This window comes from Photobacterium gaetbulicola (genome assembly GCF_003025515.1).
Taxonomy (GTDB): Bacteria; Pseudomonadota; Gammaproteobacteria; order Enterobacterales; family Vibrionaceae; genus Photobacterium; species Photobacterium gaetbulicola.
Window position 1 is genome coordinate 1 of sequence record NZ_PYME01000009.1, and the last position, 115343, is coordinate 115343.

Annotated in this window: 99 protein-coding genes, 2 tRNA genes, 1 rRNA gene, 1 other RNA gene and 1 pseudogene (1 of these 104 running past the window's edge); 36 read left to right on the forward strand and 68 right to left on the reverse strand. The window is 48.7% G+C overall.

The window, feature by feature from the left end:
- From C9J03_RS09560 to C9J03_RS09580, 5 genes are all read right to left on the reverse strand, one after another.
- Positions 1-225, reverse strand: a 16S ribosomal RNA gene (locus tag C9J03_RS09560); the annotation flags it as partial.
- 310 nt (positions 226-535) lie between these two features.
- Complete coding sequence (locus C9J03_RS09565) at positions 536-946, reverse strand: type IV pilus modification PilV family protein (protein ID WP_044624123.1); 411 nt, start codon at positions 944-946, stop codon at positions 536-538.
- Positions 936-2234 (reverse strand): hypothetical protein, encoded by a 1299-nt coding sequence (locus C9J03_RS09570; protein ID WP_044624124.1) that lies wholly within the window; start codon positions 2232-2234, stop codon positions 936-938. The genes C9J03_RS09565 and C9J03_RS09570 overlap by 11 nt, the downstream gene beginning before the upstream one ends.
- Positions 2234-2833 carry a prepilin-type N-terminal cleavage/methylation domain-containing protein gene (locus C9J03_RS09575; RefSeq protein WP_044624125.1) on the reverse strand — a complete coding sequence of 200 codons (600 nt, stop codon included), beginning with the start codon at positions 2831-2833 and terminating at the stop codon, positions 2234-2236. Before C9J03_RS09575 ends, C9J03_RS09570 begins: the two co-directional genes overlap by 1 nt.
- Positions 2817-3356: a GspH/FimT family pseudopilin gene (locus C9J03_RS09580; protein ID WP_044624126.1), complete on the reverse strand. Its 540-nt coding sequence runs from the start codon at positions 3354-3356 to the stop codon at positions 2817-2819. Before C9J03_RS09580 ends, C9J03_RS09575 begins: the two co-directional genes overlap by 17 nt.
- 149 nt (positions 3357-3505) lie before the next feature.
- On the opposite strand from C9J03_RS09580, the gene C9J03_RS09585 reads away from it, so the two are divergent.
- The gene (locus C9J03_RS09585; protein WP_044624127.1) at positions 3506-3910 is read left to right on the forward strand and encodes a type IV pilin protein; all 405 of its coding nucleotides are present in this window, start codon (positions 3506-3508) and stop codon (positions 3908-3910) included.
- A gap of 54 nt (positions 3911-3964) precedes the next feature.
- Here C9J03_RS09585 and dnaJ read toward each other — a convergent pair whose 3' ends face one another.
- The 3 genes from dnaJ to grpE form a co-directional block, all read right to left on the reverse strand.
- Positions 3965-5107: a molecular chaperone DnaJ gene (dnaJ, locus tag C9J03_RS09590; protein WP_039469484.1), complete on the reverse strand. Its 1143-nt coding sequence runs from the start codon at positions 5105-5107 to the stop codon at positions 3965-3967.
- Between the two features lie 87 nt (positions 5108-5194).
- Positions 5195-7114, reverse strand: a complete 1920-nt coding sequence (dnaK, locus tag C9J03_RS09595) for a molecular chaperone DnaK (protein WP_044624614.1) — start codon at positions 7112-7114, stop codon at positions 5195-5197.
- A gap of 209 nt (positions 7115-7323) precedes the next feature.
- On the reverse strand, positions 7324-7947 hold the full coding sequence (gene grpE, locus C9J03_RS09600) for a nucleotide exchange factor GrpE (protein ID WP_039469486.1): 624 nt from the start codon (positions 7945-7947) through the stop codon (positions 7324-7326).
- Positions 7948-8128: 181 nt separating this feature from the next.
- Between grpE and nadK the strand changes: the two genes are divergently transcribed.
- The 3 genes from nadK (at position 8129) to bamE (ending at position 11366) form a co-directional block, all read left to right on the forward strand.
- The gene (gene nadK / locus C9J03_RS09605) at positions 8129-9019 is read left to right on the forward strand and encodes an NAD(+) kinase (protein WP_197068608.1); all 891 of its coding nucleotides are present in this window, start codon (positions 8129-8131) and stop codon (positions 9017-9019) included.
- Between the two features lie 183 nt (positions 9020-9202).
- Positions 9203-10870, forward strand: coding sequence for a DNA repair protein RecN (recN, locus tag C9J03_RS09610; RefSeq protein ID WP_039469492.1), 1668 nt, complete (start codon positions 9203-9205; stop codon positions 10868-10870).
- A gap of 139 nt (positions 10871-11009) precedes the next feature.
- Positions 11010-11366, forward strand: coding sequence for an outer membrane protein assembly factor BamE (gene bamE / locus C9J03_RS09615; RefSeq protein WP_044624128.1), 357 nt, complete (start codon positions 11010-11012; stop codon positions 11364-11366).
- 83 nt (positions 11367-11449) lie between these two features.
- On the opposite strand, the gene C9J03_RS09620 is transcribed toward bamE, so the two are convergent.
- Both C9J03_RS09620 and C9J03_RS09625 read right to left on the reverse strand, forming a co-directional pair.
- Positions 11450-11776 (reverse strand): RnfH family protein, encoded by a 327-nt coding sequence (locus C9J03_RS09620; protein ID WP_044624129.1) that lies wholly within the window; start codon positions 11774-11776, stop codon positions 11450-11452.
- Complete coding sequence (locus tag C9J03_RS09625) at positions 11766-12200, reverse strand: SRPBCC family protein (RefSeq protein ID WP_044624130.1); 435 nt, start codon at positions 12198-12200, stop codon at positions 11766-11768. Before C9J03_RS09625 ends, C9J03_RS09620 begins: the two co-directional genes overlap by 11 nt.
- A 209-nt stretch (positions 12201-12409) precedes the next feature.
- Between C9J03_RS09625 and smpB the strand changes: the two genes are divergently transcribed.
- The 8 genes from smpB to dndE all read left to right on the forward strand — a co-directional run bounded on the left by smpB (position 12410) and on the right by dndE (position 22325).
- Positions 12410-12889 (forward strand): SsrA-binding protein SmpB, encoded by a 480-nt coding sequence (gene smpB / locus C9J03_RS09630; protein ID WP_044624131.1) that lies wholly within the window; start codon positions 12410-12412, stop codon positions 12887-12889.
- A gap of 146 nt (positions 12890-13035) precedes the next feature.
- Positions 13036-13405: a transfer-messenger RNA gene (ssrA, locus tag C9J03_RS09635) on the forward strand.
- Between the two features lie 185 nt (positions 13406-13590).
- A complete protein-coding gene (locus tag C9J03_RS09640) occupies positions 13591-14832 on the forward strand; it encodes an integrase domain-containing protein (protein ID WP_044624132.1) in 1242 nt (413 codons plus the stop codon).
- A gap of 223 nt (positions 14833-15055) precedes the next feature.
- Positions 15056-17074 carry a DNA phosphorothioation-associated putative methyltransferase gene (locus tag C9J03_RS09645; RefSeq protein ID WP_044624133.1) on the forward strand — a complete coding sequence of 673 codons (2019 nt, stop codon included), beginning with the start codon at positions 15056-15058 and terminating at the stop codon, positions 17072-17074.
- Between the two features lie 175 nt (positions 17075-17249).
- A complete protein-coding gene (gene dndB, locus C9J03_RS09650) occupies positions 17250-18329 on the forward strand; it encodes a DNA sulfur modification protein DndB (RefSeq protein ID WP_044624134.1) in 1080 nt (359 codons plus the stop codon).
- Positions 18326-19957 carry a DNA phosphorothioation system sulfurtransferase DndC gene (locus tag C9J03_RS09655; protein WP_044624135.1) on the forward strand — a complete coding sequence of 544 codons (1632 nt, stop codon included), beginning with the start codon at positions 18326-18328 and terminating at the stop codon, positions 19955-19957. Before dndB ends, C9J03_RS09655 begins: the two co-directional genes overlap by 4 nt.
- Before the next feature lie 8 nt (positions 19958-19965).
- The gene (gene dndD / locus C9J03_RS09660) at positions 19966-21975 is read left to right on the forward strand and encodes a DNA sulfur modification protein DndD (RefSeq protein WP_044624136.1); all 2010 of its coding nucleotides are present in this window, start codon (positions 19966-19968) and stop codon (positions 21973-21975) included.
- A complete protein-coding gene (gene dndE, locus C9J03_RS09665; RefSeq protein WP_044624137.1) occupies positions 21975-22325 on the forward strand; it encodes a DNA sulfur modification protein DndE in 351 nt (116 codons plus the stop codon). Before dndD ends, dndE begins: the two co-directional genes overlap by 1 nt.
- An 85-nt stretch (positions 22326-22410) precedes the next feature.
- On the opposite strand, the gene C9J03_RS09670 is transcribed toward dndE, so the two are convergent.
- The 5 genes from C9J03_RS09670 to dptF form a co-directional block, all read right to left on the reverse strand.
- Positions 22411-23634: a DGQHR domain-containing protein gene (locus C9J03_RS09670; RefSeq protein WP_044624138.1), complete on the reverse strand. Its 1224-nt coding sequence runs from the start codon at positions 23632-23634 to the stop codon at positions 22411-22413.
- The gene (locus C9J03_RS09675) at positions 23635-24132 is read right to left on the reverse strand and encodes a hypothetical protein (protein ID WP_044624139.1); all 498 of its coding nucleotides are present in this window, start codon (positions 24130-24132) and stop codon (positions 23635-23637) included.
- A 112-nt stretch (positions 24133-24244) separates the two neighbouring features.
- Positions 24245-29425, reverse strand: a complete 5181-nt coding sequence (dptH, locus tag C9J03_RS09680; RefSeq protein ID WP_044624140.1) for a DNA phosphorothioation-dependent restriction protein DptH — start codon at positions 29423-29425, stop codon at positions 24245-24247.
- Complete coding sequence (dptG, locus tag C9J03_RS09685; RefSeq protein ID WP_044624141.1) at positions 29403-30746, reverse strand: DNA phosphorothioation-dependent restriction protein DptG; 1344 nt, start codon at positions 30744-30746, stop codon at positions 29403-29405. Before dptG ends, dptH begins: the two co-directional genes overlap by 23 nt.
- Positions 30747-32339, reverse strand: coding sequence for a DNA phosphorothioation-dependent restriction protein DptF (gene dptF / locus C9J03_RS09690; protein ID WP_044624142.1), 1593 nt, complete (start codon positions 32337-32339; stop codon positions 30747-30749).
- Between the two features lie 256 nt (positions 32340-32595).
- On the opposite strand from dptF, the gene radC reads away from it, so the two are divergent.
- From radC to C9J03_RS09705, 3 genes are read left to right on the forward strand one after another with little or no spacing between them, the layout of a single operon-like run.
- Positions 32596-33072, forward strand: coding sequence for a RadC family protein (gene radC, locus C9J03_RS09695; protein ID WP_044624143.1), 477 nt, complete (start codon positions 32596-32598; stop codon positions 33070-33072).
- 8 nt (positions 33073-33080) lie between these two features.
- Positions 33081-33563 carry a DUF2787 family protein gene (locus C9J03_RS09700; RefSeq protein WP_231580688.1) on the forward strand — a complete coding sequence of 161 codons (483 nt, stop codon included), beginning with the start codon at positions 33081-33083 and terminating at the stop codon, positions 33561-33563.
- Positions 33544-33987, forward strand: coding sequence for a DUF2787 domain-containing protein (locus C9J03_RS09705; RefSeq protein ID WP_044624144.1), 444 nt, complete (start codon positions 33544-33546; stop codon positions 33985-33987). The genes C9J03_RS09700 and C9J03_RS09705 overlap by 20 nt, the downstream gene beginning before the upstream one ends.
- Positions 33988-34025: 38 nt before the next feature.
- Here the strand turns inward: C9J03_RS09705 and ltrA are convergent, their stop codons facing one another.
- Entirely contained in the window at positions 34026-35318 is a 1293-nt protein-coding gene (gene ltrA / locus C9J03_RS09710; protein WP_197078643.1) for a group II intron reverse transcriptase/maturase, read from the reverse strand.
- A gap of 683 nt (positions 35319-36001) precedes the next feature.
- Here ltrA and C9J03_RS09720 point away from each other — a divergent pair.
- Positions 36002-36562: a tyrosine-type recombinase/integrase gene (locus C9J03_RS09720; protein ID WP_044624145.1), complete on the forward strand. Its 561-nt coding sequence runs from the start codon at positions 36002-36004 to the stop codon at positions 36560-36562.
- On the forward strand, positions 36559-36792 hold the full coding sequence (locus C9J03_RS09725; protein ID WP_044624146.1) for a helix-turn-helix transcriptional regulator: 234 nt from the start codon (positions 36559-36561) through the stop codon (positions 36790-36792). Before C9J03_RS09720 ends, C9J03_RS09725 begins: the two co-directional genes overlap by 4 nt.
- 58 nt (positions 36793-36850) lie before the next feature.
- Here C9J03_RS09725 and C9J03_RS09730 read toward each other — a convergent pair whose 3' ends face one another.
- From C9J03_RS09730 to C9J03_RS09740, 3 genes are all read right to left on the reverse strand, one after another.
- Positions 36851-37096: an AlpA family transcriptional regulator gene (locus C9J03_RS09730; protein WP_044624147.1), complete on the reverse strand. Its 246-nt coding sequence runs from the start codon at positions 37094-37096 to the stop codon at positions 36851-36853.
- Between the two features lie 344 nt (positions 37097-37440).
- Positions 37441-38088 carry an inovirus Gp2 family protein gene (locus tag C9J03_RS09735; RefSeq protein WP_162845553.1) on the reverse strand — a complete coding sequence of 216 codons (648 nt, stop codon included), beginning with the start codon at positions 38086-38088 and terminating at the stop codon, positions 37441-37443.
- A gap of 202 nt (positions 38089-38290) precedes the next feature.
- Positions 38291-39667 carry a hypothetical protein gene (locus C9J03_RS09740; protein ID WP_146149071.1) on the reverse strand — a complete coding sequence of 459 codons (1377 nt, stop codon included), beginning with the start codon at positions 39665-39667 and terminating at the stop codon, positions 38291-38293.
- Between C9J03_RS09740 and C9J03_RS09745 the strand changes: the two genes are divergently transcribed.
- Positions 39655-40287 carry a hypothetical protein gene (locus tag C9J03_RS09745; RefSeq protein ID WP_044624150.1) on the forward strand — a complete coding sequence of 211 codons (633 nt, stop codon included), beginning with the start codon at positions 39655-39657 and terminating at the stop codon, positions 40285-40287. The genes C9J03_RS09740 and C9J03_RS09745 overlap by 13 nt on opposite strands.
- A gap of 305 nt (positions 40288-40592) precedes the next feature.
- Positions 40593-41153, forward strand: coding sequence for a hypothetical protein (locus C9J03_RS09750; RefSeq protein ID WP_231580689.1), 561 nt, complete (start codon positions 40593-40595; stop codon positions 41151-41153).
- A 244-nt stretch (positions 41154-41397) separates the two neighbouring features.
- On the opposite strand, the pseudogene C9J03_RS27010 reads toward C9J03_RS09750, so the two are convergent.
- Positions 41398-41965: pseudogene (locus tag C9J03_RS27010) on the reverse strand (IS5 family transposase); the annotation flags it as partial.
- 377 nt (positions 41966-42342) lie between these two features.
- On the opposite strand from C9J03_RS27010, the gene C9J03_RS09760 reads away from it, so the two are divergent.
- The 4 genes from C9J03_RS09760 to yjjX all read left to right on the forward strand — a co-directional run bounded on the left by C9J03_RS09760 (position 42343) and on the right by yjjX (position 45926).
- A complete protein-coding gene (locus tag C9J03_RS09760) occupies positions 42343-42735 on the forward strand; it encodes a helix-turn-helix domain-containing protein (RefSeq protein ID WP_052829837.1) in 393 nt (130 codons plus the stop codon).
- A 293-nt stretch (positions 42736-43028) separates the two neighbouring features.
- A complete protein-coding gene (locus C9J03_RS09765) occupies positions 43029-44135 on the forward strand; it encodes a M20/M25/M40 family metallo-hydrolase (RefSeq protein ID WP_044624151.1) in 1107 nt (368 codons plus the stop codon).
- A 528-nt stretch (positions 44136-44663) separates the two neighbouring features.
- Positions 44664-45302 (forward strand): helix-turn-helix domain-containing protein, encoded by a 639-nt coding sequence (locus C9J03_RS09775; RefSeq protein WP_044624153.1) that lies wholly within the window; start codon positions 44664-44666, stop codon positions 45300-45302.
- 102 nt (positions 45303-45404) lie between these two features.
- Positions 45405-45926 (forward strand): inosine/xanthosine triphosphatase, encoded by a 522-nt coding sequence (gene yjjX / locus C9J03_RS09780; protein ID WP_044624154.1) that lies wholly within the window; start codon positions 45405-45407, stop codon positions 45924-45926.
- 97 nt (positions 45927-46023) lie between these two features.
- On the opposite strand, the gene trpR is transcribed toward yjjX, so the two are convergent.
- Together trpR and sltY are read right to left on the reverse strand one after the other, a co-directional pair.
- The gene (trpR, locus tag C9J03_RS09785; protein WP_039469511.1) at positions 46024-46341 is read right to left on the reverse strand and encodes a trp operon repressor; all 318 of its coding nucleotides are present in this window, start codon (positions 46339-46341) and stop codon (positions 46024-46026) included.
- Positions 46342-46424: 83 nt separating this feature from the next.
- Positions 46425-48356, reverse strand: coding sequence for a murein transglycosylase (gene sltY / locus C9J03_RS09790; RefSeq protein WP_231580690.1), 1932 nt, complete (start codon positions 48354-48356; stop codon positions 46425-46427).
- Positions 48357-48702: 346 nt separating this feature from the next.
- Here sltY and ettA point away from each other — a divergent pair, with 346 nt between their 5' ends.
- Positions 48703-50370 (forward strand): energy-dependent translational throttle protein EttA, encoded by a 1668-nt coding sequence (ettA, locus tag C9J03_RS09795; RefSeq protein WP_039469513.1) that lies wholly within the window; start codon positions 48703-48705, stop codon positions 50368-50370.
- 100 nt (positions 50371-50470) lie between these two features.
- Here the strand turns inward: ettA and radA are convergent, their stop codons facing one another.
- Positions 50471-51859, reverse strand: a complete 1389-nt coding sequence (gene radA / locus C9J03_RS09800; protein ID WP_039469515.1) for a DNA repair protein RadA — start codon at positions 51857-51859, stop codon at positions 50471-50473.
- A 137-nt stretch (positions 51860-51996) separates the two neighbouring features.
- On the opposite strand from radA, the gene C9J03_RS09805 reads away from it, so the two are divergent.
- The gene (locus tag C9J03_RS09805; protein WP_044624155.1) at positions 51997-54354 is read left to right on the forward strand and encodes a PilZ domain-containing protein; all 2358 of its coding nucleotides are present in this window, start codon (positions 51997-51999) and stop codon (positions 54352-54354) included.
- Positions 54355-54368: 14 nt separating this feature from the next.
- Here the strand turns inward: C9J03_RS09805 and serB are convergent, their stop codons facing one another.
- Positions 54369-55334, reverse strand: coding sequence for a phosphoserine phosphatase (gene serB / locus C9J03_RS09810; RefSeq protein ID WP_044624156.1), 966 nt, complete (start codon positions 55332-55334; stop codon positions 54369-54371).
- A gap of 153 nt (positions 55335-55487) precedes the next feature.
- Between serB and C9J03_RS09815 the strand changes: the two genes are divergently transcribed.
- Complete coding sequence (locus C9J03_RS09815) at positions 55488-56102, forward strand: YtjB family periplasmic protein (RefSeq protein ID WP_044624157.1); 615 nt, start codon at positions 55488-55490, stop codon at positions 56100-56102.
- A 107-nt stretch (positions 56103-56209) separates the two neighbouring features.
- On the opposite strand, the gene deoD is transcribed toward C9J03_RS09815, so the two are convergent.
- From deoD to C9J03_RS09840, 5 genes are all read right to left on the reverse strand, one after another.
- Positions 56210-56935, reverse strand: a complete 726-nt coding sequence (deoD, locus tag C9J03_RS09820; RefSeq protein WP_039469521.1) for a purine-nucleoside phosphorylase — start codon at positions 56933-56935, stop codon at positions 56210-56212.
- Positions 56936-57084: 149 nt separating this feature from the next.
- Positions 57085-58305 (reverse strand): phosphopentomutase, encoded by a 1221-nt coding sequence (locus C9J03_RS09825; RefSeq protein WP_039469523.1) that lies wholly within the window; start codon positions 58303-58305, stop codon positions 57085-57087.
- A 10-nt stretch (positions 58306-58315) separates the two neighbouring features.
- Complete coding sequence (gene deoA, locus C9J03_RS09830) at positions 58316-59647, reverse strand: thymidine phosphorylase (RefSeq protein ID WP_044624158.1); 1332 nt, start codon at positions 59645-59647, stop codon at positions 58316-58318.
- A gap of 193 nt (positions 59648-59840) precedes the next feature.
- A complete protein-coding gene (gene deoC, locus C9J03_RS09835) occupies positions 59841-60614 on the reverse strand; it encodes a deoxyribose-phosphate aldolase (RefSeq protein WP_044624159.1) in 774 nt (257 codons plus the stop codon).
- Positions 60615-61045: 431 nt separating this feature from the next.
- Positions 61046-61216 (reverse strand): XapX domain-containing protein, encoded by a 171-nt coding sequence (locus C9J03_RS09840; RefSeq protein ID WP_039469530.1) that lies wholly within the window; start codon positions 61214-61216, stop codon positions 61046-61048.
- Between the two features lie 133 nt (positions 61217-61349).
- Between C9J03_RS09840 and C9J03_RS26475 the strand changes: the two genes are divergently transcribed.
- On the forward strand, positions 61350-61538 hold the full coding sequence (locus tag C9J03_RS26475) for a hypothetical protein (RefSeq protein ID WP_146149072.1): 189 nt from the start codon (positions 61350-61352) through the stop codon (positions 61536-61538).
- 86 nt (positions 61539-61624) lie between these two features.
- Here the strand turns inward: C9J03_RS26475 and C9J03_RS09845 are convergent, their stop codons facing one another.
- The 9 genes from C9J03_RS09845 to ubiT all read right to left on the reverse strand — a co-directional run bounded on the left by C9J03_RS09845 (position 61625) and on the right by ubiT (position 70144).
- Positions 61625-62887, reverse strand: a complete 1263-nt coding sequence (locus C9J03_RS09845) for a NupC/NupG family nucleoside CNT transporter (RefSeq protein WP_039458519.1) — start codon at positions 62885-62887, stop codon at positions 61625-61627.
- A 206-nt stretch (positions 62888-63093) separates the two neighbouring features.
- The gene (locus tag C9J03_RS09850; RefSeq protein WP_197078613.1) at positions 63094-63888 is read right to left on the reverse strand and encodes a TatD family hydrolase; all 795 of its coding nucleotides are present in this window, start codon (positions 63886-63888) and stop codon (positions 63094-63096) included.
- Positions 63878-64054, reverse strand: a complete 177-nt coding sequence (locus C9J03_RS26675; RefSeq protein ID WP_156149950.1) for a hypothetical protein — start codon at positions 64052-64054, stop codon at positions 63878-63880. Before C9J03_RS26675 ends, C9J03_RS09850 begins: the two co-directional genes overlap by 11 nt.
- Positions 64055-64068: 14 nt before the next feature.
- Entirely contained in the window at positions 64069-66192 is a 2124-nt protein-coding gene (gene glgX, locus C9J03_RS09855) for a glycogen debranching protein GlgX (RefSeq protein WP_044624160.1), read from the reverse strand.
- Positions 66193-66383: 191 nt separating this feature from the next.
- Positions 66384-67964, reverse strand: coding sequence for a peptide chain release factor 3 (gene prfC, locus C9J03_RS09860; RefSeq protein WP_044624161.1), 1581 nt, complete (start codon positions 67962-67964; stop codon positions 66384-66386).
- A 153-nt stretch (positions 67965-68117) separates the two neighbouring features.
- Entirely contained in the window at positions 68118-68564 is a 447-nt protein-coding gene (gene rimI, locus C9J03_RS09865) for a ribosomal protein S18-alanine N-acetyltransferase (protein WP_044624162.1), read from the reverse strand.
- Positions 68554-68955, reverse strand: a complete 402-nt coding sequence (locus tag C9J03_RS09870) for a DNA polymerase III subunit psi (RefSeq protein ID WP_039458513.1) — start codon at positions 68953-68955, stop codon at positions 68554-68556. Before C9J03_RS09870 ends, rimI begins: the two co-directional genes overlap by 11 nt.
- 174 nt (positions 68956-69129) lie before the next feature.
- The gene (locus C9J03_RS09875) at positions 69130-69633 is read right to left on the reverse strand and encodes a GNAT family N-acetyltransferase (protein WP_044624163.1); all 504 of its coding nucleotides are present in this window, start codon (positions 69631-69633) and stop codon (positions 69130-69132) included.
- Positions 69623-70144, reverse strand: coding sequence for a ubiquinone anaerobic biosynthesis accessory factor UbiT (gene ubiT / locus C9J03_RS09880; protein WP_044624164.1), 522 nt, complete (start codon positions 70142-70144; stop codon positions 69623-69625). The genes C9J03_RS09875 and ubiT overlap by 11 nt, the downstream gene beginning before the upstream one ends.
- Positions 70145-70348: 204 nt before the next feature.
- Between ubiT and C9J03_RS09885 the strand changes: the two genes are divergently transcribed.
- From C9J03_RS09885 to C9J03_RS09895, 3 genes are all read left to right on the forward strand, one after another.
- Positions 70349-72382: a sensor domain-containing protein gene (locus C9J03_RS09885; RefSeq protein ID WP_044624165.1), complete on the forward strand. Its 2034-nt coding sequence runs from the start codon at positions 70349-70351 to the stop codon at positions 72380-72382.
- Positions 72383-72538: 156 nt separating this feature from the next.
- Entirely contained in the window at positions 72539-73546 is a 1008-nt protein-coding gene (gene ubiU / locus C9J03_RS09890; RefSeq protein WP_044624166.1) for a ubiquinone anaerobic biosynthesis protein UbiU, read from the forward strand.
- A gap of 10 nt (positions 73547-73556) precedes the next feature.
- Entirely contained in the window at positions 73557-74432 is an 876-nt protein-coding gene (locus C9J03_RS09895) for a U32 family peptidase (protein ID WP_044624167.1), read from the forward strand.
- A gap of 83 nt (positions 74433-74515) precedes the next feature.
- Here C9J03_RS09895 and nlpI read toward each other — a convergent pair whose 3' ends face one another.
- The 15 genes from nlpI to rlmE all read right to left on the reverse strand — a co-directional run bounded on the left by nlpI (position 74516) and on the right by rlmE (position 90701).
- Positions 74516-75424 (reverse strand): lipoprotein NlpI, encoded by a 909-nt coding sequence (nlpI, locus tag C9J03_RS09900; protein ID WP_044624168.1) that lies wholly within the window; start codon positions 75422-75424, stop codon positions 74516-74518.
- Between the two features lie 173 nt (positions 75425-75597).
- Positions 75598-77721, reverse strand: a complete 2124-nt coding sequence (gene pnp / locus C9J03_RS09905; RefSeq protein WP_044624169.1) for a polyribonucleotide nucleotidyltransferase — start codon at positions 77719-77721, stop codon at positions 75598-75600.
- Positions 77722-77963: 242 nt separating this feature from the next.
- Positions 77964-78233 carry a 30S ribosomal protein S15 gene (gene rpsO, locus C9J03_RS09910; RefSeq protein ID WP_039458488.1) on the reverse strand — a complete coding sequence of 90 codons (270 nt, stop codon included), beginning with the start codon at positions 78231-78233 and terminating at the stop codon, positions 77964-77966.
- 386 nt (positions 78234-78619) lie between these two features.
- Positions 78620-79570 carry a tRNA pseudouridine(55) synthase TruB gene (gene truB / locus C9J03_RS09915; RefSeq protein WP_039469660.1) on the reverse strand — a complete coding sequence of 317 codons (951 nt, stop codon included), beginning with the start codon at positions 79568-79570 and terminating at the stop codon, positions 78620-78622.
- 3 nt (positions 79571-79573) lie between these two features.
- Positions 79574-79972, reverse strand: coding sequence for a 30S ribosome-binding factor RbfA (gene rbfA, locus C9J03_RS09920; RefSeq protein WP_044624170.1), 399 nt, complete (start codon positions 79970-79972; stop codon positions 79574-79576).
- Positions 79973-80069: 97 nt separating this feature from the next.
- On the reverse strand, positions 80070-82823 hold the full coding sequence (gene infB / locus C9J03_RS09925; RefSeq protein ID WP_044624171.1) for a translation initiation factor IF-2: 2754 nt from the start codon (positions 82821-82823) through the stop codon (positions 80070-80072).
- 25 nt (positions 82824-82848) lie between these two features.
- The gene (gene nusA, locus C9J03_RS09930) at positions 82849-84336 is read right to left on the reverse strand and encodes a transcription termination factor NusA (protein WP_039469653.1); all 1488 of its coding nucleotides are present in this window, start codon (positions 84334-84336) and stop codon (positions 82849-82851) included.
- 22 nt (positions 84337-84358) lie between these two features.
- Positions 84359-84814: a ribosome maturation factor RimP gene (gene rimP / locus C9J03_RS09935; RefSeq protein ID WP_044624172.1), complete on the reverse strand. Its 456-nt coding sequence runs from the start codon at positions 84812-84814 to the stop codon at positions 84359-84361.
- Positions 84815-84991: 177 nt separating this feature from the next.
- Positions 84992-85068 (reverse strand) — tRNA-Met (locus C9J03_RS09940).
- 57 nt (positions 85069-85125) lie between these two features.
- Positions 85126-85210 (reverse strand) — tRNA-Leu (locus C9J03_RS09945).
- A 12-nt stretch (positions 85211-85222) separates the two neighbouring features.
- Positions 85223-85555, reverse strand: coding sequence for a preprotein translocase subunit SecG (gene secG, locus C9J03_RS09950; protein WP_039469649.1), 333 nt, complete (start codon positions 85553-85555; stop codon positions 85223-85225).
- 197 nt (positions 85556-85752) lie between these two features.
- Entirely contained in the window at positions 85753-87090 is a 1338-nt protein-coding gene (gene glmM, locus C9J03_RS09955; RefSeq protein WP_044624173.1) for a phosphoglucosamine mutase, read from the reverse strand.
- 43 nt (positions 87091-87133) lie between these two features.
- Complete coding sequence (folP, locus tag C9J03_RS09960) at positions 87134-87973, reverse strand: dihydropteroate synthase (protein ID WP_044624174.1); 840 nt, start codon at positions 87971-87973, stop codon at positions 87134-87136.
- Positions 87974-88045: 72 nt separating this feature from the next.
- Positions 88046-90022 carry an ATP-dependent zinc metalloprotease FtsH gene (ftsH, locus tag C9J03_RS09965; protein WP_044624175.1) on the reverse strand — a complete coding sequence of 659 codons (1977 nt, stop codon included), beginning with the start codon at positions 90020-90022 and terminating at the stop codon, positions 88046-88048.
- 49 nt (positions 90023-90071) lie between these two features.
- Positions 90072-90701 carry a 23S rRNA (uridine(2552)-2'-O)-methyltransferase RlmE gene (rlmE, locus tag C9J03_RS09970; RefSeq protein ID WP_039469641.1) on the reverse strand — a complete coding sequence of 210 codons (630 nt, stop codon included), beginning with the start codon at positions 90699-90701 and terminating at the stop codon, positions 90072-90074.
- 138 nt (positions 90702-90839) lie between these two features.
- Here rlmE and yhbY point away from each other — a divergent pair, with 138 nt between their 5' ends.
- A complete protein-coding gene (gene yhbY, locus C9J03_RS09975; protein WP_039469639.1) occupies positions 90840-91136 on the forward strand; it encodes a ribosome assembly RNA-binding protein YhbY in 297 nt (98 codons plus the stop codon).
- 96 nt (positions 91137-91232) lie between these two features.
- Here the strand turns inward: yhbY and greA are convergent, their stop codons facing one another.
- Positions 91233-91706, reverse strand: coding sequence for a transcription elongation factor GreA (gene greA, locus C9J03_RS09980; RefSeq protein WP_044624176.1), 474 nt, complete (start codon positions 91704-91706; stop codon positions 91233-91235).
- Positions 91707-92230: 524 nt separating this feature from the next.
- On the opposite strand from greA, the gene C9J03_RS09985 reads away from it, so the two are divergent.
- The 3 genes from C9J03_RS09985 (at position 92231) to dacB (ending at position 96226) form a co-directional block, all read left to right on the forward strand.
- On the forward strand, positions 92231-93211 hold the full coding sequence (locus C9J03_RS09985; protein WP_044624177.1) for a porin: 981 nt from the start codon (positions 92231-92233) through the stop codon (positions 93209-93211).
- A 330-nt stretch (positions 93212-93541) separates the two neighbouring features.
- Positions 93542-94531, forward strand: coding sequence for a porin (locus tag C9J03_RS09990; RefSeq protein WP_044624178.1), 990 nt, complete (start codon positions 93542-93544; stop codon positions 94529-94531).
- A gap of 204 nt (positions 94532-94735) precedes the next feature.
- Positions 94736-96226: a serine-type D-Ala-D-Ala carboxypeptidase gene (dacB, locus tag C9J03_RS09995; protein ID WP_231580691.1), complete on the forward strand. Its 1491-nt coding sequence runs from the start codon at positions 94736-94738 to the stop codon at positions 96224-96226.
- A gap of 89 nt (positions 96227-96315) precedes the next feature.
- Here the strand turns inward: dacB and C9J03_RS10000 are convergent, their stop codons facing one another.
- The 10 genes from C9J03_RS10000 to murJ form a co-directional block, all read right to left on the reverse strand.
- Positions 96316-97170: a magnesium transporter gene (locus tag C9J03_RS10000; RefSeq protein ID WP_044624179.1), complete on the reverse strand. Its 855-nt coding sequence runs from the start codon at positions 97168-97170 to the stop codon at positions 96316-96318.
- A gap of 591 nt (positions 97171-97761) precedes the next feature.
- A complete protein-coding gene (gene carB / locus C9J03_RS10005; protein WP_044624180.1) occupies positions 97762-100986 on the reverse strand; it encodes a carbamoyl-phosphate synthase large subunit in 3225 nt (1074 codons plus the stop codon).
- Positions 100987-101003: 17 nt separating this feature from the next.
- Complete coding sequence (gene carA / locus C9J03_RS10010; protein ID WP_044624181.1) at positions 101004-102143, reverse strand: glutamine-hydrolyzing carbamoyl-phosphate synthase small subunit; 1140 nt, start codon at positions 102141-102143, stop codon at positions 101004-101006.
- Positions 102144-102763: 620 nt separating this feature from the next.
- Entirely contained in the window at positions 102764-103573 is an 810-nt protein-coding gene (dapB, locus tag C9J03_RS10015; protein ID WP_044624182.1) for a 4-hydroxy-tetrahydrodipicolinate reductase, read from the reverse strand.
- 126 nt (positions 103574-103699) lie between these two features.
- Positions 103700-104641 carry a 4-hydroxy-3-methylbut-2-enyl diphosphate reductase gene (ispH, locus tag C9J03_RS10020; protein ID WP_044624183.1) on the reverse strand — a complete coding sequence of 314 codons (942 nt, stop codon included), beginning with the start codon at positions 104639-104641 and terminating at the stop codon, positions 103700-103702.
- 12 nt (positions 104642-104653) lie between these two features.
- Entirely contained in the window at positions 104654-105088 is a 435-nt protein-coding gene (fkpB, locus tag C9J03_RS10025) for an FKBP-type peptidyl-prolyl cis-trans isomerase (RefSeq protein ID WP_044624184.1), read from the reverse strand.
- A 97-nt stretch (positions 105089-105185) separates the two neighbouring features.
- The gene (gene lspA, locus C9J03_RS10030; protein WP_044624185.1) at positions 105186-105722 is read right to left on the reverse strand and encodes a signal peptidase II; all 537 of its coding nucleotides are present in this window, start codon (positions 105720-105722) and stop codon (positions 105186-105188) included.
- The gene (gene ileS / locus C9J03_RS10035) at positions 105722-108553 is read right to left on the reverse strand and encodes an isoleucine--tRNA ligase (RefSeq protein WP_044624186.1); all 2832 of its coding nucleotides are present in this window, start codon (positions 108551-108553) and stop codon (positions 105722-105724) included. Before ileS ends, lspA begins: the two co-directional genes overlap by 1 nt.
- Positions 108550-109521 (reverse strand): bifunctional riboflavin kinase/FAD synthetase, encoded by a 972-nt coding sequence (gene ribF / locus C9J03_RS10040; protein WP_044624187.1) that lies wholly within the window; start codon positions 109519-109521, stop codon positions 108550-108552. The genes ileS and ribF overlap by 4 nt, the downstream gene beginning before the upstream one ends.
- A 132-nt stretch (positions 109522-109653) precedes the next feature.
- Positions 109654-111213, reverse strand: coding sequence for a murein biosynthesis integral membrane protein MurJ (gene murJ / locus C9J03_RS10045; RefSeq protein WP_044624622.1), 1560 nt, complete (start codon positions 111211-111213; stop codon positions 109654-109656).
- A 207-nt stretch (positions 111214-111420) separates the two neighbouring features.
- Here murJ and rpsT point away from each other — a divergent pair, with 207 nt between their 5' ends.
- Complete coding sequence (rpsT, locus tag C9J03_RS10050; protein WP_036799376.1) at positions 111421-111681, forward strand: 30S ribosomal protein S20; 261 nt, start codon at positions 111421-111423, stop codon at positions 111679-111681.
- A 92-nt stretch (positions 111682-111773) separates the two neighbouring features.
- On the opposite strand, the gene C9J03_RS10055 is transcribed toward rpsT, so the two are convergent.
- The 4 genes from C9J03_RS10055 to nhaA all read right to left on the reverse strand — a co-directional run bounded on the left by C9J03_RS10055 (position 111774) and on the right by nhaA (position 114811).
- Positions 111774-112070: an ArsR/SmtB family transcription factor gene (locus C9J03_RS10055; protein ID WP_039469610.1), complete on the reverse strand. Its 297-nt coding sequence runs from the start codon at positions 112068-112070 to the stop codon at positions 111774-111776.
- Between the two features lie 106 nt (positions 112071-112176).
- Positions 112177-113067: a transcriptional activator NhaR gene (gene nhaR, locus C9J03_RS10060; RefSeq protein WP_039469608.1), complete on the reverse strand. Its 891-nt coding sequence runs from the start codon at positions 113065-113067 to the stop codon at positions 112177-112179.
- A 302-nt stretch (positions 113068-113369) separates the two neighbouring features.
- Positions 113370-113636: a hypothetical protein gene (locus C9J03_RS10065; RefSeq protein WP_044624188.1), complete on the reverse strand. Its 267-nt coding sequence runs from the start codon at positions 113634-113636 to the stop codon at positions 113370-113372.
- Positions 113633-114811, reverse strand: a complete 1179-nt coding sequence (gene nhaA, locus C9J03_RS10070) for a Na+/H+ antiporter NhaA (protein WP_044624189.1) — start codon at positions 114809-114811, stop codon at positions 113633-113635. Before nhaA ends, C9J03_RS10065 begins: the two co-directional genes overlap by 4 nt.
- A 483-nt stretch (positions 114812-115294) precedes the next feature.
- On the opposite strand from nhaA, the gene C9J03_RS10075 reads away from it, so the two are divergent.
- Positions 115295-115343: the 5' end (the start) of a Na/Pi symporter gene (locus C9J03_RS10075; RefSeq protein ID WP_039469605.1), read on the forward strand. The gene runs 1097 nt beyond the window's last position; 49 of the gene's 1146 nt are visible here — the first part of the coding sequence; its start codon is at positions 115295-115297; the stop codon falls past the right edge of the window.

Consider the following 115343-nt stretch of genomic DNA (forward strand, 5'->3'; position numbering starts at 1 on the left):
GGCCCGAAGGTCCCCCTCTTTGCTCCGAAGAGATTATGCGGTATTAGCCATCGTTTCCAATGGTTATCCCCCACACTAGGGCAGTTTCCCAGGCATTACTCACCCGTCCGCCGCTCGCCGCCCATAAGCGCACCCGAAGGATTGTTTATGTCGCTGCCGCTCGACTTGCATGTGTTAGGCCTGCCGCCAGCGTTCAATCTGAGCCATGATCAAACTCTTCAATTAAAGTTTTGGCTCAGTGATTACTGATAAATTGACTGTGCTGATACCGAAGTATCAATTTGGTCACTCAGCTCACTGATAAATCTTTTTGACTATCATTTCACGAGTGCCCACACAGATTGCATGGTCAAATTGTTAAAGAACAATGCTGACTGGTTAGCGGCTTAAGTTGCCGTGCTCCGTGTCAGTGAGGTGGCATTATAGGGAGAGATTTTGTGAGGGCAATAGTTTTTTCAAGAAAAAAGGCCAAGCGAACAAACTTTAAACAGGGCGGTAATTTTCGACTATTTTATGACTCTACCTACGCAGGAAATCAATCAAATTCACTATACTTTGAAATAACAGTTTCAAGACTTACAGATTGAATTTGCTCAAACCGATCGTTCCAAATTACCTCTACAGTCACTTTTTTCGCATCTGGGACTGGCATATCGTCAATAACAGTAACAACTCTCGTTACCGTCAAACCCGCCATAGAAGTAGCTTCTGTATGACTCTGAATTGAACCAAAGGCAATAGTCCCTCCCGCAGCACTTTGTGATCGAGTATGGTACTGTTCCAGTTTCTCTTCAGCTAAATACAAAGCATCCAACGTTTTTAGGGCATTATCTGCCTTAAAGTCCATAAACGATTGCATTTTAATCACCGCCATTACACCTACTGCCATAATCGCAAGTGCAATCAGAACTTCAACAAAGCTAAAACCTCTGGAATTAGAAATCATGCCATGTTCCTTGCATCCATTTTACTGTCACCGGGCCTCCTTCAAACTTATCGAAATAGCTGCCGTTATACGTCAACGCAAATGAATCAAACAGTAATGCATTCTGTGATACGAATTTCTGAACAGAAATATCGTAGTGTTTAGCGTCTAAAATTACGCCGCCATTTATATTGAGTGAACCATGAAGATAGTAGCTTGCCAAATCGACCTTATCGCCAAAAACCGAACTCGGATGGTTTAAGTGATCGAAAGCCTTACTACCCTCCCAGTCACTAAAGTCATACTGATAATCCACGTTGTAGTGGAATAGCAAACCGTTGTACTTTTCTGATTTATCCCCATTATTCGGAAAAAGCGAAAACAGCCCATCATGGACAAGTATCAGCACGCCATCTAGGCGCTGTGATTCTTTGGCCACATTTTCAAAGTCTACTCCCGCCACTTCACAGCTCCCCTCTACCCAAATTTTTTCATGCCCTTTTGTTAAAGCTTCCAGGATTGCAGCAGAGCAATTGGTCATACCCGAGTATTCGAAGTCATTACCCGATGGAGATGTTGTTTCTGTTATTACAACATCAAAGTAATCATCACGGACTTGGTTGTGCTGCTGATCACTGACTCCAAAAAAATCCTCAAAAGGACTCATGCTAGGATCATGCACAAAGTCCTCTTTCAATGCTTCTATCCCGGTCCCCATTGTTTTATGTGACGCTAGGCAGTCCTTACCTTTGTTATCAAAAGACGGATCAGGCTTAGCAAGTAGTCCATAATTAGCAATGGATGCTGTCGGTTCATATTTGTCTCGATATCGAACAGCCACACACTGCCAACCTTCACCAGTAAATTTTCCCGGCTCCGGGTTATAAATTGCTAACGAGGAATGTGCGTACATATTCGAACCTGTCTGTATTGCACCACTCTTGCCGCTCGATAAAATACTAATGCTCTTTTTCAGCGTCGCTTTTGCACGATCTATATACTGTGAAGTCAGCTCATAGGTAGAAGCATCTTTAACAGCAACCAAATCAACACCAAGACCTGTCGTACATCCATTTGGAAAAAAACCAGGCTGATGGGCATTTTCAGGATTAGGAGAGTTGAATATTGTTGTCAGCCCGCACTCCATTCCCCCTTCTGCCAGCCAATGCGCCTGCCTGGCCAGAACTTCATTCTGGGTACGTTTAATCTGATAAAAAACATTTTTATACGATGCCAAAGAGAGCACCGATGATATGAGCAATATCATGGTCGTCACCAGCAACGTTGTCAGTCCTCTCTGCTTCTGCATTAGTTCCAGTTCCTTGTTTTAACAATCACATTTTTAGAGGCGATTACGGTATTGTCCAATGTCGACACATCTAGGCTAATCGTTAATAACTGACTTGTCGCTCCACCACTACCCAGCAACTTCTCTTCAACTTCAAACTTGGTCACTTTGAGTCGTTGATAGTCAAGAGCCGAGTGCCCTTTCTTGCATGCATCAGCCGCTGTCATAACCGAGCTCTCAGTCATATAGATATTAAGCTTTTCATCTTCTAGATAATAAGAACGGTAATACTCATTACTTCCATCACTATAGCCATAGCCAATACAGTGAGATTTACCGGCCATTGGTGCATCCAGATACACAGTATTCGTCGCACCGCTGATCAAAAAGGTCGATGAAGCGCCGGATGCAAATCCGGCCCGTAAGATGTCATCCTTTATCATTCGTAGGGCATCGTTGGTATCTTGCGCCAACATCAACTGCAACGAGCGCTGTGAAGCACTACTGAATCCAGACATAAATATGGAAGTGACCGCAGCCAAGACCAACAGTGACATTGCGGTTGCCACTACCAGCTCAATCAGGCTATAACCACGGCTAATTTTATGAGCAGATACCATAGCCGTAGCCTCCATTTTCACTACAGACATATAGCCGGCCCGTCATAAGATTGGTTTTGACTCTAACGCTTTCTCTACCGCCAACAGAAAAAACAAAGCTACCACTCAGCTCTGGGCGCCCGGTCATTGAATCAAACCCAATCGTATCTTTCGTAAATGTCATATAAAAAGATAAACTTGGAAATTGGTCGCCACTGACTTGCGCAATAACCTCATTGCCACTTGATGTTTTAGCCCGTATCAACCAATCAGGAGCGGTATTCACTGCAGAGCTGAAACCAACATCTACAGTCTCTACCGTAATATCTTCTCCCCGCATCACCGCTTCAGACTTAGCTTGTGCCAGTAGCCTCTCGATATCAATCGCTAGCCGCCTGATCTTATTGCTTTCAAGTACATTGTTAAATGATGGTGCAGCTGCGCTCACCAAGGTAACGACAACGGTTAGGGCAATCAGCAACTCAAGCAAGCTAAAACCAGCATCTTGCCTAACATGAAGGTAACTTTTATGTACGCCATACACAGTTCCGCGACCTATTCCCCATTTCCATCCAAATTGTCAATGACAGAAAATATTCAACTTGATGTATATATTATCATCCCGCCAAAATGTCGATGACTGAATTGAGATGAGTTATCGAGTGAACTCGAAGATTTTAGAGGCATTAAAAAATGAAAAGACAAAAAGGCGTGACGTTGATCGAGCTCTTAATCGCGGTAGCGGTCATCGCAATTCTCGGATCGATTGCCTACCCCTCATACCAAGAACACTTTCTAAAGTCGCATCGCTCTAGAGCAATGACAGATCTCATCAAGGTTCAATTAAAGCTTGAAGAGCAATACACCAAGAATAATAGCTACCTATTTAATATCGTCAGTGGTGGTAGTTGTTCATTCTGTGAGTCAGCTCCAGACCGCTACAAATTCACCATTGACTCAAGTGGCTCAGGCGAAAACCTTTACATCATCAAAGCGACACCGCAAAGAGAATCCGGCCAAAATAAGGATAGCTGTAAGACTCTGACTCTTAACGCGGCAGGAATAGGCAAAGCGACGGGAAGTGGCAAGTGCTGGTAAAAACAAAAAAGCCAGCTTGCGCTGGCTTTTCGTATATATAATCTAACAGGTCAATTAACCGGTTAGATCATCGAAGAACTTCTTCACACCGTCAAAGAAGCCTTCAGCCTTTGGCTTATGCTTCTTTGCCGCTTTACCACCTAGGGTTTCTTCAAGTTCTTGTAGCAACTCTTTCTGACGGGCACTTAGGTTAACCGGGGTTTCTACCACCAGCTTACAGATAAGATCACCCATTGCGCCACCACGTACCGACTTCACGCCCTTACCACGCATGCGGAACATGCGGCCAGTTTGGGTTTCAGAAGGTACTTTCAGGTTCACGCGACCATCAAGGGTTGGGACTTCAACCTCGCCACCCAAGGCAGCCATAGTGAAGCTCACTGGGACTTCGCAGTATAGGTTGTTACCGTCACGCTCGAAGATGTGGTGCTGGGCAACATGGACCTGTACGTACAGATCACCGGCTGGCGCGCCAAACTCACCTGCTTCACCCTCGCCAGATAGACGAATGCGATCGCCAGTATCCACACCGGCAGGGATTTTAACAGACAGCGTCTTGGTTTCTTCCTTGCGGCCCTGACCGTGACAGGTACCACATGGCTCTTTGATGATCTTGCCGCGACCGTGACAGTGCGGACAGGTCTGCTGTACAGCGAAGAAGCCCTGGCGCATCTGCACCTGGCCACTGCCGTGACAGGTACCACACGTAGTGGCAGATGTGCCTTTCTTGGCACCTGAACCGTCACAGGTATCACAGTGAACCAAAGTAGGAACACGGATCTCTTTGCTACAGCCGCGAACCGCTTCTTCCAGTGTCAGCTCCATGTTGTAGCGCAAGTCGGCACCACGCTGGGCGCGCTGCTGACCACCACGACGGCCACCGCCACCGAAGATATCGCCAAACACATCACCGAAAATGTCACCGAAGTCAGCACCGCCGCCGAAGCCGCCGCCACCGCCCATACCGCCTTGCTCAAAGGCGGCATGGCCGTACTGATCGTAAGCTGCTTTCTTCTGAGGATCCGTTAGGATTTCGTATGCAGTCTTAACTTCTTTGAACTTCTCAGCCGCTTGCTCATCACCCTGGTTACGGTCAGGGTGGAACTTCATTGCAAGGCGCTTGTAAGCCTTTTTGATATCACGCTCTGACGCATCACGACTTACGCCCAGAACTTCATAAAAATCTCGTTTTGACATACTTATCTGTCACCTGCCTTAATACAGCTACGGGCGCAAGAGTAACCTCCAACGCCCGCGCTCAAATAAGATTAAGAATTAACTATCTTATTTCTTATCGTCTTTAACTTCTTCGAACTCAGCGTCAACCACGTTGTCGTCTTGCTCTTGCTGAGGCTGTTCGCCACCAGCTTGTGCCTGCTGTGCTTGAGCCTGCTGCTGAGCGATTTCCATCAGCTTCTGAGAAGCTGCGATAAGCGCCTGAACTTTAGCGTCGATTGCTTCTTTATCTTCGCCTTTACGTGCTTCTTCAAGCTCGTTTACAGCCGCTTCGATGGTCGCTTTGTCTTCAGCTGGAAGCGCATCGCCCGCTTCTTCGATCTGCTTGCGAGTACCGTGAACTAGCTGGTCAGCTTGGTTACGTGCAGTTACCAACTCTTCGAACTTCTTGTCCGCTTCTTTGTTAGCTTCTGCTTCCTGTACCATCTTCTCGATATCTTCGTCGCTCAGACCGCCAGATGCCTGAATAGTGATCTTCTGCTCTTTACCTGTGCTCTTATCTTTCGCAGATACGTGCAGGATACCGTCGGCATCTAGGTCGAATGTTACTTCGATCTGAGGCATACCGCGAGGAGCCGGGTTGATACCTTCTAGGTTGAACTGGCCAAGAGACTTGTTATAGCCCGCTTGCTTACGCTCACCCTGTAGGACGTGGATAGTTACCGCGCTCTGGTTGTCTTCAGCAGTCGAGAACACCTGGTTCGCCTTAGTAGGGATAGTGGTGTTTTTCTCGATTAGCTTAGTCATTACGCCACCCATGGTTTCGATACCAAGAGATAGTGGAGTAACGTCTAGTAGTAGAACGTCTTTAACTTCACCCGCAAGAACACCGCCCTGAACGGCAGCACCAACGGCAACTGCTTCGTCTGGGTTCACGTCTTTACGTGGCTCTTTGCCGAAGAACTCAGAAACTTTCGCCTGAACCATAGGCATACGAGTCTGACCACCAACAAGGATAACGTCAGTGATGTCGCCTACAGATAGGTCTGCATCAGCAAGAGCAACTTTTAGTGGCTCAAGAGAGCGTTGTACTAGGTCTTCAACTAGAGATTCTAGTTTCGCACGTGTCACTTTGATGTTCATGTGCTTAGGACCCGTCGCGTCAGCAGTCACGTAAGGTAGGTTTACGTCAGTCTGCTGAGCAGAAGAAAGTTCGATTTTCGCTTTTTCAGCCGCTTCTTTAACACGCTGCATCGCTAGCGGATCGTTCTTAAGGTCGATACCTTGCTCTTTCTTGAACTCGTCAACCAAGTAGTTGATCATGCGGTTATCGAAGTCTTCACCACCTAGGTGCGTGTCACCGTTGGTAGAAAGCACTTCAAAGGTCTTCTCGCCCTCAACTTCGTCGATTTCGATGATAGAGATATCGAAAGTACCACCACCAAGGTCGTAAACCGCGATAGTACGGTCACCACCCTGCTTGTCTAGGCCATAAGCCAGAGCAGCAGCAGTTGGTTCGTTGATGATACGCTTAACTTCAAGACCTGCGATACGGCCGGCATCTTTCGTTGCCTGACGCTGTGCATCGTTGAAGTATGCTGGAACTGTGATAACCGCGCCAGTTACTTCCTCACCAAGGAAGTCTTCAGCAGTTTTCTTCATTTTCTTAAGTACTTCAGCAGAAACCTGAGGAGCAGCCATTTTCTGGCCTTTTGCTTCTACCCAAGCATCACCGTTGTCAGCCTTAACGATTTTGAAAGGCATGATTTCGATGTCGCGCTGTACTTCTTCGTCTTCAAAGCGACGACCGATAAGACGCTTGATTGCAAATAGCGTGTTTTCAGGGTTTGTCACCGCCTGGCGCTTAGCTGGCTGACCAACTAGAGTTTCACCGTCTTGGGTGTAAGCGATCACAGATGCCGTTGTGCGCTCACCCTCAGCATTTTCAATTACACGTGGCTTGTCACCATCAAGTACTGCTACACAAGAGTTAGTTGTACCCAAGTCAATACCAATGATTTTACCCATCAGGCTCTCTCCGAAATTCATTTAGCTTACTTGTCAGCTCGTTACCTTAACGCCGCTGACAATGCGGTGTTACCCGCTGAAATTGATTTACGATGTCGTATGACTACTAAATAGGGGCAGCCAAATTGTTTTCAAGGGCGACATCGAAAAAAAATCAAAAAAAATTAAAAAGCCCGCACGAAGCGGGCTTTGCTCAATCGCTATCCCGCTTATGCTTGGGTATCGATGTTGCCAGCCGCAGCCTTAGACACCATTACCATTGCAGGGCGAACCACACGGCCATTCAGCTCGTAGCCCTTCTGCATCACCAGCATGACAGTGTTTGGCTCGTGCTCAGCACTTTCCTGGATAGACATTGCCTGGTGGAATTCAGGGTTGAAGGCTTCACCGATAGGGTTCAGCTGCTTCAGGCCGAATTTCTCAACCGTACCCATCATGGTTTTCAGCGTTAGCTCAACACCTTCAACCATTGGCTTGATCGCTTCGTCGTTCTTGTCTGCCATCTCGATAGCACGTTCCATGTTATCGATAACCGGCAGTAGCTCTTCAGCAAACTTATTCAGAGCAAACTTACGTGCCTTGTCAATTTCCTGCTCGCTGCGGCGACGCATGTTTTCTACGTCGGCACGGGCACGCAACACGCTGTCTTGCTGTTCACGTACTTTGGCTTCGCTGGTTAGCAAAGCAGCTTCTAGCTCAGCGATGCGGGCTGCCTGCTGCTCTTCAATGGTCATTTCAACCACTTCTTCCTCAGCAGATTCAGTTTCAACCGCTTCAACAGTTTGCTCTTGCTGTAGCTGTTCGTCCTGTACTTTTTTCTCTTCGTTGCTCATGCTTTCGCTTCTCCGCCAAGATCATGGTATTCAATGGAGGATAGAATAATCAGCTCTATCCAAAAAACTCGTATATGCGCATATTATGGGGATGAAGTTCAATGAATCAACCCGATATCGCTCACAATGCGCGACAAGTGTCTAATCCTGACGCTATACTGGACATCTCTTTATTTGTCGGATCATGGACATGACACGCGTTTTCCAGACTATCGCGATAATTGGCAAACCCCGCAACCCCGAAGCCTTGCAGACCCATTTGAGCCTCTATAAATGGCTGGTCGAGAAAGGGTATGACGTACTTGTTGACCACCGCCTGGCCAATGACCTGTCACTGCCCAAGACCGCCTTTTGTGATTTATTGACTATCGGTGACAAAGCCAACTTGGCGATCGTAGTCGGTGGTGACGGCAATATGCTGGGCGCGGCACGGGTACTGTCGCGCTTCGACATTGCGGTGATTGGCGTCAACCGCGGCAGCCTTGGCTTTTTGACCGATCTTGATCCCGATGCCTTCGAAGACGAGCTTGACCAGGTGCTCAACGGCGAATACGTGGTTGAAAAGCGCTTTTTGCTTGAAGCGGAAGTCCACCGCCACGGCATGATAAAAAGCCGCAACGCGGCCCTCAACGAAGCGGTGCTGCACCCGGACAAAATCGCCCACATGATTGAGTTCGAGGTCTACATCGATGATACCTTTGCCTTCTCCCAGCGCTCCGACGGCCTGATTATCTCTACGCCAACCGGTTCAACGGCCTATTCGCTTTCCGGTGGCGGCCCGATCCTGTCTTCCGAGCTCAATGCGATTTCGTTGGTGCCGATGTTCCCGCATACCCTGTCGTGCCGCCCATTGGTGGTGGACGGCAATAGCCGGATCAAATTGATGGTTTCACCAACCAATGGCAGTACATTGGAAGTCAGCTGTGACGGCCAGGTATCCCTGCCGGTCAGCCCGGGCGATGAGATCCACATTTACCAAAGCCCGGAAACCCTCAAGCTGATCCACCCGAAGAATTACAGCTACTATGAGGTGCTGCGGGGCAAGCTGGGCTGGTCGAGTCGATTGTTCTAGCGCAAATCACCTCAATAATCCAATTCTGAAGCCAACCTAAAGGTTGGCTTTTTTATTGCCAAATTTCAGAACGTTAACCTAAATCAAGCTTTGTTGGAAAAATTTCACCAACAGTACTTTACTGTATGTAGATACAGTATATACTGTATGAAAAAACAGGTGTTGATTTAAACAGGTGAACACATGCTGGCTCATATGACGATCTCAAACTTTGCTATTGTCAAAAACCTTGAATTTGAACTTAAACCGGGAATGACGACCATCACCGGTGAAACGGGTGCAGGTAAATCCATTGCCATCGATGCACTTGGCTTGTGTTTGGGTGATCGCGCCGAAGCTTGCATGGTTCGCCCGAACGAAGACAAAGCAGAAATCTCTGCCGCCTTCTCATTGCTCAACAACCAAGCCGCCCGCCGCTGGCTGGAAGACAACGAGCTGATTGATGGTGACGAATGTATCCTGCGTCGTGTCATCACCAAGGAAGGCCGTTCACGTGGCTTTATCAACGGTAGCCCGGTACCTGCATCGCAGCAAAAAGCCTTGGGGCAGTTATTGATCAACATTCATGGCCAGCATGCCCATCAGCAGCTGATGCGACCTGATTACCAGCAGCAAATGCTGGACCAATATGCCGGCCACCATCAGCTGATGGAAAAAACCCGCAACCACTATCAGCGCTGGCGTCAGGCCAACAACGAATACAAGCGTCTGGTGCAAAACCGCGAAGAGAACGAAGCGCAGAAGCAACTGATCCAATACCAGGTCAAAGAGCTCAACGAACTGGCTCTGGCCGAAGACGAGTACGCCGAGATCGAAGAAGAGCACAAGCGCCTCTCCAACAGCGGCGAGCTGGCGGTATCGAGCCAGACAGCGCTGTCGATGCTCTATGACAACGAAGATTGCAACGCCCTCAACATGCTGCAGTCGGCATGCCAGGAAGTCGCCAACCTCGGCGAGATCGACAGTAACCTCAGCGCTATCCCGCAAATGCTGGAAGAAGCCATTATCCAGGTACAGGAAGCGAGCCAGGAGCTACGCAGCTACCTTGATAACATGGATATGGATCCACAGCGACTGATGTACCTCGAAGAGCGACTGGCCAAGATCATGTCGCTTGCCCGCAAGCACTACGTGATGCCGGAAGAGCTATACAGCAAGCACCAGGAGTTGCTTAAAGAGCTGGAAAACCTTGATTGCAGCGATGAGCGCTTGGAAGAGATTGCCGAGAACGTCGAATGCCTGCGCCAGAAATTCCTGGCCAGTGCCGAAAAGCTCAGCAAGAGCCGCCAACGCTACGCCAAGGAGCTCGACAAGAAGATCTCCGACAGCATGCACCAGCTCAGCATGGAAAACGGCGTGTTCAAGATTGATGTTCAGAGCGATACCGAAGGGATGCTGAGCCCATTGGGCTTCGACACCATCACCTTCTTGGTCTCGACCAACCCTGGCCAGCCATTGCAGCCGCTGGGCAAAGTGGCGTCCGGCGGTGAGCTATCGCGGATCTCGCTGGCTATCCAAGTGATCACAGCGCAAAAAGTCGAAACCCCTAGCCTGATATTCGATGAAGTCGATGTGGGGATCAGCGGACCGACCGCGGCCATCGTCGGCAAGATGCTACGCACCCTGGGCGAGTCGACCCAGGTCATGTGTGTGACTCACTTGCCACAGGTCGCTGGTTGTGGCCACCAGCAGATGTTTGTAGCGAAGAAGTCCAGTAAGGGACAGACCGAAACCAACATGTTCCCGCTGACCCAGGAAGCCCGCGTCAACGAACTGGCCCGCCTGTTAGGCGGTAGCGAAATTACCGAGCGCACTCTGGCAAACGCAAAAGAGCTGCTGGTTGCGGCATAAATAGAATAAACTTAACGGGCAGTGCAACTAAATGGTTGTACTGCAGTCTCAATTACAGTTTTTTTCTTTACTGCTTTTTTACTTCTGCTCGGGGGTTGTTTATCATCGCTGCAGAATAAAGCGAACTTGCCGGGATGCTATGAATTGGAAGAACCTTGCTGCCGTGGCTTTGGCGGTCAGTTTATTGGGTGGCTGTTCAGTCGTTGATCGACTGGTCTACCGAATTGATATTAACCAGGGTAACTACCTGGAGCAAAAAGATATCGACACCCTTCGATACGGAATGAACAAAGAGCAGGTGCAGTTCGTGCTCGGCTCGCCAATGCTGATTGAACCTGAGTACCCGGATACCTGGTACTACGTGTACTACCACAAGCCGGGCCACAAAGAGCCGCAACAGAAAAACCTGATCCTGAAGTTCAATGCCCAGAATCAGCTAACCAGCCTGGAGGGGGACTATGAGAAAAGCCCTCAGTTCATGGAGCAATTCAACTAAGGTTGCTCGACATTGCTGGTTAACAGAAAACAAAAAGCTCGCCATTGGCGAGCTTTTTTATTGGGATCCATTGCTGCCCGCTCCTAAGCTTTATCGCCCTTGGCGACCAATGCTTCTTGCTTGGCTTGCTCTGCACGCTTGCGGCGGATCTCTTTCGGATCGGCCAGCAGCGGGCGGTAAATCTCGATACGGTCACCATCATGTACCAAGGCATCGAGCTTCACATTGCGGCTGTAGATCCCCACTTTGTTCTTTTTCAGATCAATCTCCGGGTAGAGTGCCAGCACCCCGGATTGCTCAATGATCTGCTGCACCTGCATATCCGGCGTGACCGTCACACGGATCACCTTCTGTACATCAGGCAGGGCATACACCACTTCAACGTGGATCAGCGTTTCTTCAGAAGTCATAAATCTCTCGCGCACGCTGGGTAAAGGCAGACACCATGTTGTTGGTCAAATCACGGAAGACCTTACCGAACGCCGCTTCCACCAAGCCGTTGGTAAATTCAAAATCCAGCTTGAGCTCGACCTTGCACGCTTCGGCATCGAGCTCAGTGAAGTGCCAGCCACCGACCAGTCGGCTGAACGGGCCATCGACCAGCTGCATGGCAATCATACTGCTGTCAGTCAGATCATTGCGGGTCACAAATGTTTTCTTGATACCGGCCTTGGACACATCCACCGAGGCCATCATATGCTGTTCGGAGCTTTCTAAAATTTTGGTACCAGAGCAGCCCGGCAGGAATGCAGGGTATGATTCAACATCGTTAACAAGTTCAAACATTTGTTTTGCACTAAATGGGACTAATGCAGAACGACTGATCTGAGGCATAGCTTCTCCTTACAGTTAAAACGTGCCACCTGTCACCGTTTCAAGCGCATTGCGGGTAAAACTATGACAAGGACAACCTCAATGATAACATTACTGGGCTAACAGCCAAAATAAGCGTGTTTATTGACTTCATCTCTTTGATTTATAAATAGACACTTTTCGACCAGCCAGAGCATCTGCCGCTGGGACAGCAACATTTAAGAGTATTTATGGCCAAGAAAAAACCAAAGCAAAGTAGCAATACTATTGCCAAGAACAAAAGCGCCCGCTTCGAGTTCGCGATCAGCGACGAGTACGAAGCTGGCATGGAACTCCAGGGCTGGGAAGTAAAAGCGATCCGCTCTGGTAAGGTAAACATCTCGGAAAGCTACGTATTCCTGCGCAACGGCGAAGCTTTCATTTCGGGCGTGCAGATCACCCCGCTGAACGCGGCGTCTACCCACGTAGTGGCCGACCCTACCCGTACCCGTAAGCTACTGTTGAACCGTCGTGAAATCGACAAGCTAATGGGTGCCGTTAACCGCGATGGCGAAACCATCGTGGCCCTTTCCATGTACTGGAAGGGTTCATGGGTTAAACTTAAAGTAGGTACGGCGAAAGGTAAGAAACTACACGACAAGCGTGCTGACAAGAAAGACAAAGATTGGCAGCGCGACAAGGCGCGTATCATGAAGAGCAGCCTGCGCTAATACACTTTACCTGCCAGTCATAGCAACCTGTATAGATATCTGTTTATCCTAGTTGGTATAAGTGATGGATTTTTCTCCATAAGAGACACGCTGGCAGGGAATTGTATTGACGCTTGGTGAAATTCTGTTACCATCGCCTTAACTCTGGGGCTGATTTAGGATTCGACAGGATCACGAAGGCTTGTGGAGCATGCCGAGGTGCGGTTGGCCTCGTAAAAAAGCCGCAAAAAAATAGTCGCAAACGACGAAAACTACGCACTAGCAGCTTAATAACCTGCTAAGAGCGCTCCTGCCCTAGCTTCCGCTTGTAAGACGGGGACCAACAGGGGTTCAAACCCAAACAAGATAGCGAGGGAACTTTCGACCAGAGAGGTGAACCGCGAAATAGAATTCTGGTATGTATTGGCATGGCGTGTCTTTCCGCAGTGCTCTTACGAGAATATAGAAAGACTAAGCATGTAGCGCCATCTGTTAGACTGATTTTGGACGCGGGTTCAACTCCCGCCAGCTCCACCAAATCTACATTTAAAGACGTCCTAGGGCGTCTTTTTTTGTATCTATATCAATATAAAATCAATAGTTTATCATCCTGTAGTGTCCTCTAACGTCCTGCCCAATCTTTGACCAATAGTATTCCTTATGGTATTCCTAGTAATACATGTCGAGTTCAGGAATACATCAAAAGACGTAAGGATGTCTAGATGGCCAAGATAACAAAACCGTTAAGTGATAGAGAAATAAAAGCAGCTAAAAGTAGGGATAAAGATTACGTCCTATCTGATGGTGGCGGGCTACAACTTCGCGTTCGTGCTCATGGCTCAAAGCTGTGGAACTTCAACTACATTCACCCTATCACTAAAAAGCGCGTTAACCTTGGTCTTGGCGCATACCCTGATGTATCCCTCTCAAAAGCACGTGAGCTAAGGCAAACTAACCGCCAGCTCGTTACTGAAGGCATAGACCCAAAAGCTTATAAACAAGAAGCAATAGCAAAACAGAAAGCACAAACAGAGCACACATTGTTCAACGTAGCCCAACAGTGGTTCGAAGTAAAAAGTGATTCCATCACTGCTGATCATGCAAAAGATATTTGGCGTTCTCTAGAACTCAATGTTTTTCCTGACCTTGGTCAATTACCAATAAAAAAAATATCTGCACCTTACGTGATTGACGTATTGAGACCTATAGAAGCAAAAGGCAGCCTAGAAACACTGAAACGTGTCGTTCAGCGCTTAAATGAAGTCATGATTTATGCAGTTAACTGTGGCCTGATTGATACTAACCCGATTAGTGGCTTGAAATCAGTTTTCAAAAAGCCGCAAAAAGAGAACATGAAAGCACTAGCACCCAATGAGCTTCCAGAGCTCATGAGAGCGGTTGCTAACGCAAGTATAAAGAAAACGACACGCTGTCTAATCGAATGGCAGTTGCACACCATAACGCGCCCTAGTGAGGCAGCTGGTGCCCGCTGGGAGGAGATAGACTTAGAACGTAAAGTCTGGACTATACCTGCAGAGCGAATGAAAAAGCGCCGTGAACACTCCATTCCACTAACCTCTGAGTCTATTGCATTACTAGAGGCCATTCATCCACTAAGCGGTCACAGAGAATTTATATTCCCGTCAGACCGTGATCCAAAGAAACCCTGTAACAGCCAAACGGCTAACATGGCACTTAAACGCATGGGTTTTGAAGGAAGACTTGTTAGTCATGGTCTACGCTCTCTTGCCAGCACTACGCTAAACGAGAAAGGATACAAATCTGAACTGATAGAGGCAGCATTAGCCCACGTAGATAACAATCAGGTACGTGCTGCTTACAACCGGACTGATTACCTAGAACAACGCCGTGAAATGATGAGCTGGTGGAGCCGGAATATAAGAGAGGCTGCACAAGGCAGCCTCTCTGTGACTAGTACCAGCTACAGTAGCCTCAACGATTAAAGTGGCTAAATACATTCTCGAACAACTAGTATTCGACTGCCTATATTTTTATGGCAAAGATAAACCGATCCATATCAGCATTGGCCCTACCAACGCTCATTACGTACTCATCATAAAGACACACTGTGATGGTCTTCGAGTTAGTAGCAAAAGTGCGATAATTAAGCCTCACATGGTATCTTTGATAATTTATAATCACTAAAAGTGATCATCTGGTTTAAGCATGGAAGCTAACTTATTCAAAAAACTTGTATCCGAAGTCAAAGTTGGTAAACAACTTCCTGATGCTATCTACCTACACAGAGATGCTTTTTCTGCCCTACCCGCCGCGCTAAATGTTTTCATCCCTACCGTTGCAAAAGCACTCAAGCTGGATGATGACAATTGGAACCTCGTAAAGCTCTTCAAAAAAGAATTTCGGCTTTCGTTACTTTACTACCCTGATTTTTATAGTAATTCATACCCTGCTTTAAAACACAGCCTTAATGTCAATCTGGCCAAACTAAGCCACAAATCAACAAGCTATGACGGATCAGATAACCCACCAATATTGCATCGAAAAGAGACAATGATCCTTGCCGAGAGTAAGCATTACGAAAACTTTGTTGCTATAACCCAAGAAGGTGAAAATGCAGGGCTTTACGAGAATAGTAGACTCATTGGTTTCAAACGTTCATGGGAAAACATAATCACTCACCACGGGTATAAGATTGTCGCTGGGCGCCTATTCCGAAGCTCGGCATTAATCAATAATAAAGAGCCCGGTATCGACCGACACAAAACCGCATTGGTAAGGCAAGAGCTTTCTGCTCCAATGAAAACACTGGTAAAGCATGGTTACCTTGAAGGCTCTTACTCCATTTTTGATTATGGATGCGGTAGAGGCGACGATCTGCGAGAGCTCGTGACTCATGGCTTAGATGCTTCAGGCTGGGACCCAAACTTTCAACCCGACAACGACAAAATAATATCCGATATTGTGAATCTTGGTTTTGTACTTAATGTCATCGAAGATCAAGATGAACGATTAGACGCCCTACTGGATGCTTGGGAGCTAACCAGTAAGGTTTTAGTCGTATCCGTCATGTTGGCAACTGAAAGCTATATTGCCCAATTCAAGCAATATAAAGATGGCGTAATTACCTCGCGAAACACATTTCAAAAGTACTATGCTCAATCTGAGATAAAAACGTATATAGAGAGAAGCTTACAAGAAGATGCAATAGCGGTAGCACCAGGCATCTTTTACATATTTAAAGACAAATTAGAAGAGCAAAAATATCTACATAATCGATACAAACGTCATCGCAAATGGCAACAACTGACATCACCGCAATCATTGGCAGAAAAGGACAAGGCCAAACTACTGATTATGCAAAACCAAGAACTGTTTAACGCATTCTGGAACATATGCTTAGAACTTGGTCGTATCCCTGTAAATGACGAGTTTGAGCAGTCAGAGAGAGTTCGTGCTCTCGTTGGCTCTCACAAAAAAGTCTTCGGCCTACTAAGTGATATTTTTGATACCAAAGATTTTAAACAAGCAGAAAAGAACCGCAAAGAAGATTTACTACTGTACTTTGCAATGGGGCTATTCGAAAAAAGAAAGCCTTACACTCAACAACCAGAATCACTCAAACGAGATATAAATGCATTATTTGGCAACCACAGAGCAGCTTTAAACCTTGCTGCTGAGCTATTGTTCGCGATTGCAGACACTGAGTTAATAAACACACATTGCGTAAAAGCACACTCTCAACTACCAGCTAGCTTATTAAATGAAGGGCACTCACTCATTTTTCACCGCGACTATCTCAATGAGCTACCTGTGCTACTTCGGATATATGTTGGCGCAGGATTGCAAATGTATGGCGAACTGGATGAAGAAATAGATCTCATCAAAATACACATCCATTCAGGCAAACTGTCACTTACTTCCTACGATGATTTCAACAGCTCCCTTCCCTTTTTGATTGAACGAATAAAAATAAAAATGATCGATCAAGATATTGATTTTTTTGACTATACCAATAAAAACAAACGTCCACCATTATTAAACAAACACCTTTTTTTGGATACAGAGGCACAGGATTACTCTAAGCAACTTAGCTTTGATAAACGGCTATCAAAAATACTTAAGATTGACTGGCATCAGGAGTCGTTACTACATAGAAATGAATTAGAAGTTTTGCTATGCAAAGCAGGTAAGAGAGTTTGTGGATACAAGCTGCTTCGCAGGTAACGAAGAAATGCTATCAAGCGTAGTATTTGAAAGTTAACACATGTAAAATCGCACACTTACAGCAAAGGTATGTCATCAATACACATAACCCACTTTCATTCAACAATCAAAGGTTGATAAAATGACATACTAGGTTAAAATTTACGTCATAAATAACATACCTTAGAAGCTCAGCATGCAAAATCAAGACTCAGGATACTGTTACTCTTTTCCCGCTGTGAGGGGTATTCAGGCAGGTAGACCATTCTACATCGCAACATGCCCCCTTAGAATTATCCCTAAGATCTTCAGTTACAACGAGGGCGATGTCCCACCAGAGCTTCGCGCTCAACGTACGCTAAATAAGACGCGCATACCTGAGATGGTTAAGTACCTACTTGATAATCCAAAAGATTATGTATTCTCAGCATTAACTGCTTCAGTAGGTGTAGATATAGGTTTTGATGATCATGACGGAGCTCCTAACTTAGGTACGTTAAAAATCCCAATGGATGCTCAAATCTTGATCAATGATGGTCAGCATCGTCGTAAAGCCATTGAAGAAGCTCTTCTCGAAAACCCTGATCTTGGTCAGGATAATATCCCTGTGTTGTTCTTTATTGACGAGGGACTCACTCGTAGCCAGCAAATGTTTGCCGATTTGAACAAATACGCAGTTAAGCCAAGCCCATCACTAGGCACCCTTTATGACCATAGAGATGAAAGCTCTGAGTTAGCCAGAGAGCTCGCTACCAACTCACTGCCATTTGTTGGGCTTACTGAAATGGAAAAATCGAACATAAGTCCGAAATCCAACAAACTTTTTACATTGAGTAGCATCAAGCAATCCACTCGAGCATTACTTGGAAAAGGGCCGAAAGATGGCTTTAGCCAAGATGAAAAACAACTAGCGCAAGAGTTTTGGGCTGAAGTAACCAAACACTTACCAGATTGGCAAATGGTAATAGACAAACAGGTATCCCCAGCTCAGCTACGCCAAGAGTTTATTCACGCGCATGGCGTAGGCCTGCATGCAATTGGTGTACTAGGTAAAGCAATACTCTGCCAAAACCCAAGCAATTGGAAACAAAAGCTAGAGCCACTAGCAAATATCAATTGGCTTAAAACCAACCCAGTATGGGTTGAGCGCAGCATGAACCACGGTAAGTTAAGTAAGTCCACACAAAGCATATTACTAACTGCCAACGCATTAAAAATTGAACTGGGGTTAGATTTGACCCCAGAAGAAAAAGCTCTAGAGAAGCAACTATCATGATTAACGAGCTACAACTAGCAGAAGACCTTGCAGAATACGAAGACTTTATTCATGCAGAAGACTTCGCTAACAATAAACTGAGTCACTACATTGCCGATGTTCAGCGTGTTTACTGCGCTGATAAACGCCCATGGGTAATCGGATACAGCGGCGGCAAAGACTCATCTGCGGTAATGTCATTAGTTTATATCGCACTCCTCGGATTAGAAGCAGAGCAGCGCCATAAACCCATATTTGTCGTTTCCTCCGATACTCTCGTCGAGACACCAGTGGTCGTTAATCATATCAAAGACTCCTTGATTGCAATTGAGAGAGGCGCAAAACGCGACAACTTGCCAATCACTTGTCACAAGGTCGTTCCTGAAGCTGGTCAATCTTTTTGGGCTAATCTACTGGGTAAGGGCTACCCTGCTCCGACACGTTCTTTCCGCTGGTGTACTGAACGAATGAAGATAGATCCGGTTAGTAATTTCATCAAAACAAAAGTATCTCAATTTGATGAAGTAATTGTCGTTCTAGGCTCACGAAGCCAAGAAAGTGCTTCTCGAGCTCAAGTCATTGCTAAACATAAAATCGACGGCTCTCGTCTTGCTCGTCACACTACCCTTGCTAACGCATTTATCTTTACACCTATAGATACCTGGGGCGTTGATGACGTATGGAAACTGTTACGCCTATGCCATCTTGAAACTAAGCAGACCCCTTATGGGCCGAAGAACATTTGGATCGACAAGTATGACCTAGAGTGGGAAAACCCTTGGGGTGGCAAAAACCTTGTGTTGTGGAACCTCTACAAAGATTCTTCCGGTCAAGGGGAATGTCCAATGGTTATAGATGAAACCACACCATCTTGTGGTAACTCTCGATTTGGCTGCTGGACATGTACCGTAGTGACCAAAGATCGTGCTATGGAAAGCCTTATTCAAAATGGTGAAGAGTGGATGGCTCCTCTTCTAGAGTTTCGTAATAAGCTTGCGATGACTACTGATCCCGCAAACAAAGAAGAGTTCAGAAACCACAAGCGACGCACCGGTAGAGTTAGCTACCAGTACGCCAAAGAAGGAGAAGATATAGCAACAGAGCGTAAGCATGTGCCTGGGCCTTACTGGTTAAAATATCGTCGCCAATGGCTACGTGAGCTACTTGAATTAGATAATAAGTTTAAATCTGAAGGCCGTGAGATAGAGCTAATCACGGCACCTGAGCTTCATGCAATTCGCCAAGAATGGATTCATGACCCAAACGAACCAGATTGGGATGACTCTCTACCAACGATTTTTAGAGATATATATGGCTATGATCTTGATTGGATTTATGACGATAACGCTAGCTTTGGTAAAGGTGATGCACAACTAATTAATGAACTTTGTGACAGTTTTGATATTACTCCAGAAATGATCATGAAGCTTATTGAATTAGAGGTTTCAATGGAAGGCTTAAGCCGTCGCAGTGGTATTTCAAAAAAGATCGAATCTCTATTAAAGCAAGACTGGGGAAGCTTGGAAGAAATCAAACATAAACATGCTTCACTGCAAAGTAAGGCTGAGTTTGACGTTCATCAAAAAGAAATTGAGCGCTACAACGAGCAACTTGCAGACATAGATAAACAGCTTCAAAAAGAGTTTTAAATACTGAAATGTTGATAACAAAACTAACATTAAACAACTTTCGCGTGTTTCGTGGTGTACATGAAATTGATTTACGCCCCGCACCTGCACGTTTAAGTAAAAGTGGTCCAATTGAAGGTACTGAACGACCAATTGTTTTATTCGGTGGTTTAAATGGGGCCGGAAAAACTTCAATCTTAACCGCTGTACGCTTAGCTCTATTTGGACGCCAATCATTTAGCCAAGTACTTTCAAACGTTGAATACATTGAAGCGTTATCAGAGCTAATACACAAAGGAGTCGGCTTTGGTGGTGTTCAAGATAACGCATCAATTGAACTTGAATTTAAGTACAGCCAAAACGGTGAAGAGAACACTTATAAAGTTATTCGTAGTTGGAAGCGTGGCAAAAAAGACAACCTATTCCTAGAAAAAGATGATACCCAAATCCCTGAGCTCAACTACGAACAGTGTCAAGGTTTCCTGAATGAGCTGATCCCCACAGGCATCGCAGATTTATTCTTCTTTGACGGTGAAAAGATTGCAGAGCTTGCAGAAGACGAATCTGGTACCGTCTTAAAAACCGCTGTCCGTCGTTTATTAGGGTTAGATGTCATCGCTAAGCTTAAGAACGACCTAAACATCTTTTTAAAAAAACAAGGCTCTGGTGCTTTAACCCAATCGCTGAAAGAAGAGATGAATACTCTGGATGAACAACGCATCGACCATGAGCGAAAGGCAGAGAAACTTCGAGGGGAAGCAGATATTGTTGATGCTCAAATTGAATTAGTTTCTCGCGACATTCTTAATCTAGAAAACAAATTGTCGCAAAATGGCGGTGCTTGGGCTAAAACTCGAGAAGACGAGCAGCGGAAAGTAGATAGCTTACTTAGAGAAAAAGTAGAGCTTGAAAAGCAAATCCGTATGGAAATGGAGACAAGTCTTCCATTCTCGCTCGCCCCTAAAACAATGCAGCGCCTTCAGGAACAAATTAAGCAAGAGAAAGAAATAAAGAAAAAGCAAAGCTTTGGAAATGAGTTAGATTCATTTTTAAAAACACTACGCTCAAAGTACCCAAGCTTTGACACAGAAATGGCACAAAATGCCATTACTGATAGCTTTAAAGCGCATGTAGGTCAATTTGATACCGCAGAGCTTGTTTTAGATATATCTGATCGCCAGGCTAATACTATTGATTATCAGCTATCTTCTCTGTCTCAAGAATCATATTCACGCTTCGACGGGGCACGACTACGTCTTCAAAGAGTGGAAGAAGAGCTTGATAACGCTTCAAACAACATTGCACGAGCGCCTGAAAAAGAGCTAGTACAAGAACTCTTTGCTGACGTACGTAAACTAGATAAGAAAAAAGAAAAGCTCATTATCGAGTTGCAAAATTTGCTGAAGAAAGCAAAACATGAATTAAGACTAGCTCTAGAAACAGCTCGTAAGATTCAAAAATTACACGATAAAAACAAAGAAGAATCTCATAAAAATCAGAGCATTAGCAATGCTCAAAACTCTATATTACTGCTAGATAAATTTGCGGAACAGTTAACTAAGGCTCGAGTAAAGCAGTTAGAAAATGAATTTGTACAGTCATATAGGAAGCTTGCTCGCAAAGAAGACCTACAGCTAACGGCTTCAATTAACTCTGAATCATTTGATGTTGAATTGGTGGATGAGCACGGTATAAAAATTAACCGTAAAGCCATGTCGGCAGGAGAGAAGCAAATCTATGCAATTTCAATTTTGGAGGCACTTGGTCGTACATCAGGCCGTAAACTTCCGATCATTATTGACACACCACTAGGTCGATTAGACTCACATCATCGTGACAAGCTCGTTGAATATTACTTCCCAACAGCGAGTCACCAAGTTGTGATTCTATCAACTGATACAGAAATAGATAGAAATTATACAAACCTAATCCAAGACGATATTGCTCGTACTTACGAGATTCATTTTGACGGGTCCACGAAATCATCTTCATTGAAAAAAGGGTATTTCTGGAGAGAAACAGTTAAGGGGATGGTGTAATGTTACCTAATCGAAATATGTGCTTAACTCAGCAAACAGAGGACCAACTAAAAAAACTAAAAGTGCAAACAGGAATAACCCCCAATATTTCTGCACGTATTGCTTTCTTCCGTTCAATTGAAAGTGACTTTAGATATAACGGTCAAGAGGTAAACCTAAACGGTTCTTTAAAACTAGATAAGTTCACTTGGCTTGGTGAAACCAGTGATGTTACTGAGTTAGTTTTAAAATTATACTACCCAACACTTGATACCAAAGAGTATCAACAAGCTTGGGCAGCACATGTTGAGGATGGGATTGCTGCAATTAGAAACTACCGAAATATATCAGCGGTATCAGCAGCACTTTAAATAAAATAACCGAGGATGTAAGTTGTAAGTCACTCCTTCATCCTCGAATTACAATAAGCGCTAAATTTATTTTAAAAATAACACCTCAGGCCACAACCTCAACATAGAGTTTTTTATCGCTTGGTTTAATATTCAAGTTATTAATATCATCTATTCCAGATGCAATAACTAAGGAATTTCTTAACCTTGTTCTCAACTTTGTCTGAACACCAAAAAACTCATCAGTAAAATCTATTTTGTTAGCTTTAGTAAAAATTTCTATAAAGTACTCCTCCGTTAACAATTCAACTTTAGTTTCTTGGCAAACAATTTTTAAAAAGTCGAAACTAGCATGAATACCTAGTGTTTTCTGAAATACATCAAATTTCCAGAGTGTTTTTTTAAGTGCACTAAAGTAACTTACTATAAGGTTGTATAGTGTTTTATCTTTTTGATTCAAATAATAATCTCGTAATGGTGTGCTTGTATTTATACTTTTTAGCATACTACGATCACGCCCATCTTTAATCGACTTTGTATGCAGAGTTTCACGGTCATTCTTTGGATTATTAGTTATCAAAGACAAAATACCATCGATGATAGAAGCCATTGAAATACTTGTTTCTGATCTACTATTTACGGTACCAAGCCTAATTTTACCTTTGAGTGGAGACTCTTCATCACTAGCTAATACTCTTGCAAAATATACTGCGAGTGTTTCTGGCGACCAACTATTTGGCTCCCCTTGTTCCATGTCAAACTGAAAAAGATTATATGCTAAATTTTTATCAACTCTCTTTTGGTTTATATTAATATTTGTGAATATTCTAGCGTGATAAGCTAAAGGGAGATCAATATATACAGAACAAAGTAACTCTGTATTTTTAGCAGAAGAATTCTCGAACCCAAATACTCTATGCTGTCCATCTATAATTGATGCTAACTTCTTACTAGATGGGATAACTAAATAATAAAAATTATCGTCAACTTGCTCTATATCCCAGCGTTCTCTAGGTGATGTAATAAGATTCCCGTCAGGGTCATAATTAGCTCCAAGTATAATAGAGTTTGGAAAACTAGCATCTACAGTTTCACTGTATCGTTTTATTTCTTTAAGTCTTTTTGGCGTTCTTACCCTTTGATTACCTACAAGACTATTTACCATTTTTCCAAGGTAACTTATTGAGTTTTCTTCATCACTATCAGCTAATATTTCAGCCTTAATTGTATAGCAAGACTTGAGTAGGAAGTCAGCAGTCAAAGATACAACATAAAAATCACCTAAAGGCTGGCTAACTTTGATTGCGGGTATTTTAAGAGGAAAATTCATTTAACTTTTATCCTTAATCAAATCTGCATCTGCCTGCTTATATCCGGTCGCATCAGCTTCAACTTCACTTTCGTCATCAAATTTTTCGTCGTTAGCATTTGCAAACAAAAAGATAAGTAAAGTTAGTGCAGCACAAATATTAACTAATACTGAGACTCCGGTCTGCGCGTTAACATAACCTATCACGCCTAACAAAAAGGCTACAAAGCCCAAAATTACACCTAGAGAAGTTAAGCGAAGACTCTTATCTTTGGAAATAAACCCTTCCAATGACAAAGTCCCCAGTATTGCAACTGAGAAAGTGAAAACATTCTGGCTTTCAAAAAACATTGCCCCGGTGGAGTCAAGAAGGTACGGAAGCCATACTCCAATTCCTCCTATGGCCACAATACCAATAGAAAAGTAAGCGATGAATGATGGGCTCTTCATGGCATTGCAAAATCGAGCGGCCAACTCTTCGCCAATCCCTTTCCAAGAGTTTTTCCTACGCTTAACCATTATCATCCTTTTACTTTAATCTTTTTAGTAAGCATAAATAATATCAAAGCGGCAAGTGCTCAATGAGAGCACCACCAACAATAATTAGGTTGAATATTTTAGCACATGCCAATTAAGATATGTTTCTTTCTAGCTCCCAAAAAGCCCTATCTCTCATCTTGACTATCTTCTTAGCTCCATCGATATACAAGCTGTAGTGCTTATCCAATTTATTGATCGTTTCCATGAGCTTCTCTTGCTCGGCTTTTTCATTTACGCCAAACATGGCTTTCAGCTCCTGAGGGCGGATCTTAGCAACGCGGTGGATAACCCATGTAAGCACATAACTTGAATAGTCATTTTCACCAGTTTGGAAATGCGTAATGTCCTGTGTTGATAAAATTACACCAACGCCGTACTCACGACCTTCCTTCAAGATCTTACGTAAGCTTGGAAAGTTTTGAGACATAAAGTTATCAGCCTCATCAACCAAAACCATCTTGGTGATTTGGCGGAAATCCCCCTGTACTTCTGGCTTACCTTTCTTCTGCATTTGCGAATAGAAAAGATCCAAGGTAAGTGCCACAACAAGATTTTGAACTGATTCATCATTTCCTTTCAGCTCAACAACCGTTACACCGTTTAGCAAATCGAACAAACTTTGAACCTTACTCGCGTCAGGCTCAAAAATCTCATAAGACACAAGGCTATCTAAAGCAACATATAACAAATCTTCATCAATTTTGTCTTGAGCTAAAAAGATATCCCATACATCTGAGATAGTCGGTGCCGGGATGCTCCAAGTTGAAGAGTCTGAACGATCGATCCCTTTGGCCTCATACGCATCGATTACAAGATTTTTTAACTTCATTTGCTGCTTAGGCCCAAGCCTGAATGCTTTAGCCATCGTATTCGCAAATGAACTAGCTGTATGGACAGGCAGTTTGGGTTTATCTCCAACAAGACTAAGGGGGTTAAAAGGAAGCCTGTCTAAGGTTACTCGTTTAGCTTTATTCTCGTTCAAGAAACTTTCGTCTACATAATCTTCCTTGTAGTCAAAAATCAACATGCCAATAGGCGCGCTACTCACGTTGTCAACTTGATTACGATTTAACTGAGTAATTACTGATTTCGTAAATTGTGTTTTACCTGTTCCCATAGTGCCAATAATACCGGTATTGGTATTCATAAATTTGGCCGTATTAGTTGGCTCCCAGTTTAACGGAGCTTGAGTTAGCGCATTATGGCCAAACAATACGTTCAGGTTATTACCTGATTCCTGTGGTTGTATAACTGCATCTACCCTCTGCTCTGCCCCCTCAATAGTAGCTTTCGATTCTTGTTTAGCACTTTCTAAAACTGTTTCTTCATTTGCCACACTTTTCAGCTGGCAGTTTTCACTTTCTTTTTCAGCTTTAATTACTAGGTCACGCCCCTGCTCTAAGTCGCTTATAATCTTCTCACCGCAACTTTCCTCTGGGTCTAATTGTTCAAATGCTAAGTCCGCAGAGCTAGTATCACCATGTAGTACAAACTGAGTGGGAACATGATAAATACTAACAATATCCAGCTTGTAAATTAGTTCTTGAAGCGGTGTTTTTACTAAGTTAGGTAACAGAGCCATAGGTAACTCTACTTGTAAAATGCCACTGCGCATTCGATAGTCAGGAGCAAGGCAACTTGCCCCTTCTAAGTGGCTAACTACAAAACCATCAGGGTATTCCGCAATCTTTGCTAGAGTGTAATCTCCTTTCAACCACACTTCTTTTTCACACAATAATGCATCAAAATAATCCGTAGAAAATACATTGTACAAGCGGTATTTATCTACTTGCATTAGTACCTGGCGCATGAATAAGCTGCGATTTAACTTACTTGCTAATGTATCTTCACCCAATATGTCTTCGCTTAAATAGCGTAGCAACTCCTTTGCCTGCTCCACTGCTTTTTTATAGTCAGGGGTAGCACCAGTTTTCACCTCTACCGGAAGTAAGTACATCTGTTGGTCTTTAAAACCGACCAAAAGTATATCATCAGAAATTGCGCCTTTTTTATAGCCATTCGCGTTACGAGAGAAATCACTATCCGACATCTTCAAGCCAACGTTGCCTGAGACTCGTATCATCTCCGCGATCGAGAGGGGTACCCAAGTGACGTCTGAGCCATGCACCAAACTGGTTACGAACTTATAAGCCCCGATAATCCCCCTACGCTCTTTATTGATCTTGGGTTCACATGTCATCATATTGAGCAGCCAATCACCATTAAAGGCATTAAATTCATTGATTTGACCGCCATCTCCCTTTTCTATCACTTTTTCAAACAGGCTACGCTGCGCTGTTACAGTAATCGCATCATAGCTTGAAGAGCTAGTGTATTGATCTGAGTAGTGGATGAGAACAACATCTTCATTACTGTGGAAAAAATCCAATGTTACTCGTGGCTCAATGATGGTCGTCCAAATAGAACTATCATAAGCTAGCTTAAGTGAATCCTTGAACTCAGACGTAATCGATAGCGCCAATGCTTTACTCGTCTCGTAGGTCGTTTCCTGACTAGCGCATTGCCCTAACGTACCAATAGCTTTTGCTAACCTCAGCTTTTGATTGTTTGAGTAATCCACATTCTTGAGGCCAAAACCAGTAATAAATGAGTCTTGGTCACGATAGGCAGCTTCACCAGGGAGGAAGCCATCACATGCGATACCACTCTCAACACTATCAATTGATACGGATTCACACTTCACTTTCGATGCGTTTCTGAAAAAGCATATGTGCGAATAGGCTTGCCCGTTCTTCTTCGCCTGATTATTGGTGAACTTACTGTAGGTTAACCGTGTTCGAAGGATGTCAATAATGGTGTCAGCAACTTCACGCGCCTTGCCTTTATCTAGCTCAAGCCATTTCTTCAGGTCATCATAGTTTGCAGTTTCTGCAAAATGATCAAATGCATTAAACGCTAATGTTTCGTCATAAAGGTTGATGTGGATAGAAGTCGATTGCTCTAGGTTGCTACGAATATAATCGACCAGCCCAAGAAATAGTTCATTAGCCTCATCTTGGTTAACTGCATTTACAATAATACTCTTTTCAGAACCAGTAAATAACTGACTAAATGCGGTTTGGAACTCATCTATCTTCTCTTTTACTAGCTTGCGAACAAATGAAAGGGTACTTTTCTCTTGCGGAACACTCTTAATCCAAAATGCATTCTCTTTTACTTGCTGGTTGTAAGCAAACTCATGCTCAGGGTGATGTACGTAAGGTAGCAAACCTTTTGGAGAAAGGCGCTCAAAAGTGACATCAGGAAGATGCGCAAAACTACCTTCACGGCACATAGCGTTTCTAAGGTGAAGATAGTAGGCCAAATTCAAAGGATGAAACGGTGAATAGTAAACATCTTGCTCAGACGTCACGATACCAATTCGCAATGCTAACTTCTGCTCTTTTGTTAACATACCACCTGTAGGAATAGCCTCAACATAGTTCAGGTAAGTATCAACAACATTTGCAACTATTTCTGTTAACTCATCCCCCCAAGATGCCAGTGACAATGTACTACGACGCTGCTCAAGATAATCAAATAGCTCTAGGTAAGATGAAAAAATGCCAACATCAATTGCCTGCAAGTCATCGAGAGGCTGATAGCTATCATCGGAAATTGCGATTACTTTTTCATTGACGAATAGCTCTTCCCAACGCAAGAGCTTTAAGCGTAAAGCAGGTACAGTAAACTCACTATTGTCAATCCCGACTTTAGCTTTCTGTGAATATAGCTCACCGTTATAGTCATCTTTAAAAAGCTTGTGATAACGACTACGATTTAGGAGCAGAGGTAGGCTAAGAGAATCAGTAGCAACCGCCCCTTCCACATTAAACTTCAAAAGATTATCACCAGACTTGACTGCAAAATTAATTTCATCAGCCTCATTTGCTAGTGCTTCAAAATCCACCAATGCGTATTCAATAATATCTACTTCTTGTTGAGCATCAGTAAGAGTGAAAATCGCGCCTTCCTCGTCCCTTACGGGTAACTTATTCTCTTTCATATTGAGCGTTAAACGTTGCTTAGAATGCTCAACCAAAAAAATGTTCTTAAAAGGTTCGATATAGAACTCACCTTTACGAATCACTAAGCAACGGAAATTGTAAGCCTCAGACTTATTCTCTCGCTTAAGAGCTAGGTTGAAGAATAGAGGTTCATTATGATATTGCCCCGTCAAGCTAGCTGATGCTGTTTTTAAACCATTTCGAGTACTGATAACTTCTTGCTTGTTCAGCGCTTTCGGTGGCTGTACTTTGAATTCTCTTTTATCTAGGTTGCTTGCACCTTGAAATATCACTTTCAATTCAAACTCGTCGACACCCTCATCCAGCTCTATAATGAGATGACGATCTCGCATACCAGCTTTTGTTTCTGCTCGATTTCGCCCTGTGATTGTCATGCCTTCAGAAGCTAACTCTTCTTCTAAAATTAATCTTTGCTGAGCATTATTCTTCTTCTCTTGAACGAAAGACTCATACTCTACATCCTTCCATGCGTCTGTTTCAGTAAAGTGTTCCCTTATAAATTTCTCACCAAACGACTTCAAACGATCGTGAAGTTGATCGCTAAAATGCTCTACTTCAAATGAGAGCGCTTGGTACAAGGCCCGGTTTTCTTCCAAACGTTTTTTAATCTGTTTAGAGTTTCCGCTCATCTCTGCGACAAGCGGGTCTTCAAACATTCCGAGCTCATTGAAGCGAAGATCACCATCCTCCACTGCTCTGTACAATGGTTCAAATCCAAATATTGTCGTTCCGTTTTCCACCAACGAATTAAACTGATCATCTAGCAGGCATTTAGAAACATCTTTGCCTTTATCCTGCTCATCAATAAGACCAATAAAAATATCTTTAATCTGTGGCAAGCTCCAAACTTCTCCAGGCTCTTGTAAACTTTTTGAAGAATTAACAATGGTATCTAAGGAGCTATCATGTATATATAGAAGTGCACAGCCCTCTAAGCCTTCGGTCTGCTCAACGACTTCATCCCGTAATTTTGCTAGGTAATGCTCATGAGCACCTTTTTGGCTCTCTGCATCATCAGCGTGCAATAGAGGAATTACATAGCATGAGTTTATTTTAATTTTTGGGTACTCATGTCCATTTATCACAGTTTTAGTGGATTGTAACCTTTCCAATGCATCAAACAGTCTCAATCTCAAGCTGTAATCATGGCAACGAAATTGATAACGGCCACCAACTTCAATTTCGGTCCCTGTACCTGAAAGAATTTGTTCCGCCAGAAAGTTATCGAATTGTTCTACGGACATAAACTGCATCTCCACTATCACTCATGCGCTCAACATTACCAATGCGCTCATAAAATTTAATTAGTTCTTGCTCTGTTTGCTTATCGACAAAAATACCGCGTAATTTGAATGCAGCGATAAGTTCATGGAAACGAAGCTTATCCCTTTCACCAACCGCAAGGTTAGTCAGCAAGATGAGGTAATCTTGATTAAGGACAAGCACACGACCGCCACGGCGGCGATTTTGAATGAAATGAGAAGCAAGAGTCTTCTCTACTTCTGCAACATACTTTTTATTAATATTGAAACGCTCACCGAAACTAAACTGGGCCATTGCCAGTTTCATTATATTGGTAAGCCAGTCTAGGGATGATTCAGACTCTTCTAATGGTGTATTTAAGTTACGCTGAGATTTAAATGCTCTAGCAAAGTTAGCTAACTCCATTGTCAGGTTATCAAGCTTGGAGTCTTGAACATCTTTAGAGATAGCCCATAGAGGAACTTTTATAGCATTCTTTTCTCCATATTGAGGCTGAAGTAGTTCGAGCATGGTTAACATCGGAAATAACCGTGTCGCTGACTCACTAAATAGCTTGTAGCCATGGTCTTTAACGTGAATACGCTCATTACTTGCACGTTCATGATCCATGATGAAGTACAATGGCTTGGCTATTGGTTCTTCACCAGAGCGCCAGTCTGTCAGAGCTAAACTGAGCTGTGCTGTATAGGTAAAACCATAAAATGATAAAAAAGACTCTATCTCGTTTAATAAGTACTTTGGACGACTAGTTAAGAACTTCAAATCCTCTCTAAATGCTTTCGAAAGGTACGGCAAGTATGGCTCTTCGCTGGCCTGCGTTGAAAAATCATCTTTCATCTTAGCCCGAAGTGTTTGGAGCATCTCTCGTTCAATAAAGTTTAACTGTTCATCAAACTCACTTATCCGCAATCCACGTAATAGATTGATAAACATAGAGGCAATTCGTGAGTCACCAGCATCCAGTTGATCTTTTTGGGCACGGAACAACAAAAGCTCTGGGCTTACTGAGAAAATGTCGTTGCCGTCAAAATACATTTCCTTCAATACATCCCAAAACTCTTCATCTCCTAACTTCTCTAAAAACGCATCTCGACAATCACCGGTGAACTCTTCATAGCTGTAACTTTCTATTTTTTTGCGTAACAACCCACACAATACAAGGCCAATTACAGCATTCCATTTGAAGTCATTCCCTTTGGTTCGTATTGGCAAATAGCTGTTTAAACTATTCTTATTTGGAACCCTATCCGCTGTTTGAGGAAGATTAGGGTTAAATGGTTGCTTGTAGTTATCCAATGTCATTTATAGCTCACTTACCTCAAAATACTCATCTTCTTCGTTGGTGACTTGATAGCGTTTTTCATCCCCGATGATAAATAATGAATCTTTCTTGTTTGCAACGGACCAAATTTGTTCTATTACTTCATCTAAAAGAAGTACTGCGTTTTTGTCATGCTTATTTGGACGATAGCCTCTATTGATTTTATCTAACAACTCCAACAAGTTAATACTTATTGGCATTGGGTTAATTGACTTATCATCGACCAAAATATACGCATTAAACAAGCCAACTTTACTCACACCGCCGCTTCGAATTTTCGCATGATCTGCACGAACATCCAATTCAACTGCGGTTTTAAAGCCATTATATTCAGAAACAAAGTATTGATTTTTTGCTAACGATGGTGAATTACGGTTACAGTAACGATGAATAGCCGAGATAAGCGTATCTTTATAGAAACGAGTGATCACTTGACGAGCTTTTCCTTTACCATCAAAGTCTTTGTGCAGAAGCCACATAGATGCGTACTGCTCAACCAGAGTTGATTCGAAGTCAACTTTCAAAGTCTTAAGGTAATCATTCTCAAATTTAGTTTCATCTTTAAGTAAGTACGCCAAGCGCAAATACGAGGCGGCACTTTCTATTTCATATACCCCAAGCTCTTTAACTTGCTCTTTCAACAGAGCAAAACCTTTATCTTCTATGCCTAGGTCAAACTGAAGAACAAACTGATCAATTTCACGAGTATGGAGGTTACTAGGGTCAAAGCTTTGAATATGATCAAGTAGCTCATTGTCTGCACCAGAGAAGATATTGTCAAAAAGGTAACCTTTCATGGCTAAACTTTGGAACACAAAATCAAGCAACGCACGTGCAGTAAGAAATTGGTCTTTGATTAAACGCGCTTTAAGCAACAATGAAATAAGAGTTTTCTGAACGGATGCAAGTCCGAGTAGCGCAAAGTTTGCAGTCAGCCTTGTGTGTCCCTGCTTTTCGACTTGGTTCGAATAAAGAGCATAAAACGGGTTTTCAAGTGTCGGTTTAGTCAAGCGAGCAAGAAACTGCTCAACAAAATCTGAGGAGCTTCCTTCATGACCGAGGGTAAATTTCGGATATTGTTCAAAGTCTAAATAAGTATGATTATCAGGGATATCTTCTGCGCGGTTTTCAAGAAAAGCTTTGATCGATGCTTTGATGTCACTATGCTCCTCGCAACCTTCTTCAGCATAGTTGCCAAGCATACCAACATTAATTCCTACGACTAATGGTTTTTCGTTTTGCTTGCTTTTCGTAAAACGTCCATCAAGCGTCTGAATTGCAGTCTGACTTCGATCAAAGCTGTGCGTTGCATCAAGGTGAAAATCACGTGTAGCTGCAAACTTTCTGCTATAACGAGTAAGGATCTCTGACTTACCATCACCGCTACTACCACACAGAAAGATAATCTCACGGGGTTTAGCTGAAAGCAAAGCCTGATAAAAATCAGTCACTATATCCGTTTTGATATAGATATATTCTTTATAAGTCGATAAATGATCGGTTTGTTCACGCTCTGTGCTGACTGCATAAGGTGAAGACTTAGATAATATGCTGAGGGCTTGTGCAAAGTTCAACTGTTCGTCCCTGGATAATAGACAATTGAATCCATAATACAGAATACTAATGTTCCTGTAATCTAAGATAAAAATTTCTGTTGACAAGATAAGCTAAACCTCGTCATTGATCACATAAAATCACACATATACAAACCTGAAACCCAAACAGCAAAGTTATAGGGAAATGGTCAATGGAAATATTTTATGCAATCCATTTTTTTTCAAATACATATTACTTGAGTGCGAATACCTACTCCCAACTACAGGAGGCTCTATGCACTCATCATCTCTCTCCAACTACCGGCAAAGCTCACCCACCGAACTACGTGAAGTTCTTGAAACTGCAGCTTCTATGCTCGCAGCTAAATATGCTCGACACGGATCTTTCACGAACCCTGAAGTCAGCAAGCAATACCTTCAAATGAAACTGGCTCATTATGACAAAGAAGTGTTCGGCGCCATGTTGCTCGATAACCAAAACCGGTTAATCACTTTTGAGGTGTTATTCACCGGTACAATAGATGCAGCAAGCATCTACCCAAGAGAAGTCGTTAAAGTTGCTCTAGCAGCCAATGCCGCTGCTGTTATCTTTGGCCACAATCATCCCTCTGGTGTACCGGAACCCTCGCAATCTGACCGACGAATCACAACTCGTTTATCTGACGCATTAGCTTTAATCGATATCAGAGTGCTGGATCATATCGTCGTTGGTGAAAGTTGTGTTTCGTTTGCAGAAAGAGGTTGGTTATGAATAAAACCATGCCTCATCCACTGCTAGTGGACTACCTAAACACGCTGATTAAAAAACTCGATATTCCTGGGTATGCATCTCGTGTTGCACTGAACTTTCGCATCAGCGAGTACTACCGTAGCCGCACTGGCTTTCCTCCGGTAGAAGTTCAGCTTGAAAGAGGACCATCTCACAGTTCACATTCAACGTGGCGAATCGTCTTCGTGACGAGTTTTTCCTATCCAACAGAAAATGCTTCTGAAGTCGACGTTGAACTCTATTTCAACTTCCTTAGAGGCTGGTTCTATCAACCCGATGCTGAACGGTGCAATCTGCACCAACCCAAAGTCACCGCTCTGTACCAATCCTACGAAGTCGCTTTTCTTCGTCAACTTGCCCTCAACAGCTTCGACATCATCCAAGCCACAATTACCGCAATAGATCACGCTAAAGCCGCAACAGAGTTGCCATACAAAAAGGAGAAAAATAACTATGGACAAACCTACCACTAAGAACAGCCTGAACTTTAAATCAAATCAGTTCCCTATCTCAGAAAAGCTATACCTTTCAATAGAGAATGCTGTAAATCAGACAACACCGAAAGAGCTTCCCAATGCCCTTACCATTAACTTCCGTGATACCACTTACAGCGCAGAAAACGGTGGCTTTCACCCCGTAGAGATCATGATTTGCCGAGATAGCGATAACTTGTGGGAAATTAGCTACATCACAGATTTTGCCTACAGCGGAGGGCCTTACCCAGAGTTAGGCATTGAGCTTGATTTCAATTTCAAGCACAACACTTTCCAGCAGATGTCTCTTGCTACGACCTTACTTAACACTCGAGATGTCATCGAGTTCTACCAAATATGGGAAAACAACTTTCTTAGTTACATCGCTATTGGTGCCTTTGACCAAGTAAAAGTATCCATGTAGCAAATCGAGTAGGAGGAGGCCTCGCGGCCTCCGTCCTCTCACACCACCGTACAAGCGTGGGTCGCATACGGCGGTTCCGAATATATTTTCAGTGACTCGTACCCATCTCGCAATGAGTACATGCCCATCTCCTTGAACCGTTTCGTTGACATGGCCTGATTGAGCTGTGGCGATAAAGCCAAGTGCCACCATCCTTTCTCTGACATCGCTAGCTTCCACGCATTGCGTTCGCTTACGCCCTCTTGGCGTAACCATGACGCTATACTGTGTCTGCGTTTGCGCTGCTTGAGTCGATAGCACCGTAGGCGCCGCCTTATCCATTCATCTAAGCGCTGCATCGCGCTTTTCCGTATGGCAAGCTTGAAGTAGTGTTGCCATCCTCTTAGGTATTGAGTGAGTTCGACTATTACTGTCTTCAACTCTCGCCCTCGATTCCGCTTCGTTATTTGACGCACTCGCTTCTTCATATGAGTTTGTGCTCTCTTCGAGATATGGATAATTCCACCTCGTTGGAAGCGATGGCCTAGGTAAGTCCGCTCTGTCACTCTTGTTGCCGCACTTTTCTCACGGTTGACCGTGAGTTTCAGTTTCTGCTCCAAGAACTCCGTTATTGAGGCTTTTACTCGGTTCGCGGCTTCCTCACTGCCCACGTAGATTTGGCAGTCATCTGCATATCGGCAGAACTTATGCCCTCTTCGCTCAAGCTCTTTATCCAACTCATCTAATACGATATTTGATAGCAGCGGAGATAATGGTCCACCCTGTGGTGTCCCTCGTTGCCTCTGCTCGGCTAACCCGTTTCGCATTATGCCTGCCTGTAGGTATGACCTGACCAGCTTCAGTACCCGTTTGTCCGTGATATCCTCCGATAGCCTGTGCATCAGTCTATCGTGGTTCACGGTATCGAAGTATTTCGCTAGGTCAATATCGACTACATAACCCCGCCCCTCCCTGATGTAGTGGCTTGCTGCCGCCAATGCATGGTGGGCACTACGGTTGGGCCTGAACCCGTAACTACTGTGGGAGAACTTCGGTTCATAGATATCTGTCAGTACTGAGGTGATAGCCTGTTGGACTATCCTATCAAGTACTGTTGGGATACCTAGTTGCCTAACTCCCCCGCTAGGTTTAGGGATTTCTACACCCAGAACTGGTTGGGGTTGATAGCTCCCATCCAGAAGGCTCTGGCGGAGCGCTTGCCCATTTGAAGACTGCCGAAGCATCGAGATAGTCGCTGTTATATCGAGTTTATCGACACCAGCACACCCTTTGTTCTTCTTCACTCTTCTCAGGGCTTGGTTCAGATTCGTTGATGAACAGATCTGCTCCATCAACTGAGTTGAGGTCACCAAGACTCGTCCTCCTGTCTACGCCGATCATGCTTGTCATTCTTCGTGGCCATGAGCGTCACTTGCGGTGTTGCCCATTGGTACGTAGAGATTTTGATCATCTTGCTATGACTCCACATGATTGAGTGTCTAGTGACTGCTTCTTGATATATTCAGTTCCGGCCTTCCCTTGGGTTGTACTTCCCCAAGGTACTATGCCTTCTGCTGACTTCTTATTTCCCATCACACAGCATCACTGCTGCATTAGTCTCGCCCGAGACAGGTAATAAGATCTCCCGAGGTAAGACGTTGTTCTTTCCCTTGGCTGTGCCTGATTTACCCGTACACACTTCCCGTCGAGGCATTGGGCTATTCTATATGTTGCTAGGTTACCCAAGTTGTACTGGCCTACTATCAGATTTCTGTTCGTCACAACCAAGTTTTGCCGTTTGCTTCCTTCAGATCCCACCTCACGGTGGGCACCCTTGCATAGGCTAACGGTTCTCGCTCGACTGAGCCCGTAGAGGACTTTCACCTCCTAGAACAACGCCATGCTCGGCGCACAACGAAGTTCCCATTTTGGTATTTTGGGAACTTGCCATCCCTTGTGTAGTAAGGACTCTTTCTTCTTGCTGGTTTTGAGGTACCCATAACTTGCATTCTCACCGAAAAAAGGAACCAGCCTTATGGCAGAAGTTCAAGCGGTGAAAAGCCGCGATACCATTCAACTCATCAGTCACCTGCTAGAAATACGGCACAGTCAGCAAATGGCAGACATCTGGAATGTCGGATTAAATCTAGCGCTGCGGATATCTGATTTGCTTGCTATTAAGTTTAGCGATATCGACGAAGATAAACTGACTATCCATGAATCAAAAACTGGTAAGAAAGCCCAAATCATTCTCAATCCCAAAAGCTTAAGCATCATTCATCGTATCCAACAGGAGAATCCACATCATATTTACTTGTTTCAATCCTATCGTAACCAACAAGCCATCAACAGTCCGGCCAAACCTTTGAGTCGTCGTGCAGTCAGTAAAGCATTTGCATCTATTGGAGAGGAGATAAAGCTTTCCCTGGGTACTCACTCAATGCGAAAGACCCGCGGTTACCACCTGTATCAAAGCACCAAAGATATTGGCAGGGTCATGCGAATGCTTCGGCACAGCTCTGAAGGTGTGACACTCCGCTACATCGGTATCACCCAAGACGATATTGACAGTGATTTTAGAGAACTAGTGCTATGAGAAATGACATTATGAATATCGATATACTTCCACCAGCAAGTCGGCTTATCCGGATAAAAGAAGTACTCGCAGTAACTGGCCTATCACGCTCAAGCTTATACAAGCAAATAAGCGAAGGTCGATTCCCCACTTCAGTCTCACTAGGGGAACGCTCTGTGGCCTGGATTGAGAGTGAGGTCCAAGGTTGGATAGGTGACAAAATATCAATAAGAGATAACGCGATTAACTAACAAGGCATAAGGACGGTACCCATTAGTACCGTCCAATAATGTTAGAGATAATAAATAGTTACAACGATATACAACCATACCCAATATCATCAGCAGCTACATCAGTACAAGTAAAAGATGTACGTGAAGATATCCGGTCCTCAATCCATTGAATGACTTCTTCTTCAACCCAAGCGACTGAACGCTCGCCAAGTGATATGCTATTTGGAAAGCTGTTTTCACTCATTTTTTTATAGATATTAGAACGACTTAATGCTGTTAGGTGCATTACTTCTTTCAACTTAATTAATCTAACTGAGTTCATTTAAAATTCCTTGCTTAGTTATTCCTCATATTTTTCACCAAACCCTTTAAAAAACAATTCAGCTTACTTTCCAATTATTTTCAACCACATATTACTAACTTGCATATGGATAACCATGTGCAAAACATCACTTAAGTAAGGAGATGAAAATATGCCATTTGCATTCATCGCAGGCTTTGTTGTCGGCGTTAGCGTGTATTACGTAACAAAGGAGGCATCTAATGCTATCGATTATTCTAGCTAAGCCCGCAACAGAGCTATTTTTAGCTGGTGTTATTGCTGGTTATTCTTGGGCAAAAGAGAATGATGCTTAAAGGAGTTACTTTTTAACGATTAAGGCATGGTTAGCCATGCCTTTTTTTAGCTAAACTAGCACCAAAATTTCTTCGGCCTTTCTCTAAGCGTTTAGTTTTTTCTTTCGCCAAGTAACTAGCCATATCAAGAAGGTTTCTATAAGCAAAATCAAAACCAATTTCATTATAAATCAGGTAGTTACTTTGTTTTGTGGCAAAGTGAACCAGGCTGGAAAAATCTAATGGATCAACACTCAGCGCGCTACACCAAGCTTTTCTTATTTTATTCGCTAAGTTCTTACCCTCATAGTCATAACTACCTAACGTGTGATACCTATCCTTGTTGAACAAAATAAGAACATGATAGTGCTCATTATTATTAATATCACCAAATTCTCTAACCCACACATAACTCATACCACTACAATGAACTCTTTTCCCTTGTTTTATTTTTTGCTGTTCCTCATGCTTTATCTGAGCCTTTAATGAAGGAAAAAATCTCTTCATCACTTCAGGTTCTGAATTATAAAGACCTGTTATAGCATCATCATAAAAATCATTACCTATATTTCTTAATATTGCTGGATATCGTAAATCAAACCTAACCCAAAAGGTTCTTGGGTATATCGAAAGGTGGTTATCTACTACACCTTTAATTCTTGTTAAGTAGTTTTGATTGTATTCATAATTTGTTTTCATCATCATTCCTCTTTGTTGGTCTCATAAGTAAAGGGAAATGATTAATTATTTAATATATATAATACTAATCCGACACATCACTTGTAACATGTCAGCCTGATTAAACCAGATAATTCCAAAGAAACAATAAGGAAAATCGTGAAGCCAAACAAATATATCACTCTGAAGTTATAAATAACCAATGATAACAGATTAACAAAACCTAACCTTCAGAATAATTCTCATAGTAGCTAAAATAATAATCTTTACGGTCAGAATTGGAGTCATTGACATAAAACACCAACTCTGGAAATAAACCGATAAGAGATATATCATTGCCTGTAAGCTTAACTCTTCTTTTTTCCTTTTCAGTATTATTAATCAACATTTGAGCCAACATACTGCTTAGTGGCAAAATAATATCAATTAATAGTTTTTTTTGGTTAAAAGAGATAGGTAAATGTCTAATATTTCTTTCAACCATAGTGCGTAATTCACTACATTCAATATAATCATAGGGATGACTAGGGTTTACCGTTTTAGACATTGATAATATTTTGATTGCAGTACAGCAGACCACGAGTTCAAGCGTATCAAGAAGTGCATTTTTCTCAAGCTTACTCCATAGTGTGACGCCTTTCTCTATTACATTGAGTAATGGTGTTCTAACCTTTTCTGGAGCAGATAAAAAAGATTTGCATAAAATATCCTTTACTTCTTCCTCGTTCAATTCCAGATCATTCACTCCATTTACTCTAAGCTTTTTGAACGTATTATCCTTCAAGGATGTTTCTATCTCTTTTCTACGAGAGAGTACAGATACAACTTGGATCTCTGTCAGCCTTTTACCATGAATAATAAGCGGATAGCCTGATAACGCGGTATGTATTATAGGTAAATATGCCCAAGCTTGTTTATCAGAAGAAGGCCTCTCCTTTTCTCTTTTCAAAGCAAAAAGGTAACCTTTAGCTTCTAATTTTAACAGGTTTGGAGAAATATTACGGCGTGGTATTCCAGTCAACCTAGATAGATCGAAATTTTGAAACTCAGTAATTGGGCCAAAGTCATCTTCTACAGCCAACACTGCCAACATTAACATTCGTTGAGAGACTGTTAGCTTCCTTCCCTTCCCCGCTCGTTGGTTAAACAACAAATCCCTAACAGCAGTATTCAGCCCCTTCGTGATGAAATCAACTCCTTCAGAGTAATTGATTAACCTGTATTCGAATGAGTTTGCTCCAAGACTCGTTTTCACCTTCGAACGTGTTAGCAGGTTCTTCGTTTCAAGCTCTTCAACAGCCTTCAGGAAGGTTTTATCACAGAGCCCTAATCGACTACATAGAACTTTTACACTCCCTCGTACAAAGCGCTCACTGCTCTCAAATGATAAGTAAACCATACCTAACCATAACAACCTACTGGAAGGTGAAAGCCGCACTTTCAGTGAACTTATATGTTCATGCAGCCATTCTAGTTTGATCAGTGTTTCACTTCTAAAATTTGACAAAATTCGCCACTCTGACAGTGATTTTTTACGATGAATTATTGTATAACATATTTTATATGCAATTTGATAGGTATCTAGGAATGAGAAAGTCATGGATTAACACAAACGATCAAGCTCAAGAGATATGGGCGAGAAAATACCTCATAAAGAAACAGGCTGAGATGACAAGCTCAGGTGATGGACTTACTGCGTCACAGAAATGGGATAGCCAGCAGCCAGCACTCAATTTTTTACATTCCTTAGAACAAAGGACTAACTGTGAAGCTTCAAGTGTTCTACTAAAGAAGATGAAAGCTGCCTGGGATCAGCAGGTTCGCAAGAGTCAGGCTAAAAAGACCCGCCCAGTCTATATCTCACTTAAAAGCTCTAATCAGCTTAAGCTGTTAGCCAAAGCTAATGGACAAACATTGGTTACGACTATGGAAGGCTTAATTTTTGGTCAATACCAAGAACATAGGCTTCTTATAGAACAAGAAAAGGAGCAGCGGAATAGAGATAAACAGCTAATTAAAAAGTTAGAAAATAAGATTAATAATATTAACAATGAAAATTTCTATCTAAAGGAAGAAATAGACACTTACTTAAGAAAAATATCTCATCTAAAGTGTGAACTAAAAACAAATCAAAAAAAACTAGATGAAATGATGATTAAAGAAAAGAATGAAAATTCTTTTTGGGCCAAAAAAACCATTAAACATCTTGAAAATGAATAGGTATCATAAATAATTATAACTTTAAATAGAGGCCAATGATAATAAATAAGCAATAAAGCTATATGAACTACTGGTTGGTGTTCAGATTATATCTGACATACTTTTTACAGCATCATCATTAAATCATTACTAGTGATAATGTGAATTTTATTAATTAATGACATATTAAAAACTCTACCAATCACACAAAATTCATACTAAATTGATTCGCTTGATGGATAAAAGATATAAAAACAGACATTATCAATATATAACTAAACTTATGTCTAACAGATACACTGAATAATATAAAGGAGATGATTAATATGCCTAAAACGGAAATTTTGATTATAGAATCTAGAAGTGAACAGGATATTTTTGAAGATAGATACGAAGGATCTACACTGAAACAGATTCTAAAGTTGCAAGGAGTATCTGCACTTCACTATGAAGTGACGAATTTAGAATATTTTGAAAAAGCGATAAAACAAGCATCAAAAAAAGACGTTAAGTATGTTCATTTTAGTGGACATGGATGCATTGAAGGCATAGCTCTCACAAATGGCTTCATTACATGGAAAGAGTTTGATCAGATAGCCTGGCCCCATTTAAAAGGAAAGTGCTTATGCTTTTCAAGCTGTGACGTAGCAAATGGCATATACGAAGTATTTGAATATCATAAGTCTTTTTGTAACGCGATTATTGCTCCAAGTCGACCAATTACTTGGGGAGAAGGGCTTGTTGCTTATAGTGCCCTTTATCATCGTGCCCTCTCTACAGATACAAGCTCTAGTCAAGATGTAAGAGTACTTAATCATATTGTAGGCGCAGGTACGTTTAATTTCATACCCTCCCCATATAAGTCAGCAACATATGCTGTCGGCTAATAATCAGTATCAATGAAGGCTCCCTCAGCCTTCTGAATTTAATGTACGAGAAATTATTAACTGCGTGAGGAATTATGATTGTAACTTATAAATAGAAGTACACTGAAAAGTACTCACAAAGTTAAGTACCAACATAGTTAAGGTCTATTTTTGATGTTCAAACGGCTATATTGAAAAACTCCAAGCACAGGGCGCAGTAACCCTGTGCTCTCCTGTGATTAATCCAACTACCTGACGAGCAGGCATACCTAGAGTTCTTTCTGGGAGGGATAATTGCCGTAATTCCTTTTCGCTGAAGAACTGTATAAAAGTGCTTGGTGTCGTAGGCCCCATCAGCCTATACCTGAGTAACCTTATGGCGAAGCGGGTTTATTAGCGTGTGTAGCACTCACTGTCATGCACGTTATCCAGCGATACCTCCGCATTAACTATCTCGTGAGCATCAGCATCAATAGCCAAATGTACCTTGTGCATGCGCAAGATACGACACTTCTCCTTGCTATGCTTACGCACCTTCCATTCTCCTTCACCAAACAAGTTCAACCCTGTTGCATCAATCACGACCTGTCTAACAGGGCCACGGCTTCGCATACGATAATTTACGTTTACCGTTTTGGCTCGTTTGCTGATGCAGCTACAGTCTAAGGATTTCATCTCCACTTCCATAAGTTGGAACACCGAGTTAATGAACCATTCCAAAGCGCGAAGCGGCAGCTTAACCCATTCTTGATCATCACGGCCGTGCTGATGGCAGCATCATCCATCCAGAATGTAAGCGAGCCTCTCTGAGTTAAAGCATGGTTGTACTGTTTTCAGTTGTTGATGTTTCCTTAGGCTTTGCCCATGATGCGACCTGATAGTTGGGTTTAACGATCAGATCGCAAATAAGCGAAATAGTTCAATCCGATTTAAGCAACAACGCCTTTCAAACGTAAGAAGCTTAATTCAAGCTTAAAGCCATTGTACTCCTGGATGTACTCCAGAAAACAAAGATAAATATACAAATAAATATATAACAAGTAGATACAGAACCAGTTCAGATGACGCCAGCCCACCAAACGTTTGGAAAGGGCGGTAATCGAAAGATTACCGCCCTTTTTGTTTGTTCAGATATTACCAGCACTCACACCTCTCATTTACATAAAATGTGACTCATAGTCCGTGGACCAAAAGTCTACAGGCGAAGACCATGTCGTTCATAAACAAGCAAAAACAGATTGCCGTGAACGACTCAATACTCAAACCCTTTGGGTTACATATCAAACAGCTAAGAAAGGAGGCAGCGCTAAGCCAAGAAGAGCTGGCTGCGCGTAGTGGGCTTGATCGCACCTATATCAGTGGCATTGAGCGTGGCCTGCGTAATGTCAGCCTGATCAACTTATTCAAATGGCAAAAGCGTAACAAGGGCCAAGATAAACGCTACCTAGAGAACGCTTACCGAGTACTACTGACAAGAGCACGACAAGGGATGGTGGTCTTTGTCCCCGAAGGCAACGACGGTGACTCTACCCGGCCAAAAAGTTACTACCAACAGACCTACCAATACCTCCTAAAGTGTGGTTTTCAAACCCTGCCCGCATAATTCCTACTGAGGGGCTATCAGCCCCTCAACGTGATGACCATACAGGTTCGCCAACCGGGTAAAAGACATAAAGCATTGATAATATTAAACATTCACACAATGATACAGCATAAGGCAAGCATGCAACTGCAGGAAAACACCTCCCCAACCCTGCCAGTACATTTCACCAACATCCCAGAACAATCCTCCTAACAATTCAAGTATTATAGTGATTACCCCCACGATATTGGTGGACAGATCAAGGTTAGTTCAGCCAGTTCACGTAATATAACGGCCATTACGGAGGTGCTTAAATGGCAAATATCAATCAGGACCGTCTGGTCCAACACTTTATTGAACTGGTTAAAATCGACAGTGAGTCGCGCAACGAGAAAGCGATTGCCGAGGCGCTGGCCGAGCAGCTAGGTGAAATGGGCTTTGACGTTCAGAAGCTGCCTGTTCCTGCTGAGATCTCCAACGGCTTCAACATCTACGCCAAGCTAGAAGGCAAGCTGGAAGGCACTATCCTGCTAAGCTGCCACATGGATACCGTGACTCCAGGCAACGGCATCGAACCTATCATCGAAGACGGTATCATCCGCTCGAAGGGCGACACTATCCTTGGCGGTGACGACAAATCCGGCATCGCGGCCATCATGGAAGCAGTGCGCTGCATCAAGGCTGACGGCGAAGAGCACCAGACTATCGAACTGGCGTTCACGGTATACGAAGAAGGCGGCCTGCACGGCTCGCAGAACTTCGACATGAGCAAGGTCGAGTCGCTAACCGGTATCGTGTTTGACTCTGGCGGCCCTATCGGCACCATCATCACTACCGCGCCAGGCCAGCAGAACCTGAAAGTAAACATTACAGGTAAACCAGCCCACGCAGGCCTAGCGCCAGAAGAAGGGATCAACGCCCTAACGGTAGCGGCTGATGCCATCACCAACATGAAACTGTCTCGCATCGACGAGGAAACCACCGCCAACATCGGTGTGGTGAAAGGCGGCCAGGCAACCAACATCGTGATGCCTGAGCTATACATTGAAGCCGAGGCGCGCTCGCTGGACGACGACAAGCTACAGGCACAGGTCGAGCACATGGTCAGCACGTTCGAAGCGGCCGCTAAAAAACACGGCGCGGAAATCAACATTGCCTCCAAGCGTGCTTACAATGCTTACCGCATCGCCGACAACGACCCGCATGTCGAGAAGATCAAAGCGGCCTTCGAAGCTAACGGCGTTGAACCTATGTGTAAGCCGACAGGCGGCGGTAGCGACGCGAACATCTTCAACAGCAAAGGTCTGAAAACGGTGAACCTGTCTACCGGTATGGCGAAGGTACACACGACCGAAGAATTCATCAAAATCGACGACATGGTAGAGATCACCAAGTTCTTGTACACCTACCTAACTCGCTAAGCGTCCCAAAGAGGAAGGCCTGCCTTCCTCTTTATACCCTTCCAGTTATCCCGCAAAGGCATAACCGCGGCGCTTCTCTCTTTGTGTGGGAAAACCGCTTGTTGTCCGCCATTATTGATGAAACAGATAGCCAAGAAACATAGAAACCAATGAAAAAGACAGGCCGGCATCCTGATCATCAAGTTAAGGCTATTGCTTCTCTGAAAAATAGCAAAAATAACACAATATCAGCAACTTAAAAGCACACCACTTGGCCACTACCCAACCAAGCGCAATAACGCTTTGATGCACAAAATGTTACAAAATGTGACTCTGCTTCAATAATTCATACACAATACACCTTATTTCAATTTGCGAAATTTGTTCCCTTTTTTTCCCATCTGAAAAAAAAATGATATGCCCGCAACGAAACCAATCGCATTTTTTATACCCGCCAGATCCCCAATTCACTGTTATCAGTACAATCAATATGACATTTAAGAATGCGCATTGCATCAGACAAAGATTTCAAGCAGGAAGCTAGTGAGTATGGAATATTTAGACCGAATAAAGCGATTGGCCAAAATCCAAGGGATCAGCCAAAAACAGCTGGGTGAAGCCCTCGATCTACAGCAAGGTACCATGAGCCGTAAGCTCTCTGGCAAGTACGGTATCGAAGTACGCGAGCTGGAAAAAATAGCCGAGGCACTGAGTACATCGATCAGCTATCTACTAACCGGGCAGGTGGATACCGGTACCCAGGCCACCACAACCATCAATAACAATGTTGACCAAGGCACCACCAGCACCTATATCCCAATCATTCACCGCAAGGATTTCATGTCCTTTCGCAGCGGTGCATTGGTTGATGTGATCAGCAAACGTGCAATCCCACAGCACCTACTGCGCGAAGACTGCTTGGGCCTGTTGGTCGATAACGAGAACATTGCGCAATGTGCGCCGGTAGGCAGCTACGCCCTGGCTACCAAATCGGCAACATACCGCCCGAAACAACCGGTCTTTGCCTCGGTACGCGACAGCGAGCCTGATTTCTACCACATGACCCAGCTTGCCGACGGCGTCGTGTTCTCGACCTCGCAACCGGACTTTCCCAACTTGTTTGTCAACAACGGAGAGTTCCAGATCCACGGCTACATCATTCAGTCAGACTGGTCCTACGACCGTTAATCATCAGCAGATCCAACCCTTGCAATGATTAACCTCACTGGCGGCGTGACATCGCGCCGCCAAGTATTAGAATAGTAAGCACTCGGATAATGGATGTTTGCTATGCCTAAAATTATTGTCGCCTCGACCAACCCCGCCAAAATTTCTGCCGTTGAAGCCGCCTTCAACCACACCTTTCCTGATAGCCAGTTTGCTATCGAGGGGATCAGTGTCGACAGCGGTGTCCGCGATCAGCCTATGTGCGCAGACGAAACCCTGCTTGGAGCGAGAAACCGAGTCAATAATGCGCGCCACGCCGTACCGGATGCTGACTATTACGTCGGCCTTGAAGCCGGCATTGATGGCTCATTCACCTTTGCCTGGATGGTGATCGAAAGCGGCGAGACCCGCGGGGAATCCCGCTCGGCCTCACTGCCTCTACCGCCACAGGCCCTAGAGCAACTGCATCTGGGTGCTGAATTAGGCGATGTCATGGATGACATGTTCAACCAGACCAATATCAAGCAAAAAGGCGGGGCGATTGCGATGCTGACCAACCACTTGCTCAGCCGCAGCTCGGTTTACCAACAGGCCTTGATCTTGGCGCTCATTCCCTTCATTCACCCAACATTATTCGCTAAATAAATTAAGAACCTCAGCCAAACCTTTTAGGCATACCTGCAAAAAAAGAGCCCCCGGACATATCATCCGGGGGCTCTTTTACACTGGGTGCCAACGACGATTAAGCGCCAGGGCACTGCTCCTTGAGCAGGGCAGAAAGCCACGCCTTGGTGTCATCATCATGATGCTTGAGTTCGTTAGAGCCGCGGGTAATAGTCGCCACACCCACACCTAGCAACTCACTGATTTTGCGCTGGCTGCGCTCACCGTTCAGCAGCTCATGCAGAATATTCACTCGGGACAGTAACACTGACCTCTCGTCGGGGGTCAACAGCAGCCTCAGCAAGGTATCGTCTTTGTGCTCAACCGTCGCCTGGCGCAAGATATCCACCACCTGTTGCCACTCGGTAAATTCCGGGGTTTCTTGAATATTCGACATGTCATCCTCATTTGATGTACTCGTTCTCGAGTACTGATTCTATCCCTTTCGCCACCGACAACCTAGCCCTTCCATCAAAAAAGCTAGTACTTGGCGTTCAATTCATTTTCTTTGAGCAAGGGCACCGGACTCTGGGTCAAATCGCCATAATAGACTTCGAACATCAAGATATTCTGAACGTAGCCCCGTGTTTCATTGAACGGGATCGCCTCAATAAAGGCATAGACATCCAATCGTCCATCGGTGCCATTGCGCCAGCGGGAGACCCGGCTCGGTCCGGCGTTATACGCGGCAAAGGCAAAGATACGGTTGTTGTCGTATTGCTCGAGCATCATTTTCAGGTAGCCGCTGCCAAGGCGAATATTGACGCCGGGATCAAACAAGCTGTTTTTCCCTTCGTAGTTGCGCCCCAGTTTCTTGGCCGTTTCCTTAGCGGTAGCAGGCATGAGCTGCATCAGGCCGCGCGCCCCGACCGGCGAGACCGCCTCGATATTCAGCGCACTTTCCTGGCGAGCCAGCGCCATCATGCTGGTGACGGGCAATTCCCGCTTCTTACTGAAGAAATCAAACCACCACTTATGCGCCACCGGGAAGCGGAGTTCAACATAGTCCCAAAGTTGGCCGGAAATCGTGGCCTGCACCGCCAGGTGATGCCACTTGTTGGTCGCCGCATAAGCCGCCAGGGAGACAATCTTGTCGTTGTCCAGGCCCCGAAGCAGGTAGTGCCACTCCCGATTGGCCGCCAATAGCTTATCCACGGCAATCAGCTCTTCGATCCGCTCCAAAGTCTGCTGATACTCTTTCACCTCGCCGTGGGCGTCCCCCGCGGTTTTTACCGGGTAGGTAATCGGCTTACCCAGCACCGTCGCCGCTGCCGCGCTGTAGAAATCACGCTGGCCCAAGATCTGGGTGTACTTTTTCTCAGCCTGGGCCTGGTCGCCGGCCCTCTCCGCCAGCCGGGCCTGCCAAAACGTCCAGCGGGTGGTCTGCTTGGCCTCCTCTGGCAGGCGCTCTACCCAAACCTTGACCTCGTCCCATTTATCTTCGCGCATCGCCTGGCGGATGCGGCGCTCGAGTAAACTGATATTGGATGTTTTCGCCAAGGCGTTATCGCGCCATTTCTGCAGTTTTTCATCGTCGGTGGCCATCAGGCGGCTGGCGGTATAGTCAGCAAGGGACTGACGCTTGGCTTCACCGAAATGCTGCCCCTGCACGGTTTTATGGAACTGCTTTACTGCCTCGGCGATGTCGCTGCGCACCAGCTTCTTGTAAGCCAGCACCGTCAGGTTCTGGTTGAAAGGCGTCACCTTGCTGCGCTTGGAAAAGGCCGCAACCCCCTCGGGCTTGTCGAACAGAGCCATGACCGACTTGCCCGATGCCTTGCTTTTTGCCCCCAGCTGTTTACTGAGGTAATTGAGCCGGGCACGGTTGCCTTCGGCATACACCAGCAGCATCCGGTCCAGCACCAGCTCATCGGTGCGCTGGCCGGCCTTTTGCCACGTATTGAGCAGCGGGTCGCACGCATCGTGGGTCGACTTTCCCGTCAGCCACAAGGTTTCGGCCCCTTGCCAGGCGACATCTTTGTTGCCGAGCTTGCTTTGGGCGTAGTAATAGTGACAGCGCAGTACCTGACTGCGCGGAGGCATCGGCTGGACCTCGATGAAATTTTCCCACCGCTCGGTCGCGGCAAGGTGAGCCAGGTAACGATCCTTAACAGTGGTACTGAATGGCAACGCCGAATATTGCTCGATGAAGGCCTCGACTTCGCTCGGCGACTTGGCAAACAGCGTCTGGATGAATTCCCGGTAATCAAGATAGGGTGTCAGGGGGTAGTCATCCAAGCGGGCACGCAACGCCTGGTACGCCGCCAGATCGTTATCTTCCAGTGCGACTTGGGCCTGTTCATAACGTTCGCGCTGCTGCTCCAGTGTCGACGCTCGCATCAGGGGCGACAACAGCAAGCCAACAGACAGCACAAGACCTGAAATTACTCTGAGGTTTATATTGCTAGACACAATAGCCTTCCATTCATTTTCCATGTTCATTCAGGTCAAACAACCTGTGTGTTTTATTGCATATAAATTCCATTTCTACAAGCCTCTGCCATCCACAGGGCTGGCACCCACCACCTTCACGCGGCTCTGTATTGAGCGTAATACCAATTTGCCGTTTTGAATAATCGCGCACGTTGGTCGATAGGAGAAAATTAGCACCGCCATGTTGCAAGAAAAATGCACCAGCGACACAAAGATGGACGCAGAGTAATCCCTTAACGGCCATAATTATGAACATTGCTGTTAAACTTATGTCCAGAACAGGTAAAATACCCCCTTTCATTTAGTTTAGAGATCGCAAACGGATATGGCTGAATACGTCTATACCATGTCGCGCGTGGGTAAAATCGTCCCACCTAAGCGTCAAATCCTGAAAGATATTTCATTGAGCTTCTTCCCTGGCGCCAAAATTGGTGTTTTGGGTCTGAACGGTGCCGGTAAATCAACCCTGCTACGTATCATGGCGGGTATCGATACCGATATCGAAGGTGAAGCACGCCCACAGGCTGGCCTTAAGGTAGGTTACCTACCTCAGGAGCCGGTACTGGACGAAGAGAAAAGCGTACGTGAAGTGGTTGAAGAGTCAGTGGCTGACGTGAAAGATGCCCTGACGCGTCTTGATGCTGTTTACGCGGCATACGCTGAAGAAGATGCAGACTTCGACAAACTGGCGAAAGAACAGGGTGAACTAGAAGCGCTGATCGAAACCAAAGACGGCCACAACCTAGAGATGCAACTTGAGCGTGCCGCTGACGCCCTTCGTCTTCCTGAGTGGGATGCGAAAATCAAACACCTATCAGGTGGTGAGCGTCGCCGTGTGGCTATCTGCCGCCTACTGCTAGACAAGCCAGACATGCTGCTGCTTGACGAACCAACCAACCACCTTGATGCAGAATCTGTGGCTTGGCTTGAGCACTTCCTGGTTGACTACAGCGGTACCGTTGTGGCGATCACCCACGACCGTTACTTCCTCGATAACGCTGCGGGTTGGATCCTGGAACTTGACCGTGGTGAAGGTATTCCATGGGAAGGTAACTACACCTCTTGGCTTGAGCAGAAAGATGCCCGTCTGAAGCAGGAAGCCTCGCAAGAGAAAGCCCGCCAGAAGACCATCGAGAAAGAGCTTGAGTGGGTTCGCCAGAACCCTAAAGGCCGCCAGGCGAAGTCAAAAGCGCGTATGGCACGCTTCGAAGAGCTGAACAACACCGATCACCAGCGCCGTAACGAAACCAACGAGCTGTTCATCCCGCCGGGTGAGCGCTTGGGTGACAAGGTTATCGAGGTGAGCAACCTGACCAAGTCATTCGGAGATCGTGTGCTTATCGATGACCTGTCCTTCAGCATGCCTAAGGGTGCGATCGTGGGTATCATCGGTGCCAACGGTGCCGGTAAATCGACCCTGTTCAAGATGCTGAGCGGCACAGAACAGCCAGATGCCGGTACGATTGAGCTTGGCGAAACAGTAAGCCTGGCGTCTGTTGACCAGTTCCGCGACAGCATGAACGACAACAACACGGTTTACCAAGAGATCTCTGAAGGTGCCGACATCATCAAGATCAACAACTTTGAAATCCAGGCGCGTGCTTACTGCTCACGCTTCAACTTCAAAGGCAGCGATCAGCAAAAACGCATCGGCGATCTGTCTGGTGGTGAGCGCAACCGTGTCCACCTTGCCAAACTGCTTAAAGCCGGCGGCAACGTTCTGCTACTCGATGAGCCAACCAACGACCTTGACGTTGAAACGCTACGTGCACTAGAAGAAGCCCTGCTTGAGTTCCCTGGCTGTGCCATGGTGATCTCGCACGACCGCTGGTTCCTAGACCGTATCGCGACCCACATTCTTGACTACCGTGACGAAGGTCAGGTTAACTTCTTCGAAGGTAACTACACCGAGTACACAGATTGGCTCAAGAAGACGCTGGGCGCGCAAGCGGCCGAGCCACACCGTATCAAATACAAGCGTATTGCTAAGTAATTCGCTGCTATATCTAGATACACCAAGGGCTGCATCATGCAGCCCTTTCTTTTTCATCACTTTTCAGCCAGCCAAATACCTATTTTGCTTGGCGGGGTGGCTACAATGCCACACGTTCGAACGCCGTCAGCGCCTCCTGCAGATCTTCCACCGCGATAATTTCGATACCCGGGACCTGGCGACTGGCGTTGGCCTTCGGAACGATAGCGCGGGTAAAGCCCTGCTTGACCGCTTCGCGAATACGTTCTACCCCGTTGGCTGCCGGCCGGATATCGGCATTGAGGCCGATTTCGCCGAACACCAAGACATCCTGCGGTACCGGGCCGTTTTTGAAGCTGGAGAAAATCGCCAGTAATACCGCCAAGTCCGCCGAGGTCTCTTCGATTTTGATCCCGCCGACGCAGTTAACGAAGATATCCATGTCCGACAGCATCACCCCGCCATGGCGGGCCAACACCGCGATCGACATCGCCAGGCGATTATTGTCGTAGCCCACGGTCAGGCGCCGCGGGTTCTCGGTCACCGAGTTATTGCACAGCGCCTGGATTTCCACCAGCAACGGTCGGGTCCCTTCCCACAGCGTGGTACACACCGAACCGGCATGGTTCTTGTCCGAACGGCTGAGGAAAATCGCCGACGGGTTCTTAACCTGCTTCATCCCGGTTTCGGTCATGGCAAAAAAGCACGACTCGGAATCGGCACCGAAGCGGTTCTTGGACGTGCGCAATACCCGGAACTTCTCATCCGCCGTCGACGACAGGGCAAACAGCCCATCGACGATATGGATCAGCTGCATCGGACCGGCCACATTCGAGTCTTTGTTGATGTGGCCGACGATCATAAAGGTCACGCCTTCGGTCTTGGCAAAGCGGGTCAATGCCGCCGCCGATTCCTTGACCTGGCTCGGGCTGCCCGCTGCCGAGTCGTTATGGGCAACAGTCATGGTCTGGATCGAGTCGATGATCACAAACTCGGCCTTCTGTGCCCGGATGTGCTCGATGATTGCCTCGACCGACGTCTCGGCCACCACATTGATGTTGTCGAGGTTCTGGGTGCCCAGTCGCTTGGCCCGCTGGGAGATCTGGTGAATCGATTCCTCACCCGATACGTACAGCGATGACTTGGTGGCAGCCACCGAGCCAATACTCTGGAGCAGCAAGGTCGATTTACCGGCACCGGGATCACCACACAGCAATAACACCGAGCCCGGTACGATACCGCCGCCAAAGACCCGATCCAGCTCGGAAATGCCGGAGCTGTAGCGCGGCAGATCTTTGCTTTCGACCTCCGACAGTTTCTGCACCTTGGTCGCCGCGCCCGCGTAGCTGCTCGTACCAGCAGCCGAGACGGCACCCACGGCCGAGCGTGTTTTGGGAACTGTGAACTCGGTTATCGTATTCCATGCCGCACACGCGCTACACTGGCCCTGCCAGCGGGGGAAGTCTGCGCCACAGTCACTACACACATAGGCCCGCTTGGTTTTTGCCATGACTCACCTTGATATATTTGATTAAACACATCCGCAAACGGATGTAGAATAGAGCTTGCCCTTAGGCTGAAGCAACGCTCAGCCATCAGGGGAAATATGCCGATAATAAACGAAGAATGAGATAATCAAAAATAACTATGGTGCTAGACGATTACAAAGGACTGATTGAAAGGCTGATCCCTGTCTACGATAGCGAAGATTTTGAAGATGTCTTCCAGATGATGACCGAAGGCGAGGACGGGCCAACCCGGCTCCAGCTCAAAATGGAATTGCACCGTATCATGGCCCCCTCCATGAAAGCGGTCGATCTTCGCGGGCGGGTTCAGGGCGAATGCCGTCCCTATCAGCTCAATGGACGCCAGCACTGGCTCGATGATGTCGCCATCAACACCTACCATAAACGGATCAAGGCCTACGGCAACCAGTTCCGGGTCGGCCTGTACGAAGCCTTGATGAATACCCGCAACAACTTCCGGGTCATGCACCAGCAAGGCAAACTGCAACCCAAGCCGGCCCCGCAAACCCAATTGCAGCCTGACAATCCATTGGTTGCTCCCCTGATCCGCTTCGGCCATTACCTGACCCGTAACGAGAACCGCTGGCAGATAGCCACACCGGTTAGCTTGGAGCTTCCTCTGAGCCAGATGATCAACGGCATCAGCGCGGATTTATCGTACTCCGGCGCCAAATTCAAAGTACCAGCTGCATTTAACTACACTCTGGGCATGACGGTTGTGGTGCGCTTCCCGAAACTAGCTGAACTGCTCAATGACCCTCGCTTGGCCCAGGGAATGAGTTACCGGATCCTCGGTATCGACGAAAACCCCGATAATGACAGCTACAAATGGCTGAGGCTAAAGCTGCTGAGTGACAGCGCCCTGATCAAAGCCGTCATTGACCATGGCCTGAGCCAGTCGCAAAACCGTACCCGGCACAATTGCGAAGACAAAATCATCCAGATCCGTACCCGTGGCTACGAGCACTGCTTTCTCAAGCACAGTACCAGCATGCCGGTCTTCCTGTCGGGTACCCAACTGACCTACTGCCTGCTGACCCAGTATAACCGCCATATTTGGTCCCACTGGCACGACGAGAGAAACCAGCCAGTACTCAACCACCTGATATCAGAGGAGCGTCTTGCCAGCCTCGGCAAGACGGGGCTAAAACAGTCAAGTACCCTGATTTACAGCTTCAGCCACGAACATGACGGCAAAACCTTTTTCTATTCTGCCGCCCTACCGGAAATGAATGCCGAGCAACGCCGCCTGTTCTGGCATGTCGGGGCCCAGCGTGACAGCTGGCGGGTTATGCGCCTGAGCTTGCAGCCCATCGACCAGGAAGATATAGACAGCCTGCAAACCATTGCCCCTGACATGGTCGATAAACTCAGCTCCCTGACCCACGTTGGTGTATTGCAAGATCTGACCAACACGGACGCCCAGCAAGACTACCGCCTGAGCGTCAAGCCGCAGTTACCCGGCAAAACCCTGCAGGCATTCCGCCATCCACGCAATCCGGTTGCCGCGGCCAAAGCGGTGTATTTTGACCCAAGGCCGCAGCGAAGCGAAGACCGCTACCTGTTCGATACACCGATAGTGCTCAGCCCGGAAGGTGGGGCCGAGGTCTCCGGACAGAGCATTGACTTTTCGACCCGGGGCCTGAATATCAAACTGGCCGCACCGATAGCGCTTCGCCGAGGCGATCAGGTACTGGTCTCGTTTCCGGGACTGCAGAAAAGCAACAGAAATGCGCCCTTAAGCCAGATCCCATATAGTGTCGTCAGGATCAGTCCGGATCACTGCAATATCCAACTGACGACCGGTAGCGGCAACCTCGCCGCCCAGAGCGAGCATTTCCTGCGCAAGCTGATTTTGCACAATGAGAATAAATTGCTGATGGCCGAGGAAAAGCTGCCGCAGGGTGAGCTCCTGCTGGCGATGCACCAGATGCTGCTGACGCGGCTCAAAAGTGTGCCTTATTTCGCTGAAAAAGTTGATCACAAACTCAAGCTCAAAGCTGTCGGGTGCAACTTCCCACCACCGCCCCAGATCAAGCTGTTTAGCCTGTTGGCCGGCGGTCAGGGCTGCTCGCTGGAGCCGCTGTTTCGCAACCGGGTAAAATCCATGCTGGCCGAAACCATGCGTCCGATTGAGATCAGCCAGCCCTATGTCCATGAACTCTACCTCGCCATCGAGCAGCATAATGGCCAGGTACCAAGGATCGACGCCAAGCGGCTGGATGAGTTTCGCACTATCGAGGAGCGGATCGCCTACATCAAACAGGCTAAGTCCGCCGGCAGCTTTATGGCTTTGAGGTTAACCGCCGCCCCGGTCCTGAGCCCGATGACGGCACTGATAGGAAAAGAGCTGGGCGAGCTTGCCCGCCAGGTATTACACCGGGCCAGGGCACTTGAGCAGGAACTCAGCTCGGTCATTGGCTGTGGCGAAATCCTCGATGTCACCGATGAAGTGCAGATCAGGCTGGAGATCAAATAGCCCGCTTCGCCCGGCTACCACCCCAGTTGCTGCGGTACCAGGGAGGCCGACAGCAAACACATCAGGCCGCCGAGGTCGGCAAAACGGATCGCCACGGGGGCCTCGTCTTCGACTTTCGGCTTGGCATGGTAGGCGACGCCCAGCCCTGCCGCATTGATCATGGCCAAATCATTGGCTCCATCACCCACGGCCACCGTATTGTGCGGGGCAATGTCATATCGCTCGGCCAGGCTGCGCAATATCGCGGCCTTGCCCTGCGCATCAACGACCTCTCCCAGTACCTTGCCCGTCAGTTTGCCATCGACAATCTCCAGCGTATTGGACTGGGCATGGGCCAAGTCCAGCTCCTGTTTGAGGTGATCGGAAAAATAGGTAAAGCCGCCCGAGGCAATCGCCGCCTTCCAGCCATAGTGATGCAACGTCGCCACCAGCTCGCGCAGCTCTGGCATCAAAGGTAGCTGGCTTCTGACCTGCTCAAGGATCGCTGCATCGCTGCCGGCCAAGGTCGCGACCCGCTGGCGCAAACTCTGTTCAAAGTCGAGCTCCCCCTGCATCGCCCGCTCGGTGACTTCGGCCACCTGCTCACCGACACCGGCCAAAACGGCAATCTCGTCGATACATTCGATCTCAATCGCGGTCGAGTCCATGTCCATCACCACCAGCCCCGGCTCCCTCAGATCAGGCAGCTGGCTCAGATCCGCTATATCAAGCTGCACGCTGGTAACACATTGCTCCAGCAGCAGGGAGTAGGGGGTGGCCAACAACAGGCAATCGTACTTGCCCACCTTCCAGGCGGCGGCCAGCTCCAGCGCCTCACCGTACGCCGCCTCGATAGCTTCCACCGCCACGGCATCAACAGATCGGCCATACACCAAGGTGGTGGCACGTTGCCGGTCAAGGTTGGACGCTGACACCACTTCCGGGAATCGCTGGAGTAAAGAGGTATGTTTCCTTATTTTGAGCACTTGCAAACCATCCATGTTAAAGTAATCGCCTATATACCCAAGTGACCTCGATGTGCCGGGCTCAGCATTGAACCAAGCATTTTGACGTCACTTGACTAAACAACTTACCCTATTGCAAATTACCAGGGCAAGCCCCAAGATAAGATTGGCCTTGAATCCACCGCTGATATGATGAAGAAAAAACATACCCAATTCCAAAAAGCCTGGCGGCTGTTCATCCTTTTCGGCTGCCTGGCAGCGCTGATCACCATGGTTGAATATGGCTCGGCCCTCGCCAAGGAAAACTACCGTACCCTGAGCAATCAAACCCAGCAACTGTCGCGGTTGGTGGTACGCCAAGCCGCCGATACGGCGTCTGAGGATGTGATCGAAAAGAACCAGGACCGCCTGCAGCTGCTGGTCGAGCAACTGGCCAAAGAGCCGTTGCTGCTCGATGCCACCATCTATGATCTCGAAGGCGTCACCCTGGCCAAGAGCCAGGATGCCCTGCCGCTCCCCCAGGTCACCGGGTTATCCACCCCGCTGGCCGTTGCCAGCTACGGCCGCCAGCAGCTGATCGAGCCAATCATGAGCCAGCACCAGGTGGTAGGCTTTGTCCGCATCACCCTTGAGCATGACAAGCTGATTGCCGAGACCATGGCGGATATCGATGCCATCACCAATATTATCCGGGCGCTGATTGCCACGGCGATGGCCATCGGGTTCCTGTTGGCCTACACCTTTGGCAACCGCAAGCAAAACTGGCACTTCCCTATCCTGCTCAGTGCGGAAAAGGGCCGCTGATCGACAAGGCCGCTAAACTCAGGCCGGCTAATAACAGTCGATTAAATAGAACGCAAAAAAAAGGGCTTGCCACTAGCAAGCCCTTTTTAATGTCAATCTTCTGTTGCTTACGCTTCGTCAGCGTCGCCCAGCAAAACAGATTCCAGAGCGATTTCCATCATGTCGTTGAACGTTAGCTGACGCTCTTCAGACGTTGTCGCTTCGCCACGCAGGATGTGGTCTGAAACCGTACAGATAGTCAATGCTTTAGCACCGAACTCAGCCGCTAGGCCGTAGATACCTGCCGCTTCCATCTCAACACCGACGATGCCGTATTTCTTCATGGTCTGGAAGAAATCGAAATCTGGGTTGTAGAATAGGTCTGCAGAGAAGATGTTGCCCACCTTCACGTCAATACCTTTAGCTTTCGCTGCATCAACCGCATTCTGTACCATGCCAAAATCCGCCAGCGCAGCAAAATCGTGGTCGCCGAAACGGATACGGTTAACTTTGGAGTCAGTTGACGCACCCATACCGATCACAACATCACGCAGGTTCACGTCGTCGCGTACTGCACCACAGCTACCGACACGGATGATCTTCTTCACGCCGTAGTCTTTGATCAGCTCTGTTGCATAGATAGAACATGAAGGGATACCCATACCGTGGCCCATTACAGAGATCTTACGGCCTTTGTAAGTACCTGTGTAACCAAACATGTTACGAACGTTACAGACTTCTTTTGCATCATCCAGGAAGGTTTCTGCAATGTACTTGGCACGTAGCGGGTCACCCGGCATCAGTACTACGTCTGCAAAGTCACCCATTTCAGCATTAATGTGAGGAGTCGCCATCGTTATTTCCTTTCTGTCATCTGTTGGTTTTTTGCATTGCCAACTAAATGTAATCTTGTCTTGCAAATACCGTTTCGATCTAGGACAAATATAGACCGAAACCGTAAAAATAATCGTCTTTTGGGACAGGAGTCACCTGCCCTCGCCGGTTACAGGAATGACTTACCGTATTCCATATCAGACGTACCGAAGTATTCCGCCAAGCTCTGGCCGATATCAGCGAAGGTCTCGCGACGGCCCAGAGAGCCAGCAGCGATTTTCGGGCCAGAAACCAGTACTGGAATGTGCTCGCGGGTGTGGTCGGTACCTTCCCACGTTGGATCACAACCGTGGTCGGCAGTCAGGATCAGTACGTCGTCTTCCTGCAACAGTTCGATGATTTCAGGCAGGCGCTTGTCGAAGTACTCCAGTGCCGCCGCATAACCTGCGACATCACGACGGTGGCCGTAGGCAGAATCGAAATCAACAAAGTTGGTGAAGACGATGGTGTTATCCCCTGCGGCTTTGATTTGCTCCAGCGTGGCTTCAAACAAGGCCGGGATCCCGGTTGCTTTCACTTTCTTGGTAATACCACAGCCGGCGTAGATGTCAGAGATCTTACCGATCGACACCACATCGCCCTGCTTCTCGTCAACCAGCTTCTGCAGTACGGTCGCAGATGGCGGCTCGACAGACAAGTCACGGCGGTTACCGGTACGCTCGAACTGGCCTTTGCCCGGGCCAATAAACGGACGGGCGATCACGCGGCCGATGTTATAGTCCGCCAGCTCCTCGCGGGCGATCTGGCACAGCTCCAGCAGGCGATCAAGACCGAAGGTCTCTTCGTGACAGGCGATCTGGAACACGGAATCGGCAGAGGTATAGAAGATCGGCATACCGGTCTTCATGTGCTCTTCACCCAAGTCGTCCAGTACCTGGGTACCTGAGGCATGGCAGTTGCCGAGGAAGCCCGGCAGGCCAGCACGCTCAAGGATGCGATCAGTCAGCTCCTTCGGGAAGCTGTTTGCTTTGTCGGTAAAGTAGCCCCAGTCAAACAGCACAGGGACACCGGCGATCTCCCAGTGGCCAGACGGGGTGTCTTTGCCCGAAGATAGCTCGGCAGCGTGGGCAAACGCACCGGTGATTTCCGCGTCGGCATCCAAGCCTTCTGGGAAGTAGCCCGAAGACTCTTCACACGCCTTGCCCAAACCCAGTTTGTTCAGGTTTGGCAGGTGTAGCTTACCGCTGCGCTCGCCATTGTCCGCTTCGCCGCGGGCACAGGCTTTGGCAATATGACCCAGGGTGTTGGAACCTACATCGCCGAACTGAACGGCATCTTCTGTAGCGCCAATCCCAAATGAATCAAGGACGAGAATAATAGAACGTTTCATGATGACTCCATTAAACATCTTCTGGGCGAACACGACGGTAAACTTCAGGTGTCGGCTCAGGTTTCTGATCAGAAATAGTAATCGCAGCACGTACCGCTTTCGCTGCTTCTTCCCACTGCGCTTCGTTGCGCGCGTGGATCACAGCCAGCGGCTTGTCAGCATTGGCTTCATCACCCAGGCGGATCATGTCGCTCAGGCCTACCGCGTAATCGATAGTGTCGGTCGCCACTCGGCGGCCACCGCCCATGCCGACAACGGCCATACCCAGTGCGCGAGTATCCATAGCAAAGGCATAACCTGTGGTTTCGGCGTAAACCGGCTTCACCAGTTCGGCTTTTTCCAGGTAGTTGTCGTAGTTGGTCATAAAGTCAGCCGGGCCACCCAGGCCAGCAACCATCTTACCAAAACACTCTGCCGCTTTACCGTTGTCCAGGACCGCCTGAAGTTTCTCGCGCGCCTGCTCGATATCTGTTGCTAACCCACTGTTTACCAACATTTCTGCACACAATGCCATGGTCACTTCAAATAAGCGAGGGTTACGGTATTCACCGGTCAGGAATTGCACGGCTTCGCGTACTTCGAGTGCATTACCAGCAGTCGATGCCAGTACCTGGTTCATGTCTGTCAGCAGTGCTGTGGTCTTGGTGCCGGCACCGTTGGCAACGGCAACAATCGATTTAGCCAGCTCTTCAGACGCTTCGTAGGTCGGCATGAAGGCACCAGAGCCCACTTTCACGTCCATCACTAGCGAGCCAAGGCCCGCCGCCAGCTTCTTCGACAGAATGGAAGCGGTGATCAGCGAGATGTTATCCACTGTCGCGGTCACATCGCGGGTCGCGTAAACACGCTTGTCAGCCGGTGCAAGATCGCCGGTCTGGCCGATGATCGCCACCCCCGCGTCTTTGGTCACCTGACCGAACACGTCGTTGCTTGGCGTGATGTTGTAGCCAGGGATAGACTCAAGCTTATCCAGCGTACCACCGGTGTGGCCAAGGCCACGGCCAGAAATCATCGGTACGTAACCGCCACACGCTGCCACCATAGGGCCAAGCATCAGTGACGTCACATCACCTACACCGCCAGTTGAGTGCTTGTCGACAATCGGGCCATCGAAGTTCATGTGGCTCCAGTCGATAACCATACCAGAGTCGCGCATCGCACAGGTCAGTGCCACACGCTCGTCCATGGTCATGTCGTTGAAGTAAATCGCCATGGCGAATGCTGCGATCTGGCCTTCAGATACGGTATCTTTAGCAATACCCTGGATGAAGAAGTTAATTTCGTCAGCGGTCAGTTCAATGTTGTCACGTTTTTTACGGATGATTTCTTGTGGTAAATACATGGTATTCCCCAATGATATTCTTTATGTAGGGTCATGACGTTTTACCTGGTATTTGATGATTCTCAGGTACAGGCTGCCCGTCCTTTTTCCAACACCGGAAGAAGGCAAGAACCAAACAGTAAAACATCACGGATAAGTTGTGGTCGGAGACCTAAAAATAAGGTGGCAACAATGCCACCTTACTGGAATAGAATTAGTAGCCGCCTTCCGCTGCTTTTTCGCCTTCACCTAGTGTGTGAAGCAGGTTAGCTAGCAGGCTTGATGCGCCAAAGCGGTAGTGCATGTTGTCAGCCCAGTCGGCACCCAGGATGCGGTCTGCCATATCTAGGTACTGCTGCGCGTCTTCTGCAGTGCGCACGCCACCAGCAGGCTTGAAGCCTACCGTTTCCGCAACACCCATATCTTTGATTACATTCAGCATGATTTCTGCGTATTCTGGTGTAGCGTTAACTGGTACTTTACCGGTTGACGTCTTGATGAAATCAGCACCGGCTTTGATTGAAATTTCAGACGCTTTCTTGATTAGCTCTTCAGTTTTCAGCTCGCCAGTTTCGATGATCACTTTCAGCATGATCTCGCCACACGCCGCTTTACACTGCTTAACTAGCTCAAAGCCAACTTCTTCGTTACCTGCCATCAGTGCGCGGTATGGGAAAACGACGTCTACTTCGTCAGCACCGTACGCCACAGCCGCTTTTGTCTCTGCAACAGCGATCTCGATGTCATCGTTACCGTGCGGGAAGTTAGTTACCGTCGCGATACGGACTTCTGGGGTACCCTGCTCACGAAGCTGCTTCTTAGCAACTGGGATAAAACGTGGGTAAATACATACGGCCGCTGTGTTGCCTACCGGGCTCTTCGCGTTCTTACACAACTCGATCACTTTCGCATCCGTGTCGTCATCGTTAAGAGTGGTAAGGTCCATTAGTTTAAGTGCACGCAGTGCAGCCGCTTTCAATTCGCTCATGACTATCTCCAGTCCAATTAGTTTCTACCAAGCTATTTCTGCTAAACAATCACCTTGCCTAGCAATAGATGCGCCTGACGGTATTCAATGCGCCACCGCCAAACGGCCCGCTTACGCGAACAGGAGCCCCGACAACCAGCCATCAGTCGACGGGGTTACGGACTTGATTCCTTGAAGACTCAGGTAAACAATGCATAAACATTTACCTGATTGATATCCTTTTCACCGCATGGGAAGCAATCTCGCCACTTCCCTGCAAATACGTTGCCCAGGCCTTGCCTAGCGAAAGGTAACACCATGATGGTATTGACCTGAGCAACGAAAATCTGTTTGTGATGGTGCCGCTCTATAATACCAAGCAGGCCTAGTTGCCACCACGAAAGTTACGTTTCCCAGTGTGGACAATGTGTTTACCCAACGAACAAATTTCGTCAGGTAAAAAACCGCTCAACGATCCACTGGTAGGCAACCCCACCCACATAGACCCCCACAATGCCCATGACACCCGGGAGCACCGGGGGCGCCGGTATTGGCAGTTTAATCGCAGAAAACAACACTCCGACAATAAACCCAGCAATCATCGCCAGCAGTACTTCATTCATAATCATTTTCTCTGTCTGGTACAGCACAAAGAAAGTGTAGCCTGCCCCGCGATGAAAGTAATGGTAGCAGAGGGTTTTGCCAGAAACCGGAGCGCAATCGATTTTATGGCATCAAATAGAAACGATGGGGGAGATGTTTACTGAATCTGTTGAAGGGCGGGCGATGGGCGATGGGCGATGGGCGATGGGCGATGGGCGATGGGCGATGGGCGATGGGCGATGGGCGATGCAGAGTTTTACAGTAGCCTCTTCATGTCAAGCTCTCAGCTCTTCCCGTAGCCTAGCGCTGCTTTTGCCTATAGCCAAGCTGTTATGCCTCTAGCCCCTAGCCAGGCTCTTTGCCTCTAGCCAGAAAAACAAACGCCGCGGTTTCCCGCGGCGTTTTATCAGGCGTTCAGCTGTCTGAGATTACAGAGACAGGCTGATGAATAGACCTGCGATAGTTGCAGACATCAGGTTAGAAAGCGTACCAGCGGCAACAGCTTTCATACCGAAGCGTGCGATGTCGTGGCGACGGCTTGGCGCCAGGCCACCTAGACCACCCAGTAGGATTGCTACTGAAGATAGGTTGGCGAAACCACATAGTGCGAACGAGATGATTGCTTCAGTCTTCGCAGATAGTGTGATTTCAGCACCTTCCGCTAGGTATGGAGCAAAGTTCAGGTAAGCAACGAATTCGTTTACAACCAGCTTCTGGCCGATGAAAGAACCTGCGATCGTTGCTTCTTCCCATGGCACACCGATTAGGAATGCAAGAGGAGAGAATACGTAACCTAGGATAAGCTCTAGAGTCAGCTCAGGCATACCGAACCAACCACCGATGCCACCTAGCATACCGTTGATTAGCGCGATTAGGCCGATGAAAGCTAGAAGCATTGCACCCACGTTTAGTGCTAGCTGCATACCAGAAGAGGCACCCGCTGCCGCTGCGTCGATAACGTTAGCCGGCTTGTCGTCGCCTTCAGTCGCGTCGCTTGCTAGCTGCTCAACAGCTTCTTCAGTTTCTGGCTTGATGATCTTAGCAAATAGAAGACCACCCGGAGCTGCCATGAATGAAGCGGCGATTAGGTACTCTAGAGGTACACCCATAGACGCATAACCTGCAAGTACACCACCCGCTACAGACGCCAAACCACCACACATTACCGCGAACAGCTCAGACTGAGTCATTTTTGGTACGAACGGACGGATAACCAAAGGTGCTTCCGTTTGACCAACGAAGATGTTAGCTGTTGCAGACATTGATTCGGCACGAGAAGTACCCAGTGCTTTCTGCAGACCACCACCTAGGATGTTGATCACAACCTGCATGATGCCCAGGTAGTAAAGTACGCTGATCAGTGCAGAGAAGAAAACGATTACTGGTAGTACGCGCAGGGCAAACACGAAGCCGCCACCGCCGAACACTTCAAACATTTTGTCTGAAGTCAGGCCACCGAATAGGAAGTTGATACCATCGTTACCGTAAGCGATAACGTTGGCAACGGCGTTAGACATACCATACAGTACGTCACGGCCAACAGGTACATAAAGAACAAATGCACCCAAACAGAATTGGATGGCAAATGCACCACCCACAGTACGTAGATTGATAGCTTTACGGTTATCAGATAGAAGTACTGCAAGACCTAGCAGTACTGCCATCCCAACCAGGCTCATAAACATGCTCATAGTTTATGGCTTCCCTTTAGTTAAGTTTGGCGTCTCGACAATTCGGCTCATTAAGAGTCCGGCGCATTATACTCATGCTGCGGCGGATAAAATAATGCCGACTTCACAGTTTGCAAGGAAAGGGAGTGAAAGTTCAATTCCAAACGTGAAGCTCATCACAGTTTAACGCAAACGTTTTACGCAAACGTTTATTTTGTGATGCCCATTCACATCGGGATGCGAAAAAGTTCAGCAGTGGTTAAGCTAATGACCTGCTTAATTTCCTGTTCACTTTCCGTCCGGATCGCTGCAAGCTCACCCAGCACATTCACTAACCGATCGGGTCGGTTTGGCTCCCCTTGAAACCCCGCGACTGGCATGTCTGGTGCGTCCGTTTCCAGCAGCAATGCATCCAGTGGCAGTGCAGCTATTGTATTTCGAGTCTTATTGGCCCGGCGATATGTAATCGTTCCCCCGACACCAATTTTGATACCTAGATCAATAAGCTGCTTTGCTTGTTGGTGGCTACCACTAAATCCATGGTACACCCCACCGGCAATCGGCCTGTTTTGCCTCAAAACCCCAAACAACTCAGGAAATGCCTTACGGCAATGCAAAATCACCGGTAGTTCAAAGCGGTTGGCCAGCTGTAACTGGGCTGCCAATAACGAAATCTGTTGATCTCTATCGGCATTCACAATGGCAAAGTCTAGTCCACATTCCCCAACAGCAACGCAGCGAGATACGCTTTTTTCTCGCAGCACGGCCTCTGCGGCCAACGCCGACGCCAACTGCTGCAAGGCGTTAGCATCATGCTCGGCACTGAAAAAAGGGTGTAACCCCAAGCCATAATAGAGGCAGGGGAAGCGAACGGACAAATCGCGCAGCACCTGCCAGTTCCGCTGGCCAACAGCCGGTATCACGATTTTCTCTACCCCGGCCTGGCGGGCCAATGCCAAGTAATGCTCAGGGTCATCACAAAACGGCGCAAAATCGAAGTGACAATGGCTATCAATCAGCATCCGGTTTGCCCTGTACGGTAGCGCCACCTTGCTTGTTAGCAGGGTGACGGGGGTCATCACGGTCATAGCGAACCGGTGCACAGCAACGGCGATTCTCGGGGACCAGCCCCATCTTTTCACACCAGCGGTCATAGGCCGCTATCCCGCGCTTTATGAGTGACATCATGGCTATCTATCCTGTCAGGTTGTTGGTTTAGTGGCCTTGGCAACCATAACGATCATACTACGCCCAGTCGCCAAGATGGTATTGCGGGTATAGTGCGGTGCGTCATCGATGGGATAAATATCATAGGGAGACGGCTTGGCGGTATTGATCACCAGGTGCCAGTCGCTGCATTGGCGATCCGGCAGGGTAAACTCGAGCGGATCCCAGAAAGCATTGCAGATCACGTACAGCTCGTCCTGAGTGATCGGGTGGTACACCGTCAGGGCTATGGAATGGGAGTTTTCTGACCAATCGGGCTGATCCGGTTGGATCCCGTGCCAGCGGATCCCGACATCCTCTAGCACCGAGTTCAGCGACATGTGCATGTTCCAGTCGATGGTCGGCTCGGCGGTACGCAGCTGGCTAAGCAGGGTGACAAAGCGCAGCAGGTCGCTGTGGGTAGTGACTAAGCTCCAGTCAAACCAGCTGATTTCATTATCTTGGCAGTAGGCGTTATTGTTGCCCTGCTGGGTCCGGCGCACTTCGTCGCCCATATTGAGCATCGGGGTACCTAGCGCCAGGAACAAGGTCGCCAGCATGTTTTTGCACTGGCGGTGGCGCAACAACTCTATCTCGGCAATGTCCGTCGGCCCCTCCACCCCGTAATTGCTCGACAGGTTGTGGCTGTCACCATCACGGTTGCCCTCACCGTTGGCCTCGTTGTGCTTCTCGCTGTAGCTCACCAGATCGTTGAGGGTGAAGCCATCATGGGCACAGATGAAATTCACCGAACGGTGCGGCGAATGGTGGTGGCTGCAGTACATGTCCGGCGAGCCCAAAATTCGCGAGGCAAAGCGGCTGACATAGCCGGCATCACCACGCCAGAATGCCCTGACATCGTCACGGAACTTGCCGTTCCATTCATTCCAGCGATCACCGATAAACGAACCGACCTGATACAGGCCTGCGGCATCCCACGCCTCGGCGATAATCTTGGTACTGCACAGGATCGGATCCGAATCGATCGACCACAGCAGCGGCGGCTCCCGCATCGGCTTGCCCTGACTGTCGCGGGCCAGCACCGAGGCCAGGTCAAACCGGAAACCGTCAACATGCATCTCCGTCACCCAGTAATGCAGGGCATCAATGATCATCCGCCGCAGGACACTGTGGTTGGCATTGCAGGTATTGCCGCAGCCGCTGTAGTTTCTATAGCGCCCCGTTTCCCTGTCCAGCAGGTAGTAAGCCCCGTTTTGCAGCCCTTTGAAACAGAAAGTCGGCCCTTGCTCATCCCCTTCGGCGGTATGGTTGAAGACCACATCGAGGATCACCTCGATATCCGCCTTGTGCAGCTCTCGGACCAGAGTCTTAAATTCATCGATGGCACTCAGAGAGGCTTTCTCGACACTGTAGTCGGCATGTACAGCAAAGAAGTTGATCGGGCTGTAGCCCCAATAGTTCCCCCGCCCTTCCGGCGCGTCATCGACATCGAACTGCTGGACAGGCATCAGCTCGATGGCTGTGACACCGAGCGATTTCAGGTAGGGAATTTTCTCGATGATCCCGGAGAATGTCCCCTTCTTGGCCGACACCACCCCGGAAGAGGGGTGACGGGTAAAACCGGCGACATGCATTTCATAGATGATGGTATCGGTCAGCGAATGGCGCGGGGCGGCATCTCCCTGCCAATCGAAGCCGCTGTGGTCGACCACGATACTCTTCATGCAGGCATCCATGTTGCTGCCTGGCTCGATTGCCCGCTGCCGGCGGTAGTTGCGGCCAATCCCGACCGCTTGGCAATAGGGATCAAGCAAGATCTTATCGCTATCAAAACGCAGCCCCCGTTCGGGAACCCAGGGGCCATCCACCTGAAAACCGTAATACTGACCGTGACCAATATTGCCGACAAAGATAAACCAATAATGGCCTCGCTTGTGCAGCACCGGACTGAGCTCAAAGGAACAAAATGGCCCCCCAGCGTCGGCGCTGGCAAACAAGTGCAACGTCACCCGTGTGGCATCTTTGGAGTAGAGGCTAAAGTTCACCCCTCCCTCGCGCACCGACGAACCGAGCGGGGATGCCTCGCCTTGCAAGGTATAGATCTGATTATCTGCCGCCAACGCGGTACTGAGTTCGATGTTATCATTGCCCCTATTCATGCCAGCATCCCCATGATTTTGTTGCATGTGCCTTTCTGCCAATGCATTGGCAATCCAATGCACCAGCCTGCATAACCAGAATAGTCGACTCAAACCAGGCCGGGAAAGGTCCGCTTCACAAAAAGTACAAAAAAAGCCGCCACAATGTGACGGCTTCGAGGTAGAGCTTAAGGCCCGTGGCCTAGTGCGAATTAGTGCTCGCGGGTTGCACGGAAGTCAATATCAGGGAAACGCTCTTTGGCCAGGTTCAGGTTAACCATGGTCGGTGCGATGTAAGACAGATTATCACCACCATCCAATGCCAGGTTAGACTGGTTCTTGCGCTTGAATTCTTCCAGCTTCTTGCTGTCATCACATTCAACCCAGCGGGCTGTTGCAACGTTAACACCTTCGTAGATCGCTTCCACGTTGTATTCCGCCTTCAGGCGGGCAACCACCACGTCAAACTGAAGCACACCTACCGCACCGACGATCAGGTCATTGTTCTGCAGCGGTCGGAATACCTGTACCGCGCCTTCTTCTGACAGCTGGACCAGACCTTTAAGCAGCTGCTTCTGCTTGAGAGGATCTTTGAGGCGAATACGACGGAACAGTTCCGGTGCAAAGTTAGGGATACCGGCAAATTTCAGGTTTTCGCCTTGAGTGAAGGTATCACCGATCTGAATCGTACCGTGGTTGTGCAAACCGATAATGTCACCCGCATAGGCTTTTTCCGCACGCGCACGGTCACCGGCCATGAAGGTTACCGCATCGGAGATACTCACGTTCTTACCGGTACGAACATGGTTCATCTTCATGCCCTGGCTGTAGGTACCTGAGACAATACGCATAAAGGCAATACGGTCACGGTGCTTAGGATCCATGTTGGCCTGGATCTTAAAGACGAAGCCAGAGAATTTCTCTTCCGTTGCTTCGACTTCACGCTCGTTGGCTTTACGCGGCATTGGCGCAGGCGCCCACTCCGTCAGACCATCTAGCATGTGATCGACACCGAAGTTACCCAGTGCGGTACCGAAGAAGACCGGCGTCAGCTCACCGCTTAGGAACAGTTCACGGTCGAACTCGTGAGAGGCACCGATCACCAGCTCCAGCTCTTCGCGCAGCTGTTCGGCAAGATCATCACCCACCGCAGCATCCAGCTCTGGGTTATCCAGGCCCTTGATGATGCGCTGCTCCTGGATGGTATGGCCCTGTCCGGTACTGTACAGAATCGTCTCGTCACGGTGGATGTGGTAAACCCCCTTGAACTCCTTACCACAGCCGATCGGCCATGATACCGGCGCACACGCCATGTTCAGCTCGGTTTCGACTTCGTCAAGCAACTCCATTGGATCACGGATATCGCGGTCCAATTTGTTCATGAAGGTCACGATTGGCGTATCACGCAGACGGGTTACTTCCATCAGCTTGCGGGTACGATCCTCGACACCTTTCGCCGCATCGATCACCATCAGGCACGAGTCAACTGCGGTCAGGGTACGGTAGGTATCTTCCGAGAAATCTTCGTGTCCCGGGGTATCTAGCAGGTTTACCAGACAATCATTGTAAGGGAACTGCATCACCGACGTGGTCACCGAGATACCACGTTCCTTTTCCATCTCCATCCAGTCTGACTTGGCATGCTGGTTGGAGCCGCGCCCCTTAACGGTACCCGCTTTTTGGATCGCGTTTCCGAACAGCAGGACTTTTTCGGTAATGGTTGTTTTACCCGCATCCGGGTGAGAAATGATCGCAAACGTGCGGCGTTTGCTCACTTCAGTTTGAAAAGACATAAGCGTTGATAATCCTGTTAGAGATTTCAATAATCGTACGACTGCGACTGCCGCGAGCCGGTGCGATAAAGATGGCGGAATTATACGCAAACTCCGACCAAAGAGACAGCGGTAACATGCCAGCAGGGCCTGCCGGCAACGACCGGCAAAATGCTACATCACCATATAGGTCATGATCAGGGCATCCTCGCGACCATTTTCTGCCGGGTAATACCCTTCACGGCGGTTGATTTCGTTAAAGCCGAGCGATTCATACAGCTGGTAAGCACGGGTATTGCTTGCCCTGACTTCCAGCCAGACTTCCTCGCCTTTCTGTTGCTCAACAAGGGTAATAAAGCCTTCCAGCAGGGCCTTACCGTAGCCTTTGCCCTGGCAGGCCGGGTCGACAGCGATGTTGAGTAAGGTTGCTTCGCCTGCCACCAGCTGGCCGAAGCAATAACCGACCAGCCGGCCATCTATCTGCAACCCACAGTTAAGCGCCAATTTATTGGGCTCTTTGCGGATCAAGGATTCTGCCCAAGGAAAGGCATGGGCCGCCTGCTCGATGCGCCAAACATCGTCGAGATGATGAGGCGCCAAAGTCACAATGTTATGCGTCATAAGAACAAATTTGTTGCCATAGCGCTTTTTTCGCGCCGGGGTTGGTATGCATCGATTTCAGTGAAGCTGACGTCAACAGTTGGCAGTCAGCCGGGTGGGCCGCTTCACAACCCGCTACCCAACACCATTTCAGCTGATGTTCGCGAACTTGCTCAACCGCTTCCGCCGGAAGACAAAGCGCTTGCTCCGGCTTGAGCTTCATGCTGCCCAGGATCCGGCCAAACAGCCAACGGTCGTGCTCGTCTAGCTCTTCATCGCAAACAAACAACAACTTACAGCTTTCCGGCAGATCGATCACCGGCTGCTCCTGTTCGGGGAAAATGCCCGGTTTACGGATCTGCCAATAGGTCAGCCCGATCGCCTTCATCAACTGTAAATCACGTTGTTTCATCTGCTCACCTTGGTGATGTTCACTTTGGCCGGGAATACTACCAGAATTTATACCAAACTGAGTAATATTCTGGCCTATCCACGCAAATGGGCAGGGGCAGCAACCAGGCAAGTCAAACACAAAAAAATACCACCTTGCGGTGGTATTTTCATGAAACTGGTCAGCACTGATAACCTACAGCGCGTCAAACTCTTCGCTGTAGCTGATCATCCCGCTCTTTTCACCGATCGCACCGGGAACGACTTCCAACACCATGAAAGCCTCTTCCGGTACCGGCCACGCGCATTGAATGCCTTGAGGGGCCGCAGGCGCAAAGCCCACTTTCGGGTAATAATCGGGGTGTCCCAGCACGACAATGACCGGGTAACCTAGCTCTGCCAAAGTCTGCTTGGCCTCTTCCAGCATGGCCAGACCGATGCCCTGGCGCTGGTACTCAGGCTTGATCGCCATAGGGGCCAGCCCTTGCCAGCTATAATCTTCGCCATCGAGCATGACCGGGCTAAAAAAGACATGGCCAATCAGCTCACCGTCGTCATTGCACGCCACCAGCGAAAGGGTGCGCTTGCCGTTTTCCCGTAACCGCATGACCAACTCTGCTTCGGCCTCCGTTTCAAAAACAGATTTCAGCAAAGTATCAATCGGCATAATATCGGCCGGGGCCTCAGTTCTAATGAGCATTCTTGACCTCTTCTTGCCCAGCCACCGACAGCATGCCTTTGTGGATGAAGTCTGCCGACTGGTGCAGTACAAACTTAACCGGTGCGGGAAGCGAGTCAAGATCGATACTATCCATCAAGTTTTTCACTTCCAGTCCCAGCTCGGTATCACCTTCGATGCGAAGGCGACGTTGGAAGAACAGTGTATCAGGATCTTCCTTGCGAGCGGCAATTAATACCAGGTCATTGCACTCACCGCTGAAGCTCACATCTTCCTGCTCAACGTGCTCAGCCACCACCAATTGCTCATCCTGGTAGCTGATGTACCAGCGCAGATCCAAATCACGCACTTCCACTTTCAGCCAACGATCTTCAAGAAATTCAAAGTCGCCATCTTCCAGTGCTTCCCTAAATACCATGCCCAACCCATCCAGCATTACCTTCTTCTGAAGGGGGAAAGGAGCAAGTTTGGCAGGAACACGCAATAAGGCAGGCCCATTCTGGACCAGCTGTTTTCTAAGTTGAGCAATCACTGAATTTTATTTCCTGTAGTCGGTCGCATATATTTAGTGATTGTATGGCAAGACAAGGCAGTAATTTTATGCCTTGAGTCAAAAAATACAGCTTTGTTCGGGTAAAGTTTGGTATTGTGCCAGTGACCTAGATATAGTGGTTGCAAACCCACCTGTCACCGCGCCGCGGGATGGCAGCAACAGACGGAACAATATCCCAATACCATGCCGACAGAGCAACTCAACCATTGGTTTCCCCTTCTGACTGATCACAGCCCATTCCTGTTTGCGGTACTGGATCAGCAACATAACTATTTAATGGTTAATAACCGATACTGCGAACTCAGCGGCCTGAGCCGTGACGAGCTTATCGGTCTGAGTGATGTCGACACCTTGGGCAAAACCTTTTACCACTCGATGCGTCCCTTCTATCAGCGGGCCTTCAATGGTGAAACCCTGGAGAGCGAAGTCATCCTCGATGACAACCATCATGACACCAGCATGCACTTCAGCCTCTCCCCGCTGCGCAACGAAAGCGATAATATCACCCATATTGTCCTGCACTGCGTTGATACCTCCGAGCGCCAAATCCTGACCAATGCCATCCAAGAGCACGAAAAACACCTGCAAACCCTTAACAAACTGATGCATGACGGCAGCTGTATCGTTGAGAACGACACGGTGGTCTCGGCCAATGACAAAGCGGCCCTCTTGCTCGGCTTTGAACACCCCAATGATCTCAAGGGCAAGGCCTTTAGCAAACTGATAGTCGATACCCAGCAGCAACCGGTTACCTCGGCCCAATTGGCTTCCCTGCAGCAAGGTGAAGGCTGGTTGTGCCAGACCAGCCGCCACTGTCCGCAGCCACAAACCTTGCAGCTCTCGACATCGCCTATCGAGATGCTCGGGGCCGCCGCCCAATTGGTGATCCTCAAATCCTATACTCCAGCGCGATCCAAGCAGAGCCGGGTAGAGTCATCAATCCATATCGATCCGCTTACCGGGCTGCTCAACCGCCACGGGGTCAGTCGCCAGCTAGAGCAGTTGATCAACCAGCAGATCCCGCTGGTAATGCTCTACCTCGATATCGATAATTTCAAAAACATCAATGACTCCCTCGGGCACCATATTGGTGATCAGGTACTGCAGGAAATTTCTCAGCGGCTCAAGCGCCTGTTGCCCGACAGTGCGATCATCGGCCACCTCAGCGGTGATGAGTTCACGATTTTGCTCCCCGACCCGGAGCATGACCAGCAGAGCAGCTTAATTGCCGACCAAGTCATTGCCCTAATCAACCAGCCTTTCGACTTGCACCACTTCAGCAAACACCTGGCCTGCTCTATCGGCATGGTCCAATATCCCGGTGACGGCAATGATGCCCGAATCCTGCTGCAAAATGCCGACACGGCGATGTACGAGGCCAAGAACCGCGGCCGCAACCGAGCCGTTAAGTTCAGCGAGGAAATGAACAAAGAAGCCCGGATGCAGCTATGGCTTGAAATCGAGCTCCAGAAAGCATTGCAGAACAATGGCCTCGAAGTCTGGTACCAACCCAAAGTGCATGCCCGTGATTTCTCGATCAATGGCGCAGAAGCGCTAGTGCGCTGGAACCACCCTGTCGAGGGTTATATCAGTCCGGCTCAGTTTATTCCTGTCGCCGAACGCTCAGGCCTCATCGAGCAACTCGGCCAGGTGGTGATGCGCGAGGTCTTCACCACCGTCCGCTACTGGAAAACCCAAGGTCTGCTGCCTGGCAAGGTGGCGATCAACCTGTCACCGCAGCAATTCGGCAACCCGAACCTGATCCAGTTTGTCGACAAGCTGCGCAAGGCTACCGGGGTCAACCCCAACGACATTACCTTCGAGCTCACCGAAAGTGCAGTCATGAGCGATGGCGAACATACCATCCAGATGCTCAACGCGATCAAGAAGCTCGGCTTCTCGCTGTCTATCGATGACTTCGGTACCGGCTACTCATCGCTGTCCTACCTGGCTCGCTTCCCGCTGGACGAGCTGAAGATCGACCGCGCCTTCATCAAGGACATCGAAGAGATCCCCAAACAGCTGACGCTGATCGAGAACATCATCAACCTCGGCAAGTCGCTCAACATGAGCGTGGTTGCCGAAGGGGTCGAGACCCGCCAGCAGGCGACCCTGCTGTCGAACCTGGACTGCCATGCCATACAGGGGTTCCACTTCTACAAGCCGCTGCCGAAAAACGAGCTAGAGGCCACCCTGCACAAGCACAACCACCATTGACCCTCAGGCCATCATTACTGGTTAACTATCGGTGCAAAAGTGGAAAATAAGTTGTCCTAAATCAACAAAACCTGCCTGATATCAAAACACGCTGGTTGCCTGCCCCCTACTATTTGCTTCTATTACTTTATTTTCACACTGGTAGATAAAAATAATATGGAGCTACTCTGCCCCGCTGGTAACTTGCCGGCGCTGAAAACTGCCATTGATAACGGCGCCGACGCGGTTTATATCGGTTTCAAAGACGATACCAACGCGCGCCACTTTGCAGGTTTAAATTTTACAGGACGTAAACTCGAAAAAGCCGTGCAGTACGTGCGTGACCACGACCGTAAACTGCATGTTGCCCTCAACACCTTCGCCCACCCCGATGGCTTCGAGCGCTGGCGCAACGCCGTCGACAACGCCGCAGCCATGGGTGTCGATGCGCTGATTGTGGCTGACATCGCCGTGTTGGAATATGCGGCCACCAAGTATCCGGATCTCGAGCTGCACCTGTCGGTACAGGCATCGGCCACCAATACGGCCGCCATTGATTTCTACCGCCAGAATTTCAATGTCAAACGGGTCGTCTTGCCGCGGGTACTGTCCATCCACCAGGTGAAACAGTTGGCACGCAATACCGATGTCGAACTGGAAGTGTTCGCCTTCGGCAGTCTGTGTATCATGTCGGAAGGACGCTGCTATCTGTCCTCCTACATGACGGGGGAGTCACCCAATACCGTCGGAGCCTGCTCGCCGGCAAAATACGTTCGCTGGCAGGAAACCCCGACCGGGCTCGAGTCTCGCCTCAACGAAGTGCTGATCGACCGCTACGCCCATGGTGAAAATGCCGGTTACCCGACCTTGTGCAAGGGCCGCTTTGACGTCAATCTTGACGGGGAAAACCGCCGCTACCACGCCCTGGAAGAGCCGACCAGCCTCAATACACTGGAGATTTTGCCTGAGCTGTTCAAGGCCAATATTGCCTCGGTGAAAATCGAAGGCCGCCAGCGCAGCCCGGCCTATGTCGAGCAGGTAACCCGCACCTGGCGTGCCGCGATCGATCGCTATCTCGCCTCTCCGGAAAACTACCATGTTGAGCCGGCTTGGAATGCCTGCCTGGGCAACGTGTCAGAAGGCAAGCAGACCACCCTCGGTGCCTACCACCGCAAATGGCAATAAGGAGCCAGCAATGAAATATTCCCTTGGCCCCCTGCTGTATTTCTGGCCAAAAATGGATGTCGAGGCGTTCTACCAGCAAGCCAAAGACGCCAACACCGATATTATCTACCTTGGCGAAACCGTCTGCTCAAAGCGCCGCGAGATGAAACCGGCTCACTGGTTCGATATTGCCAAAGAGCTGTCGGCCAGTGGCAAGCAGGTGGTCCTGTCGACCATGGCACTGCTCGAGGCGCCGAGCGAAGTCAATGTGATGAAAAAGTACATTGATAACGGTGACTTTGCGATTGAAGCCAACGATGTCTCGGCCATCCAGCTGGCGCACCAAAACAAGGTGCCATTTGTAGTCGGCCCGGCGGTGAACTGCTACAACGCCCAGACCCTTAACCTGTTTTTGAAAAAAGGGATGATCCGCTGGTGTATGCCGGTTGAACTCTCGCGCCAGTGGCTGCAGAACGTCGCCAACGAGTGCGAGCAGATGGGGATCCGCGACCAGTTCGAAACCGAAGTCTTCAGCTACGGCTACCTGCCGCTGGCCTACTCGGCGCGCTGCTTTACCGCCCGCGCCGAAGACCGCGCCAAGGACGACTGCGAAACCTGCTGTATCAAATACCCAACCGGGATCACCGTCAACAGCCAGGAAGAGCAGAAAGTCTTCACCCTCAACGGGATCCAGACTCAGTCCGGTTACTGCTACAACCTGATCAACGATCAGCCAGGTATGGCCGGCTTGGTGGATGTCGTCCGCTTGAGCCCGCTGGGTATCGATACCCTTTCCCTGGTCGATACCTTCCGTGCCAACCAGCATGGCGGCCACCAGCACAAGCTCGAGGGCGGCCATCACTGCAACGGCTACTGGCACAATCTGGCCGGCCTGAACATCGAGTAGGGCCAGCCTTTTTGGCCCCGCCAAAATCAAAAAAGCCGCGGTCGTCCGCGGCTTTTTTATCGGTGTCAGTAAGCAGTAGAAGACTACACCGCCTCTTCCTCAGGCACTGATACCGGCTGGCTGAGGTTGACTTCCGTCATCAGGCGGTTGAGCTCCAGCAAGGCGAAGCGGTGCTCAACAAATTCGTACACATTACCGGACAAGGTCAGCTTGTAGAGCATCAATGCCGATGAGAAATCTTTGTTGTAATGGTAGCGCTTGCCCAGGTAGAAGTAGGCTTCCGTCAGGCGCTCGGCCAGTACATCGTTATCCTCACTCTCTAAGGCGATCTGGTGCAGGAATTCTGACTCACTAACATCATCGAGATAAAGGCGGACGATCTGCCACCCCCAGTCATTGTTATCAGTAGCCGCATTATAGCGATTGCGCAGTTTCTCCGCTGCGGTTGCAGGATCTTGTTCAAGCTCAGTCAGGTACAGCCAAATCACCCGGTAAGGATCGTTGATGTTCTGCTGGTAATGGGCATTAAGATCCTCAAACGCCAATTCATAGCGACCGCCATAGTAGAGGGCAATACCGCGGTTACGCTGGGCAAAAGGGTGACGGACATTGAGCTCCAGGGTTGAGTCAAAGGCTTCATAAGCGGCGTCAAAGTGGGCGCCCTGGGTAAAGTAGACCCCGAGGATATTGAACACATCTGGCTGATCCGGCTTCAAAGACAGGGATTGGTTGAAGTCCAGTCGAGCCAAATCACGCAGCCCCAAGCTGTCATGCAACAAGCCACGCTCGTAATACACCTGGGCCAAGGTTTCGTTGTTCAGATCATCTCGTTGCAATAGCTGATCAATGCGTGCCAACTGAATTTGCTGTTGGATCGTTGGCTGGAACGGGATCGCCATCGGAGGCTGGTTCCACTGCGATGTAGGTGATGAACAGCCTGACAAGACCAAGACGATCGCCAAGCATGCGAGTTTTATCCTATTTGCAATCAATGCAGTTCTCCCTGAGTGAGACACGTCTACCTCTAGCATATACCATCGTAGCCCATTAGAGACGCAACCGCGTTCTCCTGACCGATTATTGCGAGGGATTTTCCGGTGAGCTCTAAATATAATAAAAAAAGGGGCTGAATAGCCCCTTTATATCATGCTTTTAGCAAAAAGCCTTATGCTTCTGGCTTCTCTTCAGCAGCCGGTGCTGGGTTCAGCTCAGCTTGTGCTTCTTTCATGCTCAGGCGGATACGGCCCTGACGGTCGATTTCCAGTACCTTAACCTGAACTTCCTGGCCCATCTCAAGGTGATCAGCCACTTTCTCGATACGCTCTTGAGAGATCTGAGAAATATGAACCAGACCTTCTTTCGCACCGATAACCGATACGAAGGCACCGAAGTCAACGATACGCATAACTTTACCGGTGTAGATACGGCCAACTTCAACATCAGCGGTGATCTCTTCGATACGGCGGATAGCTTCTTTCGCAGCTGTACCTTCGGTTGCCGCGATCTTCACTGTACCGTCGTCTTCGATTTCGATAGTTGTGCCAGTTTCTTCCGTTAGTGCACGGATAACTGCGCCACCCTTACCGATAACATCTTTGATCTTCTCAGGGTTGATCTTCAACGTGTGGATACGAGGAGCGAACTCAGAAATCTCTTCGCGAGGCGCGTTGATAGCCTGATCCATTACGCTAAGGATGTGCGTACGTGCTCCTTTCGCTTGGTTCAGAGCAATCTGCATGATTTCTTTAGTGATACCTTCGATCTTGATATCCATCTGCAGTGCAGTGATACCGTCTTCAGTACCCGCTACTTTGAAGTCCATGTCACCAAGGTGGTCTTCGTCACCCAGGATGTCAGAAAGAACAACAAAGTCATCGCCTTCTTTCACAAGACCCATTGCGATACCCGCAACAGATGCTTTGATTGGCACACCTGCGTCCATCAGCGCAAGAGACGTACCACATACAGAAGCCATTGAAGAAGAACCGTTAGATTCAGTGATTTCCGATACCACACGTACTGTGTATGGGAACTCGTCAACAGAAGGCATTACGGCAGCGATACCACGCTTAGCCAGTTTACCGTGGCCGATTTCACGACGCTTAGGCGAACCTACAAAGCCAGTCTCACCCACACAGTATGGAGGGAAGTTGTAGTGCAACAGGAAGTGATCTTTACGCTCGCCAGTTAGCTCGTCGATGATCTGTGCATCGCGCTGCGTACCCAGAGTCGCAGTGACTAGAGCCTGAGTTTCACCACGGGTGAACAGAGAAGAACCGTGGGTACGTGGAAGTACGCCAGTACGTACGTCAAGCGCACGAACCATGTCTTTCTCACGGCCGTCGATACGTGGGTTGCCAGCGATGATGCGGCTACGTACAACGTTCTTCTCTAGAGAGCCTAGCATGCCGCGGATTTCGCGCTCGTCTAATGTCTCGTCTTGAGCTAGAAGCGCTTCAACCGCTTCGTTCTTGATAACGCCTACTTGCTCGTAGCGCGCCATTTTTTCAGTGATCTGGTAAGCGTCAGTCAGACGAGTTTCAGCCAGTTCAGCAACACGTGCTTTCAGCTCAGTGTTTACAGCCGGTGCTTCCCATTCCCATGCAGGAGTGGCAACTTCAGCGGCAAACTCGTTGATCGCGTTAATAACAACCTGCTGCTGGTCGTGACCGTAAACAACAGCTTGCAGCATCTGCTCTTCAGATAGGCGGTCAGCTTCTGACTCAACCATTAGTACTGCGCTTTCAGTACCAGCAACTACTAGGTCTAGCTTGCTTTCTTCAAGCTCAGTGTTGCTAGGGTTCAGTACAAGCTGGTCGTTGATGTAACCAACACGTGCTGCACCGATTGGACCGTTGAACGGGATACCAGAAATTGCTAGAGCAGCAGAAGTACCGATCATAGTAACGATGTCAGGCTGTACGTCTGGGTTCACAGAAACCACAGTCGCAATAACCTGTACTTCGTTTTTGAATGCATCTGGGAATAGCGGACGGATTGGACGGTCAATCAGACGAGCTGTTAGTGTTTCGCCCTCAGATGGACGACCTTCACGCTTGAAGAAACCACCAGGGATTTTACCTGCAGCGTAAGTACGCTCTTGGTAGTTTACCGTTAGCGGGAAGAAATCTTGGCCTTCAACAGCTTCTTTCTTACCAACCACAGAAACGAATACAGACGTATCGTCCATGCTAACCATAACAGCAGCGGTCGCCTGACGCGCCATAACACCAGTTTCGATGGTAACCGTGTGGTTACCGTACTGGAAAGTCTTTACGATAGGATTCACGTGAATTTCCTTAAATTATTCCGCTTTCTATTTGCGCCGTTAAGTATATCTGACACAAGGAAAAGCGTCATGTGATGAAAGGCAATTTACAGCAATTTCACGTATCGCGACTAATGATAATTCTCAATAATCGAAGAACTGTCATTAGCCGCGACCTCAAGGTCGACGAAAACGACTCGTGAATTGTGATGAATTACCGGAAAAAAGAAAGGAGCCATAAGGCTCCTTTCTCAAAAGCAATCTTAGCGACGTAGGCCTAGACGCTTGATTAGGTCTTGGTAGCGATCTAGGTTCTTACCTTTTAGGTAGTCTAGAAGCTTACGACGACGAGAAACCATGCGAAGAAGACCGCGACGGCTGTGGTGGTCGTGCTTGTGGTTAGCAAAGTGACCCTGAAGGTGGTTGATTTGTGCTGTTAGCAGTGCAACCTGTACTTCTGGTGAACCAGTGTCGTTTTCGCCTTGCGCGTATTCAGCAACGATTGCTGCTTTAGTTTCTGCATTCAGAGACATAACTCATTCCTAATACAAAGATGTTTCTAATTTGTGCCAGCCAATCTCTGATTCAGCCGACACCCGAGCCGCGGATTATACGTGGAGCGCAAAATAACTACAAGAGAATTTATTGGGAAGAGCGGTGCTGTGGTGCTGTGGTGCTGTGGTGCTGTGGTGCTGTGGTGCTGTGGTGCTGTGGTGCTGTGGTGCTGTGGTGCTGTGGTGCTGTGGTGCTGTGCAAGTTTTCTTAAGGGGCTATTTTAGTCAAGCATTCTAAATTCACTTTTACACGTCAAACTCCCTATCTATTTGAATATCCTAGACGCAAATCCATAGGACCATAGAACCTTTTCTTAAAAACAAAAATCCCCAGCACTTGGCCGGGGATTTTAAAGCGGAATCCGTTACTGAGCGGTTTGCTCATTAACCACCACACGCTTTGGCGCCAGCATGCCTTCGTGGTCAATCACGCCAACACCGATAAACTCACGCTCTTCGCCGACGGTAATACGTACCTGGGTCCCTTCTGCTGGCACGCGGCCAGCATTGACCGGATTGCCGTTTCGAACGTAAATCGCGATCTGCGGGATAATATTCACCTCAGGCAAATCCTGAACCGCGGTGTCCATTGGCAGCAGCAACGGATCAAGTAGCTCAGACGGCGAAATATCCTGACCCTTGGCTTGCTCCAGCAGCGCTTCTAGCTGCTCAACCGTCACCATGCGCTCAACCGGGTAGTTGGATACCCCGGTACGACGCAGGTAAGTCACGTGGGCACCGCAACCTAGCATCTCGCCCAAGTCATCAACGATAGTCCGGATGTAAGTGCCTTTTGACACATGCAGTTCCATTTCCACTTCGTTGTTGCTAAAGCGCAGCAGCTCTACCGAGTACACCGTGATCTTGCGCGATTCGCGCGGTACTTCAATCCCCTCGCGGGCATATTCATACAGCTTGCGGCCCTGGTATTTCAGTGCCGAGTACATCGACGGAATCTGGTCGGTGGTACCACGGAACTTGGCAATACAGCGCTCCAGCTGACCTCGGTCGACTTTAACTTCGCGGGTCTCTACCACTTCACCGTCGGAGTCCGAGGTATCGGTACGCTCGCCCAGCTTGGCAATCACTCGATAACGCTTGTCCGAGTCCAGCAGGAACTGGGAAAACTTGGTCGCTTCGCCAAAGCAAATCGGCAGCATGCCCGTCGCTAAAGGATCCAGGGCACCGGTATGGCCGGCTTTCTGGGCAAAGAAGATACGCTTCACTTTTTGCAGCGTATCATTCGAGCTGATCCCGGTCGGCTTATCCACCAGGATAACACCATCAATCGGGCGGCCCTTACGACGACGTGCCATGGATTACTCCTCGTCTTCTGCCTGTGGCTCATCGCCACGGCGCTCTTCATCTTCACGGACAGCTTTAGACACTAAGGTCGAGATACGCATACCTTCGGTCAGCGACTTGTCAAAGATGAAGTTTAGCTCAGGCGTAACACGCAGGCGGATCTGCTTGCCAAGCAGTGAGCGAATATAAGGAGCCATCTCGCGCAGTGCTTCCAGGCAACCTTCCGGCGTCTGCTCACCCACAGTCAGGAAGGTCACGTAAACTTTCGCGTAACCCATATCACGGGAAACATCGACACTTGAAATAGTGGTCATGCCAATACGCGAGTCTTTGATCTCACGCTGCAAGATCACGGCCAGCTCTTTCTGAAGCTGCTGCGCAACACGCTGGGTGCGGCTAAATTCTTTAGACATTCATTGCCTCTCTTAGAGAAAGCTCTCTTGAAACAATGGGGAGCCGAAGCTCCCCATGGATTATATATATATCTTAGAGCAGGTTAGACCTTGAAGATTAGTCAAGGGTACGCTGAACTTCGATGATTTCGTAAACTTCGATCTGGTCGCCGACACGAACATCGTTGTAGTTCTTAACGCCGATACCACACTCGTAGCCGTTCTTAACTTCTTGTACGTCGTCTTTGAAACGGCGTAGTGACTCAAGCTCACCTTCGTAGATTACAACGTTATCGCGAAGTACGCGGATTGGGTTGTTACGCTTGATGGTACCTTCAGTAACCATACAACCTGCGATAGCACCGATCTTAGGCGACTTGAACACGTCACGTACTTCAGCCAGACCAATGATTTCCTGCTTGAACTCAGGAGACAGCATACCGCCCATCGCTGCTTTCACTTCGTCAATCAGCTGGTAGATGATTGAGTAGTAACGCAGGTCAAGGTTCTCGGTCTCGATAGTACGACGTGCAGATGCATCAGCACGAACGTTGAAACCAAGAATGATAGCGTTAGATGCTGCAGCAAGAACCGCATCAGTTTCGGTGATACCACCAACACCAGAACCAACGATGTTAACTTTAACTTCGTCAGTCGATAGCTTACGCAGTGAGTCAGCAATCGCTTCTACAGAACCCTGTACGTCAGCTTTCAGTACTACGTTCAGCTCAGCAACTTCACCGGCAGTCATGTTAGAGAACATGTTTTCCAGTTTCGCTTTCTGCTGGCGAGCCAGTTTAACATCACGGAATTTACCCTGACGGTAAAGGGCTACTTCACGGGCTTTACGCTCGTCACGAACAACTGTCGCTTCGTCACCTGAAGAAGGCACACCAGAAAGACCTAGGATCTCGACAGGGATAGAAGGACCGGCAGACTCGATTTCTTTACCAAGCTCGTCGCGCATTGCACGAACACGGCCGTGCTCGAGACCACAAAGAACGATATCGCCCTTGCGTAGCGTACCTTCTTGAACAAGAACAGTAGCAACTGGACCGCGGCCCTTGTCTAGGCGAGATTCTACAACCACACCTTTCGCCATGCCTTCCGCAACTGCCGTCAGCTCAAGAACTTCTGCCTGAAGCAGGATAGACTCAAGAAGACCATCGATGTTGGTACCCTGTTTCGCAGAGATGTGAACGAAGATGTTCTCACCGCCCCACTCTTCAGGGATAACGTCGTACTGAGCTAGCTCATTCTTAACGTTGTCTGGGTTGGCATCTTCTTTGTCGATCTTGTTCACAGCAACAATCAGCGGTACACCTGCCGCTTTCGCGTGTTGGATTGCCTCAACGGTCTGTGGCATTACGCCATCGTCCGCAGCAACAACAAGTACAACGATATCTGTCGCCTGAGCACCACGGGCACGCATTGCGGTGAACGCGGCGTGTCCAGGAGTATCAAGGAAGGTGATCATACCGTTGTCAGTTTCAACATGGTATGCACCGATGTGCTGAGTAATACCACCCGCTTCGCCCGAAGCAACGTGTGCTTTACGGATGTAGTCAAGGGTAGAGGTCTTACCGTGGTCAACGTGACCCATGATGGTAACAACCGGCGCACGTGGAACAACCGCTAGGTTTTCATCACGGTCAGACAGTACCGCTTCTTCCAGCTCGTTCTCTTTACGCAGGATAACTTTGTGACCCATTTCTTCTGCAACGAGTGCCGCAGTTTCCTGGTCGATAACCTGGTTGATGGTTGCCATTGCACCCATCTTCATCATCACCTTGATAACTTCAACGCCTTTCACAGACATCTTGTTAGCAAGTTCAGACACAACGATAGTCTCGCCAATCACTACATCTTGCTTGGCAACGGTTGCTGTCTTATCGAAGCCGTGCTGCATTGAAGATGGCTTAGCCATCTGCGGCTTACCGCGACCACGCTGGTTACGGCCACCGCGTGCATTGCGATCGTCTTGCTTAGCACCCGCTTTCTTCTTCTTGCGACGGCGACCGCCTTCTTCTTTACGGTCTTGTTCGTCTTCAGCTGCGCGAGCGTAGCTAGACGTCGTAGTATGGTAGTCTGCTTTATCCATATTACCTTTTTCCTGGTCAGTTTTTGACCAGTTCTTTTCATTCATTTCTGCCATTTTGCGTGCCTCTTCTAGCTGACGCTGACTCTCTTCTTCGGCTTTACGCTTGGCTTCCTCTTCCCGGCGACGTTGTAGCGCCTCGGCTTCTTTCTTAGCCTGGTCGTCAGCGGCGGCGCGTTTAGCTTTTTCTTCAACCAAACGCTTGTCCTCTGCTTCACGCTTCAGCTTGTCCTCTGCCTCACGCTTCGCATTCTGTTCTGCATTTTGCTTAGCTTGTTCTTCAGCTAAACGCTTTTCTTCAGCAGCACGCTTAGCAGCTTCTTCCGCCTCGCGTTTTGCCAGCTCTTCTGCTTCACGCTTGGCAGCTTCTTCGGCTGCTCGCTGAGCGGCTTCTTCCGCTTCACGCTGGGCTGCTTCTTCAGCCTGGCGTTTTGCTTCTTCCGCGGCACGCTGTTCTTCTTCAAGCGCAGAACGCTTTACGTAGGTGCGCTTTTTGCGCACTTCTACCTGAACACTTTTATTTTTGCCACCAGAGCCCGAAACACTCAGCGTGCTTCGGGTCTTGCGTTGCAAAGTAAGGCGTGTAGGAGCCTCGCCAGATGTACTATCACCACCGTGTTCTTTCTTCAGGTGGGCCAATAGACTCTGTTTTTCTTGTTGGCTTACGCTATCTTCAGCTTTCTTGCTGATACCAGCATCGGCAAACTGTTGAAGCAAACGGTCAATCTGCGTGCCGATTTCCTCGGCAAGTGCTTTAACTGTAACCTCTGACATGCTGCTCCTCCCTTGCGATTAAATTTTATGCTTCGTCACTGAACCAGCAAATGTTACGAGCAGCCATGATCAGCTCGCCCGCTCTTGCTTCATCAATGCCTTCGATATCAGTTAGATCGTCGGTACCCTGATCAGCAAGATCTTCTAGCGTTGCAACGCCTTTCGCGGCCAGTTTGAACGCAAGCTCACGCTCCAAGCCTTCCAGACCCAGTAGGTCTTCTGCAGGCTCAACACCTTCAAAAGATTCTTCCTGAGCAAGGGCAAGCGTGGTTAGTGCTTCTTTCGCACGGTTACGCAGCTCTTCAACCGTGTCTTCATCCAGACCTTCAACAGCCATCAGCTCGGCTACTGGTACGTAGGCGATTTCTTCTAGTGTTGTGAAGCCTTCTTCAACCAATACAGTGGCGAAGTCTTCGTCGATATCAAGGTGCTTAGTGAACACTTCGATAGACTCTTGGGCTTCTTCCTGGTGCTTCTTCTGAAGATCTTCAACCGTCATTACGTTCAGTTCCCAGCCAGTAAGCTGAGACGCTAGGCGAACGTTCTGACCACTACGGCCGATTGCCTGAGCAAGGTTGTCCTTCTCAACAGCAATGTCCATCGTGTGGTTGTCTTCATCAACGATGATAGAGCTAACTTCTGCCGGAGCCATCGCATTGATCACGTACTGGGCTGGGTTCTCATCCCACAGTACGATATCGATACGCTCGCCACCTAGTTCGCCAGATACGGCTTGTACACGTGCACCACGCATACCGACACATGCACCCACAGGGTCAATGCGTTTGTCGTTAGTCTTAACGGCGATCTTGGCACGAGAGCCTGGATCACGGGCTGCCCCCATCAGTTCAATCATCTCTTCGCCGATTTCCGGCACTTCGATGCGGAATAGCTCTGACAGCATTTCAGGCTTAGAGCGAGTCATGAACAATTGGAAACCACGTGCTTCTGGCGCGACTTTGTACAGAAGGCCACGAACACGGTCACCCGGGCGGAAGTTTTCACGTGGCAACTGGTCGTCACGCTGGATAACAGCTTCTGCATTGTTACCAAGGTCAATGATAACAGCATCGCGGTTAACTTTCTTTACTACACCGGTGATTAGCTCGCCTTCGTTGTCAATAAATTGCTCAACGATTTGTGCACGCTCAGCTTCACGGACTTTCTGAACGATAACCTGCTTGGCCGTTTGAGTCGTGATACGGTCAAACGTTACCGACTCGATCTGCTCTTCGACGTAATCATCAAGGTTGATCGTTTCGTCGTCGTACTGCGCTGCTTCCAGAGTGATCTCTAGAGTCGGCTGAGTCACTTCCTCAACCGCTTTCCAGCGGCGGAAAGTTTCGAACTCACCGGTCTTGCGATCGATCGCTACACGTACGTCGATTTCCGCTTCGTATTTTTTCTTCGTTGCTGTTGCCAGTGCGATCTCAAGTGCTTCAAAGATGCGCTCACGAGGTACAGCTTTTTCGTTGGATACCGCTTCAACGACAGCCAAGATTTCTTTGTTCATTTCTAATGCCCCAATTTAGCGGTTAGAATTTTGGAACCAGGTTGGCCTTGGAAATATTGCTCAGTGCAAATGTTTCTTCATTGCCATCAACATTTAATGTGACAAGCTCGCCGTCAACGGCAACGATATCACCTTTCCACTTACGACGGTTGCCCATCGCCATTTTCAACACCAGGCTGACCTCGTGGCCAATAAACTGTTGGTAATGTGCGGCTTTAAATAGCGGCCTTTCTAGACCAGGGGAAGAGACCTCCAGGTTATAGGCAACAGTGATTGGATCTTCAACGTCCATCACCGCGCTGATCTGGCGGCTAACTTCGGCACAATCTTCAACGGTGATCCCGTTTTCGTGATCGATAAATACACGCAGTGTTGAGTGTTCGCCTGCACGGATAAATTCCAGACCGACAAGTTCATAGCCTGTGGCCGTTACCGGCGCCTCAAGCAGTTCGGTCAATTGCATCTCTAAAGCTGTCAAGACAACCCCCCGGAAACAAAAAAAGGGCTATAAAGCCCAGTAGATACCTGAATGGTCATGTTTCAGATAATAAAAAACCCCGAATTACGGGGTTTAATATCACTGGACCCTGATACCACAGCATATCGCTGTGATAGAAAAAACAACCTTACTAAGAATAGCTGTTTTTTCGGAAAGTGGTTGCGGGGGCCGGATTTGAACCGACGACCTTCGGGTTATGAGCCCGACGAGCTACCAAGCTGCTCCACCCCGCGTCCGTAATCTGACGGCGATTATATCGCCCAGACATCACTCTTTCAAGTGACTAATAATGGTGCCGAGAAGGGGACTTGAACCCCTACACCTTGCGGCACTAGCACCTCATGCTAGCGTGTCTACCAATTTCACCATCTCGGCTAAATTCTTTATTTACTCAGGAATGTCACTGTTAACTGGTGCACTCTGAGTTGGCTCAACAACTTGCTCAGTCGCTGGAGCGCTTAGGTTTTCCCAACCACTGGTTTCGTGCGCCTTTTTGGTGCTCATGTTGCCAAGCACTAGGCTGATGACGAAAAAGATGGTCGCGAAAATCGCAGTCATTCGGGTCAAAAAGTTTCCAGAGCCGCTCGCGCCAAACAGGGTACCTGATGCGCCAGCCCCAAATGAAGCTCCCATATCTGCGCCTTTACCTTGTTGAACCAAAACCAGGCCAATAACACCAAGCGCAGCCAACAGATAAATCACAAGTAGAATTTCGTACATGGGTTCCACCTATGGTTAAATTGTTGTGCCGGCTTTGCTTTAGCAGTGCCAGCGCACCCCTTCCACTAGGAGCGGGATGAATACTAGCGAAAGCTATCTTCACTGACAAGTAAAATTTCTTCGAAAACTCTGTTTCTTGAATCACTTGTCGAAGTTTTAGGCAAAACCGACACCAGTTAGTCGAATTTAGCGCACACTTAGCAGCTTTGTTTCACTGCCTCGGCAATGTGCAGGGCCGATTTCTTGACCAGTTCTGCATCTTCACCTTCAACCATTACGCGGATCAGCGGCTCAGTGCCGGATTTACGCAACAATACGCGCCCCTTATCACCTAGTTTAGCCTCAACGGCAGCCGCTGCTGACAAAACAGCCTCTGATTCCAGAGGGTTGGAATCACCAGCAAAACGAACATTCTCCAGTACTTGCGGGTACATCGTCATGCCATCTGCCAGCTCCTTGAGTGACATCTTGCTACCCACGATCGAGGCCATGACCTGCAGGCCGGCCACAATGCCGTCACCGGTGGTGACTTTATCAAGCAGGATAACGTGGCCTGAATTCTCGGCACCGATAAGCCAATCGTGCTTCTTCAGCTCTTCCATCACATAGCGGTCACCGACCTTGGCACGGACAAACGGGATCCCCAGGTTCTTCAGGGCATTTTCCATTCCCAGGTTGGTCATCAGGGTACCGACCACACCGCCTTTTAGCTCGCCGCGACGCAGCGCATCACGAGCAATAATATAGGCAATTTGGTCGCCATCGACCTTGTTGCCCTCTTCGTCGACCATGATCACCCGATCGCCGTCACCGTCCAGCGCAATACCGAAATGGGCTTTCTCTTCCAGTACCTTCGCCTGCAGCGCCGCCACATCGGTCGCACCGACCTTGTCGTTGATATTGGTGCCGTTCGGCTCGCAGCCAATGGTGATCACCTCAGCACCCAGCTCTTTAAATACGCTAGGCGCAATGTGGTAGGTCGCACCATGGGCACAGTCGACAACGATTCTATAACCTGCCAAGTCATACTGGCTCGGAAATGTACCCTTACAAAACTCAATGTAACGACCGGCGGCATCATTGATACGGTAGGCCTTGCCCAGCATGGCCGACTCGACACATGTCAAAGGCTTGTCCAGTTCAGCTTCAATCGCCAGCTCAACCTCATCCGGTAGCTTGGTCCCTTCCGACGAGAAGAACTTAATGCCATTGTCATAATACGGGTTGTGCGATGCCGAAATCACGATACCGGCTTCAGCGCGGAAAGTACGGGTAAGGTACGCTACTGCCGGTGTTGGCATCGGGCCGGTGAATGCGGCCTGCAAGCCAGCAGCGGCCAAACCTGCTTCCAACGCCGACTCCAGCATGTAGCCAGAAATACGGGTATCTTTACCAATGATCACTTTCTTGGTGCCCTGTTGCGACAATACTCGCCCCGCAGCCCAGCCCAGTTTCAATACAAAATCCGGGGTGATTGGGCCTTTACCTACCAAACCACGAATGCCGTCGGTACCAAAGTACTTACGTTCTGCCATTTTCTGCTCCTAGCAATCAATCTAAATTCAACCTTACCTGACGTTATTTATCCCGGTACTGGGACAAGGTCATTTCGCACACTTTCAGCACATCAACCGTCTCTTTCGCATCGTGGACCCGGATGATCTGAGCTCCTTTCATGGCAGCGATAGCGGCGCAGGCAAGGCTACCAGCCAGGCAATCGGCCGGTTGTTTATCTAATAATTTGAATACCATCGACTTTCTCGACATCCCAACCAACAAGGGAAGGCCAAAGCGGTGGAACTCATCAAGGTGAGCCAGCAATTGGTAGTTGTGCTCGAGGGTTTTGCCGAACCCATAGCCGGGATCGAGCAGCAGCTGCTCCCGGGCGATCCCCACCTGCTCGCAGGCATGAATTCTTTCAGCCAAGAAGTCGCCGACATCAGCAATGACATCTTGATATGTCGGCTGGTGCTGCATTGTACGTGGTTGCCCTTGCATATGCATTATACAAATCGGCACCCCGGCATCCGCCGCCACCTGCAGAGCCCCCGGCTCCTGCAAAGCTCGGACATCGTTGATCAAATCCGCCCCAGCCGCAACGGCCTCACGCATTACCGCGGCCTTGCTAGTATCAATCGATATCCAACAATCAAAGCGCTGGCGCAAGGCTTCAATCACCGGCACCACCCGATCAAGCTCCTGCTCGAGAGATACCTCAGCCGCCCCGGGACGGGTAGATTCACCACCGATATCCAAAATAGACGTGCCCGCTGACAACATCTCCTCGGCATGACGCAAGGCGGCATCCAGCTGGTTAAAGCGACCACCATCGGAAAAAGAATCAGGGGTGACATTCAAGATCCCCATGGTATGGGGACGGGAAAGATCTAGCGTCTTGGTTTTGCTCTTGAGGATCAAATTACCGCTCCTGGGTCTTTTATATAAAAAAACCCCGAACCTAGGCCGGGGTTTTTGCTTATCGATTAATGATTAAGCCTGTGGCTTATCATCTTCTTTGTTCTGCACTGGCTGTGCTTCAGGCGCTTGCTCAGGCTGCGTTTCTGCTTTTGGTTCAGCAGGAGCTTCCTGTTGCTCGCTCTGCTGCTCTGGAGCAGCATCGCCCGCTTTCAGGGTATCTTTTTCGTCACCCCAGCCTTTCGGTGCACGGATTTCAGTCTTGCGTTCCATCAAGTCGTCAATCTGGCCAGCATCGATGGTCTCGTACTTCATCAGCGCATCTTTCATCGCGTGCATGATATCCATATTCTGCTCAAGGATTTCACGGGCACGCTCGTAGTTGCGGTCGATGATAGCGCGAACTTCGTTATCGATAAGCTTCGCTGTGTCGTCAGACATATGCTTGCTCTGCGTCACCGAACGGCCAAGGAATACCTCGCCTTCGTCTTCCGCATACAGCAATGGACCCAATTTCTCAGAGAAACCCCACTGGGTTACCATCTTGCGGGCAATATCTGTCGCACGCTCGATATCATTCGAAGCACCGGTCGAGACCTTGTTCACACCGTAGATCAGCTCTTCCGCCAAACGACCGCCGTACAGACTTGAAATCATTGACTCCAAGAACTCACGCGAGTGGCTGACACGGTCTTGCTCTGGCAAGTACATAGTCACACCCAATGCGCGACCGCGCGGAATGATAGAGACCTTATACACAGGATCGTGATCCGGCACCAAGCGACCAATGATGGCATGGCCCGCTTCGTGATAAGCCGTCGACTCTTTCTGCTCATCGGTCATTACCATCGACTTGCGCTCGGCACCCATCATGATCTTATCTTTGGCCAGTTCGAACTCCACCATAGAGACGGTGCGCTTGTTGCCGCGAGCAGCAAACAGAGCAGCTTCGTTAACCAGGTTCGCCAGATCCGCACCCGAGAAGCCTGGGGTACCACGTGCGATAAGCTCAGGCTTCACATCACCGTCTAGCGGTACTTTGCGCATGTGCACTTTCAGGATTTGCTCACGGCCACGTACGTCTGGCAAGCCAACCACTACCTGGCGGTCGAAACGACCAGGACGCAATAGCGCAGGGTCCAGTACGTCAGGACGGTTGGTCGCGGCGATAACGATGATACCTTCGTTACCCTCGAAACCATCCATCTCAACCAGCATCTGGTTCAAGGTCTGCTCACGCTCATCGTGGCCACCACCCACACCGGCACCACGCTGGCGACCGACGGCATCGATCTCATCGATAAAGATGATACAAGGCGCGGCTTTCTTGGCCTGCTCGAACATGTCACGGACACGGGATGCACCCACACCGACGAACATTTCCACGAAATCAGAACCAGAGATCGTAAAGAACGGAACTTTCGCTTCACCAGCAATGGCTTTCGCCAGCAAGGTTTTACCCGTACCTGGAGGACCGACCATCAACACACCGGTTGGGATCTTACCGCCCAGTTTCTGGAAACGGCTCGGATCACGCAGGTAATCCACCAGCTCTTTCACATCTTCCTTCGCCTCGTCACACCCGGCAACGTCATTGAAGGTGGTTTTGATCTGGTCTTCGCTCATCATGCGGGCCTTAGATTTACCGAACGACATGGCACCTTTGCCACCGCCGCCCTGCATTTGGCGCATGAAGAAGATCCAGACACCGATGAGCAATAGCATCGGGAACCAGGAGATAAAGATTGAGGCCAGTAGGCTTGGCTCCTCAGGCGGAGTACCCATGACCTTTACGTTAGCGTTAATCAGATCGTCTAACAGCTTTTGGTCGTTAACGACAGGCAGATAAGTGACGTATCGCGTGTTATCACGTTTGAATACGGTAATCTCACGATCATTGAATCGCACTTCCCTTATCTGATCCTGACCGATTTCACGGACAAAGGTTGTATAGTCGACTTGACGGCCAGCACTATCACCGGGACCGAAGCTCTGGAATACAGACATCAGAACCACAGCGATGACCAACCACAAAATCAAGTTTTTTGCCATGTCACTCAAGGTGTTAACCCCGCGATAACTAATAGATGAATTTAGGGTACTACAGTTTGTAACCTGTAGCTACAATATATACCTCACGAGAACGATCTCGTGACGAATCCGGCTTACGGATTTTGACCACTTTGAACATGCTACGCACTTCTGCCAGATATTGATCAAAGCCTTCCCCTTGGAAAACTTTTACCGCAAAGCTGCCATTAGGCGCAAGTACCTGCCTACACATATCTAATGCTAGTTCAACAAGATACATAGCTCTAGGCTGATCTGAAGCCAAGTTGCCGCTCATGTTCGGTGCCATGTCCGACAAAACAACATCAACCATGTCCGGCTGAATACGCTCTAGCAGTGCATCCAATACCGCTTCCTCACGGAAATCCCCCTGCAGGAAGCTCACGCCAGGCAGTGAGTCCATTGGCAAGATATCACAGGCAATCACCTGCCCCTCGTCGCCAACAACCTCAGCAGCATACTGAGACCACCCACCAGGAGCCGCCCCCAAGTCAACCACCGTCATACCGGGTTTCAGGAGCTTGTCTTTGTTTTGGATTTCTTCGATTTTGAAAATCGCGCGGGAACGGTAGCCCTTTTTTTGCGCTTCTAGAACATACTTGTCGTCAAAATGTTCTTTCAGCCATCGGCCAGAGCTGCCCGAATGTTTTTTCTTACTCATGATTTACCTAATGAGTTTGGGTACTTATCAAGTATACTCAGCAACACCACAAATGGCGTATACTAAACAAATTAGTCATCTAGACTATATGGCGTTAGAATACGCGGTTTTCAACCCTAAATTAATAATAGAGCCGACATGAATCTAAGCACCAAGCAGAAGCAATACCTCAAGGGTCTTGCCCACAACCTAAAGCCAGTTGTCCTAATGGGCGCAAATGGCCTGACTGAAGCCGTGATTGCCGAGATTGAACTGGCACTTGACCACCACGAGCTTATCAAGGTTAAAGTGGCTGCTGAAGAGCGCGAGACCAAGGTTTTGATCGTTGACGCAATTGTTCGCGAAACCAAGGCAGAAAAAGTCCAGGTGATCGGTAAGACACTGGTCCTATACCGCCAGAGCGAAGAGCGTAAGATCGAACTTCCGCGCAAATAAAAAAGGCCGCCGCTGCGGCCTTTTTTATGTCTGTATCATGGCACGGAATGCCATGATCCAACCTTTACAGATACATTTAATAACAATTTTATGTGATTAAATGTAAGCGACTTCCGCAATTTCGAACTCACGCGCACCGCCCGGTGTGGTGATCGTCACTTCGTCATCCTGCATTTTACCGATTAGGCCACGGGCAATCGGAGAATTCACTGAAATACGGCCCGCTTTGATGTCCGCCTCGTCATCACCCACGATCTGGTAAGTGACTTCCTCATCCGTGTTCACATCGATCAAAGTCACTGTGGTACCGAAAATCACTTTGCCAGTATTCTGCATCTTGGTGACGTCGATAACCTGTGCTACTGATAGCTTGTATTCGATATCACGGATCTGCGCTTCGCAGATACCCTGCTCTTCACGGGCTGCGTGGTACTCGGCATTCTCTTTGAGATCACCCAGTTCACGCGCTTCACCAATGGCCTGTGAAATGATTGGGCGACGCTTCATTAGTACATCCAGTTCTTCACGTAGCAGCTTCTCGCCGCGAACCGTCATTGGGATCTTATCCATAACTCTTATTACCTCAACGCCCGTATAGCCACAGCTATAAAAGGCAAAACAAAGCCTGTCCGACAGTTTGGTCGAACAAAGCGATTACTAATGGGAACACTTCATTCTAAACAAAGATGCCGAAGAGATCACCCTTGTTCATTCAGCGGCATAACTTAGGTTACAGGCGCTACCCTCACGCCTGCAAATCATAAAAATTTCATAATCAATTCGCTTAACGCATAGCGCTTAAAAATTATGCGCCAAAGATCACAAAAACACGTATTTATACAAAATACCCCAGCTAAAAATGCAAGCGGCAACGCCTAAAAATAGCTAAAAAACGCCTTTATCGCCGAACTTTTCCCTACACCGGTAAACACCTGATACATATAGACAAAAAACACAAAACCCACACCAGAGCCAGTCATTTAAAGTATTTTTCAGTTTTTTTTACTAACAGATCGCGCCAGACACCAGTAAAAAGAACAGCATGCATTTAGCACAGATATGCATACAACAAAAAATTCCAAAAGGATTCGACAATGAACAAGAAACTGATTGCTCTAGCAGTAGCAGCAGCATCTATCTCTTCTGTAGCAAACGCAGCAGAAGTTTACTCTGACGAAACTTCAAGCCTAGCAGTAGGCGGTCGTTTTGAAGCGCGTGCAGTAATGCAGGACAACGATGCTGGCGACAGCAAAGTTAATGACAAGACTCGTGTACGTATCAATGTTGCTGGTAAAACAGACATCACTGACTCAGTATACGCGCTAGGTTTCTGGGAAGGCGAATACACTGACGGTAGCGAAGTAAACAACCGTCACCTAAACGCTGGTATCGGCGGTGATTTCGGTCAAATCCGTTACGGTAAGACTGACGGCTCTCTAGGCATGATCACTGACTTCACTGATATCATGTCTTACCACGGTAACGAAGCTGGTGGTAAAATTTCTGCTGCTGACCGTACTGGCAACAACCTAGCATACGTGGGTTCTTTCGACCTAGGCGGCAACAACCTGACTGTTAAAGCTAACTACGTATTCGAAGGCGACAGCAACAAAGATAGCCGTGAAGACGGTTACTCTGTTGGTGCAATCTACGCTATGGACATGGGTCTAGCGTTCGGTGCAGGTTACGGCGAGCAAGACGGCTACGAGAAAGAGTCTGGTGCTGACGCAACTGGTAAGCAGGCATTCGGTGCTATCTCGTACACTTACGGCGACTTCTACGTAGCAGGTCTATACCAAGACACTCGTAACTTCCAAGCTGACAAAGCACAAGGTTACGAATTTGCTGCAGCATACACATACGGCAAGACTGTATTCGTTGCAACTTACAACTACCTAGAAGACAAAGACAACAGCGTTGATCTTGCAGACTCTATCGCAATCGACGCGACTCACTACTTCAACAAGAACTTCCGCACTTACGCGTCTTACAAGTTCAACAACCTAGACTCTAAAGATGTTGGTAAAGCAGCAGCTTCTGACGAGTTCGTTCTAGGTGCACGTTACGACTTCTAATCCTGATTGGATATAGAAATCTAACACCGCCTTTTCTAAACACTGGTCTTCGGGCCAGTGTTTTTCTTTATTTCACCCCTGCTACTCTCGTCGCCAATCACTCACCTCGCTAGCCTCCCCCTGGCATCCATCCCACTTTGCTCCGCCCCAGAGCGAACAATAGGGTTCGAACCGTACTGGTAGCAAAACGGCTACCAAAATACATTTGGACACAACCCAAAAAACATCATTTTTCAGTTTTTTTTACTGCCCAAAACAAAAAAGACAAGTAAAAAGAATGACATGCAAAAACATCACTTTGCATGAACAATATTTATAAAGGATTCGACAATGAACAAAACCCTGATTGCGCTGGCCGTTTCTGCCGCTTCTATCACTTCGGTCAATGCTGCTGAAGTCTACTCTGATGCAACGTCCAGCCTCGCAGTAGGTGGCCGTTTCGAAGCTCGCGCCGTGATGGCCGACAATGATGCCGGCGATACCAAAGTCAACGATGCCACACGCGTGCGTGTCAACGTTGCCGGTAAGACAGACATCACTGACACGGTATATGCACTTGGCTTCTGGGAAGGCGAATACACGGACGGTAATGCAGTCAACAACCGCCACCTGAACGCAGGTATCGGTGGTGACTTCGGCCAGGTTCGCTACGGTAAGACAGACGGCTCTCTGGGCATGATCACCGACTTCACCGATATCATGTCTTACCACGGTAACGAAGCGGGCGGTAAAATCGCAGCAGCTGACCGTACGGGTAACAACCTAGCCTACGTTGGCTCTTTCGACATCATGGGTGACAACCTAACGGTTAAAGCGAACTACGTGTTCGACAATGGCTCTGAAGAGGACGGCTACTCGTTCGGCGCAATCTACGCATTGGACATGGGTCTAGCCTTCGGTGCGGGCTACGGTGAGCAAGAGCTTGGCACAAATACCAACCGTACGGCGAAGCAGGCATTCGGTGCTATCTCCTACACCCACGGTGACTTCTACATTGCCGGCCTATACCAAGATGCACGTAATGCATCTGACAACGTCTTTGGCAACCTAGCCAGCGAAACCCGTGGTTACGAATTTGCGGCGGCCTATACGCTCAACAACACGGTATTTACCGCAACCTACAACTACCTAGAAGATCGTAACGCATCAGGTAAGGCAGCAGATCTGACTGACTCCATTGCCCTTGATGCCACACATTACTTCAACAAGAACTTCCGTACTTACGCGTCTTACAAGTTCAACAACCTAGACCAGGCCGGCGACCGTACTCGCGCGGGTACGTCTGACGAGTTCGTTCTGGGTGCACGTTACGACTTCTAATCCTGCTTGGATATAGAGCTCTAACACCGCCTTTTCTAAACACCGGCCCTGTGGCTGGTGTTTTTTCATATCTGGCACCGGTTATCACTGCTTCAATATCCCCAGCCACAGCAAGCTTACCGTTCTCTGACTGTTTATCTGCCTGATATTGTTTATCATGGGGACAGTGATGTACTTACCCCAATATTCAACAGAAGGCCACCAATGCGTCTGCCGTTTCGTCTTTTATTTCTCTCAGCCAGCCTGTCGTTGTTTTCCCACATGGCTACAGCCCAAGCAATGGCCCAACAAACCGCAACACCGAGCAAGACTAATACCGAGCAACCAACAACCCCAGCTGCGCTCAGCGCTTTCCAGCCCAATTTCAAAGCGCTTCCCTACGGCCATGACACTGCACTCGTCATCGCAGATGCCAAGACCGGGAGTATCCTGTATTCACAACGGGAAGAACAGTTCCAGCCGCCAGCAAGTACCCAGAAAATGGTGACGGCACTGGCGGCCCAGTTATACCTTGGCAAGGACTACCGCTTTACTACCCAGCTTGAGCAGCTAGAGGACGATATCGTGCTGCGATTCAGCGGCGACCCGGCTTTATCACGTCAACAACTCGCTTTGCTCCTTAGCAAACTAAAGGCACACACTGGCTCCACCATTACAGGCGATCTGCTGCTCGACGGCAGCCAGTTCAGCGGTTACGAGCAGGCCCCCGGCTGGCCGTGGGATATTCTCGGGGTGTGTTACAGCGCGCCGTCGAGCAGCCTAAGCCTCGAGCATAACTGCGTGCAGGGGGCGCTTTACAGCAACCAAGCCGTCGGAGAAACGACTCGGGTCAACATTCCCAGCCACCAGCCACTGACCGTTACGACCAGTGCGCGCGTTACCACCAAAGAGCACCAGAAAGCCAACCATTGCGATCTAGAGCTGAAAGACAAGGGCAGCAATCATTACCACCTGAGTGGTTGCCTGATTAAGCGTGACAAACCGTTGCCGCTCAATTTCGCCGTGCAGGACACCCAAGCCTACATCAGCAATGTGATAAAGGCCGAGCTAAAACGACTGGGTATCAAACTGCAAGGCGAGATCAAGCGTGATGACTCGGCCAAAGGCAAGGTGATCGCACGCCATCACTCTGCCCCGCTGCACGAGCTGCTCGACACCATGGTCAAAGACTCCGACAACCTGTATGCGGACAACATCGCCAAGACCATTGGCGCTAAATACTTCCAGCAACCAGGCAGTTTTGCCAACGCCAGCAAAGCAATCAAGGCTATTTTGAAAGACAAGGCCGATATTGATTTGGATCGGGCAGTCATCGTCGATGGCTCAGGCCTCTCTCGCAATAACCGCATGACAGCGAGCCAAATGATGGAAGTGATCACTTACCTCTACAACCACGACGACACGCTGAACCTGCTCGCTACCCTGCCCGTCAGCGGCCAGAGCGGTACCTTGCGCTACCGCCAGAGTCTCCGCCACAAGCCGCTGCAAGGAAGGATCCACGCCAAGAGCGGATCGCTATACGGCACCTACAACTTGGCTGGCCTTATCAAGGCCCAGTCAGGCCAAACCCTGCTATTTGTCCAGATGGTAAGTAACTACTTCCCGCCGGAGCGAGATGACAGCCTACCCGCTATTGCCCCACCTATCGAAGTCTTCGAACGTACTCTCTATAAAGACTTATACCAGCAGTATTGATACGTCTGGGTACTGACTAGCAACAAACAAAAAAGCGAGTGGCTCATCACCACTCGCTTTTTCAATACAATCTTGTTTTGCTTAATATTCTAGGCAAGGCCTAGGAACGCATTGACCGTCTTGAAGTAAATGATCATACCAGTGATATCCACCACCGAAGCCAATACCGGGCTGACCAGTACTGCCGGGTCAAGCTTGGCCGCCCGGGCAATCATTGGCAGTACACCACCAACGGTTGTCGACAAAACGACCTGCAGCGAGATAGCCACACCGATGGCCATGGCGATATCCATCAGCTCCATACCGATTGGCAGCGACGAGCCATCGCTAAACATCATCACCCGGCCCATGATCACAACGGCAAGTACGCCGGCAATCATCAGTGCAACTCGGAATTCCTTCCACAGCACCTTGGCCCAGTCCCGGCACCGTATTTCTTCCATTGCCAGCGCACGTACCACCAGCGTCGCCGCCTGCGAACCGGTGTTACCACCTGCCGCCGCAATCACCGGCATGTATACCGCCAGCAATACCAACTGGCTCAGGGTATCTTCGTAGTGCGAAATGATCAGGCCAGAAACAATGCCCAATAGTGCCAAACCGACAATCCAGCCAATACGCTCGCGCACATGGCTAAACACACTGTTTTGCAGGTAGTGGCCGGCAGGCTCTGCTTCCGAGCAGATCAGACCAAGGCCGTTCGCCAAATGGCGCATGCATACTTCTTCGTCCATTTCATCCAGCAGATCCAACAGGGTCTGCACATGGCGTAATGGCATTTCACTCAAAATCGCAATCGCTTCTGAAATAGGCATTTTGACCAATAGTTTGGCCTGCTCATCAATGTCATATTTCATAAAAGCGTTACGTGCGGCCAGAACATCGTTCTGAGCCAGCTCTTCATTTACCAGTGCAGCATCTGCTGCATAGTTCATTACCGTCATGGCGAATCTCCCGATTAGCTAGGTCACGGCAACGACCACCAGAATACGCCATACCACGGCATGAATGTGCCACTTCCTATCTGCAAAAAACTTGTTATTAGTTGATTCACAGACAGCAAAGAGCCTGTCATTCACCACACATTGGCGAGATTCTATATTGAGATAATGGCTTGGGAAAACCGAGGAAAAGTATGTTTGAAAAGGGTCATCAACAGATGAGATAGAACAGACTATTCCGAACCTGGGGACAGTTCGGAATCATAGGAGACCGACGCCGTTAGCAGGTTTGATTTTCCACCTTCATACTCGGGGGATGGTCGGTATCGTTCATCTAAATCTCCAAAAAATAAGTATCGCTTATGCGACGCGGCTAATTGTACGCACTTCAGTTGCAGTTTCAAGGAGATTTTCAACCACAATTGACACAAATTATTAATGGCGTCACAGTTCTTCAATACCATGACACTAAGGTGGATTTCGCTTTGCCAAATCCCTTACCATTTCATTAGAAGATATAAAAAAACGGCCTGTATTCACAGGCCGTTTTGGTACTATTTTGCGCTAGCGAAAACAGTGATTAAGCATCAGTTATTATGCGTCATTGATACGAGCGTGTAGCTCTTGTACTGAAGTCACCTTGTTACGGTCATCAGCAGCCCAAGCCATGCAGGTTGCGAACGCTGCGTTTAGCGTAGTGGTGTAGTTCACCTTCTCAGCCAATGCGCCGCGACGTAGGACTTTCGAGTCTTCGATAGCCTGACGACCTTCCGCTGTGTTGACAATGTACGAGTACTCGTTGTTCTTGATGCGGTCAAGAATGTGAGGACGACCTTCGTGTACCTTGTTGACTAGACGAGGGTTGATGCCCGCTTCACCGAGTACAACCGCAGTACCGTGGGTAGCATCCAACTCGTAGCCTTGCTTAACCAGCTTGGAAGCCAGGTCAACCACACGCTGCTTGTCGTTACCGCGAACAGACAGTAGTGCACGGCCTTTGGCTTGCTTCTCTTTACCACAGCCTAGTTCAGCTTTGGCAAACGCTTCAGCGAACGTGTCACCAACACCCATTACCTCACCCGTAGAGCGCATTTCTGGGCCTAGCAGTGGGTCAACACCTGGGAACTTGTTGAATGGCAGTACCACTTCTTTCACTGAGTAATATGGTGGAATGATCTCTTTGGTAAAGCCTTGCGACTCTAGAGACTGGCCTGCCATGACTCGTGCAGCGATTTTCGCCAGTGGTGCACCCGTTGCTTTCGATACGAACGGTACCGTACGCGCAGCACGTGGGTTCACCTCGATAAGGTAAACTTCGTTGTCCTTCACCGCAAATTGGGTGTTCATCAGGCCGCGTACACCAAGTTCGAAGGCCAGCTTCTCAACTTGCTGGCGCATCACATCCTGAATTTCCTGGCTTAGGGTGTAAGCAGGCAGTGAACATGCTGAGTCACCTGAGTGAACACCGGCTTGCTCGATGTGCTCCATGATACCGCCGATAACCACGCGCTCGCCGTCACAGATGGCATCGATATCAACTTCTGTTGCATCGTCTAGGAAACGGTCAAGCAGAACCGGCGACTCGTTAGACACGCTTACCGCTTCGTTGAAGTAACGACGCAGGTCAGCTTCGTCGTAAACGATTTCCATCGCACGGCCACCCAGTACGTAAGATGGGCGAACAACTAGTGGGAAGCCGATTTCTTTTGACTTCTCAACCGCTTGCTCCATTGTCGTTACGGTTGCGTTTTCTGGCTGTAGCAAGCCTAGGCGCTCAACGGCTGCCTGGAAACGCTCACGGTCTTCGGCACGGTCGATAGCATCTGGGCTAGTACCGATGATTGGCACGCCAGCCGCTTCCAGTGCACGTGCTAGTTTAAGTGGCGTCTGGCCACCGTACTGAACGATAACGCCTTTTGGCTTCTCAACACGAACAATAGACAGTACGTCTTCCAGTGTTACCGGCTCGAAGTATAGGCGGTCTGACGTATCGTAGTCGGTCGATACCGTCTCTGGGTTACAGTTAACCATGATGGTCTCGTAACCGTCTTCGCGCAGTGCTAGTGAGGCGTGAACACAGCAGTAGTCGAATTCGATACCCTGACCGATACGGTTCGGGCCACCGCCCAATACCATGATCTTGTCTTTGTCTGTCGGCTGCGCTTCACACTCTTCATCGTACGATGAGTACATGTAAGCGGTATCAGAAGAGAACTCAGCCGCACAGGTATCGACACGCTTGTATACCGGGTGGATATCGTACTGGTCACGCAGCTTGCGGATTTCAGTCTCAGCAACACCTAATAGCTTAGCGAGGCGCGCATCAGCAAATCCCTTGCGCTTCAGCTTGCGAAGAACATCAGCGTTAAGGCCAGCAAAACCGCCTTCTTTCACTTCGTTCTCCAGCTTCACTAGCTCTTCGATTTGAACCAGGAACCAGCGGTCGATGTTCGTTAGGTTGAAGACGCCGTCTACCGATAGGCCTGCACGGAATGCGTCAGCGATGTACCAGATACGCTCGGCACCCGCATCTTTTAGCTCGTGACGGATAGTCGTCAGAGCATCAGGTGCATCTAGGTCAACCATTTCGTCGAAGCCGTTCGCGCCCACTTCCAGACCGCGAAGTGCTTTTTGCAGCGATTCTTGCTGGTTACGGCCGATAGCCATTACTTCACCCACCGACTTCATCTGAGTTGTCAGACGGTCGTTTGCGCCCGCAAATTTCTCGAAGTTAAAGCGAGGGATTTTGGTAACAACGTAGTCGATAGTTGGTTCGAACGAAGCTGGTGTTGCGCCACCTGTGATGTCGTTCATCAGCTCATCAAGGGTAAAGCCGATAGCCAGTTTCGCCGCCACTTTCGCGATTGGGAAACCTGTTGCTTTAGACGCCAGCGCCGAAGAGCGAGATACACGCGGGTTCATCTCGATGATAACCATGCGGCCATCTTTCGGGTTAATACCAAACTGTACGTTTGAACCACCGGTTTCAACACCGATTTCACGCAGTACCGCTAGCGATGCGTTACGCATCAGCTGGTATTCTTTATCCGTTAGGGTCTGTGCTGGTGCAACCGTGATTGAGTCACCAGTGTGGATGCCCATGGCATCGAAGTTTTCGATTGAACATACGATGATGCAGTTGTCGTTCTTATCACGAACCACTTCCATCTCGTACTCTTTCCAACCAATCAGAGATTCGTCGATAAGCAGCTCGTTGGTTGGCGACAGATCCAGACCACGGCGACAGATTTCTTCGAACTCTTCTTTGTTATAAGCGATACCACCACCAGTACCACCCATCGTAAATGAAGGACGGATGATACATGGGAAGCCAACCATATCGAGGACTTTGTAAGCCTCTTCCATGGTTTTCGCAGTATCCGCGCGTGGACACTCAAGGCCGATTGATTTCATCGCCGCATCGAAGCGAGAGCGGTCTTCCGCTTTGTCGATAGCATCAGCTGTTGCACCAATCATTTCAACGCCGAACTCTTCCAGTACGCCGTGCTTCTCAAGATCAAGCGCACAGTTTAGCGCTGTCTGGCCACCCATTGTCGGAAGTACCGCATCCGGGCGCTCTTTTTCGATGATTTTGCGCACCACTTCCCAGTGGATAGGCTCGATGTAAGTTGCATCGGCCATCTCTGGGTCAGTCATGATGGTCGCTGGGTTCGAGTTAACCAGGATAACTCGGTAGCCTTCTTCACGTAGGGCTTTACACGCCTGGGCACCCGAGTAGTCAAACTCACATGCCTGGCCGATAACGATCGGGCCAGCACCTAGGATTAGAACACTTTGAATATCAGTACGTTTTGGCATTGCTTAATTACTCCGGCTTAGGCGCTGTGCTGCTTAATTAGGTCGATGAAGTGATCAAATAGTGGCGCTGCATCGTGCGGGCCTGGGCTTGCTTCAGGGTGGCCCTGGAAGCTGAAGGCCGGCTTATCAGTACGATGGATCCCCTGTAGTGAGCCGTCGAACAGTGACTTGTGGGTCGCACGAAGGTTTTCAGGCAGCGTTGCTTCATCAGCGGCAAAGCCGTGGTTCTGTGAGGTGATCATCACCACATCACGGTCAAGATCTTTAACCGGGTGGTTGGCACCGTGGTGACCAAATTTCATTTTCACCGTTTGTGCACCTGAGGCCAAAGCAAGGATCTGGTGGCCAAGGCAGATACCGAAAATTGGTAGGCCTTTTTCAAGGAACACTTTTGTAGCTTCAATCGCATAAGTACATGGCTCTGGGTCGCCAGGGCCGTTTGACAGGAAGACACCATCTGGGTTCAGAGCCAGTACTTCTTCAGCTGAAGTCTGGGCAGGAACAACAGTCAGACGACAGCCACGGTCAACCAGCATACGCAGGATATTGCGCTTAGCACCGAAGTCGTAAGCCACTACGTGGTATGGCAGCTCGCTGTCATCTTTGGCTTCTGGTAGGCCGCCTTCCAGCGTCCATGAACCTTGTTTCCACGGGTAAGCTTCAGAGGTGGTCACCTCTTTAGCCAGATCCATGCCTTTCAGGCCAGGGAACTCTTTCGCCTTCGCCAGTGCTAGCGCTTCGTCCAGGTTGTTACCCGCTACGATGCAACCGTTCTGCGCACCTTTCTCGCGCAGTAGGCGAGTCAGCTTACGGGTATCGATGTCGGCGATGCCAACGATGTTCTGGGATTTCAAGTAATCAGAAAGGGACTGCTGATTACGGAAGTTAGAAGCGATAAGAGGGAGGTCGCGAATGACCAGGCCTTGGGCGTGGATTGAGGAGGATTCTTCGTCTTCGGAATTCGTTCCGGTATTGCCAATATGAGGATAAGTAAGAGTAACAATCTGCTGAGAATAAGAAGGGTCGGTGAGAATTTCCTGATACCCCGTCATCGAGGTATTAAAAACAACTTCACCAACGGCCGAACCATCTGCCCCAATGGACACGCCGCGGAACACTGTCCCATCTTCCAGGACTAACAGCGCTGATTTGCTCAAGACAACCTCCAATAAAATAAAAATGCAGTTAAAACAGATAAAGTTGCAATTACCCATTCCATACAAAGTCAAAACGCGAGTCAAGCTGATTTTTGACAAATTGCGCGCATTCTAGAGACGGTATCGAAATCTGTCAACAGATCACGAAAAATAAATTTATTTTTTAGCCACCCTACCACCAAAACCAGCAAAGACGGGCAAAACCCAAAGAAAACTCCACCTTTTTACGGTTCTTTTTTCTACCGCGATCCAGTTTATCGTTTGCCTGATTTCAGTAAAAAACAAAAACAAAAAACTCTCAATTTAGCCTGCCAACAACCCAAGTTAGCTACACCTTTCAGGCAAGTCAGCAAAAAACAACAACAAAACCAGCAAAACAAACACTAAAAGCAAGAAAATACCGCCAATTCGTCGAATAGCTAACAACACAACCAGCGACCAGCAGCAAAATGGCTGATTATGCACTCACTAAGCATATCGCCACATCTAACAACCAGAAAAATCCTCTGAAGGAATATGGCTTTTTCCCCTATTTTGTCGCGTTTTCGGTCATTCGCATTTATCCCGTACAGTGGACAGCTATAAAAAAACCGGCCAATTGGCCGGTTTATTAACATCCATTACAGCTCATCGAGCCCTAGCACATCGTGCATGGTATAGAAGCCCGCCGGCTTGCTATTTAGCCATGCTGCCGCGCGGACAGCACCGCTGGCAAAGGTCATACGATCGGTCGCCTTGTGAGTGATTTCCACTCGCTCACCGATATCGGCAAACATGGCGGTATGCTCACCCACAATGTCGCCGGCACGGATGGTCGCAAAACCGATCTCATCGCGGCTGCGCTCACCGGTGATCCCTTCGCGAGCATAGACAGCGACATCGCTCAGCTTGTTGCCCATCGCCCCGGCGATTGCTTCCCCCATACCGATAGCGGTTCCGGACGGCGCATCCACCTTGTGGCGGTGGTGGGCTTCGATCACTTCGATATCACAGTAATCACCCATCACCTTGGCGGCTTTCTCCAGTAATTTGAACACCAGGTTGACACCGACACTGTAGTTCGGGGCCATCACAACAGGGACAGACTTAGCAGCCTGATCGATTTGGCCACGCTCATCATCGCTAAATCCCGTGGTACCTATGACGATTTTCTTGCCATGCTGCTGGCAGAAAGCCAGGTTAGCCAACGTTGCAGCCGGTGCAGTAAAGTCGATCAGTACGTCAAAGTCATCAACGGCTTTGACCAAATCCTCGACAATAATCACCGACACCGGACCAATCCCTGCCAGCTCACCGGCATCAGCACCAATCAGTGTCGACTCAGGACGCTCGGTCGCCGCACCTAACACTGCCTGCTCGGACAAGTGTGTCGCTTTCAGTAACTGGCGGCCCATACGTCCTGCCGAGCCAGCAATCGCAATTCTTACCATTGCGCTTCATCTCCCTGGTTCTATGTTCTCTATACTCTCCAATGTAGCCTGTTGAGAAAGATAAAAAAAGCCCCAGCAGAGGCCGGGGCTGATAAATACAGTAAACAGAGCTTTAATCGCCTGTTACTAGACGTTCTTGACCTGCAATTCACGCGGCACTTCGAAGAACATATTCTCTTCGCGGCCGGTCAGCTCATCGACACTGGCATCCGTCAGCGACTGGATGCGCGCAATGATCTGGTTCACCAGCTCTTCCGGTGCCGATGCACCGGCGGTAACACCGATTTTCGTTTTCCCTTCGAACCACATCTGATCAACATCTTCAGGGCAATCGGTCAGGTAGCCCGGCGTACCCAGCTTCTCGGCCAGTTCACGCAGGCGGTTGGAGTTTGATGAATTCTTCGAGCCGACCACGATCATTACATCAACATCGGTAGACATTTCGCGTACCGCATCCTGACGATTTTGGGTCGCATAGCAGATATCGTCCTTGCGCGGCCCCTGGATCTCGGGAAAAACTTCGCGCAGCTTGTTGATCACATCAGCCGTCTCGTCGACCGACAAGGTGGTCTGGCTGACGTAGTGCAGGTTGCTTGGATCTTTCACGCTCAAAGCCTCGACATCTTCGGGCTTCTCAACCAGATACATCCCACCCGTCTCGCTCGAGTACTGCCCCATGGTACCTTCCACCTCAGGATGGCCGGCATGGCCGATCAGTACCACTTCCATATTGCGGCGACTGGCACGCGCCACTTCCATATGGACCTTGGTCACCAGCGGGCAGGTCGCATCGAATACCGTCAACTGACGGGCCTTGGCTTCGCTGCGTACCGCCTGCGACACCCCGTGAGCCGAGAAAATCACAATATTGTCGTCCGGCACTTCATGCAGTTCTTCGACAAAAATGGCACCGCGCTGTTTCAATCCCTCGACCACAAAACGGTTGTGGACCACTTCATGGCGGACGTAAATCGGTGGCTGGTACATTTCCAGCGCACGCTCAACAATACTGATGGCTCGGTCGACACCGGCACAGAAACCCCGAGGGTTCGCGAGTAAGATTTTCATTGCTAACTGCTCTTAGTTTTCAATGGCAACGACTTCAACTTCGAAAGTCACACGCTGCCCTGCAAGCGGGTGATTGAAATCAACGGTCACAGAGTCACCGAGAACTTCTGTAATGATGCCCGGAATATCGCTGCCGTCAGGACCGGCAAAGGCGATAATATTGCCGACCTCGGCCGGGGCATCGGTACCAAATTTGGTACGGTCAACATGGTGGATGTTATCTGGGTTTGGCAAGCCAAACGCATCTTCCGGCTCAAGGTCGAAGCTGCTCTTCTGCCCTTGTGCCAAGCCCAGCAGACATTTTTCGAAATTGTCTGTCAGGCTGCCATCGCCCATGTTGAATTTTGCCGGTTTGCCCATCGCCTGGGTTGAATCTGCCACAGAGCCATCTTCAAGTTTGATGGCAAAGTGCATGAGTACTTCACTGCTTTCCGTAATGACCGACATGTAGGATCCTTCTCTCTAATTATACCCGCCCATTTAACAACAAAGCGCCGCCCGTATCAACGGACGGCGCTTAGGGATATTTGAGCCTTAGGCCGATTTAGTGCTTAACCGCTTGCTTCTTCTTGTCCTTATCAGACAAGAAGCCATCAAGGATAATCAGACCGGCACCGATACATATGCCCATGTCGGCAATATTAAAGGCCGGCCAATGGTAGCTCCCAACATAAAAATCAAGGAAGTCGACCACAAAGCCGTGGTACAGACGGTCAAACAAGTTGCCCAATGCCCCGCCAATGATCAGGGCATAGGAAACATTGGCCAGTTTTTGGGTCGCCGGCAGCTTGCGCATCCAGAACACCAGCATGGAGCAGACCCCAAGAGCTATCGCTGCAAACAGCCAACGCTGCCAACCGCCAGCATCACTCAAAAAGCTAAAAGCCGCCCCGGTATTGTGGACGTAAAGCAAATTAAAGAATGGCAGCAGTTCAATACGGTTTGGCCAACCGTACTCCATCGTATTCATGACTAGCAGCTTGCTGCCAATATCAACAATGAACACCAGAGCCGCTAGCCATAGCCAGCGAACCCCAGATTGCTTCAGCGATAGTCCGTTTTCAGACGATAACTTACTCATTAGGCAAACTTACGCTCTTCACCTTCACCTTCGACATTGCTGACACAGCGGCCACACACTTCTTCGTGACCTTCGATTGTGCCAACATCGGCAACGTGGTGCCAACAACGGTCACACTTCGCCGCTTCAGAAGCTGCTACAGTCACAAACAAACCTTCAACGTCAGTCTCCTGCGCACCTTCTGGCTTGCTGTCTGCAACAACGACTTCTGCTTTAGAGGTTAGCAGAACAAAGCGCAGTTCATCTTCCAGCTTGTTCAGCTTAGCAGCCAGTGCTTCAGAGGCATGAAGGGTCACTTCCGCCTGCAGCGCACCACCGATCACTTTGTCCTTACGCGCGCCCTCAAGCAGTTTGTTCACCGCGCCACGTACGGTCTGGATTTCAGCCCAGAATTCGTTGCTTAGCTCTTCGCCTTCCGCTAGGCCGAACAGACCTTCGAACCACTCACCAGTGAACACGAACTTATCGCGCTGGCCTGGCATCTCGTTCCAGATCTCATCAGCAGTGAACGACATGATAGGTGCCATCCAGCGGACCAGAGCTTCTACGATGTAGTATAGTGCGGTCTGGCAGCTACGCTGGGCATGACCACCACGCTTGGCAGTGTACTGACGGTCTTTGATCACATCCAGGTAGAATGAGCCCATTTCAACCGAACAGAACTGCATCAGACGCTGAGTTACCGCGTGCAGGTTGTACTCATCGTACGCCTTGATGATTTCTTCCTGTGCGGCCATCGCACGGCCAACAGCCCAGCGATCCAGTGCAACCATCTCTTCTGGTGCAACTAGGTCAGTTTCAGGGTTGAAACCGCTTAGGTTCGCCAGGAAGAAGCGAGAGGTGTTACGGATACGGCGGTAAGCATCAGCAGAGCGCTTAAGGATCTCGTCAGATACTGCAACTTCGCCGGTGTAGTCAGTCGATGCAACCCATAGGCGCAGGATGTCAGCACCCAGTTTGTTGGTCACATCTTTCGGTGCCACAACGTTACCGACAGACTTGGACATCTTGCGACCCTGACCATCAACCACGAAACCGTGAGTCAGCACTTGCTTGTAAGGTGCTTCGCCTTTCATCGCCACTGAAGAGATCAGTGAAGACTGGAACCAACCACGGTGCTGGTCAGAACCTTCTAGGTATAGATCGGCGCTATTGCCGTTGTACTCTTCGCGGCTATCAACCACAGAGAAGTGAGTTACACCCGAGTCGAACCATACATCTAGAGTATCCAGTACTTTTTCGTACTTGGCGGCATCTTCTTCACCCATGATTTCTGCAGGGTCAAGATCCCACCATGCCTGGATACCTTTCTGCTCAACAAGCTGTGCCACCTTCTCGATCAGCTCAGCGCTGTTCGGGTGAAGATCTTGCGTTTCTTTGTGAACAAACAGGGCAATTGGCACACCCCAAGTACGCTGACGAGAGATACACCACTCAGGGCGACCTTCAACCATACCTTCGATACGGCTCTGGCCCCACTCAGGCATCCACTCAACCGCTTTGATTTCTTCCAGCGCTTTAGCACGAAGGCCTGCCTGGTCCATCGACACGAACCACTGCGGCGTAGCACGGAAGATGATTGGCGTCTTGTGGCGCCAGCAATGTGGGTAGCTGTGCTCGTAAGCATGGTGGTGAAGCAACGCACCGTGCTCTTTCAATGTTTCAACAACCGCATCGTTGGCTTTGAATACGTGCTGACCGGCAAATAGCTCGGTATCCGGTAGGTAAACACCATTGCTACCTACTGGGTTAGCCACTTCAAGGCCGTACTTCTGGCCGACAGCGAAGTCTTCCTGGCCGTGGCCCGGTGCAGTGTGTACACAACCCGTACCTGATTCAGTCGTTACGTGATCGCCCAGGATCACTGGTACCTCGAAGCTGTAGAATGGGTGGTTGAAACGTACCAATTCCAGATCGGCACCTTTACAGAAGCCAAGGTTGTGGAAATGCTCGATACCAGCACGGTCCAGAACATCTTTCGCCAGCTCAGAGGCAACGATCAAACGCTCTTTCTTCTCACCTTCAACCTGGATAAGCACGTATTCCAAGTCATCACGTACTGCAACCGCACGGTTGGCAGGCAATGTCCAAGGTGTTGTGGTCCAGATAACAATAGAGATATCGCCTTCGCCGGTGTGGCCGTCAGCACACTGGAACTTCGCTACAGTTGCAGCTTCGTCAGCCGCTTTAAAGCGAACATCGATAGAAGGAGACACTTTGTCTTTGTATTCTACTTCGGCTTCAGCCAGTGCAGAGCCACAGTCTGTACACCAGTGAACAGGCTTGAAGCCTTTTAGCAGGTGACCCTGGTCGGCAATCTTGCCCAGCGAGCGGATGATGTTGGCTTCAGTGCCAAAATCCATCGTGCGGTAAGGCTTGTCCCACTGACCCAGCACACCCAGACGCATGAAGCTTTCTTTCTGGCCTTCAACTTGACCGGCTGCGTAAGTGCGGCACTTTTCGCGGAATTCCGCAGCAGTAACCTTCTGGCCCGGCTTGCCCACTTTCTTCTCTACCATCAACTCGATAGGAAGGCCGTGACAATCCCAGCCAGGAATGTATGGCGCATCAAAGCCTGACAGAGTCTTTGACTTAATAATAATGTCTTTAAGAATCTTGTTTAGCGCGTGACCAATGTGAATATCACCGTTGGCATATGGAGGGCCATCGTGCAGTACGAAGGATTTCTTACCCTTCTTGGCTTTACGAATTTCACCGTAAAGATCTTCATCGTACCAACGCTTAAGCATTGCAGGCTCACGCTGAGCTAGGTTGCCTCGCATCGGAAACCCTGTTTCAGGCAGGTTCAGGGTATCTTTATAGTCGCTCATTGATTCTCGATTCCGTTACTTGGGCGAAGTTGGACATTATTACGCTCAGCCAGCCACACCCGTGCTGACTGCGCATCACGCTCGATTTGTGCTTTTAACGCATCAAATGATTCAAATTTTATCTCGTCGCGCAGCTTGTGGCGCAGCACGACGTCAATCTTAGCTCCGTAGAGATCAGACTGGAAATCAAACAGGTGTACTTCCAATTGACGGCGTACACCATTTACCGTCGGCCGACGGCCGACATTGGCCACCCCGGTAAGCGGAGTATCGGCCACGCCGTAGACGTCGACGGCATAAACGCCAGAAACCGGAGAGACCCGGCGTTTTAGTGGGACATTGGCTGTCGGAAACCCGATCGTCCGCCCTAGTTTTCGCCCATGGGAGACGCGACCGCTGATACTGAACGGACGCCCCAGCATGGACTCAGCCAGCTCGAGCTGATCCTCAGCCAAAGCCTGACGGATTGCCGTACTGCTGACACGCTGCGCGGAGACACAGAAACTCTGGGTACTCACCACAGTAAAACCATATTCTTTACCGGCAGCTTGTAACATGGCGAAATCCCCGCTGCGGCCTTTGCCGAAGCGAAAGTCGTCACCAACTACCAGAAACTTAACACCCAATTGCTCAACCAACAAGCGGCGGACAAAATCTTGTGCCGACAAATTGGCGAAATGGCGATTGAAGGTGACGCACAGGAAACGATCCAAACCTTGCTCTTTCAAGCGTAAGTATTTGTCTCGAAAACGCGTTAACCGAGCGGGTGCCTGGTCTCCGGCAAACAGCTCCTGAGGTTGGGGTTCAAAGCTCATCACTGTCGCCGGACAGCCGAGCGCCTTCGCCTTGGCCATGACATTGCGTAGCACTGCCTGGTGACCTAGGTGAACACCATCAAAATTACCAATCGTCAGCACACAACCGCGGTGCTTTGGCTGGATATTATGTATTCCTCGGATCAATTCCATGCGTCAAGTTCATTTTCGCAGAGTGAAAAACTGACGGATTATATACTACTCTGGGTCCATCATACCAATCTGAATCATATTCAGGCGATTTTGCGGGGATTTTATCACCACCCGCATTGTGATTCTGTCACTTTAACTGGCGGCACGCAGGTGGCGAGGGCGAACGCCCATCAGCATAACGGCCACGAGATATACCCCAGCACCGACACCAATAAGACCCGCCAGCCACAGCACACGGTCAAGCAAAGTCCACTCCAACCACACCGTCATTTCAGGCAGAACCCACAATAGGGTGCCGACCATGGCAGCACCTGCGACAACAAGGCGCAAGACAAACCCCAAAGTTTCACCCGTCACCTTGTATACACCGGTAATATGCAGGCCACGGTATAGCAGGGCGGCGTTAACCAGTGCCGACAGCGCCGTGGCCATCGCTAGACCCACATAGCCATAGAAGTAAGCGAAGATGGCATTGAAGAACATATTCGTCACCATAGCGACAATACCAAATTTCACCGGAGTTTTCGTATCCTGCCTTGCGTAATAGCCCGGTGCCAGTACCTTGATTAGCATAAAGTTAAGCAAGCCGGATGCATAAGCCAGCAGTGACATGGATGCCATCTGTACATCATTGGGGCTAAATTCACCACGCATGAACAAGACCATCAGCATCGGCTTGGCCAGCACCATCAGTCCGAGCATCGCAGGGATCCCCAGCAGCAATACCATGCGCACCCCCCAATCCATGGTATGGGCGAACTGCTCGGGGCTTTGGTCAACGTGTTTGCGTGACAGCGCCGGCAGGATCACCGTAGCAATGGCAATACCGAACAGACCCAGCGGGAATTCCAGCAAGCGGTCGGAGTAATACAGCCAGCTGATAGAGCCTGTGGTCAGGAAGCTGGCAATGAAGGTATCAAACAACAGGTTGATCTGGCTAACCGAAACACCAAATAGCGCCGGGATCATCAGGGTGCGGATCTTCACCACCCCCGGGTCGTTCCACCCCCATTTCGGCTTCACCAGCATGCCTTCCTTATATAAAAAAGGCAGCTGGAACAAAAACTGGATCAGACCACCGAGGAACACCCCCAATGCCAAGCCAATTTCAGGCTGTTCGAGGTTAGGTGAAACAAACCAGGCACAACCAATGATCGCGACATTGAGAAACACTGGGGTAAATGAAGAAACGGCAAATTTCCCCAAGGTGTTGAGGATCGCCCCCGACAGAGCAACGAAGGTGATGAACCACAGGTACGGGAAGGTAATTTTCAGCAGCAGGCTGGCCAGCTCAAATTTCGGCGCCGACGGGCCATCGTTTAGCCAGTCGATAAACCACCCGGCCCCGAACAAGGCCGTGACCACGCCCGAGCCGACTATGCCCAGCAGGGTCACCACAGTGACAATCACGCCCAAGGTCCCCGACGCCCGGGCAATCAATTGCCGGGTACGATCTATCTCGCCAGAAGCATGGTATTCAGTCAGAACCGGAACAAAGGCTTGCGAAAAGGCCCCCTCGGCAAACAGCCGCCGCAGAAAATTGGGGATTTTATTGGCAAAGAAGAAAACATCGGCCGCAGCCCCGGCCCCCATCAGGTTGGCAACAACGACATCGCGCACCAAACCAAGCACCCGAGAGACCAATGTCATGGTGCTGACAATCAGTCCTGAGCGCAAAAGACGCTTGCTCACAAAAAAAACCTCATAAAGATGGCCCCAAAAGGTGACTTCCGTAGCCAAATGCTGGTAAAATCTGCCGCCATATTAACCGTGTTAATCCGCAAGTGCCAATTCAATTGGTTAGGCGGTTATTTGCACAAATCATTTGACAATCTTTGGCTAAACAGGCATAGTCCTCGGCCTTAAAATGTCACCGTACCAAGTTTTGGAGTTATACCCTTGGCTAACATCAAATCTGCTAAGAAACGTGCGATCACTTCTGAAAAACGTCGCCAGCACAACGCTAGCCGTCGTTCAATGATGCGTACTTTCTTCAAGAAAGTTATTGCTGCTATCGAAGCGGGCAACAAAGAAGCTGCTACTCAAGCTTTCGCTGAAATGCAACCTGTTATGGATCGCATGGCTACTAAAGGCCTGATCCACAAAAACAAAGCTGCACGTCACAAAGCTCGTCTAGCTGCGAAAATCAAAGCTCTTTAATTTGAGTTTCTGATTTTGATAAAAAAACCGGCTTACGCCGGTTTTTTTATATCTGCTTATCCGCAATCGAATCGCTGCGCTGCGCTGCGCTGCTAGGCTCCACAATACATCTTGTGTAGCAACTGCATCATTGCTTTGACCTCGTCGCTCTTGAGGCGGTAATACACCGTCTGAGCAACCTTCCTTGTTTCTACTAGGCCATCGCGCCGCAACCACGCCAAATGCTGTGACAATGCCGACTGACTGATCCCCAGTCGCTCACTCATCATGCCGACCGACATTTCTTCCTCCAGCAAGTAGCACAGGATGAATAAACGCCGCTCATTGGCCATTGCTTTTAGCAGAGCTACGGCTTTAGGGGCATTTTGCTCCATTTGCTGTAGTTCCATACTGCTACCACCAGTCAATTAAGTTAACGCTAATGTACTTAATTTAAACATGGTTTTCTAGCACACAGTATGGATATTTGAATTAAACGAACAAAAACCAGCAACTTTATTTAAACAGTTTTCTAAAGTCCGCCTCACAAATGCGTTTTACCGCAGGGTGCATGATCATCCGTTCAGCGAAAATGACGTAATACTCTTCTTTGATCTCTTTGACCCGCTTTACCTCACGGATATTATGGGCCGTATCTTCCAATTCGGCCGCATAGATCGACGGCGCGACAAACATTGACTGCTGATACAGGCCAAAGGCCTTCATCAGTGCGGCATCATCGAACTCGCCAAGGATATTTGGGGTGATCCCCATCTGGTCGAACCAATGGATTAGCTTACGCCCCATCGCAGTGCGTCGGCCCGGTATTAGCAGCTTGTAATCTTCAATGCAGGCAGGGAAGTTCAGTGGCTTGTCTGGTTCGTTGCAGAAAAAGCTCATGGTCGACTCACCCAGCTTCTTACTGTAGAGCCCCGGGCTCTGGGTAGAGTCCACCGGACAATCCGACAAGATCATATCCAGCTTGTGCTGCGACAGCTGCTCCAGCAGCATTTCGTGGGTCGATTCATAGCAACGCAGGTGAATACGCTCGTCTTCCGGCAAGCCTTCCATCAACACTTTGCTGACCAAGCGCTTTGACAACGCATCGGCCACCCCGACTTCCAACAGCAAGTTCTCGCGCTGGGTGTAATTGACGATATCCAACATCTCGTAGCTGAGGTCGAACATCTTATCGGCATATTTAAAGACCAGCTGGCCTAACTCTGTCGGCTCGATGTTACGGCCAACACGTTTGGTCAGTTTGCCTTTGAGGCGCTCTTCCAGCGCCCTGATCTGTCCGGTGACCGTCTGCGGAGCCAAAAACAACGCATCGGCAGCCTTGGTGACTGAGCCCTGCTTGCAAACCATCCAGAAGTAATAGAGGTGGTTGTAGTTAAGGTGAGACATGTTTAGCTACCATTTTCCATAAACAGTGTATTTCCAATCGGGATAGGCAATGGCCAACTCGGAGGTGAAACAACCGAATACAAGAGGAGTTTGCGGTAACGGAGTTACCAAAATGCTGATGACGTAGTCAGTCGCCATAACCAGCAACTTAGGCCTGATTAATGCTGATTGGAAATAAAGCTACCAAAAAATAAAAATCCCAGAAGCCAGCTTACGCTTAGCTTCTGGGTGCTTCAACTGTAATTATTCATTCACCAATGAAATATTACACTTATTCAGTGTCTATACACCGAAAAAAGCGATCAATCTGCAGGTAATGCGGTCTTAGGCTCAATCGATGTCATTTTTCGGTAGCGCTCTCCTACCCGCTGCTCCAATGCCCGGGAACGGAATGGGCTATCGTTTTCCACCATTGCTGTCGTTTCGCCAGCCGATTTACCGTGGTTGACACCGGCCAGGTAAGCTTGGCAAATCTCAGTGCTGCTGTCTTGATCGCAACTTTGGTAATCCGGTACGGCCATCGCTGTCGCTGATATCATGATCCCGACAATAATCAATGCGCGTTTCATATTACACCTCCATTTTCCTTGGCAACACTCCTTGGCAGCGACCGGCTTAGCATCATGTAACCCAATACCGCGGATACTGTCGATCCCAATAGGATTCCCAAACGAGAGTAAGTACTGAAGTCCTCAGGGGCACCGACAAAAGCCAGTGACGAAATGAAAATGGACATGGTAAAGCCGATACCACACAGTACTGAGACCGCAAAGATCTGTCTAAAGCCAATTCCTTCCGGCATGCTCGCCAGGCCGGTTTTGATCGCCAGATAGCTCGCGGTGAAGATACCAAGCGGCTTGCCAATCATCAGCCCCAGCGCGATACCTAGAGGCAACATGGACGTTAGGCCCGCCAAAGAGACCCCTTCCAATGAGATCCCGGCATTGGCAAAGGCAAACACAGGCAAAATCAGGAAGGCGACATACGGATGCAATGCATGCTCCATTTTCTTAAGCGGCGAATGCTGATCAGATAAACCGCCTTCGCCCGACAGCGGGATAGCAAAGCCCAGCACCACACCAGCCAATGTGGCGTGCACCCCTGACTTCAAGACGCTAATCCAGAGGATCAAGCCAACAACAACGTACCATGAGACCTTGGTGACGTTTTTGGCGTTCATAACAAAGAGAGCAGCCGTTGCAGCAAAGGCCACAGCCAACGCCAAGGTAGACAAATCACTGCTGTAGAACAGCGCTATGATCACAATTACCCCAAGATCGTCAATAATCGCCAATGCCAGCAAAAAGACTTTGAGGCTCACCGGTACTCGGCTGCCGAGCAGGGCCATGATCCCCAACGCGAAAGCAATATCGGTTGCAGCCGGAATCGCCCAGCCCTGAACGGCAAGGGGATCGGCAAAATTAAACAGCACGTAAACCAACGCTGGCGCAATCATGCCGCCGACAGCTGCAATGGCCGGGAAGATCGCTTTTTCTTTGGTATTCAGCGCCCCTTCGATGAGTTCACGCTTGACTTCCAAGCCGATTAGCAAGAAAAACACAGCCATCAGACCATCGTTGATCCAATGTGAAATAGATAAGCCCGCAACGTAAGTGTGCAGGGTTCCGTTATACAGATCCTGCAATGGCGAGTTCGCAATCATCATAGCCATCGCTGCCGCGATGATCAGGATTATCCCACCAGCAGACTCTAGTTTTAAAAATTTACGAATCGCATCGGTCATTGACCGGAACTCCTTTGCGTGAAACAAATGTCACAATAAAAATGTAAATTTAGTTTAGTCGTCACAGCACTAAACTGTTAAATCGTTTGTTCAGAAGATAAACATCGGTAAAACCGAGCAATACATCACCAAGACAAGCAATATCCGTACTGTGTTTTTTTTACCCTGTCATATTGGCCACTCAATACTGTGTGAAAAACGGGCAACTTTCATTAATTCCACAAAAACAACGAATGGCAAGAGAAAAAAATCAAAGCTCACCATCAATTTTACAAATCAATAAAAACAATTATAAATCAATAAATTAAAACCATAGTAAATTATTCATTACAGCGAAAAGCATCGCTCCTCATCGCAAAATGAGCACAAACTTACTTTGTGACAGTAACTGTCATATTTCTGAAATATTCGATCTCTAACATCGCCCCCAGATTTCAAAAATATGAAACCCAAAAGACATATTCCTGTCATGGAGAAATGATTATGACTACCCAAGCCTCTACTGCTGAACAGCCAATGAACAGCTCTATGC

What these genes read in the sequence shown, in the direction of transcription:
- C9J03_RS09565 (WP_044624123.1), bottom strand. Translation starts at nt 946, where the DNA reads ATGATTTCTAATTCCAGAGGTTTTAGCTTTGTTGAAGTTCTGATTGCA.
- C9J03_RS09570 (WP_044624124.1), bottom strand. Translation starts at nt 2,234, where the DNA reads ATGCAGAAGCAGAGAGGACTGACAACGTTGCTGGTGACGACCATGATA.
- C9J03_RS09575 (WP_044624125.1), bottom strand. Translation starts at nt 2,833, where the DNA reads ATGGTATCTGCTCATAAAATTAGCCGTGGTTATAGCCTGATTGAGCTG.
- C9J03_RS09585 (WP_044624127.1), top strand. Translation starts at nt 3,506, where the DNA reads ATGAAAAGACAAAAAGGCGTGACGTTGATCGAGCTCTTAATCGCGGTA.
- dnaJ (WP_039469484.1), bottom strand. Translation starts at nt 5,107, where the DNA reads ATGTCAAAACGAGATTTTTATGAAGTTCTGGGCGTAAGTCGTGATGCG.
- dnaK (WP_044624614.1), bottom strand. Translation starts at nt 7,114, where the DNA reads ATGGGTAAAATCATTGGTATTGACTTGGGTACAACTAACTCTTGTGTA.
- grpE (WP_039469486.1), bottom strand. Translation starts at nt 7,947, where the DNA reads ATGAGCAACGAAGAGAAAAAAGTACAGGACGAACAGCTACAGCAAGAG.
- recN (WP_039469492.1), top strand. Translation starts at nt 9,203, where the DNA reads ATGCTGGCTCATATGACGATCTCAAACTTTGCTATTGTCAAAAACCTT.
- bamE (WP_044624128.1), top strand. Translation starts at nt 11,010, where the DNA reads ATGAATTGGAAGAACCTTGCTGCCGTGGCTTTGGCGGTCAGTTTATTG.
- C9J03_RS09620 (WP_044624129.1), bottom strand. Translation starts at nt 11,776, where the DNA reads ATGACTTCTGAAGAAACGCTGATCCACGTTGAAGTGGTGTATGCCCTG.
- C9J03_RS09625 (WP_044624130.1), bottom strand. Translation starts at nt 12,200, where the DNA reads ATGCCTCAGATCAGTCGTTCTGCATTAGTCCCATTTAGTGCAAAACAA.
- smpB (WP_044624131.1), top strand. Translation starts at nt 12,410, where the DNA reads ATGGCCAAGAAAAAACCAAAGCAAAGTAGCAATACTATTGCCAAGAAC.
- C9J03_RS09640 (WP_044624132.1), top strand. Translation starts at nt 13,591, where the DNA reads ATGGCCAAGATAACAAAACCGTTAAGTGATAGAGAAATAAAAGCAGCT.
- C9J03_RS09645 (WP_044624133.1), top strand. Translation starts at nt 15,056, where the DNA reads ATGGAAGCTAACTTATTCAAAAAACTTGTATCCGAAGTCAAAGTTGGT.
- dndB (WP_044624134.1), top strand. Translation starts at nt 17,250, where the DNA reads ATGCAAAATCAAGACTCAGGATACTGTTACTCTTTTCCCGCTGTGAGG.
- C9J03_RS09655 (WP_044624135.1), top strand. Translation starts at nt 18,326, where the DNA reads ATGATTAACGAGCTACAACTAGCAGAAGACCTTGCAGAATACGAAGAC.
- dndD (WP_044624136.1), top strand. Translation starts at nt 19,966, where the DNA reads ATGTTGATAACAAAACTAACATTAAACAACTTTCGCGTGTTTCGTGGT.
- dndE (WP_044624137.1), top strand. Translation starts at nt 21,975, where the DNA reads ATGTTACCTAATCGAAATATGTGCTTAACTCAGCAAACAGAGGACCAA.
- C9J03_RS09670 (WP_044624138.1), bottom strand. Translation starts at nt 23,634, where the DNA reads ATGAATTTTCCTCTTAAAATACCCGCAATCAAAGTTAGCCAGCCTTTA.
- C9J03_RS09675 (WP_044624139.1), bottom strand. Translation starts at nt 24,132, where the DNA reads ATGGTTAAGCGTAGGAAAAACTCTTGGAAAGGGATTGGCGAAGAGTTG.
- dptH (WP_044624140.1), bottom strand. Translation starts at nt 29,425, where the DNA reads ATGTCCGTAGAACAATTCGATAACTTTCTGGCGGAACAAATTCTTTCA.
- dptG (WP_044624141.1), bottom strand. Translation starts at nt 30,746, where the DNA reads ATGACATTGGATAACTACAAGCAACCATTTAACCCTAATCTTCCTCAA.
- radC (WP_044624143.1), top strand. Translation starts at nt 32,596, where the DNA reads ATGCACTCATCATCTCTCTCCAACTACCGGCAAAGCTCACCCACCGAA.
- C9J03_RS09700 (WP_231580688.1), top strand. Translation starts at nt 33,081, where the DNA reads ATGCCTCATCCACTGCTAGTGGACTACCTAAACACGCTGATTAAAAAA.
- C9J03_RS09705 (WP_044624144.1), top strand. Translation starts at nt 33,544, where the DNA reads ATGGACAAACCTACCACTAAGAACAGCCTGAACTTTAAATCAAATCAG.
- ltrA (WP_197078643.1), bottom strand. Translation starts at nt 35,318, where the DNA reads ATGGAGCAGATCTGTTCATCAACGAATCTGAACCAAGCCCTGAGAAGA.
- C9J03_RS09720 (WP_044624145.1), top strand. Translation starts at nt 36,002, where the DNA reads ATGGCAGAAGTTCAAGCGGTGAAAAGCCGCGATACCATTCAACTCATC.
- C9J03_RS09725 (WP_044624146.1), top strand. Translation starts at nt 36,559, where the DNA reads ATGAGAAATGACATTATGAATATCGATATACTTCCACCAGCAAGTCGG.
- C9J03_RS09730 (WP_044624147.1), bottom strand. Translation starts at nt 37,096, where the DNA reads ATGAACTCAGTTAGATTAATTAAGTTGAAAGAAGTAATGCACCTAACA.
- C9J03_RS09735 (WP_162845553.1), bottom strand. Translation starts at nt 38,088, where the DNA reads ATGAAAACAAATTATGAATACAATCAAAACTACTTAACAAGAATTAAA.
- C9J03_RS09745 (WP_044624150.1), top strand. Translation starts at nt 39,655, where the DNA reads ATGAGAAAGTCATGGATTAACACAAACGATCAAGCTCAAGAGATATGG.
- C9J03_RS09740 (WP_146149071.1), bottom strand. Translation starts at nt 39,667, where the DNA reads ATGACTTTCTCATTCCTAGATACCTATCAAATTGCATATAAAATATGT.
- C9J03_RS09750 (WP_231580689.1), top strand. Translation starts at nt 40,593, where the DNA reads ATGCCTAAAACGGAAATTTTGATTATAGAATCTAGAAGTGAACAGGAT.
- C9J03_RS09760 (WP_052829837.1), top strand. Translation starts at nt 42,343, where the DNA reads ATGTCGTTCATAAACAAGCAAAAACAGATTGCCGTGAACGACTCAATA.
- C9J03_RS09765 (WP_044624151.1), top strand. Translation starts at nt 43,029, where the DNA reads ATGGCAAATATCAATCAGGACCGTCTGGTCCAACACTTTATTGAACTG.
- C9J03_RS09775 (WP_044624153.1), top strand. Translation starts at nt 44,664, where the DNA reads ATGGAATATTTAGACCGAATAAAGCGATTGGCCAAAATCCAAGGGATC.
- yjjX (WP_044624154.1), top strand. Translation starts at nt 45,405, where the DNA reads ATGCCTAAAATTATTGTCGCCTCGACCAACCCCGCCAAAATTTCTGCC.
- trpR (WP_039469511.1), bottom strand. Translation starts at nt 46,341, where the DNA reads ATGTCGAATATTCAAGAAACCCCGGAATTTACCGAGTGGCAACAGGTG.
- ettA (WP_039469513.1), top strand. Translation starts at nt 48,703, where the DNA reads ATGGCTGAATACGTCTATACCATGTCGCGCGTGGGTAAAATCGTCCCA.
- radA (WP_039469515.1), bottom strand. Translation starts at nt 51,859, where the DNA reads ATGGCAAAAACCAAGCGGGCCTATGTGTGTAGTGACTGTGGCGCAGAC.
- C9J03_RS09805 (WP_044624155.1), top strand. Translation starts at nt 51,997, where the DNA reads ATGGTGCTAGACGATTACAAAGGACTGATTGAAAGGCTGATCCCTGTC.
- serB (WP_044624156.1), bottom strand. Translation starts at nt 55,334, where the DNA reads ATGGATGGTTTGCAAGTGCTCAAAATAAGGAAACATACCTCTTTACTC.
- C9J03_RS09815 (WP_044624157.1), top strand. Translation starts at nt 55,488, where the DNA reads ATGATGAAGAAAAAACATACCCAATTCCAAAAAGCCTGGCGGCTGTTC.
- deoD (WP_039469521.1), bottom strand. Translation starts at nt 56,935, where the DNA reads ATGGCGACTCCTCACATTAATGCTGAAATGGGTGACTTTGCAGACGTA.
- C9J03_RS09825 (WP_039469523.1), bottom strand. Translation starts at nt 58,305, where the DNA reads ATGAAACGTTCTATTATTCTCGTCCTTGATTCATTTGGGATTGGCGCT.
- deoA (WP_044624158.1), bottom strand. Translation starts at nt 59,647, where the DNA reads ATGTATTTACCACAAGAAATCATCCGTAAAAAACGTGACAACATTGAA.
- deoC (WP_044624159.1), bottom strand. Translation starts at nt 60,614, where the DNA reads ATGAGCGAATTGAAAGCGGCTGCACTGCGTGCACTTAAACTAATGGAC.
- C9J03_RS09840 (WP_039469530.1), bottom strand. Translation starts at nt 61,216, where the DNA reads ATGAATGAAGTACTGCTGGCGATGATTGCTGGGTTTATTGTCGGAGTG.
- C9J03_RS26475 (WP_146149072.1), top strand. Translation starts at nt 61,350, where the DNA reads ATGTTTACTGAATCTGTTGAAGGGCGGGCGATGGGCGATGGGCGATGG.
- C9J03_RS09845 (WP_039458519.1), bottom strand. Translation starts at nt 62,887, where the DNA reads ATGAGCATGTTTATGAGCCTGGTTGGGATGGCAGTACTGCTAGGTCTT.
- C9J03_RS09850 (WP_197078613.1), bottom strand. Translation starts at nt 63,888, where the DNA reads ATGCTGATTGATAGCCATTGTCACTTCGATTTTGCGCCGTTTTGTGAT.
- C9J03_RS26675 (WP_156149950.1), bottom strand. Translation starts at nt 64,054, where the DNA reads ATGATGTCACTCATAAAGCGCGGGATAGCGGCCTATGACCGCTGGTGT.
- glgX (WP_044624160.1), bottom strand. Translation starts at nt 66,192, where the DNA reads ATGAATAGGGGCAATGATAACATCGAACTCAGTACCGCGTTGGCGGCA.
- prfC (WP_044624161.1), bottom strand. Translation starts at nt 67,964, where the DNA reads ATGTCTTTTCAAACTGAAGTGAGCAAACGCCGCACGTTTGCGATCATT.
- rimI (WP_044624162.1), bottom strand. Translation starts at nt 68,564, where the DNA reads ATGACGCATAACATTGTGACTTTGGCGCCTCATCATCTCGACGATGTT.
- C9J03_RS09870 (WP_039458513.1), bottom strand. Translation starts at nt 68,955, where the DNA reads ATGAAACAACGTGATTTACAGTTGATGAAGGCGATCGGGCTGACCTAT.
- C9J03_RS09875 (WP_044624163.1), bottom strand. Translation starts at nt 69,633, where the DNA reads ATGCTCATTAGAACTGAGGCCCCGGCCGATATTATGCCGATTGATACT.
- C9J03_RS09885 (WP_044624165.1), top strand. Translation starts at nt 70,349, where the DNA reads ATGCCGACAGAGCAACTCAACCATTGGTTTCCCCTTCTGACTGATCAC.
- ubiU (WP_044624166.1), top strand. Translation starts at nt 72,539, where the DNA reads ATGGAGCTACTCTGCCCCGCTGGTAACTTGCCGGCGCTGAAAACTGCC.
- C9J03_RS09895 (WP_044624167.1), top strand. Translation starts at nt 73,557, where the DNA reads ATGAAATATTCCCTTGGCCCCCTGCTGTATTTCTGGCCAAAAATGGAT.
- rpsO (WP_039458488.1), bottom strand. Translation starts at nt 78,233, where the DNA reads ATGTCTCTGAATGCAGAAACTAAAGCAGCAATCGTTGCTGAATACGCG.
- truB (WP_039469660.1), bottom strand. Translation starts at nt 79,570, where the DNA reads ATGGCACGTCGTCGTAAGGGCCGCCCGATTGATGGTGTTATCCTGGTG.
- rbfA (WP_044624170.1), bottom strand. Translation starts at nt 79,972, where the DNA reads ATGTCTAAAGAATTTAGCCGCACCCAGCGTGTTGCGCAGCAGCTTCAG.
- infB (WP_044624171.1), bottom strand. Translation starts at nt 82,823, where the DNA reads ATGTCAGAGGTTACAGTTAAAGCACTTGCCGAGGAAATCGGCACGCAG.
- nusA (WP_039469653.1), bottom strand. Translation starts at nt 84,336, where the DNA reads ATGAACAAAGAAATCTTGGCTGTCGTTGAAGCGGTATCCAACGAAAAA.
- secG (WP_039469649.1), bottom strand. Translation starts at nt 85,555, where the DNA reads ATGTACGAAATTCTACTTGTGATTTATCTGTTGGCTGCGCTTGGTGTT.
- glmM (WP_044624173.1), bottom strand. Translation starts at nt 87,090, where the DNA reads ATGGCAGAACGTAAGTACTTTGGTACCGACGGCATTCGTGGTTTGGTA.
- ftsH (WP_044624175.1), bottom strand. Translation starts at nt 90,022, where the DNA reads ATGGCAAAAAACTTGATTTTGTGGTTGGTCATCGCTGTGGTTCTGATG.
- rlmE (WP_039469641.1), bottom strand. Translation starts at nt 90,701, where the DNA reads ATGAGTAAGAAAAAACATTCGGGCAGCTCTGGCCGATGGCTGAAAGAA.
- yhbY (WP_039469639.1), top strand. Translation starts at nt 90,840, where the DNA reads ATGAATCTAAGCACCAAGCAGAAGCAATACCTCAAGGGTCTTGCCCAC.
- greA (WP_044624176.1), bottom strand. Translation starts at nt 91,706, where the DNA reads ATGGATAAGATCCCAATGACGGTTCGCGGCGAGAAGCTGCTACGTGAA.
- C9J03_RS09985 (WP_044624177.1), top strand. Translation starts at nt 92,231, where the DNA reads ATGAACAAGAAACTGATTGCTCTAGCAGTAGCAGCAGCATCTATCTCT.
- C9J03_RS09990 (WP_044624178.1), top strand. Translation starts at nt 93,542, where the DNA reads ATGAACAAAACCCTGATTGCGCTGGCCGTTTCTGCCGCTTCTATCACT.
- dacB (WP_231580691.1), top strand. Translation starts at nt 94,736, where the DNA reads ATGCGTCTGCCGTTTCGTCTTTTATTTCTCTCAGCCAGCCTGTCGTTG.
- C9J03_RS10000 (WP_044624179.1), bottom strand. Translation starts at nt 97,170, where the DNA reads ATGACGGTAATGAACTATGCAGCAGATGCTGCACTGGTAAATGAAGAG.
- carB (WP_044624180.1), bottom strand. Translation starts at nt 100,986, where the DNA reads ATGCCAAAACGTACTGATATTCAAAGTGTTCTAATCCTAGGTGCTGGC.
- dapB (WP_044624182.1), bottom strand. Translation starts at nt 103,573, where the DNA reads ATGGTAAGAATTGCGATTGCTGGCTCGGCAGGACGTATGGGCCGCCAG.
- ispH (WP_044624183.1), bottom strand. Translation starts at nt 104,641, where the DNA reads ATGAAAATCTTACTCGCGAACCCTCGGGGTTTCTGTGCCGGTGTCGAC.
- fkpB (WP_044624184.1), bottom strand. Translation starts at nt 105,088, where the DNA reads ATGTCGGTCATTACGGAAAGCAGTGAAGTACTCATGCACTTTGCCATC.
- lspA (WP_044624185.1), bottom strand. Translation starts at nt 105,722, where the DNA reads ATGAGTAAGTTATCGTCTGAAAACGGACTATCGCTGAAGCAATCTGGG.
- ileS (WP_044624186.1), bottom strand. Translation starts at nt 108,553, where the DNA reads ATGAGCGACTATAAAGATACCCTGAACCTGCCTGAAACAGGGTTTCCG.
- ribF (WP_044624187.1), bottom strand. Translation starts at nt 109,521, where the DNA reads ATGGAATTGATCCGAGGAATACATAATATCCAGCCAAAGCACCGCGGT.
- C9J03_RS10055 (WP_039469610.1), bottom strand. Translation starts at nt 112,070, where the DNA reads ATGGAACTACAGCAAATGGAGCAAAATGCCCCTAAAGCCGTAGCTCTG.
- nhaR (WP_039469608.1), bottom strand. Translation starts at nt 113,067, where the DNA reads ATGTCTCACCTTAACTACAACCACCTCTATTACTTCTGGATGGTTTGC.
- C9J03_RS10065 (WP_044624188.1), bottom strand. Translation starts at nt 113,636, where the DNA reads ATGAAACGCGCATTGATTATTGTCGGGATCATGATATCAGCGACAGCG.
- nhaA (WP_044624189.1), bottom strand. Translation starts at nt 114,811, where the DNA reads ATGACCGATGCGATTCGTAAATTTTTAAAACTAGAGTCTGCTGGTGGG.